This is a genomic window from Yersinia enterocolitica, assembly GCA_002082245.2.
Classification (GTDB): Bacteria; Pseudomonadota; Gammaproteobacteria; order Enterobacterales; family Enterobacteriaceae; genus Yersinia; species Yersinia enterocolitica_E.
Genome location: NBTC02000002.1, coordinates 3,575,627 through 3,690,969, shown reverse-complemented (window position 1 = coordinate 3,690,969; position 115,343 = coordinate 3,575,627). Strand labels below are relative to the sequence as shown.

The window sequence follows — 115,343 nt, the reverse complement described above, 5'->3', positions numbered from 1 at the left end:
CAGATCAGGCATTCTCCCCCGCGCAAGTGCGCTGGGGCACGGATCGCGCCAACCTGCGCGTGTTATCAGCCATCCCTGAGACATTCAACATAACCCAGGGTAGAACCCGCCAAACCAGTACCGACTATATATTACATATTTCAGCATTAGCGCCCAGTGGGCCAAATTCCGCAGGGAAATATCATGGGCAGCTAACATTAATATTTGAAACGAATAGCTGAAATAAATAACTGATAGTCATGGAGAGATAATCAAGTGAATGTTAAATACAGACTATTCCTTATGGGGCTATTATTGCTAATAATTCAGCCTATAGCTATGGCAAACCTCTATTTTTATCCCTACACCCAACAATACTCTAATTGCAAAATCAAACTAAACGCTGATGACAGCGTGGAGGTTTATTTTCGGGCGATGCTGAAAGATTTATATTCCTCATCAGGAACAATGGTAAATGGAAAGCATATATTAGCCTGGGGAAAATTACTAAATATCCCAACTGATGAGATGAGAAATATCGGGTTACCTAACCGGCGTGCGCTCCTGTCACTTTATTTCTATAAAGCTGATGGTTCACGAGATTTCAGTATTCAATTTAATGATATCACTAATCTTTCGCTCAATGGCGAAGCGCCCTCAGATTCGAATGATAATACTCAGGAAATACTGTTCAACCGTGATCTCAAATCATCACCCTTTGACAAGAAGTATTACTATGTTTCATTCAAGGTTGCCGCACATGTCCTCAAGGATATCAGAATCGGTGCAACTGTAGGAGGTGCGATCCATTACAAAGGGCAATATCACTCATTAATGTCATCTACTGGCGTTTCCTTTGGTCAGAATGGCAAACAATGCACACTCTTTAATCCTCAGGCAGACGTGGCACCAGAAGCCCTTAAAATTGATCCTAAATTCCGTATGGACGCAAAAACATGGCAATTGAAGTCTTTCGATTTAGATGAATTACTTGAGAAAATTGAGCGCGGCGCTAAAGGGAAAAGCGTACACGCGCCATTGATTAATCCAGTAGGTAACCGTTTTTGTATCCGCTATCGCGCCACCGGGATTCAACGGACGCGTTATATGATTAGCGCCACCAACCGAAATGGATTAGCAGCAAACACTGTACATTTTCAGTTAAAGGAAGCTGAGAGTGATAAGACCATCGGTTATACCGTGGAATTTCAAAGCCAAGCAGGTAATACGAAAAACTTTTTACTGCCAAAAGAGAAAAAGTTTATTCAGTTGAGAAATGATAATAACGGTGAAATGTGCTGGTCACCACGCATACGGCTTTATAATACCAAGACAACCGATAAAGGAAGTTATAGCGATACACTCAATTTCACTATTACACCACAGGCATGATGCCGAACAGCTAGAAGATAGCTTTATGATTAGCTAATAACTAAGGCCCGGAAACGGGCCTTCATAGATAATGAAAAACGACGATTTAACCGCCCAGATAAGCTGAACGCACGGCTTCATTAGCTAACAACGCAGCCCCCGTGTCCTCCAGAACAATACGACCATTCTCTAGTACATAGCCACGATCTGCTAACTTCAAAGCCTGATTCGCATTCTGCTCAACGAGGAAAATAGTCATCCCTTCTTCTCGTAATTGTTGAATAGTATCAAATATTTGCAGAATAATTATCGGTGCTAATCCTAATGAAGGTTCATCCAGTAACAGTAATTTTGGCTGGCTCATCAAGGCACGGCCTATCGCCAACATCTGTTGCTCGCCACCAGACATGGTTCCTGCTCGCTGAGCCCGACGTTCAAATAATCGCGGGAACAAGTCGTAAACCCGTTCAATACGTTGCTGATATTGCTGACGATCAGCGAAAAATCCCCCCATCGCCAGATTTTCTTCAACCGTCATCCGGGAAAATACCCGTCGGCCTTCAGGAACAATCGCAATCGCCTCACGCATAATGCGTGCGGTCTGCCAATCCGTAATATTCTGCTCACCAAAAACAATACTGCCCTCGGTCGCACGAGGCTCACCACACAATGTCCCCAACAGTGTGGTTTTACCCGCACCGTTAGCACCAATCAGTGTAACGATCTCACCTTGTTGAATATGCAGGCTAACCTGATGCAATGCCTGAATTTTGCCGTAATGGGCTGAAACGTTATTAAATGACAACATGTTATGTTTATGCCTCGCCCACTTTTTATTTACCCAAAAATACTTCTACTTAAAAATAAGTTATTCGCCCAAATAGGCCCGGATCACATCCGGGTTATTACGGATTTCGCTGGGTGTGCCTTGTGCTAACGGCGTTCCCTGATTGACCACATAAATGCGATCAGAAATTCCCATCACCAGTTTCATATCATGTTCGATTAACAATACCGAGACTTGGTGTTGGTCACGTAACTCCATAATCAACTGATTCAGTTCATCAGTCTCTTTGGGGTTCAATCCCGCAGCGGGCTCATCTAACATCAATAGCTCAGGGCGAGTCACCATGCAGCGGGCAATTTCCAGACGACGCTGCTGACCATAGGCCAAATTCCCCGCCTGTCGGTTTGCCAGCTCTAATAGGCCGACACGCTCCAACCAAGTGGCTGCACGCTCCAACGCGTCGGCCTCTGCTCGCCGAAAACCGGGGGTTTTCAGCAAACCGGCAAAAACCCCACTTTTAAGGTGCTGATGCTGAGCCACCAGCAGGTTCTCCACCACCGTCATTTCACGGAACAGACGCACATGCTGGAAAGTACGAATCACCCCCATTCGGGCAATCATCTGGCCGGGCAGCCCTTCAAGATGACGATCACGTAACTTAATCGTGCCGCCAGTCGGGCGGTAAAAACCGGTTAGGCAGTTAAAAATTGTGGTCTTACCTGCCCCATTAGGGCCAATCAGCGAGACAATCTCACCCTGATTGAGGGTCAGACCCACATTGTTCACCGCCAGTAACCCACCAAAACGCATGGACAGCCCTTCAACTGCTAACAAAGGTTGCGTATTCATACCTGCTCCCCTTTTTTAGCTTTTATCTCTGCGACTTTTAGCTTTAGCTGTGGCCGTTTCATTGGCAGCAACCCTTGTGGACGCCAAATCATCATCAGTACCATCAATGCACCTAACAGCAACATACTGTAAGCATTGAGGTCACGCATTAATTCCCGCGAAACCACCAGCAATACCGCCGCCAGGATGACCGCGAACTGCGACCCCATGCCACCTAACACCACAATCGCTAGCACGAAAGCCGATTCAACAAAGGTGAAGGATTCAGGACTAACGAAACCCTGTCGGGCGGCAAACAAAGTACCGGCAAAACCAGCAAACGCGGCACTGATAGTAAATGCGGTCAGTTTGATTTTGGTTGGGCTAAGGCCCAATGAGCGGCAGGCGATTTCATCTTCACGCAATGCTTCCCATGCTCGGCCCAGCGGCATACGCAGCAGTCGATTGATCACAAACAAGGTCAGGATCACTAATAACAACGCCACCATATACAAGAAAATGATACGGTCACTAGGATCATAAGTCAGGCCAAAGAAGTTGTGGAAAGTATCCCAACCGCCATCCTTCGCAGTGCGGCTGAACTCTAAACCAAATAGTGTTGGTTTTGGAATTTGGCTAATCCCATTCGGGCCACCGGTGATTTCCGTATTATTGAGCAGCAAAATACGTACAATTTCACCAAAACCCAAAGTGACAATCGCCAGGTAATCCCCCCGCAAACGTAATACTGGGAAGCCCAACAAGAAGCCAGACAGTGCTGCGACTATGCCAGCCAGCGGTAAACTCTCCCAAAAACCTAAACCGTAATAGTGATTCAACAGCGCATAGGTATAGGCACCAATGGCATAAAATCCACCGTAGCCTAGTACCAGCAGGCCAGATAGCCCCACGACAACGTTCAATCCCAACCCCAACATGACATAAATCAACGTCAGGGTCGCAATATCCACTGAACCTCTGGAGACCAGGAACGGCCAGGCGATTGCGGCGATAATAATTGCTGCGGCTAATAGTTTTTGACGGGGGCTGGTGCCATCAAAACTAGGCAATACCCATGCCGGACCAGAGACTTTTTTAATACCTTGCTGGATGTACGGGCGCACCAGTTGGAAGAAAAACACCACGATACAACCCGCGCCAATCCACAGCCAGCGGACTTCTGCCGCCCCTTGCACAATGAGTTTGGTGCCGTCTAACTGCAACTGCAAACCCATTACAAACGAGGCAAGGACGAAGAGCACAAAACTGGAAATAATGGCATTAACAAAGTTGAGTTGTTTCATACTTTTTCAACCTCTGGACGGCCTAAGATCCCAGTAGGCATAACAAGCAGCACCACAATCAGCAATGCGAATGAAACTGCATCTTTGTATTCAGTGCTTAGATAAGCAGAAGTTAATGCTTCAGCCACACCCAGAATCAAGCCACCGATCATCGCGCCAGGAATACTACCAATGCCACCCAATACGGCTGCGGTGAAGGCTTTCATACCGGCCATAAAACCAATATATGGGTTGATAACCCCATAGAACTGGCCAAGTAATACCCCTGCCACGGCGGCCATCAATGCCCCGATAACAAAGGTCAGCGAGATAACCCGGTCAGTATTAATACCCAGCAGGCTCGCCATTTTTAAGTCTTCAGCACAGGCACGGCAGGCACGCCCCATACGGGAATAGCGGATAAATAAGGTTAATGCCAGCATCGCCAAGAAAGTGACTACCCAGATGGTCAGTTGCATGGTGCTGATGGTCGCGGCAAACCCATTGGTTTCTGCCAAAGTCCATTGCCCAGTCACCAAACTCGGTAGTGCTAAATCCCGTGAGCCTTGCGTCAGGCTGACGTAGTTTTGCAGGAAGATTGACATCCCAATCGCCGAGATCAGTGCAATCAAACGCTTGGAGCTACGAACCGGCTTATAGGCCACCCGTTCAATACTCCAACCATAAGCACTGGCGATCACGATAGAGACGAGAAAAGCAGAGCCGATCAATAACCAGCTAGCGTCGATCCCCATCATCATCAATGCGGCGATCACGATAAACGAAACGTAGCTGCCGATCATATACACTTCGCCGTGAGCAAAGTTGATCATGCCGATAATGCCGTACACCATGGTATAACCAATGGCGATCAGCGCATACGTGCTGCCCAACGTAACACCGTTGAACATCTGTTGCAGAAAATAAAGAAACTGCTCTGACATACCCTAACCCTTTGATTCACTTGCCTGGCTGCCCTAGCCAACTGCGCCAAATCTACTGTGTGCAGAGAGGAAAATCCCCCCGAAACATGGGGGGATGCAGTTGGTAAAAGGGGCCGGGTTGCTGCGGGAGCAACCCTACAACTTAATGATTCTAATATTATTGTTATTTGACCGCAGTTGAAGAACCATCTGCGTGCCATTCAAAAATACCGAATTCAAACCCTTTCAAATCGCCTTTTTCATCCCAACTCAATGGCCCCATCACTGTTTCAACCGGCTTACCGGTTTTCAGATCTTTGACCAAATCAGCCGGCTCTTGGCTGCCGCTACGTTCCATTGCTGTGGTTAGCGATTGCAATGCAGCATAGGTTGTCCAAACAAACGGACCGGTTGGGTCAAGTTTCTTCGCTTTCAGCGCATCAACAATAGGCTGGTTAGTTGGCACCTGATCATAACGTTTCGGTAATGTCACCAGCATGCCTTCAGAAGCGTCACCAGCGATATTAGATAGTGAGGAGTTACCAACACCCTCTGGCCCCATAAAGCGAGCTGTCAGACCTGCTTGCTTCGCCTGACGCAGGATCTGCCCCATCTCTGGGTAGTAACCACCAAAGTAGACGAAATCGACATTCTCTTTCTTCAGACGAGCCACCAACGTAGAGAAATCTTTATCACCCGCGGTCACGCCTTCAAACAGCACCACTTCGGTACCTTGCTTTTTCAAGCTGTCACGTACAGAACGCGCCAAGCCTTCACCGTACTGCTGCTTATCGTGTACCACTGCAATACGTTTAGGCTTAATAGTCTCAATGATATATTTGGCAGCGGTTGGGCCTTGATCAGAATCCAAACCGGTGGTGCGCATGATCATTTTGTAACCACGCGTGGTCAGATCGGCATTGGTTGCAGCAGGAGTGATCATAATCACACCTTCATCTTCATAAATGTCTGAAGCAGGCTGAGTTGAAGAAGAGCACAGATGGCCGATAACATAACGAATACCGTCGTTAATGACTTTGTTGGCAACGGCGACAGCTTGTTTCGGGTCGCAGGCATCATCGTATTCCACGCCAACCAGTTTATCGCCTTTGATTCCACCTTTGGCATTGATATCAGCAATAGCCTGACGTGCGCCGGTAAATTCCATGTCACCATATTGGGCAACCGGGCCTGACATCGCGCCAACAATGGCGACTTTAATGTCTTTAGCCAGTACAGAGTGGCTCATCGCCATTGCTATACACCCAGCCAGCAACACTTTACCTTTTGTTAATTTCATCCGCGAATTCCCCATCTGTCATTGTGAACGTGCTTGTTGTGTCGGTCTTAACGTTTTATCGAATGTAACGTTTTATTCATAAGTAATAATGATTTAGTCTCAAAAGTAATAGATTTCTCTAATAAGACTTTATTTTTCATGTCATTAAACAGGAGTTTTATGCTGCAAATCAACTAGGACAAGCAGAAACAAGCGGTGTAAACAGCATAAAATTAGGATTAAATTGAATGGGTTTTACTCAAATGATAGTGGGTTGTGCTGGTTATGTGATCTTTTACTCCGGTAAAACTCGGAAAATGCAGTAGCGAAAAAACATTTTCCGCCGTGAACGTACAGAAAAACTTACACAACGCTCTGGTCTGTGATCTAGTACAATAAACCACAGCCCCATTACCCTTACTTTTTTGTGGTCTCTCGACGATGAAACTGACTATTGAACGATTAACAACCCTTACTCATCAGGATCTTATCGATTTAGCGAAGATCTGGCCTGAACAACAGCCAACGCTCTGGCAGCAGTGGATTAACGATGGTAAGCCGCTGTTTGGCGCGCGTTTTAACGAGCGTCTATTAGGTGCAGTCAAAATCACGGTGAATGGTCAGCAGGCTGAGTTTCAGGATTTGTATGTCAGAGAGGTGACTCGTCGCCGTGGCGTGGGATTATATTTGATCGAAGAAACGCAGCGTCAGTTACCGACAGTACAGCACTGGCAACTTAAGGATGAGCAGGTTATAGCCGAACAACATGAGGCGATGGATGGTTTTATGCACGCCTGTGGTTTTAGCCGTGGCACACAAGGCTGGCACAAATAGCCAGTATCAATAAAATAGCGATCTCAGCTCATTTGGTTTTGCTAGATAAAGCGGGTTTTGCTAAATAAATTTTGTTGATGAAGAGTGCCAAAAAAGCAAAAGGGCGACATTAATAAATAATATCGCCCTTCATGTTACGTCATATCCCGTTGTAACCTAACATCACAGTTGTGTTTAGCTGCAATGCTAATGGTTTTGGGTATATGTATTAGGCTTCAATCGCCATGCGTAATTTTTTCATCGCGTTTTTTTCAAGCTGACGCACACGTTCAGCAGATACACCGTACTGATCGGCCAGTTCCTGCAACGTTGACTTGTTGTCATCGTCCAACCAACGGGCGCGAATAATATGCTGGCTCCGCTCGTCCAATCCTTCCAACGCATAAGACAATTTATCTGCCGCATGGTTATCCCAGTTATCCTCTTCAATGCCATCAGCAAAATCAGAGGTTTTATCCTGTAAATACAGGACCGGCGCCATGGATTGGCCATCACGTGCTTCGTCATCTGGAGATGGATCAAATGTCATATCCTGTGCGGACATGCGTGATTCCATCTCGCGAACATCTTTACTGGTCACACCCAGTTCTTTGGCAACCAGCTCGACTTCATCCTGATTAAACCAACCCAGACGCTGCTTGGTTTTACGCAGGTTGAAGAACAATTTACGCTGAGCTTTGGTGGTTGCGACTTTGACAATTCGCCAGTTACGCAGAACATATTCGTGAATTTCTGCTTTGATCCAATGTACCGCAAAGGACACCAGACGTACCCCGACTTCAGGGTTAAAACGGCGAACCGCTTTCATCAAGCCAATATTACCTTCCTGAATAAGGTCAGCCTGTGGCAAACCATACCCGGAATAGTTGCGGGCAACATGAGCGACAAAGCGCAGGTGAGACAGGATAAGCTGTTTAGCCGCTCCCAGATCGCCCTGGTAATGCAGCCGTTCAGCCAGCTCCCGTTCTTCCTCTGCGGTCAGCATCGGATAGGCGTTGGCGGCCCGAATATAGGCTTCCAGACTACCTTGGGGTACTAAGGCTAAAGTTTGCATTTCTTTGGTCATTCAAAACCCTCTCATTGCATGTTTAGTGCAGTTTTGTCTCAGCGCAGATATTTTAGCATCTGCTTAAACAGATTCAAGCGCTGGGCACATTATCATTTCACTGTGTTATTGGACTGGTTATTGCCGTAAAAGTTCATACTAGATCACACTTTTTGACTCTGGATCTTAGCAGATAACCGGTCAAGCGGATCAAGAAGTGTAGATGGAATTCACTACAGCAAATACCTCTTTCCCTGCTTTAGTTCAACACCGCAGGGAAAGAGTATAACAAACATTCTTTACTGCGGTGTAAATCGACGTAAATGTTGGACCGTTGCCAGCCACGCTGCAATCCAGCCGATCATGGCAGAGATCAACACCAGCAACAGGCACTCATCCCAGCTCAAGCCATGTAAGGTAAATTGGGTACCGAACACCGCTGCCACCTGCGTAACCACCGAGCCAAGCTTCCATACCAGCCCTTCTGATAGGATCAGAGATAACACCGCACCACCAAATCCCAGCATTGCCCCACCGTTCAGGAACGGCCGCAGAATGAACCCATCCGTTGCACCAATCAACTTCATAACATTGATAGTATCGCGGCGGCTAAAGATACTCAGACGCACACTGTTACCAATTACCAGGAACACGGCAACCACCATCAAAACACCAATCATGGCCGCGACCTGCCCGACCAGGCCTGTCAGCGCGGCCAAACGGGCAAACCAGCTATCATCCATGCGGACTTCAGCCACCCCTTCCACCTTACTAACCCGATCACGCAGGGTATCCAGCGTCCCTGAGCTTTGGAAATCCAATTTAGGGGTGATGATGGCAACAGCGGGCAGCGGATTTTCTTCCAGCATATCCAGCGCTCCACCAAAACCGGACCAGTTGCGGAACTCACCCATCGCTTCTTCCCGCGACAGATAATTAACCTTCTCCACACCTGCTTCCGCTTTCAGCGTAGTCACCACGTTCTCAGCTGCGTTATCGTCCAGTGCTTTATCTAAATAGACCGTCAGTTGTGGGGTTGGATACCATTGATCTGCCGCCTGACTGACGTTCTTCCACACGATATAGCATACGCTTGGCAGTGTTAACGAAATGGCAATCACCATCACCGTTAACAGTGTCGCCAATGGCTGGCGCATCATATCGGCAATGGCATTAACCCACGAATAGCGCCACTGTTCACGCCAACCGCCTTTTAGCGCTTTGGTTTTTGCTTTCTGTGCGTTATTCGCCATGATGCGCTCCTAACATCCGCCCCTGACTCAATGTCAGAATCGGGTAGCGCCGCCGGGCAATCAACGACGTATCGTGGGTTGCCATCAACACGGTAACGCCCACACGGTTAAATTCTTCAAACAAACGCAAAATACCTTCGGATAATGCATCGTCCAGGTTACCCGTCGGTTCATCAGCCAGTAATACTGCCGGTTTATTCACTACCGCCCGAGCAATGCCTACACGCTGTTGCTCACCGCCGGAAAGTTGAATTGGGAAGTTTTTCGCCTTATCCAACAACCCTACTTTATCCAGTGCTGCGGATACTCTGCGGCGAATATCTTCAGTGCTGGCACCAGCAATAATCAATGGCATAGCGACATTGTCATATACCGTTCTGTCCAACAACAGGTGATGATCCTGGAAGATCATCCCGATCTGGCGACGCAGGAAAGGTACTTCTCGGTTTTTCAAGCGACTTATATCGTGACCACCAAACCATATATGACCGGCACTGGGGCGCTCGATACCACAAATCAGTTTCAGCAGGGTGCTTTTCCCTGCACCGGAATGGCCGGTCAGAAACGCCATTTCCGCTGGGCGCAGATGAAAATCGACCCCTTGGAGCGCCTGTCGTCCGCCCAGATAAGCTTTACTGACCTGTTCAAAGCGAATCATCCGTATTAGTCCTCTCGGGCAAAAAGAGCCTCAATAAAATCGTCAGCCTTAAATGGCCGCAAATCTTCTATACCTTCCCCAACACCGATATAACGGATTGGGATTCCGAACTGATCTGCGATGGCAAAAATCACCCCGCCCTTGGCGGTACCATCCAGTTTAGTTAGGGTAATTCCGGTCAGACCGACTGCTTCATTAAACAGTTTCGCCTGACTCACCGCATTTTGTCCGGTACTGGCATCTAACGTCAGCATAACCTCATGGGGGGCGTCGCCGTCCAGCTTTTTCATCACTCGGACAATCTTCTTCAACTCTTCCATCAGGTGGGCTTTATTTTGTAAACGCCCGGCAGTGTCCGCCAGCAGCACATCAATACCTCGGGCTTTCGCTGCCTGAATAGCATCGAAAATCACCGAAGCAGAGTCTGCACCGGTATGCTGTGCCACCACGGCAATCTTGTTACGATCCCCCCAAACTTGCAGTTGTTCTACCGCAGCCGCGCGGAAAGTATCACCCGCCGCCAGCATGACAGATTTACCTTCAGCCTGGAATTGACGCGCCAGTTTCCCGATGGTGGTAGTTTTCCCCACACCATTAACGCCAACCATTAAGATAACAAAGGGATTTTTGCCACTGACATCCAATGGCTTGTCTACTTTAGACAGAATTTCAGACATTTCCTCTTTAAGCTTGCCATATAACGCTTCGGCATCTTTTAGCTGCTTACGACTGGCATGTTCGGTTAGAGAGGTAATAATTTTACGGGTAGTTTCGACGCCAACGTCGGCGATCAGGAGCTGTTCTTCTAACTCTTCAAACAGATCGTCGTCGATTTTCTTACCACTAAACAGCCCCATAAAACCGGAGCCAAGATTCTGCTTGGTTTTAAGTAAGCTGCGTTTTAAACGAGCAAAAAAACCTTCTTTGGTTGGGCGTTCTTGTTCCTGAACCGCTACCGGCACAATTTCGTTTACCGCTTCAAGCTCTGTTTGTGACTCAAATTCTTCTTCAATTACTGCTGTTTCGCCGCTAACCTCGACCCACGGCTCTTCCACAATAGCTTGTGGCGTAGAGACATCGAGAACCAGGTTATCTTCTGTCAATGGCAGTTCTGGCGCACTGACGGTGCCTTCATCCCATTGAGCAACATTATCGTCTTCATTCTCATGTTGTGAGAAATGATGTTGTAAATACTGAGGATCAGAAGAGAAATCTATCGGTTCTTCAACCCCCTGCGCTGTAGGGTCTACATCCAGCTCAGGCAGAATTTCAGCCGCGGCTTCACTGACAACGGCGCTATCCCATTCACCCGGTGCGGCAGTGACATGCTCTTCTACCTCAACAGGTGGGTGCTCAGATGCTATCTCAATCTGTTTCTCACTGATGGCTTGCTCTTCAGCATGCTCAGCAACACCTTCTTTTTCAGTAGCCAATGGCTCTGTTGGTTGTTCTTCATTCTGACGGCCAAGGCCCAGCCAGGAAAAAAAACCACGTTTTTTTTCTTTTGCCATTTGCGACTACACTCCTCGCGGTTTAATCATGGCTTTACCCTTATGACTTCGGGTTTGCATAAAATAAGATAATAGTTTGCAAGTCTATCACTTTCCCCTGAACAGCAACACGCGCACGATGCTGGTTTCTATTGTGAATTCAGTCAACAAAGGTTTAACGTTTCCCCCACACAGCAGTCGTAGGTAGAATAGCGATTAACTCTTTTATTCAGCGCTGCAATACTGACCAACTTTCAAGCAAAGCAATCTATGGCAAAACGACCTACAACACGATCGACAACCCAACGATCTAGCGCAAAACCGGCGGTACATCAGGCAGCGGGGCAGATCCGCATCATTGGTGGCAAATGGCGAGGCCGTAAATTGCCCGTGCCTGATAGCCCAGGGCTACGCCCAACCACTGACCGGGTCAGAGAGACACTGTTTAACTGGCTGGCACCGATGATTCAGGGTGCCCGGTGTCTGGATTGCTTTGCTGGCAGCGGCGCATTGGGGCTGGAAGCGCTATCCCGTTATGCCGGTGAAGCCATATTATTAGAAGCCGATCGGCATGTCGCCAAGCAACTTGGCAGCAATCTGGCATTATTGAGTGCCGAGAATGGTCAAGTAGTGAATACCAATTCTTTGCAGTGGCTGGCTCAACCGGGGCAGCCTTTTGATCTGGTATTCCTTGATCCCCCTTTCCGTAAAGGCTTGTTAGCTGAAACCATCACACTGCTGGAGCAATATAACTGGCTGGCAGAACAGGCTTGGATTTACGTTGAAGCTGAGGCTGAAAGTGCCGCTGCGGATGTTCCCGGCAGTTGGCAGTTACATCGCGAGAAAATTGCCGGTCAAGTGGCCTATCGTCTCTATATTCGTAATGAACAGACTCACCAACACGCTGTATCAGCGGAAGAACTGGAGCAACACCATGTGGATTAATCTCGGCCGGTTATTGATGTTAGGGGTATGGTTTTTCTTACTGCTAAATCTGTTCCAACCCTTCCCTAAACCATTGAGATACTTTATTAATGTTGCCATGATATTTATGGTTTTGATGCATGGTTTGCAACTGGTTCTACTCAAATCTACACAACCTAAAGATCAACCGATCAGTGGCTTGCAGCAACTTAAAATCTTTGTGTTCGGTGTCTTTGAATTACTGGCCTGGCAAAAGAAGCAACCATCACTGCCTAAAAAATAAACTTATCTGCCGCCTGCAACTTCAAGTCTATTGGATATACCTTGGTTGTAGCGGCAAATTGTTGATTGCAGGCTGACTTATTTGGCGACAGATTTAGTCGGGGACTGACGTCGGGGTAAAACCAATATAGCGGGAGCCTTGTAAACGTAACGTTCCCTGTGCGCCTTGTACAATACTATTATACGCCTGCTGTGGCAGTATCACTTTGATTTCACGGTTACTTTTAACCTCAATACTACTGATAAGTGGCTGGAAAGTAACTTCATAGCGTTTTTCTTCTGCGACAATTTCTTCGCGCTGCCGTGAGCGACGATTGGGCGCTAATACTTCTCGTTTATTAATGACTTCAACTTGTAAACTGCGCACCAGCGCTCGGTCATTTTCTGTATCCTGCCGTTTTTTTTGCCAATACTGACGGGTCGCCAATACGGCTATCAGTACCACCACAGCAATCAATAATAACGGAGGTTTATTCATACACTACCCATCAGGACTTATTGCCCGGCAGATAGGGGAAACTCATCACATTACTGCCCAATTCAGAGATCCGAGCGCTGCCCTTTTCCGTCACGGCATCGATACGAATCACCGAATGAAGAGGAATATAGCTGCGGTTAACACCTGAAAATTCTGTTTTCAGTTTTTCAGTTGAAGGGTCCACCAGCAATGTTGATTGACTATCAAAGACAAAATCAGCAATTTCAATAAACCCAAACAAGTTACTCGGGCCTACCTCACGGACATAGAGCTGATAATTCTTACCGTTATTTATAAATTGAATACGATAAAGCAATTGTTCATTGGCCATGGCGCTACTGCCTCTATCCCTTGATTTAGCGAAAGGAAATCGGCCTTAACATAACATGTGGGCCAAACAACACCAAGATCTCCGCTGGCGGATGGTGCCGCTAAATCTGATTATGCGGACTGTTACGCATTAAGTGGCACAAATCATGCAAATCACAATAGCGTCGCTATCGCTCTTGGCTTCCATCCCTTACACTTGATGAATGTATACTCGGAGTCATTAGCATTACGGATTATCATTACAACACAGGTACTTTCACTAAAACCTGCATAGAAAAAAGGATAAATAATGAGCTGGCCATTCCTTGCCGTATTTTTTTCTGGTTGGTTGTTTGTTGATGCAACTTACCGAGGCCCACGCTGGCAGCGTTGGGTATTCAAACCTGTCACCCTGTTACTTTTACTGTTACTTGCCTGGCAAGCACCTATTCTTGGTCCTGTCGGCTATCTCATTGTCTTGGGCTTACTTGCGACTCTGGTAGCTGATGCATTATTACTGCTACCCAGTGAGCGCTTACTTTATGCTCTGGGCGCATTCTTCCTTTCCCATTTACTCTATACCATCAGTTTTGCCAGCCAGATGACATTCACGCTGTTCTGGCCTCTTCCATTGGTTTTGATCGTGATTGGCGCATTACTGATAGCCACTATCTGGACACGGCTGGAAGATATGCGCTGGCCAGTGATCGCTTTCGTTGGCATGACGTTACTGATGGTCTGGATGGCGGGCGAACAATACTTTGCCCGCAGCACAGATTTAAGCTTCTCTCTGCTGGCAGGTACCGTGTTACTGCTGGTTTCGCATAGCATTTGGCTACTGAATCGCTATCGTTTTTCATTCCGGGCTTCAGATGCAATTGTCGCTGGTTGCTACTTTGTCGGGCATTTCCTGATTGTCCGGTCGCTGTATTTGTAACTAAATCAGTACCGCAATACGTTTTTAGCCGTTTGAGCTGCGTGCTCCACCAAAGGGGCGCGCATTTCAATGCGCTGGATACGCTCACTTTAGTCATACCCTGCCAGGTAGCAAAAATCCCATTTAGCAATTACTCTCATTTCCCTCTTGACTCTGGAGTTGACTCCAAGGTGTAGAGTGCTGCAATACCTGTTACATGCTTTCCAGGAGGCACCATGCATTCACATTCTGAACATCAGCATCCAACGGATACACACAACAACTGTGGCTGTGGTCACACTCATGCCAAACAACAAACCGGTTGCAGCAGCCAGAAAATAACCAGTGCCAGCAATGACAGCTCAGACTCAGTGAGTGAACACTCACATAATGATGGGGGTTGCTGTAGTCAGGGCCAAAGCGATGAGGGTGATGACGAAAGCGACATACTCGCGCCAGCGATATCTGCAGATAACCAGCGCTTCAGTTGGCAGGTCAAAGGGATGGACTGCCCAAGCTGTGCCCGAAAAATTGAAAATGCCGTCAGTAATCTGGTCGGGATTGAAAATGTAAAAGTCCTCTTTGCCACAGAAAAATTAGTGGTTGATGCACGCACAGATATCCGCCCTCAAGTCGTGAATGCAGTCACTCAGGCTGGATTCACTCTGGTCGATACCCAATCAAGCGCAGGAAGTAAAGCCGCTGCGCCAGAATCACGCCTGCGCGAATACTTACCTATCGCATTATTAACCACACTGATGCTTATCAGTTGGGGGATCTCGTTATTCAGCCTTGAACTAAGTGAGTTTGCCTTCACTGCAACCACCATTGTCGGTCTGATCCCGATCACCGCCAAAGCCTGGAAGCTTATCCGCTCTGGGACTCCCTTCGCCATTGAAACCTTGATGAGCGTGGCAGCTATCGGGGCGATGTTTATTGGCGCAACCGCTGAAGCGGCCATGGTATTACTGCTGTTTATGGTCGGCGAACTGCTCGAATCTTATGCCGCAAACCGTGCACGCCGTGGGGTAACTGCCCTGATGGCACTGGTGCCAGAAGAGGCACTGTTGTTAAAAGACGGTGAGCGTAGGCAGGTTCCTGTCGCCAGTTTGCGCCCCGGCGATATCATCGAAATCTCGCCCGGTGGCCGCTTACCCGCAGATGCCGAACTAATGACCCCTTTTGCCAGTTTCGATGAAAGCGCCCTCACCGGAGAATCTATCCCTGTTGAACGTCAGCAAGGCGAAAAAGTTGCGGCCGGGAGCTTATCGGTCGATCGCGCCACTGAAATGCGAGTTATCTCAGAACCCGGCAATAATGCTATTGACCGTATTCTGCAACTAATTGAATTAGCAGAAGAACGCCGAGCACCCATTGAGCGTTTCATTGACCGCTTCAGTCGTATTTATACGCCAGCGATCATGCTGCTTTCAGCGCTGGTCATGTTAGTACCGCCTTTGGCTTTCGCCGAACCTTGGGAAACCTGGCTGTACCGCGGCCTGACACTATTACTGATAGGTTGCCCATGTGCGTTGGTTATCTCCACACCTGCGGCAATTACATCTGCATTAGCGGCGGCAACCCGCCGTGGGGCATTGATCAAAGGGGGAGCAGCACTGGAGCAGTTGGGCCGAATTCAAACGGTTGCCTTTGACAAAACCGGCACCCTGACCGAGGGCAAACCTAAAGTTACCGATATTCTGCCTATAGCCGGTGTGAGTGAAACCCGCCTGTTAGCGTTGGCCGCCGCCGTTGAAGCTGGCTCCCACCATCCGTTAGCGATCGCTATTATGCAACGCGCACAGCAAAACACCCCAATATTGCCACTGGCGAGTGAGCGTCGAGCTCTGGCGGGGGTGGGTGTTGAAGGTGTGGTTAATGGTCTGACGGTGCGCGTCAGCGCCCCCAGTAAGTTGCCCCCACAGTTATTGACTGCTGAGTGGCAAACACAGCTCGACCAGTTGGAAAGCAGCGGTAAAACAGCCGTCGCCGTGCTGGAAGATGAAACGCTAATTGGTTTATTGGCATTACGTGACACGTTACGAACTGATGCCAGGCAAGCCATTGATGCGCTGAAGAAGTTAGGTATTCAGGGGGTGATGCTCACTGGCGATAATCCACGAGCCGCAGCGGCAATTGCCGGTGAATTGGGGATTGATTACCGCGCCGGATTACTGCCCGCCGATAAAGTGCAAGCGGTTATGGCATTGAATGCGGCACAACCTACGGTGATGGTCGGTGATGGCATCAATGATGCTCCGGCGATGAAAGCAGCCAGTATTGGTATTGCCATGGGTAGTGGCACCGATGTGGCATTGGAAACAGCCGATGCCGCGTTGACCCACAACCGGTTAACCGGATTAGCAGAAATTATTCTGTTATCACGGGCGGCCAACGCCAATATCCGCCAGAACATTACTATCGCACTGGGCCTAAAGGGAATCTTCCTGGTTACCACACTACTGGGCTTAACCGGTCTCTGGTTAGCAGTATTAGCAGATTCCGGTGCTACCGCCTTAGTAACAGCCAATGCGTTACGGCTACTGCGCAAGCGGGATGTTTGAATCAAGCATCGGTTCTGATAATTGGGGCAGAGGCGGGTGTTACTGCGCTTTTGCCCCTTTCTTGACTAAATACCGATACGGCGTCTGCCCGATATCTTGTGCCAACAACTGATGGTCCATAAAACGGCAAAAACCGGGAATATCGCGGGTGGTGGCAGGGTCGTCAGCAATAATCAGTAGAGTTTGGCCATCTTCCATGTGCCGGACCGTTTTTCGCACCATCATCACCGGCTCAGGGCAGCGCAGGCCCAGTGCATCAAGTGTTTTGTCTGGATTGGCAAAAATATCGGTCATGGTGAGTCTCTTGTTGGTCGTTATGGGTTTGCTAGCAGTATAAAGATAAAATATAAGCCCGTGTGCGAAGGCGGATAGTTTACCCCGTCGATTTTTAGGCGCAAGCGACGCTAACGTTTGCGTTAAAATTAGCCATTGCATTCGTTGCGCAAACGCGTATTATGCCGCCGCGTCGCAGAAATTGCGGCACATTCTGTTTGGGTTCCCTCACCCCAATAACCAAAAAGGTCACATTTATGTTTTCGTTTACTGCCCAACAGCGGATGACCGCTTTGGTATGGCTGTCGCTATTCCATATTGTCATCATTACCTCCAGCAACTACCTGGTGCAATTACCGATCGCTATCTTCGGTTTTCATACCACTTGGGGCGCTTTTACTTTTCCGTTTATCTTCCTTGCCACTGACCTGACTGTACGGATTTTTGGTGCTCCTTTGGCGCGCCGGATCATTCTGTCGGTTATGGTGCCAGCGTTGCTGATTTCATATCTGATTTCAGCCCTGTTTTATCAGGGGAGTTGGCAGGGGTTACCGGCATTAACCAGCTTTAACTTGGTGGTAGCCCGTATCGCGATTGCCAGCTTTATGGCCTATGTACTCGGCCAGATTCTGGATGTTCAGGTATTTAACCGCCTGCGTCAGCGCAGTACCTGGTGGGTTGCCCCTACTGCTGCCATGTTCTTTGGCAATATCAGTGACACCATGGCGTTCTTCTTTATTGCGTTCTATCGCAGTACTGACCCATTTATGGCTGCAAACTGGGTAGAAATCGCTTTGGTGGATTATAGCTTTAAGCTGCTGATCTGCATGTTGTTCTTCCTACCCGCCTATGGCGTGATGCTCAATGTATTGCTGAAATATTTTGCCCGACAGACCGAACAGCAAGCACTAAAGCAGGCTACTGCCACTGAACAATAGATTGCTTTTAGCGTCTGAATAAGGTGCGATAAGGCCATACCCAGATTAGTTGGCGTTGCAGGGGTGTCACTAACCCCCTGTAAGTTCAAGTAACAAGGGGATATTAATCATCAATAAAGGGATTCCCATGCATAAAATAACCAAATTTCTTGCTGTCGGTCTGTTGGTTGCAGGATTAAGTGCTTGTGATGGCAACAGCAATAGTAACGTGGGCCAACCGGTCAGCCTGCTGGAAGGCAAAGTGGCCTTCAGCTTGCCGGCAGACTTGTCTGATCAAAGCGGAAAGATGGGCAATCAAGCGAATAACATGCACGTTTACGCCAATAAAACCGGCGATAAAGCAGTTATCGTGATTTTAGGTGATAACACCAATGAAGAACTGGAAGTACTGACAACGCGTTTAGCAGACCAGCAACGCGCCCGTGATGCTAACCTGCAAGTCGTCACCAATAAAGCCATTAAAATTGACGGACAACCGTTCCAGCAGTTAGATAGCATTATTACCAGTGGCGGCCAGAAAGCCTATTCGTCTGTGTTGATGGGTAAAGTCGATAACCATTTGATGACAATACAAATTACGCTGCCCGCAGATAATCAGCAGCAAGCTCAGACTGAAGCCGAATCGATTATTAGCACGCTCAAGCTAAAATAGTATTCCTTAACAGAGCGCGGCTCATCAGCGCTCTGCCTGCATTATCCTTTTCCAAAATTAAGCTAAAGCCAGTGCCAATAAAGTGATGGGATGTTCGCATTTTTTGCTGGTCGACATTTCAATCTGCCACTTACAGGTTTCACAATCGGTAATCACCAAATCAACCCCACTCTCCTCGATTTGCTGGAACAGTGAGGCACCAATCCCTTGCGATGTTGCGTAGTTCTCTGATTTAAAACCGTAAGTTCCGGCAATCCCGCAACACTGCGAATCCAATACCACCAGCTCAATACCGGGGATACGCTGTAGCAAAGCCAGGGTATAGGCCGTCCAGCCCATTTTCTCCATATGGCAAGGTGTGTGATAGGCAATACGCAACGGCGTATTGTTTGCCGAGAACAGCGCTTTCAACGGTAAGTCGCGCCCCTGATCCAATAAGCGGTAGAGATAGCGTGTCGCCAACTCCACTTTGTCGCGCACGGGTGCAGTATCAACATCTAACAAGTGCGGATACTCATCACGCAAGGTAAAGGTGCAACTTGATGAAGTTGCTACTACCGGGATATCCCGCCCGATAACCGCATCAGTCAGGGATTCCAGATTCACCCGTGCCTGTTTTTTCGCCTGCTCAATAAATCCATTAGCAATCAGGGGTACGCCACAGCATTTTTCCCGTTTAAGTAATTGAACGCCAATGTTCATCGCATTGAATACACTGACTAAATCTTTACCTAACTGGGGATGATTGTAATTTACGAAGCAGCCATGGAAAAATGCCACCTGTTCGCTATATTGCTGCTGTTTTTCAGCTTGTTTACGATACCAGCGGCGAAAGGTACCAAACGAGTATTTTGGTAATTCACGCCGATGATCAATTTTCAGCGCTTTATCCAACAAGGCACGCACCGGTTTCAAACCGGTGACCGCATTCACTACCGGTGCAAACGGTGTTGAGAGGGTGCCCATGATATCGGTATGACTGAGGATCGCATCGCGCAGTTTGGGTTTATTGCTGCTGTAACTGGCTTTAGCACGTTGGATGATGTCGCCGATTTTAACATCGGACGGGCATGCCACTTCGCAACGTTTGCAGTTCGTGCAATATTTCAATGCATCGTCATACAGTGCCGGATCTTTCAAACGTAAGCGCTCACCATCAGGGCCAGCCTGCTTCGGCCCCGGATAAAGCGGGTTAACCTTGGCGACCGGGCAATAAGTGGTGCACACCGTACACTTAATACAACTTTCAAAACTGTTATCCCGTGCCAAGTGTTTATCCTGCGGCAAATGTTGATTCTGAGAAAAAGTGTTGCTGTCTCCGTTCTGCGGTAACCACGTCATAATGTCACCTCCATTGCGTTGACAATCTGCTCTGCAACAAACAGTGCGCTGGTTAGTGAAACCCCTGCGCCACAGCCTTGTTGCAACGGATCGTATCCCCCCAGTACCGCACCGATAACATGTAGATTATCCAGTGCAATACCCCCACGTAGCGCCCGTAACCGGTTATCAGTGTTAACTCCAAATTGCAGATAAGGCTGGGGCGCAAACATATTGCTGCGGCTCCAGTCGGCACGGTTCGGTAGCGATAAAATATCCAGATCCAGTATCGGTTCGTAAACATGCTCAAAAGTGGCCACTAACCCATTGCTAAAGAAGCTACCGCTGGCCAGCACCATCTGGGCGGCACGCAACGGAATATCGCCATGGTTACGGCTATAAAGCCCAGTAATCCGGTCCCCCACCAGCTCAGCACGTAATACCGCATCACCGGGCATGACAATGCCCCCCAATTGCTGGAAGCGATGGCGCAGAGCCTGATGTAATCGCATACCAAGTAACGACGGTGGTAGCGTCGGCAGCAGTTGAATGGGTTTCCCGACTGCGGCTCGCAATGCTTCCAGTGGCGCAGACACATCCAGCCCGATACAAGCTGGCAGCAAAATCATTTCTGCTGCTGATGACAGACGGGATAACTCATCCGCCAGCGGTTGCAGGTTTTCTGGTAAATCCAGCACACGAGCAATATTGACCGCACGAAATTCGCTAGGGTTATCCCGCAGACGATCAAGCGCCGGTAAATGCAGATAATCTGGCGTCGCATCAACACCTTGCTCTTGTAAGGCGCTGGCAACCATTTGTGGTTGGAAATCGAGGAAACCTTCAATACCAATTACCGCGACTTTTTGCCACGGCAGCGGGCCTTCCAATGGTGCAACCGGGATATCCGCCGGGCTGAGCCAGGTTGGCCGGCAACTGCCCAACGGCGTAAGCCGCAGGTGGTTCTTCGCCGCGCTGCCCACCAATTTCAGGCCGCACCGCTGTAAAAGAGATTCAGCTTCTTGTGCTAATTCACCCACTTGTGCCACTTGCCCCATCTTGCTATAGGGGTGTTCAGGCGCTAATTCAGCCAAGGTCGCGAGTGCGGATAACGGCTGGCTGACTGCCTGCCCATCCGGTAATTTTGCCAATAGATCCAAAGAGCCGGAGGAAAAGTGCAGCGCATTTTGCCCGGCGCTGACAATCGCACAATATTTGCCTTGCTCAGCCAGGCGGATACCGCACGCCAGACCAGCCAAGCCACCACCGATGATAATGACATCAAATTTCATCTGGTTTCTCCTGAACGTTGGCCGCAGACGGGGTGTCATCCAGACCACACAGCCCTTGATAAACCCAGTGCGTAAATTCACTCTCCCGCAAAGCATCGCCCCAAGCTATCGGGCGCACACCTTTCCAACGCTCATTAAGAAATTGCACCAGCTGTTCACGGGATTGCTGCGGCGTGGTCACTTTAAAGCGGCTGAGTAAACCCGCGGCCCGGCAGGCACAGAGTTCACCCTGACAGGTCCCCATGCCAACACGGGTACGACGACGTAAATCCAGTAGGTTATTGACCGATAGCGATTCAATCGCATAGCGCACTTCGCCGGCAGTCACTGCCTCGCATTCGCACACCAGGCTATTATCCAGCCGGTTTCCGGCCAATAGTTGTGTCGCGCGATCCCCATGGCGATAAACCGCTGAGCCACGAATACTGGCAGGCAGAGAAATGACTTTGCTGAGAGTTTGCTCCGCTGATTGCTGTGAACCGGGTAGTGGCGCTTGGGCGGTGGTACAGGCTGCGGTAATACCTAATTTTTCACACACTTTATCTGTTGCCCACTCCGCCATCAGACGGTAGGTCATCAGCTTGCCACCGGTAATGGTGATAAAACCTTCCAGACCATCGCGGTTAGCATGATCCAGTAACACAATGCCACGGCTGACATTGCGCCCCGACGGGTCATCATCACTGGCAACCAGCGGCCTGACACCGGCGTAAGCACGTAAGATGCGCGTTTGCGCCAACTGGGGTGAAAGTTTTGATCCTTCGCGGATTAAGGTATCCACCTCTTGTGCCGTTACTACCATATTATCGATTTGATCGTATTCAATATGGGTTGAGGTCGTCCCGATCAATGAGATGGTGTCGCCCGGAACCAAAATATCAGCATCAGCCGGTTTACGACAGCGGTTGATCACCATGTTGTTGATCCGATGACCCAAGATCAACAGAGCACCTTTTGCCGGAAACATGCGGATACGAAGATCAGCATATTCAGCAATATGTTGCCCCCAGATCCCCGCAGCGTTGACCACTATTTGTGCATGAATATCATACTGGCGCTGATTCTTATGATCGAAAACGCGCACGCCGCTCACCCTATCACCGTGGCGTAGCAAGCCAATAACTTCGTGATAAGTCAGTACATTCGCACCGTGCTCACGCGCATCCAGCATATTCGCGGCAGTTAAACGGAAGGGATCGACGGTACCATCTGGCACGCGGACGGCAGCAATCAATGTCGGATTAGCAGCAGGCTCCAGCCGTAAGGCCAGCTTTGGATCAATGGCTTCGGCCTCGATACCGGCGTCCTGGCAGCGCGCGATAAATTGCTGCTGATATTCCAGCGAGTCTTCCGGCAACGTGATAAACAGGCCATCCGTTTGCTCAATACAATGGCGTGCAATACGTTTCAGAATACGGTTTTCTTCAATACATTCGCGGGCAGATTCGCCATCAGTTACCGCATAGCGTGCGCCGCTGTGTAGCAAGCCATGGTTACGGCCAGTCGCACCAGTGGCAATGTCATGCCTCTCCAAGAGCGTACAGGCTAAACCACGGCGAGCGCAGTCACGGGCAATCCCGGCACCGGTCGCACCACCACCAATGATGATGACATCCGTTTCTGTGTAAGGAGAACTGTTCGTCATGAAGGACCCCACATTATCAGACAGCCGCCTGGCGGCTAATTATGCGTCTATTGAGCCACAATCTTTAAGGTTATTGTTTGATAAGGAACAAAAACGAACGAAAAACGAAAGCAATGTGGTGTTTAAAAACCATGATTGTGATCAAAGTCACAGGTAATTTGTCATTGTGGGTTTCAAAATGTTAACCAATCGCTCAAAATTGCCGCCGCTTTCATATAACTGTAACAAATGAGCCATCACTCACAGATAAGTTATGCGAATTTATCTAGCATGGCGCTCGTTATGGAACATAAACGACAGCAAGTTAGCCGTTTAACTACCGGGTAGATACCAGGCTATACCGGGGTCAAAAACTACAAAAAAGCCATCGGAGGCACTCATGTTGAGTATTTTTAAGCCCGCGCCGCATCAGGCCCGGCTTCCAGCAGAACAGATTGATCCCACCTACCGCCGCCTACGCTGGCAAATCTTTATGGGCATCTTTTTCGGTTACGCCGCCTACTATCTGGTGCGTAAAAACTTTACTCTCGCCATGCCGTATTTGATCGAACAAGGGTTCTCTCGCGGGGATCTGGGCTTCGCGTTATCGGGTATTTCTATTGCCTACGGTTTCTCAAAATTCATCATGGGTTCGGTTTCTGACCGGTCTAACCCACGGATATTCCTCTCTGCCGGTTTGATTCTCGCCGCCGCCGTGATGCTGTTTATGGGCTTTGTGCCTTGGGCAACATCTAGTATCGCCGTGATGTTCGTGCTGCTGTTCTTATGTGGCTGGTTCCAGGGTATGGGTTGGCCGCCATGTGGCCGTACTATGGTGCACTGGTGGTCGAAGAAGGAACGCGGCAGTATCGTGTCAGTCTGGAACTGCGCCCATAACGTCGGTGGTGGCTTACCACCATTACTGTTCCTGCTGGGGATGGCGTGGTTTAACGACTGGAAAGCCGCACTCTACATGCCTGCTTTTGGTGCCATTCTGGTGGCATTGATTGTCTTTGGTCTGATGCGTGATACCCCTCAATCCGTGGGCTTGCCGCCGATTGAAGAGTACAAAAACGACTATCCAGATGACTACAGTGAAGAAGCAGAAGAAGAACTGACAGCTAAACAGATCTTCATGCAATACATATTGCCCAACAAACTGTTGTGGTACATCGCGATTGCTAACGTTTTTGTTTATTTACTGCGTTACGGCATCCTCGACTGGTCACCGACCTACCTGAAAGAAGTGAAACACTTCGCACTGGATAAATCCTCATGGGCTTATTTCCTGTATGAATACGCTGGTATTCCAGGGACGCTGTTGTGCGGTTGGATGTCCGACAAAGTGTTTAGAGGTAACCGCGGGGCCACCGGTGTGTTCTTTATGACTCTGGTGACTATCGCTACCATCATTTACTGGCTGAACCCGGTCGGTAACCCAGGTATCGATATGGCCTGTATGATCACCATCGGCTTCCTGATCTATGGCCCGGTAATGTTGATTGGCTTACATGCGCTTGAATTAGCACCGAAAAAAGCAGCAGGGACCGCAGCGGGCTTCACCGGCTTGTTCGGTTATCTGGGCGGCTCGGTAGCAGCGAGTGCCATCGTCGGTTATACCGTGGACTACTTCGGTTGGGACGGCGGCTTTATGGTCATGATCGGCGGCAGTATCTTGGCTGTTCTGTTACTGATCGTTGTGATGTTTAGTGAGAAAAAGCATCACGCAGAGCTGGCTAGAAAACAGGGCTTATAAGTTCATCTAGTTACGTTTTTTCAGGCTGTGTCGTTATTGATGGATTTATAGCGACATAGCCTTTTTCATACCCTGAGATTGATAAATGGAGCACTATCAATGCAAACCCACATCAAAACCCTGTTGGCGAGTATTATTCTGGCATCCTCAGTTACCGGTATGGCTCAGGCCACCGAGCAGTCATCAGTAGTCACCAAACCGTCGGCAAGCAAAGTTGTCATCGCACATCGTGGTGCCAGTGGTTATCTGCCGGAGCATTCACTGCCCGCTAAAGCCATGGCCTACGCACAAGGTGCGGATTATCTTGAACAAGATTTGGTGATGACCAAAGATAATGAGTTGGTGGTTCTGCACGACCATTATCTGGATCGCGTGACCGATGTGGCTGAGCGCTTCCCCGATCGCGCACGCAAAGATGGCCGCTATTACGCCATTGATTTTACGCTACCAGAAATTAAATCACTGAAATTTACCGAAGGCTTTGATATTGATAAAGACGGTAAGAAAGTGCAGAGCTATCCGGGCCGTTTCCCGATGGGCAAATCTGACTTCCGTGTACATACCTTCCAGGAAGAGATTGAATTTGTTCAAGGTTTGAATCATTCGACCGGTAAAAACGTTGGGATTTACCCAGAAATAAAAGCACCGTGGTTCCATAAACAAGAAGGGAAAGACATCTCAACCAAGGTGTTGGAAGTACTGAAACAGTACGGTTACACCACCAAGGGCGATAAAGTTTATCTGCAATGCTTTGATGCCAATGAATTAAAACGCATCAAAAACGAGCTGGAACCGAAGATGGGTATGGACCTGAAACTGGTCCAACTGGTGGCTTATACCGACTGGAATGAAACCTACGAACAGAAACCTGATGGCAAATGGGTCAATTACAGTTACGACTGGATGTTCAAGCCAGGAGCGATGAAGCAAGTAGCACAGTATGCCGATGGCATCGGCCCTGACTACCATATGCTGGTGGTTGAAACCTCTACGCCGAATAACATCAAGCTGACCAATATGGTCAAAGATGCGCATGCCAACAATATGATGGTTCACCCGTACACCATCCGTGCGGATAAGCTGCCGAAATACGCGACTAACGTCAATCAGCTATTCGATATTATCTACAATCAAGCGCAGGTTGACGGGGTGTTTACTGACTTCCCGGATCAAGGTGTGCAGTTCCTGCAAAAACAGGGGCAACACCAGTAAGTTGATGCTCTGAGATAACGGAATAAACCAGTGGCGCAATTATGTTTAATGCGCCACTTTTTCGTTTACGAAAAGTTTAATTTACTTCGTTAAATCAGTTAGTTATCTGTTCCTAAAAACATCTTACGCAAATAGTGTGGTACTGCATCATCGGCGTTTGAACCTATCACTTCCAGATTCGGTAACATGTCTTTTAGCCGTTGATGCGCATCACGCATGATGCAGCCTTTGCCAGACATCGACAGCATTTCCAGGTCATTCATACCATCACCAAAAGCGATACATTCTTTCAGTGAATAACCGATAATTTTGGCAACTTGATCAAGCGCATGCCCCTTAGAGACACCGCCGCCCATCACTTCCAGACAGGTTGGGAAAGAAAAACTGACATTAACTCGATCGCCCCAACGTGCATTGATGGCTTCTTCTAAAATCAACAACTTGTCATGATCTTCACAGGTGAAGTAAACCTTACACACACCATCGGTTGGCAGTAATGCAGGTTCAAATACCTGATAATTAAATACCGACTCACGGAAAAATTCTTTCTGTGCCGGGCTTTCACGGTTCATAAACCATTCGTCGTTCAGGTAGACGTTGGTCAGGATATCCGGGTTATTGTGCTCAATATTGTACAAATCACGCGCAATATCTGCATCAAGGTTATGACTAAAAATCAGCTCTCCCGCCGTGTTGTGCACCCGTGCGCCGTTGGAGGTAATCATGAAGGCACTGATTTCCAAGCTATCGCGGATTTGTGCCACATCGATATGATGGCGACCAGTGGCAAACACAAAATGCACGTCGCGCTGCGTCAGCAACTTGAGTGTTTCTTTAGTATATGGCGTTAAAAGATGATCAGGTGATAGCAGGGTGCCATCTAAATCGGAAGCAACAACATGATACATAGCGGTATGTTCTAACCTCTGGTGGCGTCGGAGCCATAATGGCCGACTGATGATTGATGTTGCGCGAAAAAGCGCAATATGGCGCTCAGCGCCTCGGCACGAAGCTGGTCCCGCTCGAACAGGATCTCATGGCGTGCACCTTGAACTCTCTTAGGTTGTCCCCCTTCGCAAGGGTGTCCTGCCAAAGTCATTGCCTGAGAAAAAGCATCATGAGCCGGGTTATGTACTACCCGATCCTCACTGGCTTGTAATAATAGAACCGGCGTGGTTATCTTTTCTGCTTGCGCGATAATTTGCTCACCCACCAGCAGACTTTCTCGGATCCAATGATAGGTTGGCCCACCAAGACGTATTTCCGGTGTATCCGCATATTGGCGTAAATAGCGGCGATATCGCTCACGGCTATGGGTTAACACATTGACCAGATAGGGCAGTGGCCGCCACTGGCCGGTACCAATAGCATAATAGTCGCGCAGCGTTTGATGCCTTTCGGCCCAGTCGACAATGCGGTGAGCCAGCCAGCCGGGCATCGGTAAGTGGATACCAAACATCGGAGCACATAATGCTACCGCATTAAACACATCCGGTTCTCTGGCCAGAAAACGCGTTAGAATTGCACCCCCCATTGAATGAGCCAGGGCAAATCGCTGCTGATAATGGCTATCAGTTATTTCGCGCTGCACTAACTGCGCAAAATCCTCAATATAATCATCAAACTTAATCACATGACCACGGTTACCATCCTCAAGCAAGCGACCCGACCGCCCTTGCCCACGATGATCCAGCACTATCACATCATAGCCTTGCTGAAACAGATCATAAGCCACTTCAGGATATTTAACGTAACTTTCAATGCGACCGGGCACCACCACCACCACTCGAGTGTGTTGTGGTGCACGAAAGCGGACATAGCGAATCGGAATATCATCGACGCCGATAAACTCATCCTCATCTCGCTGTTGCCAAAAATCTAACAGCGGCCCGTTAACAAAAGCAGCAAACTGCTCTTCACGCGTTAACCAGCTATTGTCTAACGGCATAGCGTGGCTCGATATAGCATGACCTTGTAAATCATGACTGATGACATCCTTTGACCGGAATTGCTCAATGTTCAATACACCTGATATTCTGGTAAACCCAGTCGTTCTGTGAGCCATAGCACAACTATTAGCAATAGAGTATTGTGGCATAAATTTATGCATTCAGGGAGCTTTGCCGATGACCTTAGACTGGTGGTTAACCTATCTACTGACCACATTGATCCTCAGCCTGTCCCCTGGTTCTGGGGCCATTAACACCATGAGCACCGCCATCAGCCACGGTACGCGCGGGGTTGTGGCCTCAATTTGCGGGCTGCAATTGGGATTAGCCGTGCACATTGTATTAGTTGGCGTGGGGTTGGGTGCACTGATTTCACAATCCTTGCTGGCATTTGAAATACTAAAATGGCTTGGTGCGGCTTACTTAATCTGGCTTGGGATTCAGCAATGGCGCGCTGCCGGTGCGCTGGATCTGCATGCGCTAGCCAACAGTATGCCGCGGCGAAAACTGTTTAAACGCGCGGTGTTTGTTAACCTTACCAACCCAAAAAGCATCGTTTTTCTAGCGGCATTATTCCCACAATTTGTGCTGCCACACCAACCGCAAGTGGCGCAATATCTGATTCTCGGCACCACCAGCGTGGTGGTTGATATTATTGTGATGATTGGTTACGCCACCCTCGCTACCCGAATTGCTGGCTGGATTAAATCACCACAACAAATGAAATTACTGAACCGGATATTTGGTGGCTTATTTATGCTGGTAGGCGCGTTATTGGCAACCGCCAGAAAAGTGTAATGCTAATTCAAACAAATGATTACCCAACCGGCATCATCTGCCAGTTGGGGCATTAATTAGCGCGATAAGATCAAATGGATACCAAAACCGGCAAACAGTACCCCCGCCAGTCCATCAATCCATTTTGATAAACGCTGATAGCCACGGCGCATCACCGGCAAGGCAAATACGCAGGCGACAATAGTGAACCAAACGAAGGTTTCACCAACAATCAGCACAAACAAGCCCCAGCGCGCACCCGCACTGACGTCATCGCCAACAAATAGTGAGAACACACTGCCGAAATAGATAACGGCTTTCGGGTTCGACAGATTAGTCAGGAAGCCGCGCAGGAAGGTCCGACCACGGGCGGGTAATGCAACTTGAACCACCCCCTCGCTACCATGACGTTTGGCTCGGGCAGATTTCAGCAGTTGCCACCCCATCCAGCACAGATATAGCCCACCACCGACCATAATAATCTGATGTAACCACGCCATTTTCTGCAAGATAAGGTTCAACCCCATCAGCGCCACACCAGCCCAGATAACAATTCCCAGCGAGATCCCGACCACCCCCATCATCGCCTCACGGCGCGAACGGCTGGCTGCAGTTTGCGAGACAAAAAAGAAATCCGGCCCTGGGCTCATTAATGCAACCAGATGGACCAGCGCAACGGTAAGGAATAGCATCAACATGATAGATTCTCATATACCCTGCGAACCGAAAATCGCAGCGGCGTTAGCGAAAGGCGACCGGTTAGTCGTCGTTGTTGTCTACATGGTCGCGGATCATCGCCATAAACGGCGCGCCAAAACGCTCCAGTTTGCGTTGCCCAACACCATTGACGCTCAACAGCTCGCTGGCAGTAATCGGCATCTGTTCCGCCATCTCCAGCAAGGTAGCATCGTTAAACACCACATAAGGCGGAATATTGCCTTCGTCAGCGATAGATTTACGCAACTTGCGCAATTTGGCGAACAACTTGCGATCATAATTGCCGCCATAAGATTTTTGATTAGCGCTACTGCGCACTTTCAGGCTCTGAATACGCGGCACTGCCAATTGTAACGGCAATTCAGCACGCAGAATCGGGCGAGCGGCCTCAGTCAGTTGTAACGCTGAAAACATTGCGATATTTTGGCTCAGCAACCCGAGATGGATAAGCTGGCGCAATATACTGACCCAGTGTTCGTGGCTTTGTTCGCGGCCAATCCCATACACTGATAACTTGTCATGACCCATTTCACGGATACGCTGGTTATTCGCCCCGCGCAGCACCTCGACAATATACCCCAGACCAAACCGCTGTCCGACACGATAAACACACGAGAGGGCTTTTTGTGCATCAGCCAGCCCATCGTAGCGCTTCGGCGGATCGAGGCAAATATCACAGTTACCACACGACTGCTGTTTACCCTCACCAAAATAGTTGAGCAGCACCAGACGACGACAAGTCTGCGCCTCCGCAAAAGCGCCCATAGCATTTAATTTATGCCGTTCAATATCTTGCTGTGCCCCTGCTGGTTTCTCTTCCAGACAGCGACGCAACCACGCCATATCCGCCGGATCGTACAGCAACATGGCTTCAGCAGGCAGGCCATCACGCCCGGCACGGCCGGTTTCCTGATAATAAGACTCGATAGTGCGCGGGATATCAAAATGCACCACAAAGCGGACGTTGGGTTTGTTAATCCCCATACCAAAGGCCACGGTCGCGACCACCACTTGCAGATCATCGCGCTGGAATGCTTCCTGCACCTGTCCCCGACGCTCGTTATCCAGCCCGGCATGGTAGGCCGCCACACTTAAGCCACGGCTCTGCAAACGGGCGGTGGTGTCTTCCACTTTTGCCCGGCTGTTACAATAGATAATGCCACTTTTGCCGCGTTGGTCTTGCACAAAACGCCATAATTGATCGAGCGGTTTGAACTTCTCTACCAAGGTGTAACGGATATTGGGGCGGTCAAAACTGCTGACTTGAATCAGTGGCTGATCCAGATTAAGCAGACGAACAATATCCCCCCGCGTCGCGTCATCCGCCGTGGCAGTGAGCGCAATAACCGGTAAATCAGGGAAACGTTGCTTTAACTGGCCTAGAGCACGATATTCCGGGCGGAAATCATGACCCCATTGAGAAATACAGTGCGCCTCATCCACCGCCAATAAAGCTGGCCGCCACTGATACAATTGATCGAGGAAACTCTCCATGACCAAGCGTTCTGGAGCAATATACAGCAGCTTAATCTGACCGCTACGGCAACCGTCCATCACGGCTAACTGTTGTTCACGCGTTTGCGACGAGTTTAAGCACCCCGCACCAACGCCGTAGGCCAGCAGTTGGTCGACCTGATCCTTCATGAGCGAGATCAACGGAGAGACTACCAGCGTCAACCCATCCGTCACCAGTGCCGGAATCTGATAACACAAGGACTTACCACCACCGGTAGGCATCACTACCAGACAGTCTTGCCCTGATAGGGTGGCGTTGATAATTTCCTGTTGTCCGGGCCGGAATTGCTGATAGCCGAAAGTATCTCGCAATACCTGCACTGCCAGTAATTCCCTATTTATCACTGCTGCGGTCGACACACTCTTCCCCAACTATAAGATCTGCACAGGCCGGTTAACCGGCCTGTGTCTGAAACTTTTCTAACGCCGGATGACGTTAAAGGACATCGTTTAACATGATACCCACACCCACCCGTGTTTGCCTAAAGTTATAGTCAATCATTGACTCACCATAGCCACTGAACACTTGGGTATAGAAACGAACATGCTTGGTGATAGGATAGCTCCAGCCCATTTCTGCGCCGCCGTAACCGGTATTCCAGTTATAATGGCCATCCACGCTGAATACACTGTCACCCAAGGCATAACCGACTTTCAGACGATAATAACCCATGTATTTATTGATATCCGGGTTGTCATCTTTCTCGTCGCTTTCTGGCAGACGATACCAAGGCTTCAAGTCAATTTCTAAATTGCCACGCTGTGCCATCACACGGGTGTATACACGATCCCAGCTACGTGAGGTTGGATCCGCTTTACCGTTAGACTGGTGGTTATAACCAAACTCTACTTCACGGAAAGTCCAGCCCGCCAACTCGTAATCAGTTGCCCATGCCAGGAACAGTTGCGGTTCATAGTTTGTTTCGCGGAATGGCGAGGACTCATCACTATTGGATGCCTGCCACCAAGAACGTTGCGTATAAGAAGCACCCAGTAATGAGTTATCACCGGCAATACCACGCCAAATAGGGAAACCTAAACTCAGTTGGAATTTAACTTCATCCCTCTTGGCATTTTCAGCCCAATCATAAGAGCTGATAGCATCTTTATTGATATTACTGGTATAGGTATATAACAGATAGTTTGTTTCATATGGATAAAGCAGAAACGGATTATCGTGATCCTGCAACATTGCCGCAATAATACTACCACGCACCTCAGGTGCATCATGAATCTTCTCAACCGTTGCAGCTTCTGCCTGTGCCAACGTTGGCACCAGTAACAGCGCTATCAGTATCCGCCAAAATCTTCCCATTATTCCCCCATCACCTTACGGATTATTTCTATTTGTAATGAAAACAGCTCATTCTACACACAAATGTTATCTGATATTAGTGTTGTTTATATTTATGGCTTAACGGCTGGAAAACAACAAAACAGAAGCATAAAATAAACAATTCGTTAACTTACACTATGATTGCTTATCGGCAACCAAGAAGAGAATAGGGAAAAATGCCAGTAACAACTTTAACGTTAGAGGATGCTCGCCGCATGATTGGCGAAGTATTTGTGTATCACATGCCATTTAACCGTGAGCTTGGTCTGCGATTAACCCGTTTCGAGCAAGATTACGCCGAGATTGCTTTCGATAATAATGACAAGTTAGTTGGCAATATTGCACAACGAATTTTGCATGGTGGCGTTATTGCCGCAGTGCTGGATGTTGCTGCCGGACTGGTGTGCGTTGGGAATAGCCTGGTACGCCATGAACCGCTCATTAAAGAACAATTGCAAATGAAGCTGGCTAAAATGGGCACTATCGATCTGCGTGTTGACTATCTACGCCCCGGCCGAGGCGAGCATTTTATTGCCAGCAGCAGTATTTTACGCAGTGGCAATAAAGTGTCGGTTGCCCGGGTTGAGCTGCATAATGAAAGCCAAATGCATATCGCTAGCGCAACGGCAACTTATCTGGTTGGCTGATTTGCCCGTCAGCGGTGATGATTCGTAACGCGAAGTTAAGTACACTCACCGCATCTCCTTTCTTGTCCCGAGCTACACCATGGATAAACAACGAACCCGTCAGGGCATTTTATTTGCTCTGGCAGCCTATTTTATTTGGGGTATTGCCCCAGCTTATTTCAAGCTCATCCAGCAGGTGCCGGCTGATGAAATTTTGACTCATCGGATTATCTGGTCATTTTTCTTTATGTTGATTCTGCTAACTGTTAGCCGCAATTGGCCACAGGTACGCAGTGCCTGTAGAAACGGCAAACGCCTGTTATTGCTAGCAGTTACTGCTGTGTTGATTGCCAGTAACTGGCTGTTGTTTATCTGGGCGGTAAACCACAATCATATGCTGGAAGCCAGTTTGGGCTATTTCATTAACCCGCTAGTAAATGTGTTATTCGGCATGTTGTTTCTGGGTGAGCGCTTTCGTCGCATGCAGTGGGTTGCGGTGGCATTAGCGTTCGGCGGGGTATTGATTCAATTATGGCAGTTTGGCTCGCTACCGATAATCGCCCTGGGACTCGCGATAAGCTTTGCTTTATACGGTCTGATTCGTAAAAAACTCGGGATAGATGCCCAAACCGGCATGCTGGTGGAAACTATGTGGCTATTGCCGATAGCAGCGGTGTATCTGTTCTTTATTGCCGATAGCCCAACCAGCCACATGAGCACCAATGCGTGGTCGCTTAACCTGTTATTGGCAGCAGCCGGGGTGATTACCACTATCCCGCTACTGTTCTTCACCGCCGCCGCCACTCGCTTAAAACTATCGACATTGGGCTTTTTCCAATACCTCGGGCCAACGTTGATGTTTATTCTGGCGGTAACCTTCTACGGCGAAACCATTGGCAACGATAAAATGGTGACTTTCGCCTTTATCTGGGCGGCACTGTTGCTGTTCACATTGGATGCGCTCTACACCCAACGTAAGCGCCGCGCCTAGATAGCAAGCCGACAAAAATGCCCGGTTACTCATCGAGTTATGATATTGGTAACCAAAGAACTTGAAGTTGCAGGTAGGCTGCCAGTGAACTCATCCCGATGAGCTTACACAGTCCAAGTGATTCGGGTGCGTGAACGCAGCTAACATCCCTGCAGCTTCAAGGGCGAAGGTTAGGTTAGGTTAGAGCCAGTTCTTGCGTTTGAAATACAAGTACGGTGCTAAACCCGCGATAATCATCAAACTGATCGCGCCCGGATAGCCAAATGACCAGCGCAATTCCGGCATAAACTCAAAGTTCATCCCGTAGCTGGATGCCACCAGTGTTGGCGGCAGGAACACCACCGATACCACCGAGAAGATCTTGATAATCCGGTTCTGCTCGATATTGATAAAGCCCATTGCTGCCTGCATCAGGAAGTTAACCTTCTGGAACAGGGATTCATTGTGTGGCAATAGGGATTCAATATCGCGCAATACCTCACGGGCTTGCTCCAGTTGACCACTCGGCAAGCGGGCTTTACGTACCAAGAAATTCAGTGCTCGCTGGGTATCCATCAGACACAAGCGCACTTTCCAGCCGATATCTTCCTGTTCCGCTAAGGTAGACAACGCGGCGTCATATTCATCACCTTGCTGCCCTTCCATAATGACGCGACTTAAGGCTTCCAAATCGCTATAAATGTTTTCGATTTCATCGGCTAGCTGCTCAATTTTGGTTTCGAACAGATCCAGCAACAGCTCATAGGCATTGCCATCAACCAGTGTTTGGTTACGCGCCCGCATCCGATATAAACGAAAAGCCGGTAACTCGCGCTCACGCAGGGTATACAGGCGACCATCACGGATGGTAAATGCCACGGTTGAGTTACCCGCATGGTCTTCAGCATCTTCATAATAGAAGAAGGAGTGGATATGTAGGCCATCCTCATCTTCAAAGAAGCGGGCGGAAGCCTCGATGTCGTCCAACTCTGGCCGGGTCGCCAGGCTTTGCCCTAACTCAGACTGGACGCGTTCGCGCTCCCCTTCTTCCGGTTCAACTAAGTCGACCCAAATTGATGAGGTCAGATCATCTGACTCATCTGATTCATCCAGCTCCAAACGGGATAAGCGATTGTTACTTAATTTAAATGCGCTCAGCATGTGCCAAAACTCCCTTGCGGTGATGGATAGGGATAACGCATTGAAGCACAGAAACAGCGAGGTATTGATAAATACTCTATGTTTCAGACCATAAGGAGATCTGACTCACAGCGACGGCTTAGCGGGGCCGCTGACAACCACGAAGGCTATCAGCAAATATGAGGATAGCCTTAGAAGTTGCACCATATGAACAGGTTATTGAGCCAGTATCTACTGGGTGTGTCCAAGGCGAATGTCCTCATCAAGAATAGTGCGCGCATGTTACGCCGAGAAGAAAAAGACTGTCAACCGGTTAAAAGTAGTTAATAGGTGAGCTTTATTTTTAGTTGTTACAGACACAACAGGCGATAACACATCTTGGCGGCAGCTATCTGGCATAAACTGGCTAAAAAGCAAAAAAAAACCGAAGCCAACATCGACTTCGGTTTTGTGTATCCTGCATCTTCATTTAGCCAAAAACCGGCAAAATTCACAAAACAGGCTTTCCCTTTGGTATTGGCAAAATATCAACGCTTTATATTTTTAAACTGTTTGGTGGTGTCCGTTAGTGCAATTTCAGTCGGCAGACGTTCCATCGAACTGGCACCATAAAAACCGTCACATTGCGGGCAGTTATCCATAATGTATTGGGCATCTTCTGGTGAGGAAATTGGCCCACCGTGACACAGCACAATGATATCTTCACGTACCGCTTTTGCCGCCGCAGCCCAGTCATTAATCAGAGGCACACAGTCCGCCAGTTTCAGTGCCGTGTCCGCACCGATGTTACCGCCAGTCGTCAGCCCCATATGTGGCACAATAATGTCAGCACCCGCTTGTGTCATGGCAACCGCATCGGCGGCACTGAAAACATATGGGGTGGTCAGTAAATCTTTTTCGTGAGCCAGGCGGATCATATCCACTTCCAAGCCATACCCCATGCCAGTCTCTTCCAGATTGGCACGGAAGTTACCGTCAATTAACCCAACGGTTGGGAAGTTCTGCACGCCAGAAAAACCCAATGCTTTCAATTGGTCCAAAAAGTGATCGAACTGACAGAATGGGTCAGTACCATTCACTCCCGCCAGCACTGGCGTATTTTTGACTACCGGCAGCACTTCTTTGGCCATATCGACCACGATTTCATTGGCATTCCCGTAGGCCAGCAAACCTGCCAGCGACCCACGCCCCGCCATACGATAGCGGCCTGAGTTATAGATAACGATAAGATCAATTCCACCAGCCTCTTCACATTTAGCTGACAGCCCTGTGCCCGCACCGCCACCGATAATCGGCTCACGGCGGGCAATCATTTCCCGAAATTTGGCTAAAATGGCCTGGCGTTGAAATTTTGGCATATATCTCTCCACGAATAAAATGGCCCTAATGGGATGGGCTCTTTGTTATTTCTTTAAAGTTTTCTACTGCGGCCTGGGCAAATTCTGGGTCATTGATGTTGAACGGATAGTGCACCAAGCGGCGTTTATCCGTTTGAATGACGGTCTCTTCCAGCGTATCAATAAAGGCTTTCAACGCTTTTTCATCCCAGAATGGCTGGCCCGGCGCATCCAATGCTGAGAATCCGCCGGCTGGAATTAAGAAGCGCACTTCACCCTGACAACGATTGAGCTTTTCACCAATCCAGCGTGCCATTTGAATATTCTCTTGCTCGGTGGTGCGCATCAGTGTCACTTGGGCGTTATGTTTATAGAACAAGCGATCGGCATATTTAGCCGGAATAGTTGCCGGGCTGCCGAAGTTGACCATATCCAATGCACCGCAAGAGCCGACATACGGGATGTTGCTGTGAGCAATAGCATCGAAGCGTTCCGGCCCACAGGCCAATACCCCGTCAAATAACAGGTCGCAGACCTCGGTGGTGGTCAGATCAAGTGCCCCCGCCAGCAAGCCACTTTCGGCCAGTTTTTCCATAGCTTTGCCGCCGCTACCTGTGGCGTGGAACACCAAACAGTCATATTCGTCTGATAATGCGGCACTGACGGCCTGAATACAGGGAGTTGTCACACCAAACATGGTCAAGCCCAGCGCCGGTTTATCATCAACCAGTAACTCTTCTTTGGCGAAATAGACTGCTCCGGCAATCTGGTGAGCGGCATTACTCAGTACACGACGAGAAATGCGGTTAAGCCCGGCAATATCGGTGACGGAATACATCATGGCGATATCACTGGCACCGATGTAACCTGAAACATCACCAGAAGCCATGGTAGATACCATCAGTTTAGGAATACCAATCGGTAAGCTTTGCATCGCCGGTGTAATCAGCGCGGTGCCGCCGGAACCTCCCAGACCTAATAACGCGGCCACATCATCACGGCTGGCAATAAAACGCTCAAAAGCGACGGCCATTGCACTTATCGCCCGCCCCCTATCACCACAGAACACCGCCTGACGCCCATCGGGGTGATGGCCCGCTACTGTCTCGGCAGAGATATCTGCGCCACTGGCTCGTTGGCCTTCTTTAGTCGATAAATCCACCGTGACCGTTGTTAGCCCGGTTGCTTTAATCAATTCACTGACATATGTCAGCTCTTCGCCTTTGGTATCTGTGGTAGTCGCGATAAAAATATGACGAGGCATCTGAACATCCTTCTATGAATGCGCGTGTAGCTCACTTCTTTTTATTGGAAGTTTATTTTCTACTTACAGCCGAACAACGAAGCGAGTTGGTTAAGATAGAATCATATTGAGACTAGAGTATCATTTTCGCAAAGGATACTACTGATTTTTGAGACTAGAGTCTCAAAATTAGTTTGCAGGTGAAATGCATTCATGGCGATTTGTGCGGTCGGTTTGTTATAGTGAGCGCAGATACTCGTTATTGACCATGGAGTGACCGTGCATAATCAGGATAAACAGGAGCGCGTCTCTCCATCACTGACCACCATCAAAGCCAGAACCCGACGGTTACTGATCGATACGGCGATGTCGATGTATGAACAAGGGACATTTCCGTCGATAACAGACGTAGCAAATGCAGCGCAACTCTCGCGCGCTACGGCTTATCGTTATTTCCCGACGCAAAGTGCGTTGGTTTCTGCCATGGTCGATGAAAGCCTTGGGCCGATATTGGCATGGCAGCCTACCCAACCAGATGCCCGGCAACGCATTGCAGAACTGCTCTCTTTTGCTTATCCACGCATGTTGCAACACGAAGGTGTACTTCGTGCCGCGCTGCATCTGTCATTGCAACAATGGGCGGCTGACCGCAGCAATCCTAACAGTGAAGAAAAGTTGGTGCGTGGTAACCGTAAGCGGTTATTGAAGCTGGCTGTCGAGCCGCTGGAAGGGAAGTTGTCACCGGAGGCCTTGCAACGGGTGATCTATGCTTTCTCGTTAATCTATGGCTCAGAAGTGTTTATGGTGCTGAAAGATATTTGGCATTTGGATGATGCGGGTATTCAGGATGTGACGCAGTGGATGGGGAAAGCGATTTTGTTGCAGGCTGAAACCGATGCCAAGCAAGCGCCTCAGGATGAGAGCCGCTAATGCCGCGGCTACATTAACTACCCAAAGTTATTGGCGTTGCAGCAAGACAGCAAATGAACGCATCCCGATGAGCTTACACAGTCAAGTGAGAGCCGCTAACACCCCTGCGGCGTCAAGACCGCAGGGTAAATTTATACGGCTTCTAATCGGGCGTAAGCCGCGACCAACCACTTAATCCCCTCTCCGGGGAAAGCAATTTGCAACCGGCTGTGTTCGCCGCTACCTTCCAGATTAACCACGGTACCTTCACCAAATTTAGGATGACGCACCCGCTGACCCAGTGAGAAACCACTGTCATTTTCATTCATCGGCGTCCCCATATTGCGGTGGTTAACCGGGCGAGAAACCGTTGCACGTAGCCGTACTTCTTCGACGCATTCCTGCGGCAGTTCGCCGATAAAGCGGGATGGCCGATGATTCACTTCTTTGCCGTACAGACGGCGGCTCTCAGCATAGCAAAGTGTCAGTTTCTGCATCGCGCGGGTGACCCCGACATAGGCCAGTCGGCGCTCTTCTTCCAAGCGGCCACCTTCATCCAGTGACATCTGGCTCGGGAACATCCCCTCTTCCATACCCACAATGAACACCTGTGGGAACTCTAAGCCTTTCGCGGAATGGAGAGTCATTAATTGCACTGCATCCTGATAAGCATCGGCCTGCCCCTCTCCCGCTTCCAGCGCTGCATGAGACAAAAATGCTTGTAGTGGCATCAGGTCCTGATCTTCATCCTGATAACTGTATTGGCGGGTCGCATTGACCAGCTCTTCAAGATTCTCAACGCGCGCCTGACCTTTTTCACCTTTTTCCTGTTCGTACATCGACCACAAACCGGAATCACGAATTACTCGGTCACTTTGGACATGCAACGGCATATCCGCCGTTTCATGAGCCAGGGAGTCGACCAGCTCAACAAACCGTTGCAGCGCAGAGGCTGCACGGCCTGCCAGCACTTTTTCCTGCAACATGGCACGGGTTGATTGCCACAGCGTTAGCTGACGGTCACGGGCGGTTTGGCGCACCACATCTAAGGTGCGATCGCCAATACCGCGAGTAGGTGTATTGACCACTCGCTCAAAAGCCGCATCATCATTGCGGTTGGAAATTAGCCGCAGATAAGCCAGTGCATCTTTAATCTCTTGACGTTCGAAGAAGCGCTGACCGCCATAAATACGGTACGGCATCGCGGTCTGCAATAGTGCTTCTTCCAAAACACGCGATTGGGCGTTGCTACGATACAAGATGGCACAATCATTCAGAGCACCACCGTTGTCCTGCCAGGCTTTGATGCGGTTAACCACAAAGCGCGCTTCATCCAGCTCGTTAAAGGCGCAATAGAGTGAGATCGGTTCGCCTTCGGCACCGTCCGTCCACAGGTTTTTCCCCATGCGGCCATCATTATTGGCAATCAGAGTATTTGCTGCCGTCAAAATATTGCTGGTAGAACGGTAATTCTGCTCCAACCGGATGGTTTCAGCGCCGGGGAAATCTTTCAAGAAGCGCTGGATATTTTCCACCTGCGCCCCACGCCAGCCATAGATTGATTGGTCATCGTCACCGACAATCATCACATTAGAACGGTCACCTGCCAGCAGACGGATCCAGGCGTATTGGATATTGTTGGTATCCTGAAACTCATCCACCAAAATGTTGGTGAAGCGTTCACGATAATGATTAAGAATATGGGGTTTGTTTAGCCACAATTCGTGTGCTCGCAGCAACAGCTCGGCAAAATCTACCAGACCGGCGCGGTCACAAGCTTCCTGATACGCCTGATAGATACGCAGCCAGGTGGCTTCAACCGGATTGCCATAGCTCTCAATATGCTGTGGCCGTAATCCTTCGTCTTTTTTGCCGTTGATGTACCACATCGCCTGACGCGGTGGCCATTGTTTATCATCTAAATTCAGTGCTTTAACCAAACGTTTTAATAACCGTAGCTGGTCGTCGCTGTCGAGAATCTGAAAATCCTGCGGCAAGTTAGCATCCATATGGTGAGCGCGCAGCAAGCGGTGCGCCAACCCATGGAAAGTCCCAATCCACATTCCGCCCTGACTGGTGCCAATCAAGTGTTCAATACGGTGGCGCATTTCGGCCGCCGCTTTATTGGTGAACGTCACTGCGATAATTGAGTACGGAGACGCATTTTCTACTGATAACAACCAGGCAATGCGATGAACCAGCACCCGGGTTTTGCCACTGCCTGCACCGGCCAGGACCAACAGGTTGCAGCGTGGCGCAGCCACGGCTTCGCGTTGTTTTTCATTCAGGCTGTCGAGCAGATCAGAAACGTCCATAGGCACCGTTTATCGGGTAAGGGAAAATAGCTAAATCGCCGAGTATGCGGGTATTTTGCCACCATTCCACTGTGAATTTATACAGATTTATTGCAGGGGATTATAGCAATGCTGTCAGGGAAGCCAACTGAGAAATCTCAATATGTGGCAATAAGCGGCTATCACTGGCCGTCATCAGGTTCTGTTGACGGTCATTAATCCAGCAAGCCTGCATACCGCAACGTAGCGCACCAGCGACATCGGTGGTCAAATCATCACCCACATGCAGAATCTGTTTGAGTGGGATATCCAGATGGTTTGCCGCTTTATGGTACATATCGCGGAAAGGCTTGGCACGGCCATGGGGGCCGGAGCGCAGCACAAACTGGAAGTATCGATCCAGACCACAGGCTTTAGGGTCGGCATTACCATTGGTGATAGCCACCAGCGGATAATGCTCCGCCAGCGCGCTCAAAGTGTCATGGGTGGCCGCTGGCACATAAATACGGCTACGCCATAGGGCAAAGTTCTCCATGGCTGCATCAGCGCCACATTGCGCCTCAGACTTACTTAAGCCATGACGTATCAAGCCCAGTTCAATCGCATGCCAACGCCACTGGGTAACATCGTGATAGATGCCCGGGTCCTGCGCCAGCAATTCAGCGCGAAAACGGTGAAAATCAGCAGCCTGTAACTGCGCCAGATTGGGATGATACTGCTGTAAGAATGCCACCGACTCTTGTTCAGTGCGGGTAATCACTGGCCGATTATCATACAGGGTGTCATCCAAATCGAAGCTAATGGCGGAAATACTCTCGAGTGGGCGATAAAAATGCATCAGGATTTGCCTCGTTTGGCGCGTGGATGAGCAGCATCATACACTGTCGCCAGATGTTGAAAGTCGAGATGAGTATAAATTTGTGTGGTCGTCAGATTGGCGTGGCCCAGTAGCTCCTGCACCGCACGCAAATCACCACTGGATTCCAACATGTGAGTGGCGAAAGAGTGGCGCAATTTGTGTGGGTGAATATGGCTGCTGACACCTTGCTTTACACCCCATTCGGCAAAGCGTTTTTGCACATTGCGCGCTGAAATTCGCTTACCGGTATTGGCTAAAAAGATAGCATCGTCACCAGGTTCAAATAACTCGCGCAGTTCCAGCCAATGCTCTAACCAGGTCACTGCGGTCCTGCCAATCGGCACTTTACGCTCTTTACTGCCTTTCCCCATCACCCAGACTTCACCGCTGGCTAAATCTACGTGTTTGCAGTTCATGCCAACCAGTTCGGATAGACGCAAACCCGCGCCATACATCACTTCCAGCATCGCCCGATCACGGACTGCCAAGGGATCATTGAGGTCGATATCCAACAGTTTATCGACCTCATCGACATCAATATTTTTTGGCAGATGGCGGCCTGAACGTGGTGTACTCACCCCTTTTGCGGGGTTGGCCTGCAATACGCCCTGACTCACCAGCCAATCAAGAAAGCTGCGCAAAGCTGAGAGGCGCAGCGCAAGGCTTGAGGAATGTAAACCGGCACGTTTACTGCGAGAAACCAGTGACCGCACCTGAGCCGCGTCAAGCTGCTGCCAGTGCACCAGGCCCATTTGCTCGCCCATTTCCATCAGTGCCTGTAGCTGGCGTCGATAACTGGTAATAGTCAATGGACTGAGCTGACGCTCAACTTTGAGATAACGCAAGAAAGCCTCTACCTGCTGGGCAAGTGAGGCACTGAATTCGGTCATACCGGCTCTATCCAACGCTCCAGCAGGCTCGGCAATAACGTTGATAACTGATTCAGCATCACGGTACCCATGCCCTGCTGATAATGTTGCGTATCACGGCTGCTGAAGATAATGACACCTAGATCGCCATCTTTGCCCAGTAACGAGAGTGCGACCGACCCTACCTGCTTGGCCTGAGGCAATAACAACAGCAGTTCCGGCCCGTTCAAACCGCCCAGATAATGGTTATCGCTCCCCAAACGCTGAATGCGTAGTGGCTCGAAGGCGTGACGGGCAAGTGCCAAATGGGTGAAATCAGACGGCGCACCAATATGCCAGCGGTCACTGAATAAGCGCACATTAGCACCTGCCAAGCCGAAGTCGCGTGCCCAGCGCTGCAAGCGATTAAGCATATCTTGCAAGCTGCTGGCCGCAGCCAAATTGCTTTGTAGTTGCAGCAAGCGATTAAACAACACTTCATTCAAGCCCGCCTGCTCCATTAGCAAGGTGATCTCTTCTTCCAACTGACCAATCTGATTACGTTGTCGCCCTAGCTGCCACTCCACCAGCGAGACACTGCCGCGAACAGGATGAGGAATATGCATCTGTTCGACCAGACGGGCATTGCGGATAAAAAAGTCAGGGTTTTGCAATAAGTACTGCATGACAGCATCGTCGTCCAACTCGATGCCAGCTAACGCCTGCTCCTCATAACTTTTCATTTAACACCCGTTCCTATAGCCAACGTAATTGGAATTGCAGGTAGGCAGCCAGCAAGCGAATCCCGATGAACTTACTTAAGTAAGTGATTCGGGTGAGTGCGCGCAGCGAACAACCCTGCAGTTTCAAGTACGCAGGATATTATAAATGAATGAAGCCATCATATACATGTGTTGCCGGCCCGGTCATATACAGTGGGTGGCCCGGCCCTTTCCAACTGATATGCAAACTGCCGCCTGGCAGTTCAACATGAACCTCTTCAGCCAACAACTCTTGCTGGATCCCCACCGCCACTGCTGCACAAGCACCGCTACCACAGGCTTGCGTTTCGCCAGCACTACGCTCATACACCCGTAAGCGAATATGCTCGCGGCTAACCACCTGCATAAAACCAATATTAGCCCGTTCGGGGAAGCGTTCATGGCTTTCCAATACTGGACCCAGCAAGGCAACATTAGCAACCGAAACATCATCAACCTGCATCACACAGTGAGGATTGCCCATTGATACCACGCCGCACAACACCGTATGTTCCGCCGCGCGTAAAATGTAGGTTTTCTCTGCTTTAGTTGCTCTGAAAGGCACCGTTTGCGGGTCAAAATTGGGCTCGCCCATATTGACACAAACCAGCTCGTCTTCAGTAACACTCAATATCATGCGGCCAGTTTGGGTACTCACACTGATATCACGTTTATTGGTCAACCCTTTCAACCGAACAAACCGAGCAAAACAACGTGCACCATTGCCACACTGAGAAACTTCGCTGCCATCGGCATTAAAAATACGGTAGTGAAAATCCAGCTCAGGATCATAAGGCGGTTCAACCACCAGCATCTGATCAAAGCCCACGCCAGTGTGCCGGTCTGCTAATCGACGAATTAACTCCGGCGAAAAGTAAACATTTTGGGTAACTGCATCGACAACCATAAAGTCGTTGCCAAGACCGTGCATTTTGGAGAACTGCATTTCATACTCCGCTGACTTTCATTTACCGGCTAAATTTGGCACGGGCAAATTAAATACTGACTCAATCTGGCTGCGATAAAAATAATTACTGCGGCCCGGCAATAGATTTTGTCTGGTTGGTACCTGACAGGTCCTGCTGGTTTCGCTCTACCTGACCACTATCCGGTTGCGCGGTTTCTACTTTTGGTTTGTCAGCGGGTGGAAAATATAACGGGCCTTTCAAGCCACAACCCGCCAGTGCGAATACCATCATCGCCGCCAGCGGCCAACATAATTCTTTTTTCATTTTTAACGCCTGTAAATTGTTTTAGCACCTATTATACCCAAAGAATCTGGCGTTGCAGGTTGGCCGCAAACGAATCCCAATGCACTTACATCGGTAATTGATTCGGGTGAGTGCACACTGCTAACCCCTGCGGCTTCAAGTATGAAGGGTATAATCGCATTAATACTTGTGATTCATGCGTCCATGCTCTCTATAATCGCAGGTGGATCATGAAAAGCAATAGGAATTGAATATGAACGATAGCGAGTTTCATCAGTTAGCCGATCAATTGATGCTTTACATTGAAGAGACACTGGATGGTTTTAGCGGCGATAGTGATGTCGATTATGAAACTAATGGCGGAGTGATGACCCTGACATTCGAAAATGGCAGTAAGATTGTTATCAACCGCCAAGAGCCACTGCATCAGGTATGGTTGGCGACTAAAGCGGGTGGTTACCATTTCAATTATCGTGAAGGCCACTGGTATTGCTCACGCAGCGGCGAAGAATTCTTCGCCAAATTATCGCAAGCGGCTAGTGCGCAGGCGGGTGAAGAGGTGAGTTTTATCTAGGCGCATGCGGCTTCAAGGACACAGGTCATTCCCCAAAGTCATTGGAGTTGCAGGTAGGCAGCCAGCAAACGCATCCCGATGAGCTGACTCAAGTCAGTGCTTCGGGGGACAAATCTGTCGGGAGCAGATTTGAACGCTGCTTGCAGCGGCCTCAACGAGGCGAGGACCACGGATGGGCCGAGTAACTAGCGCAGCTAACACCCCTGCGGCTTCAAGGACACAGGGGAAATTAATGTAACTGCAACTGCTGCGCAGGCTGGCTTGGCTCTTTGTCGACGATATATAGATGGGATAACGTGTTGCTGCGAAAAGGGATCACTTGGGTACGGCCATCTAATTGCACAATTTGGTAGAACTGCGGCAGGTTGAAGTTAATAAAGCTGGAGCCGTAGGTAAAACGGTCGTGAGACGATGAATAAAAACGGCTGACATCTCGCACCAACTCCTCTTTACTGCCCTCACAGTGGTGATAAACCTCAACGCGGTTTGATTCATCCAAAATATAAATGTTAAAGCCTTTTTCATCTGCGGTGCCTTCGAAGAAGAACTGAATGATCCCTTCGCTGGCAAAACCGTCCACCACTGGCGGCAGATGAATTTGATCGGTTTCTACCTGAATCGATAACCCATGCAGTTTGTTATTAGAAATCGCACCGTAAAATTCGACCGCATTTTCCAATTTTTGAACGGAAACACTCAGGCGTTCAAAGAACAAACCCCAGGTCTGGCCGGAAACTCGTACCGCTTTAAAACGGCCCGGTTCCTGACGGGTACTGGATAAGCGCAACTCAATACACTCGGAAACCAACTGCTGAATGCGGGTACGAATCAAACCACGCAAATGCTGGCTGTAACAGAACACATCCACTGACTCCGGCGGAGCCGCATCCTGATGCATTTTGCCTAAAATGGTTTTCAATGCTTCCAACACTGCCTGCTCACCACTGAAATGCAAGGTTCGAACTTCATTCCAGGAGTTGCGATACAGCAAATCGATACTGCCCACTAGACACTGCTGCTGCTCGCCAAAACTGAATACATCCAGTTTACGGAAATCAAAATGCACCACCTGATTGCGGAAAGCCGCTGTCGGGTCATGCTCTAAATTGACGATAATCGCCAAATGGCGAATCTCACACGGGCTATAGAGTGCTTTAGGTGTCGGTGCAGGCAAGCGCAACGGGAAGTGGTGAGAGATATCCGTCACCAATTCTTGCAATTTCACCGTATCGCACAGATTGGCGCTTTTAATATGTAGCCGTGTCTTGCTGGTCAACAGGCCGTTGAAATAGGCCCAGGACACCAGTTTGTTCAGGTAACGGTTATATTCCAGCGGCTGGTGACTCACAATCGCATCCATAGAGGGCGCTTGATTATATAAGTACCAACCCGCGCGGTTAGCACGACCTGCCGGAACATGAATGAAAGTCAGATGTTCTTCCGATAAATCCGGTGAAATTTGCGGGTTAACCAGCGTCACTTTGCCAGGTAAAGCTTCAAATGCCGCGTACAGTTTACGGGTCAAAACGCCGATATCCTGCGGACTGGCACTGACACTCAGATTGTTGCGCCGCGCGAAACGGATCAAATTGCGATAACTCTGCATCATCGCATCCAACAGCTCGTTATGCGCTTCACGTACCCGCTCAATCTTCCAGTTAGCACGGTTATCCAGCACCGCCAAACTCTCGTCACTCCAACCCCATTCACTGACCAGTTGGCTGAGGATTTCACGCCGCCAGCCGACACTCGCCGGGCTACGGGACAGTTTTTCGCACACTTTCAGATAGAAACAACGCCGCACCAAATTCAGACGGGTAGTGTCATTGATTTGGGTCAGATAGCGAGTGACGCGATCAAGCATCATGCAATAAGCATCAAGACCGAAGGCCACAATTTCACCGGCATGCAGGCGCTGTTTGATCTCCATCGCCAGCAATTGAGAATTGGGGTATTCCCACGAATACGCTTCCAGCAATAAGGTTTTTAGCACCGCCTTATAGGGCGAATCGATACTTTTATACAATTGCCACAAACTGGCACCGAAATACTCTTCGGCTGACAGGGTGCTCAAACCGCCCAAATCCAGCCACTCATTCGGTGTTAATACGCCCTGCGCATAGAGCGACAGTACGTAATCGTCATAATTATTTTCTTCTTCAACCGGAACCATATTCCACAGAATACGTTTCCCTGCCAGACGAACCGCGCTGCGGTAAAACTCATCCAGCAATAATATGTGTTGGGTTGAACCGCAATCTTCGCCCCCCAAGCTGCCACTGGCATTATGGCGGAAACGGTTTTCATCTATCAGGAAGAAGCTGACTTCAACACCCATTGATGCAGCCCATTTTTCCAGCAAACTGCATTTTTGTTGCAAGCGGTTACGCTCTTCAGAATCGAGCCAGGCCTGATGGCACACCCAAACATCAAGATCTGAAGTATGGCATTGCCCAATAGAGGAAGTGCTACCCATAGAATAGACGCCGGTAATCGGCAGTTCGCCGCCGACACTCTGTTGCAAAGGTTCGCCCCACTTGGCTTCAACCTCAGACAGATAATCCTGTTGCGTTTCATTGGACGTAAAAAGGCAGACGCCATGGGGAACGTTACCATCAAGGTAACCCGGCATCAGTGGATGATGATGATGTAGTAGGGTCGGTAGCAGACTGTAGACCTTTTGGAAGGCTGGCCCCATAGCCGCCAAGGCGCGATCGACTCGTAATTGGTTGATCGCATCCAGTCGCTGTTTCAGTGTCTCGATGTAGAGGTACAAGACGTCTCGCCTGGTTATTCCGGTGCTTAGAATTGTTCCGGTGCTTAGAAAAAAACCCGCGTCCCAGATTCGTTTATTACTTTTTTTGACTTTCAGCGAAAAATGTACTTTTTGTTGTACTGACCAAAAAACATTTTGTTTGAAGACATTTTGTTTGAATAACAATTAACGAATTATTGCTGGAAACGTGATCAATCTAACACCTTGCCGATTGACCGTAAAGCTATCCCTACAATTGTAATGTCTATCTATCCCTTTCTTAGCTGACATTCACAGGTAGCTTGGCTGATAACGACGCCGTGGTATTAAGGAAGAAGTTATCCCGCCATGTATTTGTTACAATAGCTGCTTTCTTGTGCTCTTATCCGTCGTCTTTATGTGGCTATCGCACTGACAGCATTCACTGGTCAATGATAGGATGGGCCGCAAAATATAAAACGGTAACAAGCAATGTTAGACAAAATTATTCGAATTGCCACGCGACAAAGCCCGCTCGCCTTATGGCAAGCACATTATGTTCAACATTTACTGCAAGCCAATCACCCCGGCTTGCAGGTTGAGTTGGTCCCAATGGTTACCCGTGGGGACATCATTCTGGATACCCCACTGGCAAAAGTCGGTGGTAAAGGCTTGTTCGTCAAAGAGTTAGAGCTGGCCCTACTGGAAGACCGTGCGGATATCGCCGTCCACTCCATGAAAGATGTGCCTATCGCCTTCCCTGAGGGCTTGGGTCTGGTCACCATTTGTGAACGCGATGATCCGCGTGATGCTTTTGTATCGCCACATTTTGCTCATCTCGATGATTTACCTGCGGGCAGCATCGTCGGCACCTCCAGCTTGCGTCGCCAGTGCCAATTGCGCGAGCGTCGCCCGGACCTGATTATCCGCGACCTGCGGGGTAATGTAGGCACTCGCCTTGCCAAGCTTGATAACGGCGATTACCACGCGATTATACTGGCGGTTGCGGGCCTCAATCGCCTGGGATTGGCATCGCGGATTCGCTACGCCATGCCCGCCGAGGAGTCGTTACCGGCTGTCGGTCAGGGTGCAGTCGGCATTGAATGCCGCCTGGATGACGATTTTACCCGCCAACTGCTGGCACCACTCAATCATCGTGCAACCGAGCTGCGAGTGTGTGCCGAGCGAGCCATGAACACCCGTCTCGAAGGAGGCTGTCAGGTGCCGATCGGCAGCTATGCTGAGTTAGAAGGCAACACGCTGTGGCTCCGTGGATTAGTCGGTGCGCCGGATGGTAGTGAGATCATTCGCGGTGAGCGCCGTGGCCCTGCTGAGAATGCAGAGCAAATGGGGATTGAGCTGGCCGATGAGTTACTATCACGTGGTGCGCGCGCAATATTGGCCGATGTTTATCAGGATAACCCCCCACTATGACCATTTTGGTAACCCGTCCATCTCCTGCTGGAGAGCAGTTAGTCAGTCGCCTGCGTGCGCTGGGCCGGGTTGCCTATCATGCGCCATTGATTGATTTCTCTCCGGGGATAGACCTGCCTAAACTACCGGCATTGCTCCAAGATATGCAAGCTGGCGATCTGGTATTTGCGTTATCACAGAATGCTATCCGCTACGCTAACCCACTGTTAAAAAGAAATAACCTGTTATGGCCAGCACAGTTATCTTATTATGCTATTGGCCGTACCACCGCATTGGCATTGCATACTGCCAGCCGTTTGCATGTCACCTTCCCCCCGATGGGGGAGACCAGCGAGATGCTGTTATCATTACCAGACCTGCAAACACTGTCCGGTAAAAAGGTGCTGTTACTGCGCGGTAACGGCGGGCGGGAACTGCTAGGCGAAAGCCTGGCACAGCGAGGAGCGGCAATTACCTACTGTGAATGTTATCAACGCAGCCCCATCTTTTATGATGGCAGTGAGCAAAGTGCGCATTGGCAACGTGCGGGGGTCAATATTCTGGTAGTGACTAGCGGCGAAATGTTACAACAGATCTATACTTTAGTTCCTGATTACTATCGTTCTTCGTGGCTGCTACGCTGCCGCCTGGTTGTAGTGAGTGAGCGTTTGGCTGCCCTGGCCGCCCAAATGGGCTGGCGTGATACCCGGGTGGCAGAAAATGCGGATAATGACGCGCTGATCCGCGCGCTACAAGACTTTCAATAAACCTGAAACCTGACTATGGGATGCCCAATATGACGGAACAAAATACCCCATCCGCACCAGTGGAAGAGACAACCACTGCGGTTGAGAGGCACCAACAGCCAGAACCTGAAGGCCGCCGGGAGAAACGAACCGGCCCAATTCTGGGTGCCATTGCTATTGCATTGGCTATCGCGCTGGGTGCCGGGCTTTATTATCACGGACAGCAGCAGGCTCAGTTACAAGATGTGGCGAATATCGCGCTACAAGAACAGTTGGCTGAACTAAAACAGAGCCAATTGCAGGAAAAACAGCAGCTTGAGTCATTACTACAACAGCAAGGCAAAGCGCTGGAAGCAGCAGATCGTCAGCAAACCTCGCTGATCCGCCAACTTAATGAATTACAGGAAAAAGTCGCTACTATTTCGGGTAGCGATGCCAAAACATGGCTACTGGCCCAGGCGGATTTTCTGGTGAAAATGGCGGGGCGCAAACTGTGGAGTGATCAGGATGTCGCCACCGCAGCGACTTTACTGAAAAGTGCCGATGCCAGTCTGGCTGACATGAATGACCCAAGTCTTATCGACGTACGCCGCGCACTCACCGAGGACATCAGTACCCTTTCGGCGGTAAGCCAGGTGGATTTTGACGGCATTATCCTCAAACTGAATCAGCTGTCGAATCAGGTGGATAATCTACGTTTGGCTGATAATAATACCGATGATTCGCCGATGGATGCCGATAGCGATGAGCTGTCCAGTTCATTAGCCGAATGGCGTCAGAATCTGACCAAAAGCTGGCACAGTTTTATGTCTGATTTTATTACTATCCGCCGCCGTGATAGTAGCGCAGAGCCACTGCTGGCACCGAATCAGGATGTTTATTTACGCGAGAATATTCGCTCCCGCTTGCTGGTCGCGGCTCAGGCAGTCCCTCGCCATCAAGACGAAGTGTACAAACAGTCACTGGAGACTATCTCCACTTGGGTTCGCGCTTATTTCGATGTGAATGACCCGAGCACCAAAGCTTTTCTGGATGAGTTAGAGAGCCTGAGTCAACAGTCAATCTCAATGGACGTACCTGATCAATTGAAGAGCCAGCCAATGCTGGAAAAATTGATGCAAACCCGGGTTCGTAACTTACTGGCACAACCGCCAGTTGCCGCTCAGGGGGAATAAGTATGCTGCGAGTTTTACTGTTATTCCTTATCCTGACCGCTGGCATCGTCCTCGGCCCCATGTTGGCTGGGCACCAAGGCTATGTATTGATTCAAACTGACAACTATAACGTTGAGACCAGCGTGACCGGTCTGGTGATTATATTGGTGCTGGTATTGGTCGCGTTCCTTATCATTGAATGGATACTGCGCCGTATTTTCCGCACCGGTGCCCGTACCCGTGGTTGGTTTATGGGCCGCAAACGCACCCGCGCTCGTAAGCAAACCAAAGCTGCATTGATCAAACTAGCCGAAGGGGATTTCAAGCAGGTTGAAAAGTTGCTCACTCGTAATGCCGATCATGCTGAACAACCGATGGTAAACTACCTGCTGGCTGCGGAAGCTGCCCAACAGCGTGGCGATGAATTCCGTACCAATCAATATCTGGAACGAGCAGCAGAAGTTGCTGATACAGATCAGTTGCCGGTAGATATCACCCGAGTGCGCATTCAACTGGCGCAAGGCCACGTTCATGCGGCCCGCCATGGGGTGGATCGTTTATTGGATCAAGCTCCACGTCACCCAGAAGTGCTGCGTCTGGCTGAACAGGCTTTCCTGCGTACCGGTGCTTACAGTTCATTGCTGGAAATTTTACCCGCGATGAGCAAAGTGCAGGTCCATACGCCAGAAGAAATCGCCGCATTGGAGCAGCAAGCTTATATTGGCATGATGAATCAATGTATGGCGGAAGAAGGCAGTGATGGTCTGAAACGCTGGTGGAAAGATCAAAGCCGTAAAGTCCGCAATGAGATCCCGCTGCAAGTCGCACTGGCAGAACATCTAATTGAGTGTGACGATCATGATGTCGCCCAGCAAATCATTCTGGATGGCCTGAAGCGTCAGTATGATGAGCGCTTAGTACTCCTGATCCCACGCTTAAAATCAGGTAACCCAGAGCCGCTGGAGAAAGCATTGCGCCAGCACATCAAGCAGCATGGCGCGACCCCGCTACTTAATAGCACCTTGGGCCAACTCATGCTAAAACACGGTGAATGGGAGAAGGCCCACGAAGCCTTTAAAGCAGCGCTTGAGCAGCGTCCAGACGGTTATGACTATGCATGGCTAGCTGATGCCCTGGATAAACTGCATCGCCCTGAAGATGCAGCGCAGGCGCGTCGTGAGGGGTTACTGTTGACCTTGCGGCAGAATGGTGAATCGCTCTGACCATTAGCAAAACAGCAATCTAAAGGCTCCTACGGGGCCTTTTTTCTGCTCCTGATTCGGGGGAAAAATCTGTCGGGAGTAGATTTGAACGCTGCTTGCAGCGGCCTCAACGAGGCGAGGCCCACGGATGGGCCGAGTAACTAGCGCAGCTAACAACCCCGCGGCTTCAAGTAGCAAAGAATACCCAAAGTAATTGGAGTTGCAGGTAGGCAGCCAGCAAACGCATCCCGATGAGCTTACTCAGGTAAGTGATTCGGGTAAGTATGCGCAGCTAACAACCCTGCAGCTTCAAGTACGAAGGGTATGCAAAAAAAAACGCTTGCCGGAAAGGCAAGCGTCTAAAATTTTCAGGTCTACAGACAACAATGTCGGCGCCTCACTCAACGTTATGCCCGGTATGTGATGAAGATATTCGACATCGTTTACATGGACAATAGGCACCCTAAAATCGGCTCTGCATCATCTCTGGGTTTATGAAGCTAATTTGGCTATAAACACCACGCTATCATAATAAGTGAGATGAGCATCTACAGGGTAGATATTGCACTTAGCGTGCCAACTCCATCTAACCGAGAGCAATTTCATCTAATTACCCGCAAGTAAGCGTTTAATTGACTGATAAATAATAAATTTATTTTCATCCTAATAGATGATGCGATACAACGCACCAGCCATCGCGCGACCAATACTGTCTAAGTGATCTGTCGCTACAAAACGACGTTATAACTCATCATTGTTTTTCTTTATGTTTATCATAATCTTATATGTCTCTGTTTGGAGACAAAGCCTCTGCCTTTTGTCGCAAAAAACCAACACCTATTCTTTTACCTGATAAATCACCAGTCTGGTCACCCTATAGGACTAATTTGATCAAAGGGTGCCAACAAAGGTTCTAATACAAGGAGGACAGACTGTGAGGTCGGATTAGCGACCGTCAATACAACAGGATGAAAAGAGAGGGCTATGATGGGGAATCGATATTATACCGACGAAAAAAAACCCCGCATTGCGGGGTTTCTTCTGAAATTGGTCGGCGAGAGAGGATTCGAACCTCCGACCCACTGGTCCCAAACCAGTTGCGCTACCAAGCTGCGCTACTCGCCGATTTCTTACTGTTGACTCTACATGGTCTTTCGACCTATGTCCATGTAAATATTAATGAATATCTACATGTTTGTGTGGTGCGAAGGGAGGGACTTGAACCCTCACGTCCGTAAGGACACTAACACCTGAAGCTAGCGCGTCTACCAATTCCGCCACCATCGCATGTTCCACAAAATTTGGGGTGGCTAATGGGGCTCGAACCCACGACAACTGGAATCACAATCCAGGGCTCTACCAACTGAGCTATAGCCACCATAACTTCTTTACAGCTTACTTCGTCGTACGCGGCAATCTTACCACCGCAGCTCTTGCACACAAAATTAATGGTGCGCCCGACAGGATTCGAACCTGAGACCTCTGCCTCCGGAGGGCAGCGCTCTATCCAGCTGAGCTACGGGCGCTTAGCGCCGTTGCGGGTGAGGATACTACGGTTTTAATACTTGGCTGTCTAGTGCTTTTTTAGAAGAAATGGTGTGTTTGCTTACGCTTTGCACACTCTGCCGCAAAAGTTAGCCATTAATAGCCCCCCCTTGCCTTGTTCGCTGGTTTTATAGACGTTTTATCCCCTTCATACTTGAAGCCGCAAGGATGTTCACTGCTCTCGGTACCCGACCCTTCCATGGACCGGGCCTCTACAAGACTACTTACTGCAAACAGCATTCAAATCGGTTCCCAGCAGATTCGTCATTCGCTTGCGGCCTACCTACAACGCCAATTACTTTGGAGATGTTTCAGCAACGTTGTGTTTATGCATTCTCAGTCCGAAATAACATGCCGACACCAATCCAAGGAAAATCACCCCGACTAACAAAGATAAACGGGTATCAGGGTTAATCCCCATCCCGACCAGTACACATATCAAGAAAGCGATAGTTAGATAGTTTACATACGGGAACATGATGGATTTAAACGGATGCTGCTTTAACGCTTCTTTATGTACCTGGCGGAAACGCAGCTGGCTAACGAGGACCACAAACCACGGCACCATGCCCGGTAATACACTGGCACTGTAAACATAGACAAACACCTGCTGTGGATTTGGAATAATGTAATTAAGGCTTGACCCCACCAGCAGACACAGAATCGTCACCGCAATACAGTAAACTGGCACACCGCTGGCCGACAGCTTAGTCAGGCAGGCCGGTAACTGGCGGTTTTTCGCCAGTGCATACAACATACGCCCGCCGCTATACATACCACTGTTACAGCCTGACAGTGCCGCAGTCAGCACCACGAAGTTAATAATACCCGCAGCTGAAACTATCCCAATCTTGGCAAATGTCAGGACAAACGGGCTGCCTTCCGTGCCGATACCATTCCACGGGAAGATAGTGACAATGACAAATATCGCGCCAACATAGAAAATCAGGATGCGCCATAAAATATTATTAATGGCTCGCTTTAATGTCACTTGCGGGTTTTTAGCCTCACCGGCGGTGATACCCACCAGCTCAACCCCCTGATAGGACGCCACCACAATACACAAAGCAAACATGAATCCTTTCCACCCGCCGGCAAAAAAGCCGCCATGGGCTGTCAGGTTATCAAAACCAATCGCTTGTCCGTGATTACCAAAACCGAAGAAGATAACCCCCAACCCCACCAGAATCATCACAATGATGGTGGTAACCTTGATCATCGCGAACCAGAACTCCAGCTCACCATATAATCTGACCGCCGCCAGATTAGCCAGCGCCACTATGGCCACCCCGGCAATCGCAGGTAGCCATTGTGGAATTTCTGGGAACCAAAACTGAACGTATACCCCAATCGCGGTAATTTCTGATATCCCTACCGCTATCCACATAAACCAATAACCCCAAGCCGTTAGATAGCCGAAATAGGGGCTAAGATACTTATGGGCATAGACGGCAAAGGAGCCGGCAACCGGCTCCAGATAAAGCATTTCGCCCATGGCCCGCATAATAAAGAATACAAATAAGCCAGCAATGATATAAGCCAGCAATACCGAAGGCCCGGCCCATTTTAGGGTGCTGGCGGACCCCATAAACAACCCGACGCCAATTGTCCCACCTAACGCTATCAGTTCGATATGCCGGGCTTCCAACCCACGGTGTAATCCTTTTTTCTCTTCGTTATCTGCCATATATCCTCTGTGAACTGATGATGTGTCTGCTCCGGCTTTCCCGGTTGTTTTTATTAATTAATCTATTGTTTTTATTAAAAATAGACGTTTTTCACACAAAAAAATCTAACGACTGCACCAACGTGTTCAGCCTAATGATGACTACTTTAATTTATGCAAGTTAACGAATAGGGAAACCACCCACAATAAAAGGCGATTATGAGCACATAACCCTAACCGGCCGGTATCCTTCCGTATCTGGGTCAGATTAGCAAACAGGAAACTAAAACTTTATGGAATAAAAATTAAAGAATCGATTCCAAAATGGAATTAAGGCGTGATGATATTGGTAGAAGGAATAAATGCGAGAGGTTTTATAACAGCAGGGTTGGTGAAACCCTGCCCAAAAGACAATATTACAGACGGCCGCTGTAATAATAACCAACAAACTTAAGCAACTTGAACTGACGCCGGATACGACTTGGTTGCGCCAGCAGGCGATAAAGCCACTCCAGCCCCATGTTCTGCCATATCTTAGGTGCACGTTTGACATGACCGGTAAAGACGTCATAGGTGCCACCAACGCCCATATACAGTGCATCGGGATAGAACTTACGGCAGTCACGCATAAACATTTCCTGTTTAGGCGATCCCATGGCGACAGTCACTATCGCCGCGCCACTAGCCGCTATTCTCGCAAACAGGGCTTCGCGCTGCTCTGGTGTAAAATAGCCATCCTGGCTACCCACCAGATTCACATTCCATTGCGCGCGTAATTTAGCTTCAGTTTCTGCCAACACGTCAGGTTTACCGCCCACCAAAAAGACCGGCGTCCCTTGCTGCCCGGCACGCTGCATGAGTGCTTCCCACAAATCTGCACCCGCTACCCGTGACAGCTTCGCCTGTGGGTATTTACGACGAATCGCACGCACCATACTGATACCGTCGGCATACAGATATTCAGCCTCGGTGATCAACTCACGCAACGCCGCATCATCCTCAGCTTTGAGCAGTTTCTCTGCGTTCATTGCCACCAGCGTTCCGGTCTTCACCGGGCCGCTGCTTAGCAAATGATCCAGCGTTTGAGCCATATCACGAAAGCCCCAAATCTCGAAACCACGGACATTATATTTTGGAATAACAGTATTCGGTTCCATTACGATCCTTACAGTTGGCGGCCCGTTTCAGGAGTGGATGAACGCTTCGGCTTGTTAACCCGACGCTGTAACTGTTGCGTTATCAAACCCGCGGTATCGAACAACCAATACAACAATTTTGCCAGTACCAGACAGGCACCAAAAATCACGCAGAAAAACACCACGCGTGACACAAACGAATCTAATCCTTCCCGTGCCAATACAATGATGTTAAATACCGCACCAAAACAGAAACTTTGCAGAATTGCCGCTTTATAACGGTTGTTTTCTGCTTTGCCTTGTTCGTAGAGCCAATCGAACCATTTAATGATTAATCCTACGACAATAGCACCCAGTGGAATAAACAGCACCCCGCCCATTACCACCAAAGAACCGATCAGGGTTGGAGAGATAGCCAGCCCGGAGTGATTATCCAGCACATCCCAAGTAAAGTAATTGGCGGTATTAAGTACCAAGTCTGGACGCTCCGGCCAAAGCGAACTGGGAATAAAGACATAAAAATCACGAATAATCGGTGCCAGCCCTTGGAAATCTATTTTGTCGTAGTTTTGTAGCAGCAGCCCTAGGTTTTCCCACGGCGAGAAGGTATCCCGTGTCAGGTAGAGGAAAGTGTAAAACGCCTCTGCGCCGTTCACATCCAAACCATAGCGTTTCAGGGCCAGCCAGAACATACCAACAATCCCAAAGACACCTGCCGCAGCCAACATCCACAAGGTTATCCAACCGCGAACGATACCGATAAACAGGAATAATGAGAACGCGATAATGATATTAGCGCGGGTACCGCCGACGATAACATAGGTCAGGATGCCAAACGCCACCGTGCTTGCCAGGAAGAAAAACCAGGCGCGCATATCTTGTTTCAAGAAATAGACCACCAACATCGCCGGGATAAAGAAGTAGAAAAAGCGCTTCAGTGCCACACCCGAAACATCACTGGAGAAGATTTTGCTGTAGGAATCGAGCTTAAACAACAGGAAACCATTTTGCATAAAGAAGATGCCGACAGTGCCAATAGCCACCAGTGCCAACAGTATCCAGGTCAGATTAGTTTCCACCCGATTCATGGTGAATACCGGCGCCCGTGGCTGGCTGCGCGGCTTAGTCAGGCGAGTTTTGTAACTCACATAATAAATGCCATAAAAGGCCGTGGCCGACAGCATTGCATACAATAAGTACTCAACCGGCACCACCGCGACCCCGAACTGAAACACCAGCATACAAGTCAATGGGAAGCCAAAATAGAAAGTCAGCAGGTAAAGCATTGAAAACAGCACATTGAAGTTAAAACGAACCCGCCGAAACTCCTGATAGGTTAATGTCAGGATAAAAATAACTGCCATCAGATAGACGCAGAAAAGACCACCAAATTGCCCCAGCGTCATGGGTGTTCTCCTGCGGCCAACGCCAGCGCCTGCTGCCAACCTTCGATATAATTTGGATTAAAGAAAGCGATAGATTGCTTATCCAGCCCGGCTAATTGGCGTTGTGCCTCACGGATCAACGGCTCATCCAATGAGTCACCATAGAAAAGTACCGGAATATGCTGCTCAGCCAAGTCTTGCCAGAAAGGGTTTTTGCGACTCAAGACAAAAGGCACACCAAATTGCGTTAATAAACATAAGGTGCCGATACCTTGCTGCCGATTAAAAATAAAATAGCCCAAATCGCATTCACGCAGGATATTCAGATAATCATCGAACGGGATCTGTTCTGTCAGGAGACGCAGATTTTCTGCGGCAAACAGCGCCAGCCCAGCTTGCCTGACCTGCTCGATATACAGCTCATTATTAGCCGGATACCCCATCGGCAGAATAACCCGGGCATCAGGGCCAAATTGCTGATGAATGGCCTGCAACGCCTCGATATGACGATTGGTGGTATCACCAGAGTTCCCCACCAGAATAGTCATCGGGCCAGCTAACGACTTTTCGATGTTAACCCCCGTCAATGCCGGATCCATACGGGTTGGGAAATAGAGCAACGATGCGGGCACCCGAGGATGACGCTGCTGAAAATGGATTAAGTCGCCACGGGTCGCAAAAACATGACCAACCCGCCCTTGAGCAATACGGCGCAACAGGTAAAACAGGCGAAACTTCCAGCTTTTGGCATCTTCATATAAATCAGCGCCCCAAATATGCCAGTAAACCTGGCGTGGCTTGATTTTGCCACTCAGTAGGGCCAGCCACAGGGTGGCATTAAACTGACCATGCCAGAAGAAGCGCGTGCTGCGATCAGCTTGTGCACGGGCGATAACCGCCTCAGCCAAAGCTTTCTTGCTGCTGTGCGTTTCGATATCCAACTGAGGGAATGACGAAAAAGGTGCTGTCTCTTTTGCCGCGACCATAAAATGCCGCACCTGTTCTATCGGCGCACGCGTTGCCAGCACGTCATTAAAGAAGCGCAGCACAGTCAGATTATGGTGCGGGATATCAGATCCCAGTACATGAATCAGGGTTGTCATTTTTTTCTACTGTAAAGAGTGTCTACGGTGATGAATGTCTACGATACATAATGAATACGCAGCTACAGAGCGCAAAATAGACGATATAAGTTGCCATATAGGCCTGTGCTGCACCTAAAGAGCCATTCATTGGAATTAACCAATGGGCAAACCCGGTCAACAGTAAGAACTGACTCACTTCCGTCAGAATGTAAAAGCGCAAAGAGGCTTTGGCAATCACCAGATAGCCAAACACATACGACCCGACTTTCAACACATCGCCCACCAACTGCCAGGCAAAAAGGTCACGCATGGCGGTAAACTGGTGCGAAAACAGCAGCCAGATAGCAAAATCACGTAACAGCCACACCATCAAACTGGCGGTCGCCACTGCCGGTAAGACAAACTTCAGTGAGCGCAGGATTTCACGAGAGATATCCGCTTTAGCTTTGAGCCTTGAGAGTGTGGGTAGCAAATAGACCGTAAATGACGCCGTAATAAATTGTAGATAAGCATCTGAAATACTGCTTACCCCCTGCCAGATCCCGACGGCATCCCAACCATACTGATCTGCCAGCAAGTTACGCATCATCACATAGGCGACTGGCAAGGTCACTGAGGTAATCAGTGCCATGATGGTAAACTTACCTAAATGGCTGGCTAATGCCTTGTCCCAGCTAAGTTTAAGATAACTTAGGGGGATAGTCTTGCGGCGAATCAGCATGGCTGCCGCAGGTATCACCACCAGCGCGGGGACTAATGCCAACCCCACTAATGCGCCGGGATAACCGCCGATACGAAAGCAAAGATAATACGCCACGACACCAATCAGACTGCCGCCTATCACCGCCAACGCATTACCCATGGCGTCGCGATAGCCTTTGAGGATCGCCAGAAACAGGTTGGCGTAGGCAATACCCATCTGGATAAGCGCCACTGCGCGCACCACATTCTGGTAATCCCCATGGCCGAATAACGCAAAACTAACAGGTTTAGCTGCCAGCAAAAAAATTAACGCCAGCAGAGTGGAGAACCCCAACACTATCGCTGAAGAGGTACCCAGCACCGCACGTAAACGTTCAGGTTGTTGATGATATTCAGCAACATACTTAGTAATACCGTTAAAGATACCCGCGCCGGAGAGCACGCCTAATACCGTAATTAGCTGGCGAAAATTACCTGCCTGCCCAACGCCGCTGGGACCAAAGGTCACCGCCAGCAGCTTAACCACTAACAACCCTACGCCGATTTTAATCAGCGTAGAGCCAGCAGTCCAAATCGATGCTTTTGCCAGAGACATATCAGGCGAAGAAACTCAGAACAGTATTAATGACCGTTTTCTGATTCACATCAGTCAGGTTAAAGAAGATAGGCAAGCGAACCAGACGCTCACTCTCCTTAGTGGTAAAGCGGTCTTCACCCGCCATACGGCCAAATGCCTCACCTGCCGGGCAACCATGCAACGGAATATAATGGAATACCGCCATAATCTCAGCTTCTTTTAAGTAGCTGATAAAATCAGAACGATCGTCAATATCGCGTAGTTTGATATAAAACATATGCGCATTTTGCGCCACATCACCGGGGATCACTGGCAAATCAATGCGCCCAGCATCAGCCAACGGTTTGAAAGCATCATAATAGGTTTGCCACAGCGCCAAACGGCGTTGGTTAATCTGTTCTGCGGCTTCCAACTGGCCCCACAGATACGCGGCCTGTAAGTCAGACATCAGATAGCTAGAGCCGATATCACGCCAGGTATATTTATCGACCTGCCCACGGAAGAACTGGCTACGGTTGGTACCTTTTTCGCGAATGATTTCAGCGCGATCTATCAGTAACGGGTCATTAATGAGCGTCGCGCCACCTTCACCGCCAGCCGTGTAATTCTTGGTTTCATGGAAACTAAAGCAGCCGATATGGCCAATAGTCCCCAACGCTTTGCCTTTGTAGGTGGACATCACGCCCTGAGCGGCATCTTCTACCACAAACAAATTATACTTTTTCGCCAACGCCATAATGGTATCCATCTCACAGGCAACACCGGCATAATGGACTGGCACGATAACCTTGGTTTTATCGGTAATCGCTGCTTCAATCTTGGTTTCATCGATATTCATGGTATCTGGGCGGATATCGACAAACACCATTTTTGCCCCACGCAGCACAAAGGCATTCGCGGTGGAAACAAAGGTGAAACTCGGCATGATCACTTCGTCGCCGGGTTTGATATCCAGTAACAACGCAGCCATTTCCAGTGAGGCGGTGCAAGAAGGTGTCAGTAAAACTTTCGGACAACCGAAACGCTGCTCCATCCACTGCTGACAGCGACGGGTAAACCCACCATCACCGCATAATTTACCGCTAGCCATCGCGGCCTGCATATAACCAAGTTCGGTGCCTACTACCGGTGGAGCGTTAAATGGAATCATCTCATCCCCTGCATAACCAATACGCGGTGCTCTCAATAGCAGCACCACTGCGAATATAAAGACGTAAAGCAGCAATATTGCTCATCTGTGTGGCTACCCGTAATCGCTGTAACCCATGACTCTGGCACCACTGCTTTGCCGCCGACATTAACGATGAACCAACACCTTTACCCTGTGCCTCGGGGAATACCGCCAACAAGCCAATACGCGCACTGCCATCTTGCAAGTCTCGTAGCGTCACAAACCCCGCTGGCTGGCCCAACGTATCAGTCACCAATAAACATTGATGGTCGAACGTGCCCAATACGGCTTTTTCTGCCCACAATGCATAAAATCGGCCACTGTCCTGCGGGTCATACCACGGCGCACGGAAACGACTTAATGCAAAGGCATTGGTGGCGACGCTGCGCAATTGCGGGATATCCGCCGCCGTTGCAACTCGGTGTCTGGATACAGTGACATCTGCCTCAGATAAAGCATTTTCCGTGCCAATTACATTTTTTACATCAATGGCTAACGAGAGATCGACTTCTCCTTCAACCAGATGGAAATCAAGTTGACCAAGAGAGTCAATGAGATCAAGGCGATGGGTAGGTACTTTAGCTTGGGTAAGCGTAAAAGTGTCCAACTCAGCCGGATTAAGCTGCGGGGCTGAGTCGGAGAAAATCAGTTTTGCACTGTGGCGCTGGAAAAATTCACTTTCCCAGTCCAAGGGCTCAATACTGGCGTGGACGGGCATGTAACAGATCCAATAGATATTTGCCGTAACCGGTTTTGGCTAGTGCAGTCGCCGCACGCCTGACACCGTCATCATCCAACCAGCCATTACGCCAGGAGATCTCTTCCAGACAGGCAATTTTGAAACCTTGACGTTTTTCAACGGTTTGTACAAAGGTACTGGCCTCAATCAGGCTGTCATGCGTTCCTGTGTCCAGCCAGGCAAAACCACGGCCTAAGAGCTCAACGGTTAATTCATCACGTTCCAGATACATCTGGTTGATACTGGTAATTTCCAGTTCACCACGCGACGATGGTTTAACTTTTCTGGCAAAATCAACAACTTGGTTATCATAAAAATAAAGCCCGGTCACCGCCCATTTGGATTTAGGCTGACTTGGTTTCTCTTCGATAGACAACGCGCGGAAATTGTCATCAAACTCCACCACACCAAAACGCTCGGGATCCATCACCTGATAACCGAAAACGGTTGCCCCTTTGGTCCTTTCCGCCACATGTTTCAGTTTCGGGCTAAAACCTTGACCAAAGAAGATATTATCGCCAAGAACCAAGCAGCAAGGTTCATTGCCGATAAATTCTTCCCCGATAATAAATGCCTGTGCCAATCCGTCGGGACTCGGTTGTGCGGCATAACTCAGATGAATACCAAACTCATCACCATTACCCAGCAAGCGCTGAAACGACGGCAAATCTTCTGGGGTGGAAATAATCAAGACGTCACGGATCCCTGCCAGCATCAGCACTGACAGCGGATAGTAAATCATCGGTTTATCATAGACGGGAAGCAGTTGCTTAGAAACGCCACGGGTGATGGGGTGCAAACGGGTACCAGAACCACCAGCCAGAATTATGCCTTTCATACGATCTCCTGAAACATACAATCTCCTGAAACCATCAGGCAGACGTTATACACAGGCAAAACATCATGCAAACTACTGGATGACGTCATCCCAGTGATTAATAGACTACGAACCTATCGTCAGTCACTTAAGCCCAAACGCTCACCCGCGTAAGAACCATCCTGAACCCGCCGCCACCACGATTCATTATTCAAATACCACAATACGGTTTTGCGGATGCCACTTTCGAAGGTTTCCTGTGGCCGCCAGCCTAATTCCCGCTCAATTTTGCCGGCATCGATGGCATAGCGCATATCATGGCCTGGACGGTCTTTGACATAAGTAATCAGGTCACGGTAATGCACAATTCCGGCCGGTTTGGCGGGGATAAGTTCATCCAGAAGTGTACAAATGGTCTCAACCACCTCAATATTTTTGCGCTCATTATGGCCGCCAATATTGTATGTTTCGCCCACCACACCTTCGGTAACCACCTGATACAAGGCCCGCGCGTGGTCTTCGACATACAACCAGTCGCGTACCTGTGCGCCATTGCCATACACCGGCAACGGTTTACCCGCCAGTGCATTCAGAATAACCAGTGGTATCAACTTCTCAGGGAAATGATATGGACCATAGTTATTTGAGCAATTAGTTACCAGCGTCGGTAGGCCATAAGTCCGCAACCAGGCACGAACTAAATGGTCACTGGACGCCTTAGACGCTGAATAAGGGCTGCTTGGCGCATAAGGTGTGGTTTCAGTAAACAGATCATCAGTACCGTGCAGATCGCCATATACCTCATCGGTCGAGATATGGTGGAAGCGAAACGCCTGCTTCGCCTCAGCACTCAGTTGCTGCCAGTAATGACGCGCCGCCTCTAACAGGGTGTAAGTGCCCACCACGTTAGTTTCGATAAAGGCCGCAGGGCCATCAATCGAGCGGTCCACATGGCTTTCTGCCGCCAGATGCATCACCACATCCGGCTGATAGTGCGCAAAAACCCGATCCAATTCGGCGCGATCGCAGATATCTACCTGCTCAAAAGCATAACGTTCGTTCTGGGCGACAACAGCTAGTGACTCCAGATTACCGGCGTAAGTGAGCTTATCCACCACCACTACGCTGTCTGAAGTGCCATCGATAATATGTCTTACCACCGCAGAGCCGATAAAACCGGCCCCGCCTGTGACTAGAATACGTCTCAACGCCATACTCCTTTGGTGTCAACAATCCACGATTGCTTCACATCTTCAGGTTTAATTGCTTTGAATTGGCGGTGATCGACCAACATCACCAGCACATCCGCTTGCTGCAACGCAGTCGCGGTGTCTTTCAGTGTCACGTGACCTGCCAGTGATTTTGGCAGTTGCTCAACATTAGGTTCAACTACCAATGTTTCGCCGATATGCCATTCGGCGATCAAATGGGCAATTTCGACTGCCGGGCTTTCACGCAGGTCATCAATATTGGGTTTAAATGCCAAGCCAAAGCAGGCAATTTTTACTTCAGAGGCGCGCTTATTGGTGGCAGCCAAACAATCAGCAACGGCGGCTTTAACCCGATCCACCACCCACAATGGTTTGCCGTCATTCACCAAACGTGCCGTGTGGATCAAGCGTGCCAATTGTGGATTCTGTGAAACGATAAACCATGGATCAACCGCGATACAGTGACCGCCCACACCTGGACCTGGCTGCAAAATATTTACGCGTGGGTGACGGTTCGCCAGGCGAATCAGTTCCCACACATTGATGCCCTGCTCATCACAAATCAGTGACAACTCATTGGCAAAAGCAATGTTAACGTCGCGGAAGCTGTTTTCCGTCAGCTTACACATCTCAGCGGTGCGGGAGTTAGTCACCACACATTCGCCTTCGAGGAAGATTTTATACAACTCACTGGCACGGGCGGAGCATTTCGGCGTCATACCACCGATAACGCGGTCATTCTGAATCAGTTCAACCATGACCTGACCGGGTAACACACGTTCAGGGCAGTAGGCGATGTTGATATCAGCATCTTCACCGGCTTGCTGTGGGAAGCTCAGATCCGGGCGCACTTCAGCCAGCCATTGGGCCATTTGTTCAGTCGCACCAACTGGAGAGGTGGATTCCAGAATGACCAGATCACCTTTTTTCAATACTGGGGCGATAGATTTAGCGGCTGATTCAACATAAACCATATCCGGTTCGTGATCGCCTTTAAACGGTGTCGGTACGGCAATAAGAAACGCATCAGCTGCCAGCGGTTTGGTCACCGCTTGCAGGTAACCGCCTTCAACAGCAATCTTCACCACTTTATCTAAATCCGGCTCCACGATATGGATAGCACCGCGATTAATGGTTTCAACAGCATGGGCGTTGACATCAACCCCAATCACTTTCTTCTTGCGCGACGCGAAAGCAGCAGCAGTTGGCAGACCAATGTACCCAAGACCGATAACAGAAATAGTTTCAAAACTCATAACGTCACCTGATGATTCTTTAAAGCTTCAAGGATGCGTTGACAGGCATGCCCGTCACCGTAAGGATTATGCGCCCGTGTCATTTGATGATAGGCAGTTTCATCAGTGAGCAAGCGGGTCACTGCATCGACAATTTTATTAATATTAGTGCCAACCAACAGAACCGTACCGGAATCGACTGCTTCCGGGCGTTCGGTGGTATCACGCATCACCAGCACCGGCTTACCTAATGAAGGCGCTTCTTCCTGAATACCGCCAGAATCGGTCAGGATCAGGTAAGCGTGGTTCATCAGATAAACGAATGGCAAGTAATCTTGCGGGTCAATCAGAATGATATTATCAATACCCTTCAAGATACGATTGACCGGCTCACTGACATTCGGGTTGAGATGCACCGGATAAACCACCTGCACCTCGGGGTGCTTAAGGGCAATTTCAGCTAACGCACTGCAAATCCGCTCAAAACCACCACCAAAGCTCTCACGACGGTGACCCGTGACCAAAATCATCTTCTTACTGGTATCAAGGAACGGGTAGCGTTGCGCCAGGCTGGAGCGTAACTCCGGGTTATTCATCACCCGATCCCGCACCCAGAACAGCGCATCGATCACCGTATTGCCGGTGACAAAAATGCGGTTCGCCGGTACCATCTCACGGAGCAGGTTTTGGCGGGAATTCTCGGTCGGCGCGAAATGGTACATAGCAAGATGCCCCGTCAGTTGACGGTTGGCCTCTTCCGGCCACGGAGAATAGAGATTCCCTGTGCGCAATCCAGCCTCGACGTGGCCGACAGGAATACGGTGATAAAATGCTGCCAGGCTGGTTGATAGTGTCGTGGTCGTATCGCCATGAACCAAAATAACGTCTGGCTTAAATTCTGCTAGAACAGGCTTTAACCCTTCCAAAATACGGCAGGTTATTTCCGTCAATCCCTGTCCCGGTTTCATGATATTTAAATCATAGTCCGGTTGAATCTCAAATAAGCGTAACACTTGATCCAGCATCTCGCGATGCTGGGCCGTCACGCAGACTCTCGATTCAAAGGCTTCATCCTGAGCCAAGGCATGCACCAGAGGAGCCATCTTAATGGCTTCAGGCCGGGTGCCAAAAACAGTCAACACTTTCACAGTGAATCTCTTTAAGGTCAGTTAGCCGCAGACAACGCCTGCAAGTTGGGCGCACAATGCGCCCATTAACGATTTATACTCTTTTTACCTGGCGCTGCTACATGGCCGTTTTACCCGACGGCAACGCCAATGAATTACGCTGGTATACTGGTACGACGAACCAACACCACCCCAGCCCCAACCAGTGCACCAATCGCACCCCACATAATCAGCAGGAAAATACGGCGCGGACTATCACGGGTAACTGGATCTTCCGGTGTACGTAAGTAGCGATATGTCTGGAACGTTTTATCCAACGTTGGACCGACGTTCAATGTTGCCAGCATGGCACGGTTCTGATCGTAATCAATATCAAAACTTGGTCCGGTAGCCTGTAATGTTTCCAAACGGGCTTCAAGCATCGGTTTACCCAGCATAAACATCTTGGAATCTGGTAACTGCTCTGCCGGAGTATCTGTTTGGTTTCGGTTAATTCCTTGCTGACCTGCGACTTTCAATGCTTGCTTAACTGCCGTCACTTCACGATCAAACACCGCTTGAGCGACCGCTTCTTGCCGTTTAACTTGTGCTTTCATCGATTGAGTACGAGCCGCCCATGCCCCTTGAATCTCATCATTCAAATGGCTAGCTGCACGCTGACTGGCAAAATCAATATAACCACGGAGTAATTTATTGGAATCACTGGCCGTTTCTGCCGTCAATTTAATGCTGTCATTCAGCATTTTCTTGTCATCGCGTGGGGTGAAAACAATATTGTTTATCAGCTCATCCAGTAATGCGGCATCAGCCTTGGCATCACCTTCCAGACGCTGTTTGTAGTAATCACTTTGCAGCCAGAAATCACGACGGGTATCGTAAGCCGCAAGTTGGGTAATAAACTCACCATAAGCTTCGTCAGAGATACCGGGTTGCTCACTGGCAACTCCGCTATTGATGCGAGTATCCAGATTACGTAAAAACTGCTGCTGAGAATAAAAACCACCCAAATTATTGACTGTTGGCCGGTCAGTAATGGCTGTTGCACTCCACTGTTGTTTCACCAGATAGGAAACACCCAGCGCGATTGCAGCAAAAAGAATTGCCATACCGATAATCCACACCTTACCGCGCCAAAGAGTACGGAACAGGCTGCGGATATCTAATTCGTTATCCACAGTAGGCTCATTATGGGTAGACCCTGTTTTATCAGTCGACATCGATTCTGGTTTCATCACTGCCTAAAAGCCTCAGGTTAAGATTCATGCTTATTTTGCGATGCACGACGCATCCGACGCTTCATCCGTTTGATAAAACGTGCCACACGCCATGCTCGTTTAATGCAGTAGCCATACAACAGAAATGCAAGCAAGAATAATGCCAACATCACCCATTCAGGGACAAATGTCAGCCTTTCGCCAATAACACCAATCGCCGCTAACAACGCTGCCGCCAGTGTAATTAAGACAAATGCCTGCCGTGAGGTAAAACCGGCACGCATAATCAAGTGGTGGATATGTTGACGGTCTGGTGAGAAAGGACTCATTCCTTTACGTAAACGTCGGTACATGATGGCAATCATATCCATCAATGGAATTGCAATAATCCATAATGCAGTCACCGGGTTAATCGGATGGGAATTCCCTTGTGTGGTTTGCAGCAACATCCAAATAGCGGTGAAGCCAATTAGCGTACTGCCCGCATCACCCATAAAGACTTTATAGCGACGCCCTAATAACCCAAGGTTTAACAGAATATAAGGCAAGATAGCGGCTATCATGGCAAAGCACCATAATGCCAATGCCATCAGCCCGCTTTGATACAATAGAATACCCATGGCACCGAAGGAGACACAAGACAACCCCCCCAGTAAACCATCAATACCATCCACCATATTGAAAGCATTTATCGCTGCCCACACCGCGAACAGTGTGACGACATAGCCAAATGGCCCTAATGACATCTCCCACGGACCAAAAGCATGTCCCAGGCTCCGCAAATAGAGCCCTGCGACTACCATCATGGCGATACCCACCAATGCCTGAACAAAGGCACGGATTTTTACACTGATATCAAAGCGATCATCTAAAGCACCAATGAACACCAATAAACCGGCGCAACCGAGATAGAGTCGGAAATGAGGGATCTGCTGATTGGTTATCAGAAAGGTAAAACAAATACCCGCAAACACGGATATTCCGCCCACTAATGGAATCAACCCTTGGTGACGTTTGCGATAATTAGGTTTATCAACAAGTCCGATTTTCTTGGCAACTTTGCGAGCAACAAATAAAAATGCCAGAGAAAACAGGAATATAACAAATATCTCAGTACTCATAGTGAGTAAGTTCACGTTTAACCGCTCTCTGCAAAAATGATACGACAGCTTAGCATGCGGCTTGGCACATACCATGCCTTCCCCACGCTTTCAGTTATTTCCGAATATGATGACAGCCTTGCTTGTTATTCCCAACTCTATTTTTTGCTATTTTCTCATTGGTAATGAGAATAACTACCAAAATAGCCATAAATTATGGAATGCCCATCACTTAATGGATAACAAACCCAACTATCGTATATTCCAAAAGCAAAAAACGCCACGACTGTGCGTGGCGTTTTGACTGATTTTACTCGACTTACGAACGTCTCATATTATCGAAGAACTGATCGTTAGTTTTCGCTGTTGCCAGTTTACTGATGAGGAACTCCATCGCATCGATTTCACCCATTGGATGAAGAATACGGCGCAAGATCCACATTTTTTGCAGCTCTTCAGTGGTGGTCAGCAGCTCTTCTTTACGTGTACCAGAGCGGTTGAAATCGATGGCTGGGAACACACGTTTTTCGGCAATTTTGCGCGATAAATGCAGTTCCATGTTGCCGGTACCTTTAAATTCTTCATAGATAACTTCATCCATTTTAGAACCGGTATCAACCAATGCCGTGGCAATGATGGTCAGGCTACCGCCCTCTTCAACATTACGTGCAGCACCAAAGAAACGCTTAGGACGATGCAAGGCGTTAGCATCCACACCACCTGTCAGCACTTTGCCTGAAGCAGGAACTACGGTGTTGTATGCTCGGGCCAGACGAGTAATGGAGTCCAGCAAGATGATAACGTCTTTTTTGTGCTCAACCAGACGTTTCGCTTTCTCGATAACCATTTCAGCTACCTGAACGTGACGGGATGCTGGCTCATCAAAAGTGGAAGCAATAACTTCACCCTTAACCAGACGTTGCATCTCAGTCACTTCTTCAGGACGTTCGTCAATCAGCAATACCATCAAGACGCAATCAGGGTGATTGTAAGCAATGCTGGTAGCGATGTTCTGCAACAGCATAGTTTTACCCGCTTTAGGCGGTGCCACAATCAGACCACGTTGACCGCGACCGATTGGCGAGGCCAAATCAAGTACACGGGCAGTTAAATCTTCTGTCGAACCATTACCACGTTCCATGCGCAGACGAGAGTTGGCATGTAATGGGGTTAAGTTTTCGAACAGGATTTTGTTACGGGCGTTTTCCGGTTTGTCGTAGTTAACTTCGTTAACTTTTAACAATGCAAAATAACGCTCACCCTCTTTCGGCGGACGAATCTTACCGGCAACGGTATCACCAGTGCGAAGGTTGAAACGGCGAATTTGGCTTGGGGATACATAGATGTCGTCGGGACCGGCGAGGTAGGAGCTGTCTGCAGAGCGGAGGAAACCAAATCCATCCTGCAATATCTCCAATACACCGTCACCGAAGATATCTTCTCCACTTTTCGCGTGCTGCTTAAGAATAGAGAAAATAATATCTTGTTTACGCATCCGGGCCAGGTTTTCCAGCCCCATATTTTCGCCAAGTGTTATCAGATCAGAAACCGGCGTGTTCTTTAATTCGGTAAGATTCATAATGGTGGGTTCTTAAACTCGGGGTATGTCTCGAACTATGGTCGTGAATGGTATGGCAGCGTCATCCGTGCCTGTTTAATGGGACATTCAATCACCGGCCTTGAACAAACTACGCAAGTAATGACTTACGCGGGATTTGCGCGACACAACGGTCAAAAGATTGAAGGTACCTTAGACTGATTTGTAAAACCGTTAGACTGTCAAAAAACTGATTGAGTTCATAATCATTCTCAACACACATTATTTCGACATAGAGTAAAGCTTTAGATTCAAACTATTTAGGTGCTACAGACTATTTATTAGATGCTAAAGAGTAAATTAGATACTAAAGAATAAGCTAGATGCTATAAACCCGGACTCGATACACAGGAATGTTCTATATGCAGTAGAGTAAACTTAACACGCTTCTTTGCAGGCGTCTAGCGGTCAGTGTGAGAAATCACAACTGCCGCTAAACATACCCTACAGCCTTGCAGCCACAGCCGTGTTAGCCGCTATTACAACTCAGCCCATCCATGAACCTCACCTCGTTGAGCCCGCGGCAAACAGTGCTCAAATCTGCTTCTGACAGATTTGTCGCCCGAATCACTAACCTTAGTCAGATCATCGAAGTTCACTTGCTGCAACGCCAACGACTTTGGGTATTGACGGCTAATACCGCTTACAGATTTGCATCCAAGAAGGCTTTAAGCTGGCCTTTAGACAAGGCACCCACTTTGGTGGCCACTACTTCACCGTCACGGAATAACAACAGTGTAGGGATACCACGGATACCGTATTTCGGTGCCGTGCCCTGATTATCATCAATATTCAATTTAGTGATGGTCAGTCTGCCTTCATACTCTTCAGCAATTTCATCCAAAATCGGAGCAATCATCTTGCACGGACCACACCATTCAGCCCAGAAATCGACCAGAACCAGGCCGCTGGCTTTCAGCACGTCAGTGTCGAAGCTGTCGTCACTCAGGTGAATAATTTTATCGCTCATGTTCTACTCCAAAGGATTGTGTCTACCTCGTTGGTGTAGCATTAACCAACAATAGGATGACTTTATTTCACCGGATACGCTTTCGTAAAGCAATAGTTAGCTGATATTCTACCACACTATGAGCAAAACACACTTGACCGAACTGAAGTTTTCCGACTTCGCCCTGCACCCGCTAGTTATAGAAGCTCTTGAAAACAAAGGGTTTCATAACTGTACGCCGATCCAGGCGTTAGCATTGCCACTCACCCTCTCTGGGCGTGATGTAGCGGGTCAGGCGCAAACAGGTACCGGCAAGACGCTGGCATTCTTAGCGTCTACTTTCCATTATTTGCTTTCTCACCCGGCTGAAGAGGGTCGCCAGACTAATCAACCACGCGCATTGATTATGGCACCAACGCGTGAATTAGCAGTACAAATTCACTCCGATGCGGAATCACTTTCCCAGATGACTGGCCTGAAATTAGGCTTGGCTTATGGTGGTGACGGCTACGATAAACAGCTTAAAGTGCTGGAAAGTGGCGTTGACATTCTGATCGGTACTACTGGCCGTTTAATCGACTACGCGAAACAAAATTATATTAACCTCGGTGCGATTCAGGTTGTGGTTCTGGATGAAGCTGATCGGATGTACGATCTGGGCTTTATTAAAGATATCCGCTGGCTGTTCCGCCGTATGCCTTCCGTTGATAAACGTTTAAACATGTTGTTCTCTGCCACACTCTCGTACCGGGTACGTGAATTGGCATTCGAACAAATGAATAACGCTGAATATGTTGAAGTGGAACCGTTACAAAAAACCGGCCACCGCATTCAGGAAGAGCTGTTCTACCCTTCAAATGAAGAAAAAATGCGTCTGCTTCAGACGTTGATAGAAGAAGAGTGGCCAGACCGCTGTATTATTTTTGCCAATACCAAACATCGTTGTGAAGAGATCTGGGGTCACTTGGCTGCTGATGGTCATCGTGTTGGTTTACTGACCGGTGATGTGGCACAGAAAAAACGCCTTCGTATTTTGGAAGATTTTACCAAAGGTGATTTGGATATTCTGGTTGCTACCGATGTTGCCGCCCGTGGCTTGCACATTCCACTGGTCACCCATGTGTTCAACTATGACCTACCTGACGACTGTGAAGACTATGTTCACCGCATTGGCCGTACCGGTCGTGCTGGCGAAAGTGGTCATTCTATCAGCCTGGCATGTGAAGAGTACGCGTTAAACTTACCGGCTATCGAGACCTACACCGGTCATAGCATTCCGGTAAGCAAATATAATAGCGATGCGCTATTAACTGATTTGCCGGCGCCAAAACGTCTGGCCCGTACCCGTACCGGGAATGGTCCACGCCGTAACTCTGCCCCACGTCGCAGTGGTGCACCACGGAATAACCGTAAGCGACCGAGCTGATAAATGATGCTAAGTTCCACCTCACTTTATGCTGCCATCGATCTTGGCTCCAACAGTTTCCATATGTTGGTAGTACGTGAGGTGGCAGGCAGTATCCAGACGTTGGCCCGAATCAAGCGGAAAGTCCGTCTGGCTGCGGGTCTGGATAGTCAAAACCATTTATCACAAGAAGCGATGGAACGCGGCTGGCAATGTCTGAAGCTCTTTTCAGAACGTTTGCAGGACATTCCTTTGGACCAGATCCGGGTGGTTGCAACTGCAACCCTGCGTCTTGCCTCAAATGCTGAAGAGTTCCTGCAAACTGCAATCGACATTCTTGGTTGTCCGATTCAGGTCATCAGTGGCGAAGAAGAAGCTCGTCTGATTTATCATGGTGTGGCACATACCACCGGTGGGCCGGAGCAGCGGCTGGTGGTGGATATCGGCGGTGGTAGCACCGAACTGGTCACCGGCAATGGTGCTCAAGCGAACATTCTCGTAAGTTTATCAATGGGTTGCGTCACCTGGCTGGAACGTTATTTTAGCGATCGCAATCTGGCAAAAGACAATTTTGAGCGTGCGGAACTGGCTGCTCGTGAGATGATCAAACCGGTCGCGAAACGTTTTCGTGACCATGGCTGGCAAATTTGTGTTGGAGCATCGGGTACGGTTCAGGCCCTACAAGAAATTATGGTTGCTCAGGGCATGGATGAACTGATCACGCTGGCCAAATTACAACAGCTCAAGCAGAGAGCCATTCAGTGCGGCAAGTTGGAAGAACTGGAGATTCCCGGTTTAACACTAGAGCGAGCGCTGGTTTTCCCCAGTGGTTTGTCTATCTTGATTGCGATATTTCAGGAACTGGCAATTGACAGTATGACACTGGCTGGCGGCGCGCTGCGCGAAGGGCTAGTCTACGGCATGCTTCATTTACCGGTCGAGCAAGATATTCGTAGCCGGACAGTGCGCAATTTGCAGCGCCGTTATTTACTCGATATCGAACAAGCCAAGCGCGTGAGCAAGTTGGCCGATAATTTTTTGCTACAGGTAGAAAAAGAGTGGCAACTCGATAGTCGATGTCGGGAGTTATTGCAAAATGCCTGTTTGATTCATGAAATTGGTCTAAGTGTCGATTTTAAACATGCTCCCCAACATGCTGCTTATCTGATCCGCAATCTAGACCTACCCGGTTTTACCCCCGCGCAAAAGCTATTACTGTCCGCATTGTTGCAAAACCAGAGTGATACTCTCGATTTGTCCCTGTTGAATCAGCAGAATGCATTGCCGGTGAATATGGCACAGCATCTGTGTCGAATCCTGCGTCTGTCGATTATTTTCTCCAGCCGTCGGCGGGATGATACCTTACCAGCCGTCAGGCTTCGGGCCACGGGCGAGGCTCTTTATGTGCTGCTACCCCATGGCTGGTTACAACAGCACCCTTATCGAGCAGAGGCGCTGGAACAGGAAAGCCATTGGCAAAGCTATGTCCAATGGCCACTGTCATTAGAAGAACTTAATTAAATTCTTTGCTGTTGGGCGGCCTGGGTCGCCCTATCCCCTTATCCTTCACACTGAAATCTCTACAAAACCATCAGATTGTGATCATCCTCAGCTTAAAAAAGAAACATTGTGTGTATTTTTATAAAACGACGTTTCTTTTTTGGAAGAGGTAACAATGCGAGCACAGCTTCAACGTCCACATAGCTTGGCTATGTTGGTAATGATGTCCAGTCTGATAGCCAGCACCCCAACGGCAATTGCAGCTAAAACAAGTGCCCACGATGCCCCTCAACAGCTTCAGGTTCCTACTCTCGCTTATGATGAGAGCACTATTGTATTAGTGTGGAAAGCACCAGAAGACACAGGTAAAATTGTCGATTATCAAATTTATTCTGCTGGAAAGCTGCTGGGTAAAGCCAGTGATAACAATAATAAATTCTCTCCCGCCAAGCCCTATATCGATCACTTTTATGCCAATGATAAAGATAATTTCCAGCATAAGATTGTGCTACAAAACTTCACCGTTGATGGCCTGAAACCCGATACCCGCTATCAATTCACGGTAAAAGCCCAATATGCTGATGGCTCGTTATCCGCTGCCAGTAATCTTGTTACGGCAAAAACCAGCGCCAAACCACAAATCGTCAACGTGCGCGACTTCGGCGCAGTTGATGATGGCAAGACATTGAATACCAAGGCGATCCAACAGGCAATCGATAGTTGTAAGCCAGGCTGCCGGGTTGAAATCCCCGCGGGTACTTTCAAAAGTGGCGCGCTGTGGCTAAAAAGTGATATGACCCTCAACCTGCAAGCAGGTGCAACACTATTAGGCTCAGAGAACCCTGATGATTATCCAGCGGGTTACCGTTTATATCCCTATTCCACCATTGAGCGCCCAGCCTCACTGATCAATGCCATTGACCCGAATAAAAGCACACCAGGGACTTTCCGCAACATCCGTATTACCGGTCCGGGGGTGATTGATGGTAATGGCTGGCAACGGGCAAAAACGGCTGAAGTGACCGATGAGCTAGGTCATCCATTGCCACAATATGTGGCGAGCAAAAACAGCAAAGTGCATGAAGATGGGATTCTGGCTAAAAATCAGGTTGAGAAGGCTGTTTCTGATGGTATGGATTTGAAAAATGCCTATGGTCAACGTCGCTCCAGCCTGATGACATTGCGCGGTGTAGAGAACGTCTATCTGGCAGGTTTTACCGTACGTAACCCCGCATTCCACGGCATTATGAATCTGGAAAACCACAACGTGGTCGCCAACGGTTTAATTCATCAAACCTATGATGCAAACAACGGTGATGGTATCGAGTTTGGTAATAGCCAAAATGTAATGGTGTTTAATAACTTCTTTGATACTGGCGACGACTGCATCAATTTTGCTGCCGGTACTGGAGAAAAAGCACAGCAGCAAGAGCCGATGAAAGGTGCATGGCTGTTTAATAACTATTTCCGTATGGGCCACGGTGCCATTGTAACCGGTAGCCATACCGGTGCCTGGATTGAGGATATTCTGGCGGAAAACAACGTGATGTATCTGACCGATATTGGCCTGCGTGCCAAGAGCACCAGCACCATTGGTGGTGGCGCCCGTAACGTGACATTCCGTAATAATGCCATGCGCGATTTGGCCAAACAGGCGGTAGTGATGACGCTGGACTATGCCGACAGTAATGCCAATATCGACTATCCACCAGCTAAAATACCGGCTCAATTCTATGATTTCACAGTAAACAATGTGACATTAGATAATATAACCGGCAAAAACGCTGCGATTGAAATCAAAGGCGATACGGCAAACCAAGCCTGGCACCGTTTGGTACATGTCAACAATGTGCAATTGAAACAGGTAAACCCAACCGCTATCAGTGATTTACGTGACAGTGAATTTAATAACGTGGTCTTTACTGAGTTACGGGGTGATACCCCTTGGCACTTCAGCGACGTGAAAAACGTGACTGTCGATGGCAAACCCGTAACGCCTTAGCGGGGTAAAAACGGGCAGACCAAGACACTGCCCGTTACTGTTTTCGCCTTCGTGGCAATTCTTAGCTTTCACTACTGTTTCTTCGCATTCGCTAATTGCGCACGAATATTGGCCAGATGACTCTGGCCTTTCTGCATCCGCTCTTCCGGGCTAACAGCTTTGCGCTCATCTTCCCATTTCAAGTCGTCTTGCGGTAACTCCATCAGAAAGCGACTGGGTTCCGGCCGAATCAGCTCACCATACTGCCGCCGCTCTTTGCACAAGGTAAAGAACAACTCACGCTGGGCGCGGGTGATACCCACATAGGCCAAGCGCCGCTCTTCATCTACATTATCTTCATCGATACTGCTTTGATGCGGCAGCAAGCCCTCCTCCATGCCAACCAAAAACACATAAGGGAACTCCAGCCCTTTGGAGGCATGCAAGGTCATTAATTGCACTTGATCCACTTCTTCATCACTTTCTCCCCGCTCCATCATGTCGCGTAGGGTAAAACGTGTAACGACCTGAGTGAGTGTCATCGGCTCATTCAGCTCAGAGCCTTCCAGCATTTCAGTCATCCAACTGAATAAGAGATTAACGTTCTTCATCCGCATTTCTGCTGCTTTTGGGCTGGGAGAAGTTTCGAACAACCAACTTTCATAATCGATGCCGTGAATCAGATCGCGTACTGCCGCCACTGGCTCACGTTCTACCAACCGAATAATACTATCTATCCAGTGCGTGAAACGCTGCAATGACTCCAGACCACGGCCTTTCAGATGCTCGCCTAATCCCAAATCAAAACTGGCTCGAAACAGGCTTTTATTACGTAAATTGGCCCATTCCCCCAGTTTTTGCACGGTCGTTGAACCAATCTCACGCTTGGGTGTATTCACGATACGTAAAAATGCACTGTCATCGTCCTGATTGGTCAATACCCGCAAATACGCCAATAGGTCTTTGATCTCTGGCCGCGAGAAAAATGAATCGCCTCCCGAAATACGATAAGGGATACGGTTTTGCATCAGTAGCTTTTCGAACAACCGCGACTGATGGTTACCGCGATACAAAATGGCGTAATCACTGTATTGAGTCTTTTTGACAAAGTGATGGGCGATAAGCTCACCGATCACTCTTTCCGCCTCATGATCTTCATTATTGGCAGTGATCACTTTCAGCTCATCGCCATAACCCAGCTCAGAAAAGAGTCTCTTTTCAAAAACATGGGGGTTATTGGCAATCAGAATATTTGCCGCCTTTAGAATACGGCCCGAGGAGCGGTAATTTTGCTCCAGCTTGATCACCTGCAATTGCGGGAAATCTTCATTCAATAAGACTAAGTTCTGTGGTCGCGCTCCGCGCCATGAATAGATAGATTGGTCATCATCACCGACTACGGTAAAACGCGCCCGGTTGCCCACCAGTAATTTAACCATTTGATATTGGCTGGTATTGGTATCTTGGTATTCATCGACCAGTAGGTATCGCAGACGATTTTGCCAGCGTTCGCGCACGTCCAGATTGTTTTGCAGCAGCAGTGTCGGCAGGGTGATAAGGTCGTCGAAATCCAACACATTGCAGGCTTTCAAATGGGCGTCATATAAGCCGTAGCAATGCACAAACAGCTTATCACGCTCGGATCGCGCCAGTGCCGCAGCCGCCGCTGGCGAGAGCAGATCATTCTTCCAGTTGGAGATCTGGGATATCAATTGTTGCAGTAACGTTTTATCGTCTTCCAACCACTTGTGGGTCAGATCTTTCAATAGCCCCAATTGGTCTTGTGCATCAAACAGCGAGAAGTTGGATTTCATCCCCAACGCCACATACTCTTTTTTGATAATCTCTAATCCCAGAGTATGGAAGGTTGCTATCATCAAGCCACGTGCTTCTTTACGCCCCAATGTTTGCGCCACACGTTCTTTCATTTCACGCGCCGCTTTATTGGTAAAAGTCACCGCCGCAATATGTTTCGGTTGATAGCCACACTGGCGGATCAAATGGGCAATCTTGTTAGTGATAACTCTGGTTTTGCCCGATCCCGCACCGGCCAACACCAGGCAGGGGCCAGTAACGAATTCGACGGCTTGTTGTTGGCTGGGATTTAATCGCATGGCACTCGGAAGCTCAGTGGGTTAACGGGGGAACAGGATTGTAGCAGAAAGCGGTCGGCGAAAAAAAACCACCTGCTGTTTTTGATTTGTAAAACGCTCGCCGCAGTGGCCCCATTACGACCAAAATACGCTACACTGGCGCGCTTCAAGCCCTATTGAAGATAACCTTCGTTCAAATAACTATGTAGTCTAAATAACTTAGTGGTGATTGTTACTATGGCAAACAAAGCTTCTGCACTGCACATTTTGGTTGATGATGAAAAGCAGGCAAACGATATTCTGGCGCAATTGAATAACGGTGCAAATTTCCAAGAGTTAGCGAAAAAATTCTCTAACTGCCCGTCAAAACGTAATGGCGGCGATTTGGGCGAGTTCAATAAAGGGGATATGGTCCCAGCTTTCGATAAAGCGGTATTTAGCTGCGAACTGCTGCAACCTTATGGACCGGTTAAGACCCAGTTTGGATATCACATTATTAAAGTGTTATATCGTAACTAAGTTAGTGATGCGCCACCTTTCTGGCGGCGCAATAACTCAGTTTTAGTCCAGTGGCTCTCATCTGACGTAATCCTCATGCTATAAGGTTATTTTTAATAAATAATATTATGGATATTATATCCCTCATGATTTTATCTATACTTTCTATACAAATACTCCACTAAACTTTACAAAATAACCAGTAAAATTATATTGAAAAGCTATTTTTAGGTGCTAGAAAACAGCAAAACCAAGATTTTTTAACAAAAACAACAAGAAAGATCCCATTAGTTGTTTTATTTTAAATAAAAAAACCATTTAAATACAATAAGTTGAGATATAATTTATAGACACACAGTTTTTGTAGGAATATTCCCACATAGATTGGTTCGTTTATCTGATGTGAAGTTAAGACAGCTTTCTATATTATCTCCCTCATCAAGTAACAGACGTGGCGGAATAATTACCACCGATTTACTTAAACGAAAAGAATGTGGAAAGCTGACAAGTATAATCGAATAACATTCGCACATATAGTCATTAACCCACTTCATATCTATTAAGTTAAGTATTCATTCATATTTAAATTCGAATGAATGCTCACCCACATTTAATTATTATATTGGAGTTTTAAATGAACAAGTTAACTTTGGCTATGGTGTTATTCTCAGCATCTACAACTATTGCAATGGCAGCAAGTAATAATACAATTACTTTCCAAGGTGAAGTCACAGCACAAACCTGTTCTGTTACCGTCAACGGTGTTGATGCCAACCCAATGGTATTGCTGCCAACTGTATCCAGCAGCGATTTGGATGCTTCAGGGAAAACAGCAGGTAAAACGGCCTTTACCCTGGGTGTATCTGGTTGTGCAGTTGGCCCTGATGATATTGATGTCAAAACTGTTTTCGTCGCTAACCAAGTCACAGCTTCCGGTAACTTAAAAAATACCGGCACAGCAGCAAACGTTGAGCTTCAATTGCTGAAAGACACAACAACGACTTCGGGTATCGATCTGAATAGTGGTTTGGCGCAAGATGGTATAGTGTTAAAGGCTGGTGATACAGCAGCAGAGCATGATTTTGCAGTTCAATATTTTGCAACTGGACAAGCAGGCGCTGGTTCTGTGATCGCATCAGTACAATATGCAGTTTCTTACCTGTAATACCTGCTTTGCCGAATAGGATATACTTTAACTAATTGGCGCTGCAATCAGGCAAAGTAAATGACAAATCGGTCATAGACCTTTTTGAATAGCATTTATGCTAGCCCGCAGGGTGAGCCTCAATGAGGCTCATTAATCCCGATAATCTTCACAATAGTGATTCGGGTAAAGTTCCCCGATGTGTATTCAGCAGCTTCAAGCACCAACAAAATAGCTATTCGGCCAGTTTCATTCAGAGGGTATCCCCATGATGGTTAACATACATAGCTACAGTTATCGTTATCTGTTCATCGCGTTATTAATTCTTATGGGCATCTCTTCTGCTAAAGCCAGCGTCATCATGACGGGTAGCCGAATTATATATTCGGCGGGCGAAAAAGAGCACAGCGTACAATTAACAAATAAAGACAACTTCCCCAATGCGGTTCAGGTCTGGCTAGACAGTGGTGATGCCCAATCAACACCAGAAACAGGCAAAGCACCCTTTATCGTCACACCACCGTTCTTTCGCATGGAAGCCAATGCGGGACAAACATTGCGGCTGAAATATACCGGTAGCGGCCTGCCAACAGATAGAGAATCCGTGTTCTATCTTAATTTTTTACAGGTGCCTCCCGTCAACAAAGCAGAAAAAAGTAATAAAATGTTAGTGTTGATGCGTAACCGCATTAAAGTATTTTATCGACCTGAAAGTATTACTGGCCGTGTTGATCAGGTCTCCAGCGCACTGACTTTCAGTGTGCGCCAACGTGGTAAAGATGTTGTTGTAACAGGGAAAAACCCAACAGGATTCTATGCCACCATTGCCAGTGGTGAAGTTGTTGGCAGTGGTAAAAAACTTAAAATGAAATCCGAGATGATTTCACCGATGTCTCAAGCAGAATGGGTTATCCCAAATTCATCTGTACCTTCTAATGCTATTGTTAATTTCCTGATAGTGAATGATTTCGGCGGGCAAGATACCGGAAGTTATCGTATTTAGCCGGTAAAGGAAGATTTATGAGGCTTGCACGCGCTTCTGTGAAGAGAAAATTCTTTGGACGCAAGAAAGCATTAACACTATGTATTGCTTTAATCTTACATGTTGATACGGCTTTGGCTCAGGATGAGCCACAAAACCTCGAGTTCGATGAATCTCTGTTTTTAGGGACCAATTTTGCTTCAGGTTTGAATCAACTCAATAAAGAGAATTCTGCCACAGCCGGAAATTACGATGCTGTCGATGTCTTGGTTAATAACAAACCGTTTAAACGCACTACCATTGAATTTATTAAGAACGCTGACTCATCAGAGGTTTACCCCTGCCTGAGTGATGAATTCTTAACTGCGGCTGGCGTTGTTCTTACTGGCAAAGACAGTACTGCAACCAAAGAACCTAATACGCTCAAAACAGAATCCGCCCCCTCGGATACTGCGGCTTCGTCTACAGAACAATGCAAGCCGCTGGCTGAGCGGGTAAAAGGTGCCTCTTTTCACTTTGACCAAGCCAAACTTCGTCTAGAATTGTCGATCCCACAAGCTTTGTTGCAAAACCGGCCCAGAGGTTATATCGAGCAAAGTGAATGGCAGGAAGGCGAAAAGCTCGCATTCATTAACTACAGTTCCAACTTTTATCGCAGTGAGACGCAGTCTCAGCAAAACAACACCTCTGATTACGGCTTTGTTGGCTTAAAAAGTGGCCTCAATCTCGGATTATGGCAACTGCGTCAACAATCAAACGTACGTTATTCCAGTAATGATAATAGCAGCGATACCCAATGGAATAATATTCGTACTTATGTCCAGCGCCCTATCCCCCAATTGGATAGTCAATTAACGCTGGGCGAAACCTTCACCGACAGTACATTATTTGGCACCATGTCGTTTCGTGGCGTTAAAATGGCAACCGACCAACGTATGTGGCCAGAATCCATGCGTGGCTTTGCCCCTGAAGTTCGTGGTGTTGCCAGTACCAATGCGCGGGTGGTTGTTAGCCAGAATGGGCGTGAAATTTATGAAACTACGGTTGCGCCTGGCCCATTCGTTATTAACGATTTATATAGCACCACCAGTCAGGGTGACCTCAATGTTGAGGTGATTGAAGCGAATGGTAGCCGTTCGACATTTACCGTGCCATTCAGTGCCGTCCCGGACTCAATGCGCCCAGGTGTTAGCCGTTATAATGCGGTGGTCGGCGAATCTCGTGATTTCACCAATATTGATAACTATTTCACTGACTTCACCTATGAGCGCGGTCTTACCAATCAGTTAACTGCGAACAGTGGCCTGCGTTTAGCGCAAGACTATACGGCACTCCTTGTCGGTGGCGTATTAGGTACCCCCATCGGGGCCTTTGGCCTCAATACTACCTACTCTCATGCTAAAGTTGAAAATGATGACACGCAGAATGGCTGGCGGATGCAAGCAACCTATAGCCAGACATTTAATCAAACCGGGACCACATTTTCATTGGCCGGATATCGCTATTCAACCAAAGGATATCGCGATTTAAATGACGTTTTTGGTGTGCGCTCAACGCAAAAAAATGGCGGGACATGGGATTCAACAACCTATAAACAACGCAGCCAGTTTACAACCTCAATTAACCAGACGTTGGGCAATTATGGTCAACTCTCTGCATCAGCGTCGACCAGTGATTATTATAATGATACGCAACGAGATACGCAGTTACAGCTAAACTATTCAAATAGCTACCAAGATGTCAGTTATAACCTTGCCATTAGCCGTCAGCGCACTGTTTATACCTCAACCCAATATAATTGGGATGACGATACGACGAATCAGACGACAACGCGCTACGGTAATACTGAAAATATTGCGACGCTAACGGTGTCTATCCCACTCAATATTGGAAATAAAAATCAATATTTATCGATGTCCGCTAGCCGTAATCCCAAAAGTGGTAATAGCTATCAGACGTCATTATCAGGTACCGCCGGTGAACGAAACAGCTTTAACTATTCAGTGAATGCCGGCTATGACGACAGCAATATCAGTAGCAGTTCAAATAACTGGGGGGCAAATGTGCAAAAACAATTCCCTAATGCGACCGTCAATGGCAGCTATTCCCGCGGCAATAATTACACCCAATATGGTGTTGGTGCTCGCGGAGCCGCAGTAATACATAGTAAAGGTATGACACTCGGACCTTATTTGGGCGAGACCTTTGGTTTAATTGAAGCGGATGGTGCTCAGGGTGCAACAGTACGAAATGCACAAGGGGCGAGAATTGATAATAACGGATTTGCCTTGGTGCCATCATTAACACCCTATAATTACAATACGGTGGGTTTGGATACTAAAGGTATTAATCGCAATACTGAACTGAAAGAGAATCAAGGCCGCGTCGTTCCTTATGCCGGGGCCGCAGTGAAAGTCAAATTCGAAACTCTGAAAGGCTATGCTGTGTTAATTCAAACCCAAACCAATGACGGCGGAGGGTTACCACTGGGTGCCGATGTTTATAACAGCAAAAATGAAATTGTCGGGATGGTAGGTCAAGGGAATCAGATCTACGTACGTGTAAAAGACGACAAAGGCTTACTTTATGTGCGCTGGGGTGAGAACAGCAGTGAGCAGTGTGAATTACCTTATACTTTTGATGGTCAAGATACCGAGCAGGATATTATTCATATAACAGGCAGTTGCCACCGTTAACAATTATGAGAAAAATAATGTTAAGAACAACAGAGCAGTTAATATCTTGCAAACTATCACGGCCAACAGCCACTGCCGGTCACCGCCGCCAGCGTATTGCGGCTGGAATGATATTATTTATAGGGTTATGCAGCACCTCAGCATGGTCAACCTGTACCCGGATTACGATACAAAGTCAGCTTGGTGTTGGCGATGGTACGGCAAGTGACTGGGCGGGTTCTCTGGATTATAATAATGGCTCACTCGGCTTGCCGGGCCTTATTGACCTTAGCACGGCGGCGAATTTTCAACCCGATGGGACATTATTAGCCGCAGGTACCTCTGACTTCACCACCTTTGCCCTGAACACCGGTTATGACCCTAATCGGGTGCTATTTCGCTGCGCTGCGGCCGATGTTGATCAACTCTTCGAAATGTATGCTACTAACGGAGATAATGACTTTGGTGGTAAAAATGAAGATGGTGCCATTGCCGGTAATGTTCCCTCTGGTTTTGCCACCTATGTCCGCAATGTTGTTATCAGGCTTACAAATCTATCCACTGGCGAGTATTACTCGCGCTTATGGAAAGGGCGGCGCTTAACCGACCTGGATAAAGACAGCAGTGGCCGTATTTTAGTCAAAGCCAAGAATTTCAGTAACCTGTATACCGAGCTGTTTCGTATTGATTATGCCCGTGCCAGCACTAACAATGCAGCCTCTTACCTGTATGCCTATACCCAACCCAATGCTTATATCGCGTTTAAAGGGCCAGGGATTAGTGGCCCTATTGAAGGAACTGACTCAGTATCAAACTGGCCCGGCTGGTATGCTACCTGGCCTGCCTCTATTGGATTGTACAATTATGTCACTTTCCGTCGCACCACGATTTGTGCGGTAACCAACTTTACCCCCACAGTGATATTACCGAGAATTTCTGTGGCAGAGCTGAACAGTGGCAGCACCACTTCTGCTGAATTTAAAGTAGACTTTCAGTGCCAGACCGGTGTGACATCAGGTGTCACTGCTGGCACGGTAGCGATGGGCTTTCTGGTACCAGCAGCAAATGCCGCTAAAGCGCAAGCTTTGGGATTAATGAACGGCAGTGGCGGGATCAGCCACTTGGTGTCAGATAGTTATGGTTCTGCCGGAACAGCAAGCGGTGTAGGCATCCGTATCTACCGCAATAATAGCCCGATTTATCTGCTATCAAAGAATGTAACTCAAACCGGTAATAACGCCGGCTGGTATGGCATCTTCCAGGGCGCCCAAGAAATAACCGGCACGGTGAGTGGGGGTAATAGTTACACTGAGAACTTTCGGGCTGAGTTAACTAAAATCAGCGGGCAAACTGTGACACCAGGAGCGGTGAATGCACATGCGCAAGTGGTTATACGTGTCCAATAATATGTTTTTCAGACACATAAATAGTGGGATTGGTGGGTTACTTTTGTTGCTTATGGTTACCAGTATACCGGCCACGGCAAGTGTCATTGCGGAAAGAACACGTATTATCTTCAGTGAAGGTAGCACCGAAGAGTCACTACAACTGGTTAACAGCAATAGCTATCCGGTGGCAGTGCAGGTCTGGGTGGATGACGGTGATTTGACCGCAACACCAGAGAAGTCTATTTCACCGGTATTAGTGTTGCCTCCGCTATTTCGGCTACAACCACAGGCACAACGTAGCCTGCGATTGATCTTATCGGGGGCCAGTAAATTACCCGTTGATAGGGAGTCTGCATTTTGGCTCAATGTTTACGAAATTCCACCGAAGGTGACCCCTAAAACTGAGGATGAATCTTTCGTCACGCTGGCCTTGCGCATGCAATACAAAGTATTTTACCGCCCTAAAAACTTACCAGCCCCAGGAGATACTTTAGGTAAGGCGTTAACCTTTACTCTTGAGACAAAAAGCGATACCGCCCTGATTCAAGTTGATAACCCGACGCCTTATTATGCATCATTAGCCTCACTGACATTAGGCTCAACTGAAAGCCTGCCAGATATGGTTGCTCCTTTTTCGAAGCTCGATTTTTCGCTCAATCGTTTACCCCCAGCAGGCAGCAAGACGGTCAATTTTGTCTTAATTGATGATTTAGGTAACCGAAAGGCATTTAGCAGCAATTTAAAATAAAAAATTAATGAATATAAACTGTCGCAGAGACAGTTTATATTCTGGTTTCTAATTACCACAACCAGTCATATGCCTTGCCCCGCCCTATTCCACGTCTGATTCAAGTCTAATTACCGATAATAAGATCTATTCTTGATTGCTCTATTCTATTAAAGCTTATCATGTTTATAAAAAATCACTCCACCTGCATTTCCAGTGAAATACCCAATTGCATTATGCATCCTTCAATAAAACTTTCAGCAACTTGTAATTGACGTCGAATCTCCCGTTCATTACATTTTTTCAATCGGGCAATAGAGGCTTTAGATTGCCCATACACATAATGTCGAAGGATAAGCTCCAGTTCTTTTTCTCGCGAGGCCCGCTGTAAATTTCCTATTGTTTTATCAATGGCTAATCCGTCATTATCGCAACATGACTCTACCTGTCTATTGCTCGTCACCAATCCCTTAAACCCGCTAGCGATATGAGGATAATCCAGATGAGAGTTATCCCTAGCCCATACACCCCAACGCGTCAAAACAGTTTGGATATCACTCATTACTGCTCTCCTTTTATATTTAAATGCCTTTTCATTTATTTGATTAATATCACCCACAAAAAAGACCTCACTAATTAGCAAGGTCTATTAATTAATAATATTGAGAAACAATAGATATACCCATAATGTGTATAACCACGATTAACACCTTACAAGATTTTTTTCGGGCCGGGATAGGATTAATTTAATAAATCTCACTCCCATGAAATACATAGGCATTAAGATAGAAAAGTTAACACATCCTCATCCGAACTTAGAGCTATTTATATCATATAACCGACTCATTAATTACAGAATTATAAATCATGCAAATATAAACCACCATAAAGACGGCCCATATTATTAATTAACGATATAAGTTACTCTTTGAATCCAGGCTTGCCATTTTCGGCTCGCCATTTTTTTATAAACTCAAGAATACCTTCGGGACTGTGTTCACTACCTTCCTCTGGATAGAAGAATAAATCTGTCCCCGCAGGATATTCTGTTATTTTAGCTACATGGCGAATAATATTATCGTGTTCTTCTTCTGAAACATCAATTCTCCAAATTTTCTCCAGAAGATTAAGAAATTCCATAGCTGTATATTCTTCCAACTTATTTTTTAATTCCATCTCATTTCCCTCTATTCTTAGAATGGATTTCAATGTGGAGCTTCGGTGTTGTTACCCGCAAATTGTCCACATCGTAAACGGCCCCATTATCTTTAATTGGAGCAACATGATGAAGCTCAAATTTATCACGTCCACCAACCTTTTCTTTAGATTGTGTAAAGGCGAATATCCTTTTTCTCTCATACGACGTTGGTTTAATTCGATAAACTGCCCAGACAGCTCAGGGTCATTCGCAACCTCCTGCCAAAACGCTTCCCTAAATCTATCAAAACTACTGAACGTCCTGCCACGATAATTTATCGGCAATCTGTACTGGGATCGGTGCTCCCAGCTACTAATAATCTGATGACCAAATGATATAATAAATGAGCGTTTATTTTTTTATTAACTAATTAATAAAATATAAACCGCCAGAAAGGCGGCCTATATTATAATTTTGGAAACCAAGTGGCCAATAGTTAAATTTTTGATATGGCCATTTTGATTTCTTCCAACAACTGGTTAAGGCTAAATCCTAAAGTGCTGGAGTAAATGGGATTCTCCCAGTCCTCATGTCTAATAGACATAACTTTAAAATAACCACTCTCGTCAAAAGAGGGATACCAACCAACATCAACAATAGAGCCATTCAGATATTTTATCTGTAGTAGATCCTCATCAAGAAGGTCAATAACATCTGACAACTTATCATCTTTTTGAATAGAATGCAGATCGTTATATATATATTCAGCATTACTTATATATAATACGTCATCAAATAATTTTAATTCTTTGTTCATTTTATTAATCTCCTGGATTCGGCTTCACCAATTGGATGAGAATGAATAGCACCCCCCGATTCTTTAGTTACTACCCAGCAAGTTTCCTTTCCTTTATATGCACCTTGAACATCTCTAAATTCCTTAACTTTCCAAGATTGACCATTAGTTACTGAAATCCCTGCCAACCAAACTTCTTGATCAACTTCAGGGATATTAACACCTTGTTTGAATTTTGCCGGACCTGATTTAGTCGAGTTAACAATATCGTCCCACTTCATATTCTTGGGAGGGTAATGTTTGAAACCATGAGAATACGACTCTTTAGATTTACTTAGATAAATATACACCGGTTCCAGCCCCGACGCTGCCGGGAACCAAATGATGTAATAAATAGAGTATTTATATTTCAGCAACTAATTAATAAAGTACTCATACTTATCTATTGTAATGATATTTTTAAAATGTGGTTGAATAGATATCATCCAGTTCTATGCTACTTCACCCCCGTAATTCATCGTATCATCCAAAGGAAGCTCTAATATCTCGATGATAGTATCATCACCCCCAAAATTCTTATAAAATCTCATGCCAACTAACACATCAGTTTTTATCAAACCAAATTAGTCGTAATTTTAGCCCCACAATTCATCTCATAAATATATTCACATTAATATCACAATCAGTAATCATAAAAAATAACCAGTAACATCCTTGTTCACTGATTATTAATTACAATAAATTTTTAGTAATGCTGAATACTATTCCGCATCGTATTTTTTATCGGTTACGAATTTCGGTTCTTTCCAGTTGGGACCTTTGAGTGTATGCCCTTTATCATCTTCAGCCAACTTACCTTCTTTTATTAACCTCTGATATGTAAATAAAAGATCTCGGTTAGCTACCACATCAAAATGATATTTCACATACATTCGATCAATACCTTGATATGCTGTATTAGGAGTGAAGGCTAATAGAACATCTTCGACTGTTTCATTTTTAATTATTTTTTCCATATTTGACATTATTTATCTCCTAAATATTTTTTAACTCTGCTTTTATATATGCATCCTCAGCTTCTGGCGTATATAAAGGCTGTTTTTTTTCATTAACCTTATAGTCCTCCAGAGTTGCGGTATGAGCGTCATTCCAAACAGATTTATCATTAACACCATCCGGCACCCCTAGCGCACGATATCGTTCTAGCTCTCTGATTTCATGAGTATAAAAGCGTTTATCAATATCAGTGGCCGTGAGTTCCCCCATCAAGATTCGCTCCAGCCGCTCGATCATCAGCTTATTATCCTCTAATTCATCAAAACTACTGAACGTCCTGCCACGTAATTTATCGGCAATCTGTACTGGGATCAGTGCTCCCAGCTACTAATAATCTGAGGACCAAATGATATAATAAATGAGTGTTTATGTTTCTATTAACTAATTAATAAAATATAACCCGCCAGAAAGGCGGCTTATATTATTACTTGCAGATATAACTTACTCTTTAAATCCAGGCTTGCCATTTTCGGCTCGCCATTTTTTAATGAATTTAATAACTCCCTCGGGGCTATCCTCCACTCCAGCCTCAGGATAATAAAGGATATCAGTACCATTAGGGTGTTCTGTAATTTTTACAATATGATTTACAAGTTCGTCATGCTCCTCTTCTGAAGAGAATTCACCAATAAATAATAAATTAATCAACTCTAGAAACTCATTTTCAGTATAGTCTGTTAACTCTTTTTTAAGTTCCATATTATTTCCCTCTATTTCCGGAGTGAATATTAATGTGCCGTTTCGGTGTCATGATTCTTAGGTTTTCAATATTGTAAACCTCTCCTCCGTTATTTATAAACTTAACATGATGAATTTCATATTTTTTCCTATCACCAATTTGCTCTATGGAAGGTGGGTATGGGGCTCGTTGATTTAGCATTTCGACGTAGTTAGTTTTATTAAACTGCCCAGATAGCTCAGGATCATTCGCAACCTCCTGCCAAAACGCTGCCCTAAATCTATCAAAACTACTGAACTTCCTGCCACGTAATTTATCGGCAATCTGTACTGGGATGGGTGCTCCCAGCCCCTTACCCGCCTCTGCCAACCAAACGCCTGCAACTTGCTGCCCACGACCGGTTACTTCACCCGGCTCATCCCGTGGCGTTTTAAGATAAATATACACCGGTTCCAGCCCCGACTCTGCTGGGAACCAAATGACGTAATCGTGGAAATCAATCTCCTCATGTGCAAGGAACGTCAGTGCTCGCTTTGTCGCCAGAAAAGTGATATCAGCCCCAGTATGCGACGGAACAACCGGCGCACTGGCAGGTTGTGGTAATACCGAGCTGATATCCATGCTGGGCGGTTGTACTGGAGTAAAAGTAAAGGTGCGTGGCGGCTGGCTGTCGGTGGTAAATGTATAAACACCATTTGACCTATCAAGCTGTGCTTGCCCGACCTTCACCTTAGCAGCAACATTTGCAGCTTGGGTTTTTACCGCATAAACACCGGTCCAATCATCCTTTTGGGCCATCAAAATTCGGACCGGAGAATCTACGTCACCTTGATGTAGTAACGGCGCGCCAAGGGATAATCCTATGTCCCTGAGAGAGAAACTACCGACTAATGGCGGCTGATTCGCTCCTTCCCTATCATTATCCGAATAGAAGCCCGTACCAATAATGACAGCCATTGGATCGGCCAACGAACTTGTGTCTATGCTGCGAAATCGCTCCGATACCCGCCGTAATGAGGTACCTAAATGATTAGCAACCTGAGGACTTAATGTTATAGCACCCGCACCGCCTGCGGCAAAACTGGGAGAATGTGCGCCCCCTGGCGGATGAGCAGGTAAGGAGAAGGTATTTTGGGGAGTGACAGCCTGCTGTCTGGCGAGGTAGGCTGCCGCCAGTCGCTCACGTTCAACACGCTGTCTGGCGGGTGCTTCTACAATCCACCGGGCTTCGGCCTCAACCAGTTGCGCCCTGACTACCTGTATATGCTGATCAGCATTGTTGACTTCATTCTTGGCCGTATTTAACTCATGCTGGGCCTGATTTATATTGTCTCGCGCCGTCGTTAAACGCCGATATATCCGTTCTAATGTCGCAATATTTGTATCACGGGCATGTTGCTCACCCTGACTTTCTGACTGAAAGGTATACAAAAGAGGGTACATGACCATCGGCCCCTTTTGTAAAAAATAGTCTCGCGCAACCGCTGAATTAATCGATATATCCATCTTAATGGTTGTTTTTGAGTATTCAAACCAAGCTATAAGGTATTCCTCCATCGGAAATTTTTCCGGGTTTAAGAATGACTTACCCTCAGCCGTCTCCTTGACTGCATGCAATATTGCCTCTTTTTCAGCCACAGTCTGAATGGCACGTTGTTTTTCAAATAGAGCCTGTTGCACTTGTGGATACTTCGCATCCCATTGTGCTTGTTTTTGCCGATTTTCCTCCTCCACCTGTTTAATCTGCTCTGGTATTAGCACTGTCGTGACTGAAATATAGACAGGGTCAGTGTTCGCTTCTGCGGGGAAGTAGACAATCGCGTCATGGCTGTTACTTCCCAGTGGAGAAAATACCGGTGTTACAGGGCTATCCCTCACCTCACTGACACCGCTTGGTTGCGCTGCCGTGGGAGGGGAAGAACTCGTATCAATATGGATGTGGATAGGTGGCATCCCATTGAGGATCTGAGCGGTAAATACCCCTGTCCGATCAGTGGGTTTAGCCTGTACTACTGGCACCGTAATCGGCACATGTTTGGATTTCACTACCGCGATTTTCTGCACACCATCCTGTACCACATCATGCAGCCGGACATTAGCCACTACTGCTGATTGTGTGGGTAATTGTGCCAATGGCACGCTGATGATGCGCTCGGCAGGCAGGGTGACGACCGTGCGCCGGGTCACTGACATATCATCTTTCGCGATTTCAGAGGGTGCCAGCAACATGCCAACAACCCCGGCGAACCGCCCGATATAAGGCGCCGCGTCCACAGCAAACATCGCCATCCGCGTAAGAGCCAGATCAAGTGCCGCAGCAACTACCTTTGGTTTAAGCAGCGTAAACCCCCCATTCACCAGCAACCAGTGATAGGGGAACGGCAACACCGGGGACTATTGCTACTTGTAGCTCTGGCCTTTGTGCCAGATTAGGGGGACTTGGAGGATTGCCGCGATGACGTGAACGGTTATTGCCACCTCGATTACCGCCAGAACGGCTACCGAACTTGCTTGGATTATAATTGCGAATAGCCCCATAGGGGGTTTGCGATACTCCCCACCCTCTACCTTTATTAGGATTTCCAGCACTAAGCCCTCTCGGCACGCCCTTGACGCCATCAGTTGAGCCACGGCGGCCCTGACCCATTACATTACTGTGTCCTTTTCCCATACTTTATTTCCTTATTTAAGTTTTTATAATTAACGAGAATATTGACTGCTAAACCTATTTATCTTTTTCACCTCCTTAACATTATTTAAATGTCATGAGTTTTATTCTTTAGCTTTGCCAGACCCACAAATAAAAACACCCCGCTAATTAGCGAGGTGCGTTATTACCTTCATAAGAATATTATGATTAATAGCGTTTAATACTGAGTTTGTCTGCGATGTGTTAAACCACGATTAACACCTTACAAGATTTTTTTCGGGCCGGGATAGCATTAATTTAATAAATTTTCGCCTGCAAGATATGGCTTAAATTTGAGATAAAAAAAAGCCGCTACCATTATTTAATGGCAGCGGCCTGTTTCACGCAGAGTTAAACGCCGCTAAAAACCTGACGGCGTCAAAGACAAAAGGGACTTAGCCCGCAACTGCAATACGCTTCATATCGGTCATATAGCCACGCAGTTTGTGACCTACGGCTTCAATTGGGTGGTTACGAATGGCTTCATTCACATCACGCAGTTGCGCGTTATCAACCGCAGTACCGGCAACGCTCTTACCCAAATCCCCTGCTTGCAGTGAATCCATGAATTTGCCTTTCAGCAACGGAACCGCCGCGTTCGCGAACAGATAGTTACCGTATTCAGCCGTATCAGAAATAACCACGTTCATTTCATACAAGCGCTTACGGGCAATGGTGTTGGCGATCAATGGCAGCTCATGCAGTGATTCATAATATGCAGACTCTTCGATGATACCGGAGTCAACCATAGTTTCGAATGCCAACTCAACACCGGCTTTCACCATGGCAATCATCAATACGCCGTGGTCGAAATATTCTTGCTCAGAGATTTTGCCTTCAAACTGTGGCGCATTCTCGAATGCTGTTCTGCCGGTCTCTTCACGCCAGCCCAGCAATTTAACATCGTCTTGCGCCCAGTCAGCCATCATACCGCTGGAGAAAGCACCGGAGATAATGTCATCCATATGCTTTTGGAACAACGGAGCCATGATTTCTTTCAACTGTTCAGACAGCGCATAAGCCCGCAGTTTAGCCGGATTGGACAGACGGTCCATCATCAGCGTAATCCCGCCTTGTTTCAGCGCTTCGGTAATGGTTTCCCAACCGAACTGAATCAGTTTCTCAGCATAAGCCGCGTCAGTACCTTCAGAAACCAGCTTATCGAAACACAGCAATGAACCGGCCTGCAACATACCACACAGGATAGTCTGCTCACCCATCAGATCAGATTTTACTTCCGCAACGAAAGAGGACTCCAACACACCCGCGCGATGGCCACCGGTTGCTGCCGCCCAAGCCTTGGCAATCGCCATGCCTTCGCCTTTAGGATCGTTTTCCGGGTGAACCGCGATCAGCGTCGGCACACCAAAACCACGTTTGTATTCTTCACGAACCTCAGTGCCAGGGCATTTCGGCGCTACCATCACAACGGTGATGTCTTTACGAACTTGCTCACCCACTTCAACGATATTGAAGCCATGAGAGTAACCCAGTGCTGCACCATCTTTCATCAGTGGCTGAACTGCCTGAACCACTGCGGTGTGCTGTTTGTCTGGTGTCAGGTTAACCACCAAATCAGCCTGTGGGATCAACTCTTCGTAAGTGCCTACTTTGAAGCCATTTTCAGTCGCTTTACGCCATGAAGCACGCTTCTCGGCAATCGCTTCTTTGCGCAGAGCGTAAGCCACGTCCAGACCAGAGTCACGCATGTTCAAGCCTTGGTTCAGACCTTGTGCGCCACAACCGACGATCACCACTTTTTTACCGTTCAGGTAGCTTGCTTCATCGGCAAATTCGTCACGTGCCATAAAGCGACACTTACCTAATTGCGCCAACTGCTGACGCAGGTTCAATGTGTTGAAATAGTTAGCCATGGTATTACTCCGTTCGGGTTCTGTTTTGTGGGTGCAGCTATTTATTTTGGTTACTGCAAACGAATATTGTGTTTGTGTAGCTAATGTTGTGTGTTGCTGTTTTTCACATCCCCTGTCTGGTCCGGGGATTATCTTGGATTCACTATATGACAGGAAACACATTGCTGAAATTGATATATTAACAATGTGACGTTGCAAATTCTGCAATACAGTTTATTTCTTATGCAATACAATAGCTCTTCTCACCTAAGAGGCTGTCTGTTATGGATTTACGTGACCTGAAATTGTTTCTGCATTTGGCTGAAAGCCGCCACTTTGGCCGCACGGCTAAAGCTACACACGTCAGTCCATCCACCCTATCACGCCAGATTCAGCGGCTGGAGGAGACGCTCGGACAGCCCCTGTTTTTACGAGACAACCGCACGGTGCAACTGACCGATGCCGGTACACAGCTCAAGGCTTTTGCTCAACAGACATTGCTACAGTACCAGCAGCTGCGCCATGCCTTGGGTCAGCACGGGCCATCACTCAGTGGCGAACTGCGGCTATTTTGTTCAGTCACCGCCGCCTATAGCCATTTACCCCCCATTCTCGATCGTTTTCGCGCACGTCATCCGTTGGTTGAAATCAAACTCACTACCGGTGATGCCGCCGATGCGGTAGATAAAGTGCAATCGAATGAGGCTGATCTCGGTATTGCTGGTCGCCCTGAAGTGCTCCCCACCAGCATCGCCTTTACCCAGATTGGCGAGATTCCGCTGGTTTTGATTGCGCCAGCCCTGCCTTGCGCAGTGCGTTCACAGGTCTCGGTGGAACAGCCCGATTGGGCCACGGTCCCCTTTATTTTGCCTGAGCATGGCCCATCACGAAAACGCATTGATTTGTGGTTCCGCCGCCAGCGCATCAGTAACCCATTGATTTATGCTACGGTTTCCGGCCATGAAGCAATTGTATCAATGGTAGCATTGGGCTGCGGTGTGGCACTGATCCCATCAGTGGTGGTGGATAACAGCCCGGAACCGGTGCGCAACCGCATTTCCTTGCTGGATGATATCTCGTTGGTCGAGCCATTTGAGCTGGGTGTGTGTGTGCCCAAAAAACGGCTCAATGAGCCGTTGATCGAAGCATTTTGGGGGCTGCTGTAGTTTACAATCGTGAAGCGTAATTTATGGCGGGAACAAGATTCCTCAGCCCCAGAGTTAAAGGATTACACATAGTCGCCTCCACAGGAGCAGGAGCGCTCTCTTTGGTAGGGAAACTGTTTATCGAATCGGTCAGTTGGCAGGTGTCGCTTTGCAAGTTGTTGGTAATGTTTACGTTGGGATAGGTATCAACCAGGTTATAAGTGATTTCACCAGCAGCATTAGTTTTCTGTTCAGCGCGGTGCGTTATATTATTTTTAGCATCGAAACTTTGTTTTACTACCACTGTTTCGCTCAATTGTACTGCCTTTTTAACTGGGTCATAACTAAAACTTTCAACGACCCTCTTAGTCATATTATTGTTAGAATCAAAGTGCTCGATAGCCTGATTTATCGTATTGGTAGCTGCATCAAAGGTTTTCATTTTAACCGTCTTATTGCTTGCAGCATCAATGTATTCTCTTGTTACAATTTGCCTAACGATCTCCCCTTTGCGACGCGTTGTTTCAATTGTTGTCGTCCCATCACGCATTGAATAAGACCGAATTGAGTTTTGCAGGGGATTCAAACGGTTACTTAGCGGTGTAGGGGGGATGTAGTCAGGCGCCGATGATTTAATTGATGCTTTAATCAAGGCTAATGTTTCACTCATATAAAAACTCCATATATTATTCAAACCATGAAAAATAATCATTCAACGACATGGTTATTAACTGCGATATTATTCATCTCAATTAATAAATCCACAGATGATATTACACTGCACTAATACTGAATTTCATTTGGAATGCTTATTTTTGAGAATATATAAGAAGATTAAATATAACTAAGTGGAAATAAAAAACTCAGCGCTTATTAGCCCTGAGTTTTATTGTGGTTGATAGGTATTCACCGCCACTTCATCCAGCCAAAACTTAACCCGCCAAAAAGAACTTAAACGCCGGGTTGTTGGTTTCATCATGGCAATCATAGCCCAAAGCGGCCAAGTGCTCTTCAAATTGCGGCTCAGAATCTGACAACTCAAACCCTGCCAATACCCGACCAAAATCAGTGCCATGGCTACGATAGTGGAACAAAGAGATATTCCAGTGCGTACCTAATGTATGCAAGAACTTCAGCAATGCGCCCGGTGATTCAGGGAATTCAAAGCTGTACAGCCGCTCACGCAATGGTTTGGAAGGTCGACCACCCACCATATAACGCACATGCAGTTTGGCCATCTCGTCGTCAGATAGGTCCACCACCTGATAATCTTTTGCCTGTAGCTCAGCCAATATCTCTGCCCGCTCGGCATAGCCGCGCGTCAAACGTACCCCTACGAAAATGCAGGCATTATCGGCATCCGCATAACGGTAGTTGAATTCAGTGACCGAACGCCCCCCCAGCAACTCGCAGAAACGGAGAAAACTGCCTTTTTTCTCGGGGATAGTTACGGCCAGCAAAGCTTCACGCTGCTCGCCCAGCTCACAACGTTCTGACACATAGCGCAGGCCGTGGAAGTTCACGTTAGCACCGGACAGCACATGGGCCAGACGTTCGCCTTTGATATTATGCTGCTGAACATACTTTTTCAGGCCCGCCAGCGCCAAAGCACCAGAAGGTTCGGCGATGGCACGCACATCTTCAAATAAATCTTTTACTGCCGCACAGATAGCATCACTGTCGACGGTTATCACCTCGTCCAAATACTCTTGGCACAGGCGGAATGGCTCATCGCCAATACGTTTAACGGCGACACCCTCGGCAAATAACCCAACACGGGCCAGGTCAACCGGCTTGCCCGCATCCAGTGCGGCACGTAAACAAGCTGAGTCTTCCGCTTCAACCCCGATCACTTTAATCTGCGGCATCAGTTGCTTGATAAGCACCGCCACACCGGCCACCAGCCCACCGCCACCGACCGGGACAAAAATCCGATCAAGGTGTGCGTCTTGCTGGAGTAACTCCATCGCCAGCGTCCCCTGCCCGGCGATAACGGCCGGATGGTCAAACGGCGGCACAAAGGTATAACCCTGCTGCTGGGATAACTCGATAGCTTTGCCTTTGGCTTCATCGAAATTGGCACCGAACAGCAGCACCTCACCACCAAAACCGCGCACGGCATCCACTTTGATGTCAGCGGTTGCTACCGGCATCACGATAAGTGCCTTGATACCCAGCTTACTGGCTGAGAGGGCGACACCTTGCGCATGATTACCGGCAGAGGCGGTTATCACACCACAGGCTTTCTGCTCTTCTGTCAGACCCGCCAGCATCGCATAAGCACCACGCAGCTTAAAACTGTGCACTGGCTGGCGATCTTCACGTTTAACCAAAATAGTATTAGCCAGGCGGGAAGAGATTTTTTCCATCACTTGCAACGGGGTGACTTGCGCCACCTCATACACCGGCGCGCGCAATATCGCCCGCAGATATTCTGCCCCGCAAGGGGCAGCAGATAAGGGTTGTGATACCGCCATGGGTATTAGCCTCCCAGCTTACTTTTGTCGCGCACAGCACCTTTGTCGGCGCTGGTTGCCAGCAGAGCATAAGCGCGCAGTGCATAAGAAACCTGACGTTCGCGGGCTTTAGGCGACCAGGCAGCATCGCCACGGGCTTCTTCAGTTTCACGACGAGCGGTCAGCTCAGATTCGCTCACATCCAACACAATGCCACGGTTCGGGATATCGATATCAATGAAATCGCCATCCTGCACCAGACCAATCAGGCCGCCACTGGCCGCTTCTGGTGAAACATGACCAATCGACAAACCAGACGTCCCGCCGGAGAAACGGCCATCAGTCAGCAAAGCACAACTCTTGCCTAATCCCATGGATTTCAAATAGGTGGTCGGATAGAGCATTTCCTGCATCCCCGGCCCACCTTTTGGCCCTTCGTAACGGATAACGACCACGTCACCCGCCACAACTTTACCGCCGAGAATCGCTGCTACCGCATCATCCTGACTCTCATACACTTTTGCCGGGCCACGGAAGGTCAGGCTCTCTTTATCCACACCGGCGGTTTTAACAATACAACCGTTCGCGGCGATATTGCCGTACAGCACAGCTAAACCGCCGTCTTGGCTGTAAGCATGTTCGCGAGTACGGATACAACCCTCTTCGCGGTCAGTATCCAGTGATGGGAAGCGGCAATCCTGCGAGAAGGCTTTAGTGGTACGAATACCCGCCGGGCCCGCGGCGTACATCTGCTTGACCCCTTCGTCACCGGTAAGCATCACGTCATAGGTTTCCAGCGTATCGGTCAGATTCAGCCCCAACACATTACGCACCTCGCGGTTAAGCAAGCCAGCCCTGTCCAGTTCGCCTAAAATACCCATAACCCCACCTGCACGGTGCACGTCTTCCATATGGTATTTCTGCGTGCTCGGCGCGACTTTACACAAATGAGGCACCTGACGAGATAAACGGTCGATATCGCTAATATCGAAATCAACCTCCCCTTCCTGTGCTGCGGCCAGTAAGTGCAGCACGGTGTTGGTCGAGCCGCCCATCGCGATATCCAGCGTCATAGCGTTTTCAAATGCGGCTTTGTTCGCGATGCTGCGCGGCAAGGCACTAACATCATCCTGTTCGTAATAACGTTTAGTCAGCTCAACAATGTGCTTACCAGCATCGAGGAACAGTTGTTTACGGTCAGCATGGGTCGCCAACAGTGAACCGTTACCTGGCAGCGCCAGACCCAGCGCCTCATTTAAGCAGTTCATCGAGTTGGCAGTAAACATCCCCGAGCAGGAACCACAGGTCGGGCAGGCAGAGCGTTCAATCTGCTCACTGTCGGCATCACTGACATTCGGGTTTGCGCCCTGGATCATGGCATCCACCAGATCCAGTTTGATGATTTTATCGGACAGCTTGGTTTTACCCGCTTCCATCGGGCCGCCGGACACAAAGATCACCGGAATATTCAAACGCAGAGACGCCATCAGCATCCCTGGGGTAATTTTGTCGCAGTTAGAGATACACACCATGGCGTCCGCGCAATGAGCGTTAACCATGTATTCTACGGAGTCGGCAATCAATTCACGTGAAGGCAGTGAATAGAGCATGCCGCCGTGGCCCATCGCGATCCCATCATCCACCGCAATAGTGTTGAACTCTTTAGCCACGCCGCCAGACGCTTCAATTTGCTCCGCTACCAGCTTGCCTAAGTCGCGCAAATGAACGTGGCCCGGTACAAACTGGGTAAATGAGTTAACCACTGCAATAATCGGTTTGCCGAAGTCATCATCGGTCATACCGGTAGCGCGCCACAGTGCACGAGCGCCGGCCATATTGCGGCCATGAGTGGTGGTATGGGAACGGTACTTAGGCATTGTCTCTTCACTCCAATGTATTCTGTGTTGCAGGTGGCGAACGAACCACCTGCTGATTCTGTCTGTCAGTTTTTATTGATTATTGATTGATTGGATCCAGCCAACCGTACTTATCTTCAGTTTCACCGGTGAACAGGCCAAAGAATGCTTGTTGGATCTTGGTGGTAACCGGGCCACGTTTACCAATACCGACCTGAATACCATCCACGCTGCGTACCGGGGTAATTTCTGCCGCAGTACCGGACATAAAGACTTCATCCGCCAAATAGAGAGATTCACGTGACAACACTTGCTCACGCACTTCCAGACCCATATCTTTCGCCAGTTTGATAATCGCATCACGGGTGATACCCGGCAGGGCTGAAGAGGTAAACGGCGGCGTGAACAGGATGCCATCTTTTACTTCAAATAGGTTTTCACCCGCACCTTCAGACAAGAAGCCATGAATATCCAGCGCAATCCCTTCCTGATAGCCGTGACGGCGTGCTTCGCTACCCACCAACAAGGAGGACAGGTAGTTACCACCGGCTTTTGCCGCAGTTGGAATGGTATTTGGTGCCACACGGTTCCATGAGGACACCATGGCATCAATGCCTTGCTCCAACGCTTCCGCACCCAGATAAGCACCCCATGGGAACGCGGCGATTATCACATCTGTTTTATAGCCATCTGGCGGGTTCACACCCATACCGACATCACCAATAAACACTAACGGGCGGATATACGCGCTGGTCAGATTGTTTTTACGCAATGTCGCACGGCAGGCTTCCATCAGCTCATCAACCGACTGGGAAACCGGCATACGATAAATTTTAGCTGAGTCATGTAAACGCTGCATATGTTCGCGGTGACGGAAAACTACCGGCCCTTTGTGGGAGTCGTAGCAACGGACACCTTCGAAGACTGACGTGCCGTAGTGTAACGCGTGAGACATCACGTGAACTTTAGCCTCTGCCCACGGAACCATGTCACCGTTAAACCAAATAAAATCAGCTTTCTTCGTCATTCTTTTCTTTCCTTGTGGCGCATCAGGCGCGTATCTGTAATGTATTAGGTTGTAGGATCTCGACGCAGGCGACATCCATAAGCTTACTTAACTGAGAAGACAGTAAATCGACAGGTCGCCCGCTGGCAACGGTCAATTCAATATTAATATTCTCAGCATTACTCATTGGCGACATATTCATAGCACAAACCTGGAAGCCACGGTGCCGCACAACCCGCAATACACGCTCTAACATTTCAGGGCGGAAGCGGGCTTGGATAGAGATTTGATGTTGGATAGAGGATTGATGGTGCATCATGAGATTTTCTCCAGCATGGTTTCATTACCTGCGCCTGGCGGCACTAACGGCCAAACGTTTTCGAGTTCGTCGATGGAAACCTGGAGCAGATAAGGGCCTTCGCTGTTAAACAGCGCATCCAGAGCGGCGTCGACTTGGTCTTTGCGGGTGATACGTTGGCCGGGGATATTAAACGCACTGGCCAGTGTGATGAAATCGGGGTTATCAGAAAGATTGGTTTCGCTATAACGTCCATCAAAAAACAGTTGCTGCCACTGTCGAACCATACCCAATCGCTGGTTATCTAATAATACGATTTTCAGCGGTAACTGTTTTCGTTTTATCGTGCCCAACTCCTGAACATTCATCATAAACGAACCGTCACCGGAGATACAGATAACCATGTCATCAGGACGGGCCATTTGTGCGCCAACCGCGGCCGGCACACCAAAACCCATCGTGCCCAAACCGCTGGATGTGATGAAATTCTCAGGTCGGGTAAAGTTCATATGCTGCGCCGTCCACATCTGGTGCTGGCCCACATCGGTAGTCACTACCGCTTGCGGTGCTTTGCGTTCAGATATCTGCTTCAGTAACAACGGAGCATAAATTGCCTGGCCAGGGTGATCGTAGCGCCAGCTATGCTGGTGTTTCAATGCCATGACCTCATCACGCCACGGCTGGATATCCAACGGTTGCTGTAATGCGGGCAGCAATACTTTCAAATCGCCCTGCAACGCGACATGCGCCTGACGCAATTTACCCAATTCAGCCGGGTCGATATCCATATGGATAACTTTTGCTTTTGCGGCGAATGTATTCAGCTTGCCGGTGACACGGTCATCAAACCGCGCGCCAACCGCTATCAATAAATCGCAATCCTGCACCGCAAAGTTTGCGGCTTTAGTGCCATGCATCCCCAGCATACCCAGATAGCACGGATGATTAGTATCCGGTGCGCCTAAACCCTTCAGAGTGGCAACCGCAGGAATACCCGTTACCTCGATAAAAGCACGTAAAGCAGGAACGGCCTGTGCCATGCCAACCCCGCCACCGACATACAACATCGGTTTTTGCGCGGTTGCCAGCATATCCCAGGCTTGTTGTAACTCGGCAGCAGAATCAACAAGATGCTCTTCAACTGGCATCAGGTGCGGGGTTAAATCACCCACAGCTAACTGAATATCCTTCGGAATATCGATTAAAACCGGTCCAGGACGGCCACTGGTAGCAATGGCAAACGCCTCCGCCATGATACCAGGCAACGCCTCTAATGATTCAACCAGAAAACTGTGTTTGGTACAGGCAAGTGACAAACCCAATACGTCAATCTCCTGAAAAGCATCAGTACCGATTAAAGCAGACCCCACCTGACCGGTGATAGCAATGACCGGCACTGAATCCAGCAATGCATCAGCCAAACCGGTGATCAGATTAGTGGCTCCAGGGCCAGAAGTGGCAATACACACCCCGACTTTACCGGTTGCACGGGCATAGCCAATGGCAGCAATCGCAGCACCTTGCTCATGGCGGCAGAGCAAATGCTCGACACCACCATCATACAAAGCATCGTAGACAGGCATTATTGCTCCACCCGGATAGCCGAATACCGTATCAACACCCTGCGCACGCAACGCTTGAACCACCCACTGAGCACCATTCATAGTTATTTCCCCGACCTTTCGCGGGAGGCACAGGATTTTATTCTGTTGTGCATTTTATGTTCCTCGCGTCTTTAACGTACCAATAAAAAAACCCCCGGACCTTTCGGTGCGGGGGTTCTCTTGAGATTAAGGCTTGATTTTTATGCCTTTATTCGTCCAAGTGCAGCCCCGCACGGTGGGATAATAATCACCACCACGCTAATTAGGACTAGGTTAATCACTTGGACAATCGCTTTCATAATTAGGTTGTTCATCTGTCAGTGTCGAACGAATACCTACAGAGTTATCACAGTTATTGGTTATCTGACAATATTTATTTAAATTATTATTCTGTGAGCCGCTACACGATATGACACAAATATATTATTTATCAATTAGTAATACTCATATCAGTAGTTTGGCCATTTTTTGCGTACCGTATCGCAATTTTTAATTTTGATACTTCCCTTGCAGCGAAATTTCTCGCGAGCGTTCGCAAATCAATTCTTTTTCGCTGTACTCAAAAAAGACCTAGGGCACACTGCTGCGGCTACCTCATATCTCAGCCCGGTCGATTAATAAAAGTCCCGGTAGCCCTAAGGACACATCACGGCAAAGGAAAGCAGCATGTCACTGGCAACCATTCATACCCGCGCCACATTAGGCATTCAGGCCCCACCGGTTACAGTAGAAGTTCATATCAGCAATGGGCTCCCCGGATTGATTTTGGTTGGATTACCGGAAACCACCGTAAAAGAGGCTCGAGATAGGGTTCGGAGCGCATTAATCAACAGTGGATTCACCTTTCCGGCGAAACGTATCACTGTTAGTTTGGCACCGGCAGACTTGCCGAAAGAGGGTGGCCGCTATGATCTCCCTATCGCTTTAGCAATACTGGCAGCGTCAGAACAGATTCCTGCGGATAAATTAACCCACTATGAGTTCTTGGGTGAGTTAGCTCTATCAGGGGCGCTAAGGCGGGTTAGCGGCGCAATTCCGGCAGCACTCGCCAGTAGCCAAGTTCAGCGGCAATTAATTCTTCCGGTCGCGAATAATCTTGAGATAGGTCTTATTCCACAAGGTAACAGCCGGGTTGCCGATCACTTGTTAGCCGTGTGCGGTTTTTTACAGGGTGAAAATACCCTTGATCAGGGCCAGCTAGTTGAATCTACACCAGAGTGGGATAGCAGCCTCGACCTGCAAGATATCATTGGGCAGTCACAGGCTAAGCGAGCCTTAGAAATTGCTGCGGCGGGGGGCCATAACCTGCTATTACTCGGGCCACCAGGAACGGGCAAAACGATGCTGGCAAATCGGTTAACTGGATTATTGCCGCCGCTGACGGATCAAGAGGCATTAGAGGCCGCGGCCATTAACGGTCTACTGCACAGTAACGTGCTACCCGCCCAATGGCGTTGCCGGGCTTTTCGCGCCCCCCACCATAGCGCCTCAATGGCGGCACTGATTGGCGGTGGTTCTATTCCACGCCCCGGTGAAATCTCATTGGCGCACAATGGTGTACTCTTCCTGGATGAATTACCTGAATTTGAACGTCGGGTGCTGGATTCACTGCGCGAGCCACTGGAATCAGGCGAAATTATCATTTCTCGTGCAGCGGCTAAAGTGTGCTTTCCTGCCAAAGTGCAACTGATTGCCGCAATGAACCCCAGCCCCAGCGGCCATTATCAGGGTGTCCATAACCGTACACCGCCACAACAGATTCTGCGCTATCTGGCAAAATTGTCGGGGCCGTTTCTGGACAGGTTTGATTTGTCGATAGAGGTGCCATTGCTGCCATCAGGTATGCTGGGGGCTCAGAAACATCAAGGGGAAAGCAGTGAAACGGTCAGGCTACGAGTATTGCAGGCAAGGCAGAGGCAATTGGATCGAGCAGGGAAGATAAATTCTCAGCTTAATAGCCAAGAAATTGCCGAATATTGCTCCCTCACTCCTGAGAATGCGGCCTTTCTGGAGCAAGTTCTGCTGACGCTGGGTTTGTCGGTACGCGCCTGGCACCATATTTTAAAAGTAGCGCGGAGCATTGCCGATCTCGCTCAGGAGAATTACATCCAAAGAAATCATCTTTCGGAAGCACTGAGCTATCGTTGTATGGACCGGCTGCTGTTGCAGTTACACAAGAGCCTGATGTAAATAGGGGAGAAAAAAATCCACTATTATCAAACACCTCTCTGATATCCAAAGTCATTGGAATCGCAGGTAGGCAGCAAGCAAACGCATCCCGATGAGCTTACTCAAGTAAGTGATTCAGGTAAGAGCGCGCCGCTAACACCCCTGTGGTTCCACTAACGAAGAGTATTATCCAAAGTCATTGGAATCGCAGGTAGGCTGCAAGCAAACGCATCCCGATGAGCTTACTCAAGTAAGTGATTCGGGTAAGAGCGCGCCGCGAACACCCCTGCGATTTCAAGGACGAAGGATAAGAGGGGATTAATCGTCGCTATCGGTATAATCTTCCACCGCATCCATCTGCGGCTTGCCGCCTGATAGAGTATGGAATCGTTTAGGACGACGAGTTCGGGTCACATATTTGGACCAGACTTTCTCCTCGGCACTGACGGGCTCACGTTCGCCGCGACAAACAGCAACAAACAACTGTTCTTCTTCCGTTACAGGCTGGCGTTTTCCGAGATCGAGTTCGTTGAAGGCGTAGCCATGGCGCTCTAGTAATTGCGCCTCTTTAATGGTGAAATCGCCGTGGCGCGAGAACCCGCGAGGATAATGCTTATTATCAAAAAAACGATTGGTCGTGATGAAGCTATCCGCCATCTGACACGCTCCTAATTCTCTCATGGTCGTGCTGTTTATGGCGCGGAGTATTAGATAGGCTTGACAGCGTGTAAAACAAAACATTTAAATCTTAACGACAAAAAAAATTGGAGATGGGTTTGGATACCGAATTACTGAAAACCTTTTTGGAGGTCAGTAGGACTCGCCACTTTGGTCGCGCTGCTGAATCTTTGTACTTAACACAGTCGGCGGTAAGTTTTCGTATCCGTCAGTTGGAAAATCAATTAGGTGCAAATTTATTCACTCGTCATCGCAATAATATTCGTCTGACACCTGCGGGAGAACGTTTGGTGCCTTACGCAGAAACACTGATGAGTACCTGGCAACTAGCCAAAAAAGAGGTTGCTCACTCACTACAGCATACCGAGTTGTCCATTGGTGCAACCGCCTCACTGTGGGAGGCATACCTCACTCCGTGGTTGCAACAATTATATAAACAACGAGAGGCATTGCGCCTTGAGGCGCGGATTGCACTGCGGCACTCGCTGGTGAAACAGTTGCACGAGCGGCAACTGGATTTATTGATAACGACCGAACCGCCTAAAATGGATGAACTGGCAAGCCAACTGTTAGGGCATTTTTCGCTGCGACTATTTTCTTTTGAGCCGATTGATTTATCGAAAGAAACTGAGCCAGACGCCGAGCATAAAAATGCAAATGAGGCACCTTACATCAAGCTTGAGTGGGGAGCTGATTTTCATCAGCAAGAGAATAGATTGCTGGAGAGCGAGCAAATGCCGGTATTAACGACCACATCGGCACATTTGACCCGGCAGCTATTGGAAACCACCGGTGGCTGTGCTTTCCTGCCCGAACACTGGCAAAAAGAATACCCTCAATTGGCCATGAACGCTGATATGCCAGCTATTGTGCGGCCACTGTATGCTGTTTGGTTGCAAAACAGTGACCAGCAAACATTGATTCGACAACTGTTAAAAACACCGATGAATAACGCAGCTCAGAGCGCTATACGGGATTAAGTGGCGGCGACTGAGGGCGAGCACGCCGGTTCAGATAAAAAGCACTCATCGCCTTCTGAATCGCAATAAAGCTAAATAATAATATTCCGATGACAATTTTGGTCCACCATGAGCTAAGTGTGCCATCGAATGTGATATAGCTCTGAATCAACCCCTGAATCAAGACGCCAAACAGCGTGCCGAAAACTGTCCCGATACCACCGGTAAGTAATGTGCCACCGATAACGACTGCGGCAATGGCATCTAGCTCAACACCACTGGCTGCTAATGCATAGCCAGCAGAGGTATAGAGTGAGAAAACGATTCCCGATAGCGCGGCTAACGTGCTCGATAACATATAAATTTTAATTGTCGTTTGCCTGACAGGAACACCCATCAGTCCAGCAGAAACGCTATTACCGCCAATGGCATAAACATTATGACCAAAGCGGGTTCGATGAGCCAACAGAATGCCAAATGCCACAACCATTAGCATGATGAAGGCTAATAATGTGAATCGCCCGCCACCAGGAACTTTCCAGGCATAATTCGCCAGCGTGGCATAAAGTGGGTGATCAATAGGTATCGACTCTTCAGAGACGATAAAACTCATACCACGAACGAAGAACATCCCAGCCAGAGTAATAATAAACGCAGGGAGTTTCAGAGAATCAATAATCCATCCCATCAATGCACCAAACATCGCCCCCATAACTAAGACAATGGCAAAAGCATACATTGGGTGAATACCATAAGTTCCGATTAACTTAGCCAATAACACGCCGGTAAATGCAATTACCGACCCAACCGATAAATCGATGCCGCCCGATAGAATAACGAAAGTCATCCCTACAGCGACGATGCCCAGAAAAGCATTATCAGTCAGTAAATCACACCACACTCGGGTGGAGGAGAAACTGGGGAACTGACTGAGACAAAAAGCGTATCCCAGAATAAAAACGGCGATAGTAATCAGCAAAGGAATATTGCGCTTTAACATTATTTTCGCCTCGTGAAGATATGGCTAAATGAGATCATCGGTGACTGCACAATCAAGACGGCTAATACCACAATAGCTTTAAGGACCAGGTTAAATTCTGGCTGATAGCCTGAAAGTAAGATCCCTGTATTCATCCCTTGAATAATCAAAGCGCCAATAACCGAAAGCAAAAGATTAAACCGCCCTCCCATTAAAGATGCACCACCAATGACTACCGCCAGAATTGCATCCAGCTCCAGCCATAAACCAGCATTGTTAGCATCGGCACCACGAATATCTGCCGTCACAATAATGCCAGCGACCGCTGCACAGATACCACAAATCACATACACGGCAATCAGCACCAAGCGAGTACTCACTCCCGCATTACGTGCTGATCGTAAGTTGATACCAACGGACTCAATGAATAGACCCAGTGCTGTTTTTCGGGTCAATAACCACACTATAATCAACATACTAAATGCGATGACTACTGACATCGGCAAATACATCAGCGTGCTGCTACCCAACTTCGCCAAGCCACCTGTATCAAATGTAACAATCTGCCCCTCAGTAATAAGCTGGGCTATCCCCCGTCCTGCCACCATTAACATTAAGGTGGCCACAATCGGTTGGATTTGTAATACCGCCACTAAGAAACCGTTCCATAAACCACATAACGCGCCAACCGCAAGGGCGGCGACTAATACCGTGGGTAAAGGATATCCAGCACTGGTCAGTGTGGCTGCAGTTGCACCGGCTATTGCCATTACCGCACCAACCGACAAATCAATGCCGCCAGTAGCAATGACCAGTGTCATACCTAATGCCAGTAAAGCAACGGGAGCACCGCGATTTAGAATATCGATGACACTGCCAAACAACCGTCCATCCTGAATATGGATCGAGAAAAAGTTCGGGGCGACTAAACTATCAATCAATAAAATGACCGCCAGAGCACCAAATTGAGTGGCACCTTTCGGCAAGACCCATTTAACTTTGCGCGGTCGTTGCGGCATTGACAGGCTCCTATTAACCATGAAGTAACTCCTTATTGCACCGCGATCGCCTGCATGATGGCAGGAACGGAAATCTCATCGTGACCGAGTTGTGCAATATGTCGACGGTCACGCAGAACAATGACGCGATCGGCATAACCTGCCAATTCCTCTAATTCGGAAGAGATAATTAACAGTGCCAGCCCTTCATCACACAGTTTCTCAATCAGCCGAATAATTTCAGCATGCGCCCCCACGTCAATACCGCGCGTTGGCTCATCTAAAATCAAAAATCGAGGTTTTGTGGCAAGCCAGCGCGCTAATAAAACTTTTTGCTGGTTTCCACCGGAGAGATACTGAATTTGTTGCTCAGGGCCAGGAGTACGAATACCAAGCTGCTGAATGAATTGCTCAGCAATTTGCGTTTGTTCCCGCATTGAAAGTGGCCTTAGCCATCCGCGCTGGGCCTGTAAGGCCAGAATAATATTCTCCCGAACTGTTGCAGCACCGACGATGCCATCAGTTTTACGATCTTCTGGGCAATAGCCAAAACCGAATTTTGATGCCGTGCGTGGTGTTCGGATCTTAACGGGCTTGCCTTGTATTTTGGCCTCCCCAGTATCCGGTGTCGTAACACCAAAAATTAATTGCGCAGTCTCGGTGCGCCCAGACCCCAATAGCCCAGCAAGTCCGACAATTTCACCAGGAGAAACAGCCAAATCGAAGTTTTCCACCACACCCCGCCGACCATAGTTTTTAAACTCAACCAGTGGGTTGCTTGCCACAATATTATGTTCACCACGTTTGAGTAATTGCTCATCAAAGCTATGACCCAACATCATCTGAACCAATTCGATACGGGGAAGTTCTGCGGTTGTTTTAGTGCCAACAAGTTTGCCATTGCGTAAGACAGTAATACGATCACTGATCCGATAAACCTGATCGAGGAAATGCGTCACGAATACCATACCGATACCCTGATCTCGTAACTGACGCAAAATATCCAGCAACATACTGACTTCTTTAGCATCTAAACTTGCCGTTGGCTCATCCAGAATAAGTACTTTTGCTGATAGATCGACCGCACGAGCAATGGCGACAATCTGTTGTATTGCAATAGAAAAGTTAGCTAACGGTTGCTGCACATCTAATGTAAGACCATAGCCCGTTAGCAGCTTTTCTGCCTGTAGATTCATTGTGCGATGGTCAATTAGCCCCCAACGTAATGGCTCACGGCCAATGAATAGATTTGCCGCAACAGATATATTGGGCAGCAAGTTGACCTCTTGATAAACAGTGCCAATCCCCAGTTTCTGGGCATCCGCAGTATCAAGGGGACAAATGGCCTTACCATCTAAATAAACTTCACCGGCGGCCCGCTTATAGACCCCAGTTAATGCTTTGATTAAAGTCGACTTTCCTGCACCATTTTCCCCTAACAATGCGACAACTTCACCGCGAAGCAGAGAAAAATCGACAGAGTCCAATGCCTTAACACCAGGAAATTCAACTGACAAGCCACGGACTTCTAGCAGTGTTTCCATCAGATGTACCCACGTTCAAAAACGACTCAGATATTGCCCAAATACAGGTGACGAAAGCAGGCGGGGCAAGCCCCGCCATTTGAATCAATAACCAAGGCTCTTCTTAGATTCGTATTCCTGTTTAGCCGTATCAGGCTGTAACAGACGAGATTCTGTCTGGATAAACTTAGGCGGTTGGGTGCCATCTTTCTTCAGCGCAATTAATGCATCGAAAGCAGGGCCTGCCATATTCGGTGTCAACTCAACAGTAGCATTAGCCTCTCCGCTACTCATCGCTTTAAAAATATCAGGAACGCCATCGATGGATACAATTTTGATCTCTGAACCTGGTTTCAACCCGGCTTCTTTAATGGCTTGAATGGCACCTATCGCCATATCATCGTTATGTGCATAGACAGCACAGATGTTCTTACCGTTTTGCTCCGCTTTAATGAAACTCTCCATTACTTCTTTGCCTTTACTCCGTGTGAAATCCCCGGACTGAGAGCGAATTATTTTTACGTTAGGTGCCGACGCTATCCCGTCAGCAAAACCTTTCTTACGGTTAATAGCCACACTCGAGCCAACAGTGCCTTGTAGTTCAACAACATTACAAGGTTTACCTGCCACATCTTTCAGTAGCCACTCACCAGCGACTTTACCTTCATATACACTGTCTGAAGCCACTGCGGCGGTGTACAGGGAGGGGTCATTCACCTCTATCATTCGGTCAAGCAGGAATACCGGGATTTTAGCTTCTTTCGCTTCCTGCAAAACCGGTGTCCAACCCGTTGCAACCACAGGAGCAATAAAAATGGCATCAACACCCTGAGCAATAAACGATCTAACAGCCTTGATTTGGTTCTCTTGTTTTTGTTGAGCATCCGCGATTTTTAATGTAATACCGCGCTTTTCAGCCTCTTGTTTAGAAACCTTAGTTTCCGCAGAGCGCCAACCGGACTCTGAACCAATTTGAGAAAAACCCACGACTAGCGGAGCCGCTTGGACTGCACTACACATTGCCGCTGTTACAGCTGCTGCTAACAGTAAACGCCTGTACATATTTCTCTCCTCACTTGTCATCGTCGAGCCGCTGACTCACTACCATTCCGAAGAACAGTTAAGGTAATCATTCAGGTCATTTACTGTCCTGAGCATCGGCCAATTTGCAAATTATGTTGTTCTAAAAGCATATGATGTTTTTTAAGGTGAGCTTCCTGATAGCTAAAATGTTAATTAGTTTTAGTACATTTTGTAAAAGTAATAATGAGCAACGTCACACCACAGAATAACAATCGTTTTGTACATAAATTCAGCTAAATAGGTATGCATTGGGAACGTTACCTTTTAAAACTTTGTCAGGTTTAAAAAAGAACTGTTGTTAATGGCAGAATATTGTTCGAACAAAAAGATCTTTTCGGAATTGGTAAAATGGATGGAAAATATGAGGGAATAGAGGCCAGAACAGAGGTCAAGATAAAAGCAGAACTATGTTAAAGAAGTAGTGTAAGTGTATCGACGTATCGTAAATGTACTAATTACGATTTTTGGGCATAAAAAAACCCCTCGCTTTCGCGAAGGGCTATTTATATGGCAGGGGCGGAGAGACTCGAACTCGCGACACCCGGTTTTGGAGACCGGTGCTCTACCAACTGAGCTACGCCCCTAAATTATGCTTAACATTATGCCTGCTAAGATAAGCAGGCATAATTTAAATAAGTGGCGGAACGGACGGGGCTCGAACCCGCGACCCCCTGCGTGACAGGCAGGTATTCTAACCAACTGAACTACCGCTCCACCGATTCTTTTACGCGTATCTTCCCGATACTTACCCTTGACAGGGCCAGCGCTCCGCGCTGTGCAAAACCGCTCTAAGCGATTTTGTCAGTTACCAGATGTCACTCTGGTAACTCGTGTTTGATGCCTGGCAGTGTCCTACTCTCGCATGGGGAGACCCCACACTACCATCGGCGCTACGGCGTTTCACTTCTGAGTTCGGCATGGGATCAGGTGGGACCACCGCGCTAAGGCCGCCAGGCAAATTCTGTCTAAACTAACCCGCTATGCAATCCTGCACACAGCCAGCCAGCCCAATCTCGGAACTTCGCTGAAAATTTCTATCTCTCAATCTAAAACACCTTTGGTGTTGTAAGGTTAAGCCTCACGGATCATTAGTACTGGTTAGCTCAATGCATCGCTGCACTTACACACCCAGCCTATCAACGTCATAGTCTTTAACGTTCCTTCAGGGGGCTTAAAGCCCCAGGGAAGACTCATCTCGAGGCAAGTTTCCCGCTTAGATGCTTTCAGCGGTTATCTCTTCCGAATTTAGCTACCGGGCAATGCCATTGGCATGACAACCCGAACACCAGTGATTCGTCCACTCCGGTCCTCTCGTACTAGGAGCAGCCCCTCTCAATCTTCCAACGCCCACGGCAGATAGGGACCGAACTGTCTCACGACGTTCTAAACCCAGCTCGCGTACCACTTTAAATGGCGAACAGCCATACCCTTGGGACCTACTTCAGCCCCAGGATGTGATGAGCCGACATCGAGGTGCCAAACACCGCCGTCGATATGAACTCTTGGGCGGTATCAGCCTGTTATCCCCGGAGTACCTTTTATCCGTTGAGCGATGGCCCTTCCATTCAGAACCACCGGATCACTAAGACCTACTTTCGTACCTGCTCGAGCCGTCACTCTCGCAGTCAAGCTAGCTTATGCCTTTGCACTAACCTCACGATGTCCGACCGTGATTAGCTAACCTTCGTGCTCCTCCGTTACTCTTTGGGAGGAGACCGCCCCAGTCAAACTACCCACCAGACACTGTCCTCACCCCGGATCACGGGGCCGAGTTAGAACATCAAACATTAAAGGGTGGTATTTCAAGGTTGGCTCCATGCAGACTGGCGTCCACACTTCAATGCCTCCCACCTATCCTACACATCAAGGCTCAATGTTCAGTGTCAAGCTATAGTAAAGGTTCACGGGGTCTTTCCGTCTTGCCGCGGGTACACTGCATCTTCACAGCGAGTTCAATTTCACTGAGTCTCGGGTGGAGACAGCCTGGCCATCATTACGCCATTCGTGCAGGTCGGAACTTACCCGACAAGGAATTTCGCTACCTTAGGACCGTTATAGTTACGGCCGCCGTTTACTGGGGCTTCGATCAAGAGCTTCGCCTTGCGGCTGACCCCATCAATTAACCTTCCAGCACCGGGCAGGCGTCACACCGTATACGTCCACTTTCGTGTTTGCACAGTGCTGTGTTTTTATTAAACAGTTGCAGCCAGCTGGTATCTGCGACTGGCTTCGGCGCCGGGAGCAAGTCCCATTACCTAATGCCAGCGTGCCTTCTCCCGAAGTTACGGCACCATTTTGCCTAGTTCCTTCACCCGAGTTCTCTCAAGCGCCTGAGTATTCTCTACCTGACCACCTGTGTCGGTTTGGGGTACGATTTAATGTTACCTGATGCTTAGAGGCTTTTCCTGGAAGCTTGGCATCAACTACTTCACCACCGTAGTGGCTCGTCATCACACCTCAGCGTTGATAAGCAACCGGATTTACCAAGTCGCTCCGCCTACATGCTTAAACCGGGACAACCGTCGCCCGGCTAGCCTAGCCTTCTCCGTCCCCCCTTCGCAGTAACACCAAGTACAGGAATATTAACCTGTTTCCCATCGACTACGCTTTTCAGCCTCGCCTTAGGGGTCGACTCACCCTGCCCCGATTAACGTTGGACAGGAACCCTTGGTCTTCCGGCGTGCGGGTTTTTCACCCGCATTATCGTTACTTATGTCAGCATTCGCACTTCTGATACCTCCAGCAACCCTCACAGGTCACCTTCAACGGCTTACAGAACGCTCCCCTACCCAACAACACCTAAGTGTCGCTGCCGCAGCTTCGGTGCATGGTTTAGCCCCGTTACATCTTCCGCGCAGGCCGACTCGACCAGTGAGCTATTACGCTTTCTTTAAATGATGGCTGCTTCTAAGCCAACATCCTGGCTGTCTATGCCTTCCCACATCGTTTCCCACTTAACCATGACTTTGGGACCTTAGCTGGCGGTCTGGGTTGTTTCCCTCTTCACGACGGACGTTAGCACCCGCCGTGTGTCTCCCGTGATAACATTCTTCGGTATTCGGAGTTTGCATCGGTTTGGTAAGTCGGGATGACCCCCTAGCCGAAACAGTGCTCTACCCCCGAAGATGAGTTCACGAGGCGCTACCTAAATAGCTTTCGGGGAGAACCAGCTATCTCCCGGTTTGATTGGCCTTTCACCCCCAGCCACAAGTCATCCGCTAATTTTTCAACATTAGTCGGTTCGGTCCTCCAGTTAGTGTTACCCAACCTTCAACCTGCCCATGGCTAGATCACCGGGTTTCGGGTCTATACCTTGCAACTAGACGCCCAGTTAAGACTCGGTTTCCCTACGGCTCCCCTATTCGGTTAACCTTGCTACAAAATATAAGTCGCTGACCCATTATACAAAAGGTACGCAGTCACCCAACAAAGTAGGCTCCCACTGCTTGTACGTACACGGTTTCAGGTTCTATTTCACTCCCCTCGCCGGGGTTCTTTTCGCCTTTCCCTCACGGTACTGGTTCACTATCGGTCAGTCAGGAGTATTTAGCCTTGGAGGATGGTCCCCCCATATTCAGACAGGATGTCACGTGTCCCGCCCTACTCATCGAGTTCACAGCAAGTGTGTTTTGGTGTACGGGACTATCACCCTGTACCGTGCGACTTTCCAGACGCTTCCACTAACACACAAACTGATTCAGACTCTGGGCTCTTCCCCGTTCGCTCGCCGCTACTGGGGGAATCTCGGTTGATTTCTTTTCCTCGGGGTACTTAGATGTTTCAGTTCCCCCGGTTCGCCTTGCATGGCTATGTATTCACCATGCAATAGTGCAACGAATTGCACTGGGTTTCCCCATTCGGGTATCGTCGGTTATAACGCTTCATATCAGCTTACCGACGCTTTTCGCAGATTAGCACGCCCTTCATCGCCTCTGACTGCCTAGGCATCCACCGTGTACGCTTAGTCGCTTAACCTCACAACCCAAAGGTGTTTCTTATGTTCAAGTCGGTTGCGCGTCGTCAATACAGCGTTGTGCGGTACTCGGAATGCTCATGAACATGAAGTTCACTCCGCTTCCTCCGTGCCGTACGCCTTGCCTTCACTTAGCTCACGCGACTCTCTTCATCAGAATGCACATTGGCA

Annotated in this window: 102 protein-coding genes, 6 tRNA genes, 2 rRNA genes and 2 pseudogenes (1 of these 112 cut by a window edge); 35 read left to right on the top strand and 77 right to left on the bottom strand. The window is 48.3% G+C overall.

All coding sequences use genetic code 11. The features are described 5' to 3' along the window. A protein-coding gene (locus A6J66_018390) for a fimbrial protein (protein PNM25964.1) crosses the window boundary here: on the top strand, nt 1-221 show its 3' end. It extends 298 nt beyond the left edge of the window; 221 of the gene's 519 nt are visible here — the last part of the coding sequence; its start codon lies off the left edge, out of view; the stop codon is at nt 219-221. A 61-nt stretch (nt 222-282) separates the two neighbouring features. Next, nucleotides 283-1,371 carry a hypothetical protein gene (locus A6J66_018385; GenBank protein ID PNM25963.1) on the top strand — a complete coding sequence of 363 codons (1,089 nt, stop codon included), beginning with the start codon at nt 283-285 and terminating at the stop codon, nt 1,369-1,371. A gap of 85 nt (nt 1,372-1,456) precedes the next feature. Here A6J66_018385 and A6J66_018380 read toward each other — a convergent pair whose 3' ends face one another. The 5 genes from A6J66_018380 to A6J66_018360 all read right to left on the bottom strand — a co-directional run bounded on the left by A6J66_018380 (nt 1,457) and on the right by A6J66_018360 (nt 6,471). Then, a complete protein-coding gene (locus tag A6J66_018380) occupies nt 1,457-2,158 on the bottom strand; it encodes a high-affinity branched-chain amino acid ABC transporter ATP-binding protein LivF (GenBank protein PNM25962.1) in 702 nt (233 codons plus the stop codon). A gap of 60 nt (nt 2,159-2,218) precedes the next feature. Further along, on the bottom strand, nt 2,219-2,986 hold the full coding sequence (livG, locus tag A6J66_018375; protein PNM25961.1) for an ABC transporter ATP-binding protein: 768 nt from the start codon (nt 2,984-2,986) through the stop codon (nt 2,219-2,221). After that, entirely contained in the window at nt 2,983-4,269 is a 1,287-nt protein-coding gene (livM, locus tag A6J66_018370) for a high-affinity branched-chain amino acid ABC transporter permease LivM (GenBank protein ID PNM25960.1), read from the bottom strand. Before livM ends, livG begins: the two co-directional genes overlap by 4 nt. Beyond that, complete coding sequence (locus tag A6J66_018365) at nt 4,266-5,192, bottom strand: high-affinity branched-chain amino acid ABC transporter permease LivH (protein ID PNM25959.1); 927 nt, start codon at nt 5,190-5,192, stop codon at nt 4,266-4,268. Before A6J66_018365 ends, livM begins: the two co-directional genes overlap by 4 nt. Before the next feature lie 163 nt (nt 5,193-5,355). Continuing rightward, nucleotides 5,356-6,471: a branched-chain amino acid ABC transporter substrate-binding protein gene (locus A6J66_018360; GenBank protein ID PNM25958.1), complete on the bottom strand. Its 1,116-nt coding sequence runs from the start codon at nt 6,469-6,471 to the stop codon at nt 5,356-5,358. A gap of 420 nt (nt 6,472-6,891) precedes the next feature. Between A6J66_018360 and panM the strand changes: the two genes are divergently transcribed. After that, on the top strand, nt 6,892-7,284 hold the full coding sequence (gene panM, locus A6J66_018355; protein ID PNM25957.1) for an aspartate 1-decarboxylase autocleavage activator PanM: 393 nt from the start codon (nt 6,892-6,894) through the stop codon (nt 7,282-7,284). 208 nt (nt 7,285-7,492) lie between these two features. Here the strand turns inward: panM and rpoH are convergent, their stop codons facing one another. The 4 genes from rpoH to A6J66_018335 form a co-directional block, all read right to left on the bottom strand. Next, nucleotides 7,493-8,350, bottom strand: a complete 858-nt coding sequence (gene rpoH / locus A6J66_018350) for an RNA polymerase sigma factor RpoH (GenBank protein ID PNM25956.1) — start codon at nt 8,348-8,350, stop codon at nt 7,493-7,495. Between the two features lie 278 nt (nt 8,351-8,628). Continuing rightward, nucleotides 8,629-9,582 (bottom strand): cell division protein FtsX, encoded by a 954-nt coding sequence (locus A6J66_018345; GenBank protein ID PNM25955.1) that lies wholly within the window; start codon nt 9,580-9,582, stop codon nt 8,629-8,631. Next, nucleotides 9,572-10,240, bottom strand: coding sequence for a cell division ATP-binding protein FtsE (gene ftsE / locus A6J66_018340; protein PNM25954.1), 669 nt, complete (start codon nt 10,238-10,240; stop codon nt 9,572-9,574). The genes A6J66_018345 and ftsE overlap by 11 nt, the downstream gene beginning before the upstream one ends. Nucleotides 10,241-10,245: 5 nt before the next feature. After that, nucleotides 10,246-11,751: a signal recognition particle-docking protein FtsY gene (locus tag A6J66_018335; GenBank protein ID PNM25953.1), complete on the bottom strand. Its 1,506-nt coding sequence runs from the start codon at nt 11,749-11,751 to the stop codon at nt 10,246-10,248. A gap of 249 nt (nt 11,752-12,000) precedes the next feature. Between A6J66_018335 and rsmD the strand changes: the two genes are divergently transcribed. Both rsmD and A6J66_018325 read left to right on the top strand, forming a co-directional pair. Further along, on the top strand, nt 12,001-12,675 hold the full coding sequence (gene rsmD / locus A6J66_018330; GenBank protein PNM25952.1) for a 16S rRNA (guanine(966)-N(2))-methyltransferase: 675 nt from the start codon (nt 12,001-12,003) through the stop codon (nt 12,673-12,675). Next, nucleotides 12,665-12,937, top strand: a complete 273-nt coding sequence (locus A6J66_018325) for a DUF1145 domain-containing protein (protein PNM25951.1) — start codon at nt 12,665-12,667, stop codon at nt 12,935-12,937. Before rsmD ends, A6J66_018325 begins: the two co-directional genes overlap by 11 nt. A 93-nt stretch (nt 12,938-13,030) precedes the next feature. Here the strand turns inward: A6J66_018325 and A6J66_018320 are convergent, their stop codons facing one another. Together A6J66_018320 and A6J66_018315 are read right to left on the bottom strand one after the other, a co-directional pair. Further along, entirely contained in the window at nt 13,031-13,414 is a 384-nt protein-coding gene (locus tag A6J66_018320) for a DUF2500 domain-containing protein (GenBank protein ID PNM25950.1), read from the bottom strand. 10 nt (nt 13,415-13,424) lie between these two features. Further along, nucleotides 13,425-13,745: a DUF1820 domain-containing protein gene (locus A6J66_018315; protein ID PNM25949.1), complete on the bottom strand. Its 321-nt coding sequence runs from the start codon at nt 13,743-13,745 to the stop codon at nt 13,425-13,427. A gap of 288 nt (nt 13,746-14,033) precedes the next feature. Here A6J66_018315 and A6J66_018310 point away from each other — a divergent pair, with 288 nt between their 5' ends. Together A6J66_018310 and zntA are read left to right on the top strand one after the other, a co-directional pair. Beyond that, nucleotides 14,034-14,660, top strand: coding sequence for a lysoplasmalogenase (locus A6J66_018310; GenBank protein PNM25948.1), 627 nt, complete (start codon nt 14,034-14,036; stop codon nt 14,658-14,660). Nucleotides 14,661-14,875: 215 nt separating this feature from the next. Further along, on the top strand, nt 14,876-17,203 hold the full coding sequence (zntA, locus tag A6J66_018305) for a zinc/cadmium/mercury/lead-transporting ATPase (protein PNM25947.1): 2,328 nt from the start codon (nt 14,876-14,878) through the stop codon (nt 17,201-17,203). 39 nt (nt 17,204-17,242) lie between these two features. On the opposite strand, the gene A6J66_018300 is transcribed toward zntA, so the two are convergent. After that, nucleotides 17,243-17,497: a sulfurtransferase TusA gene (locus A6J66_018300; GenBank protein ID PNM25946.1), complete on the bottom strand. Its 255-nt coding sequence runs from the start codon at nt 17,495-17,497 to the stop codon at nt 17,243-17,245. A 236-nt stretch (nt 17,498-17,733) separates the two neighbouring features. On the opposite strand from A6J66_018300, the gene A6J66_018295 reads away from it, so the two are divergent. Beyond that, complete coding sequence (locus A6J66_018295) at nt 17,734-18,414, top strand: VUT family protein (GenBank protein ID PNM25945.1); 681 nt, start codon at nt 17,734-17,736, stop codon at nt 18,412-18,414. Nucleotides 18,415-18,541: 127 nt separating this feature from the next. After that, nucleotides 18,542-19,066: a DUF1795 domain-containing protein gene (locus tag A6J66_018290; protein PNM25944.1), complete on the top strand. Its 525-nt coding sequence runs from the start codon at nt 18,542-18,544 to the stop codon at nt 19,064-19,066. 57 nt (nt 19,067-19,123) lie between these two features. Here A6J66_018290 and glpC read toward each other — a convergent pair whose 3' ends face one another. Genes glpC through A6J66_018275 form a run of 3 tightly spaced genes read right to left on the bottom strand, consistent with a single transcriptional unit; the run spans nt 19,124 to nt 23,323 of the window. After that, nucleotides 19,124-20,407, bottom strand: a complete 1,284-nt coding sequence (gene glpC / locus A6J66_018285; GenBank protein ID PNM25943.1) for an anaerobic glycerol-3-phosphate dehydrogenase subunit C — start codon at nt 20,405-20,407, stop codon at nt 19,124-19,126. Beyond that, on the bottom strand, nt 20,404-21,678 hold the full coding sequence (locus A6J66_018280) for a glycerol-3-phosphate dehydrogenase subunit GlpB (protein PNM25942.1): 1,275 nt from the start codon (nt 21,676-21,678) through the stop codon (nt 20,404-20,406). The genes glpC and A6J66_018280 overlap by 4 nt, the downstream gene beginning before the upstream one ends. Further along, entirely contained in the window at nt 21,668-23,323 is a 1,656-nt protein-coding gene (locus tag A6J66_018275) for an anaerobic glycerol-3-phosphate dehydrogenase subunit A (protein PNM25941.1), read from the bottom strand. The genes A6J66_018280 and A6J66_018275 overlap by 11 nt, the downstream gene beginning before the upstream one ends. 379 nt (nt 23,324-23,702) lie before the next feature. On the opposite strand from A6J66_018275, the gene glpT reads away from it, so the two are divergent. Then, nucleotides 23,703-25,058 (top strand): glycerol-3-phosphate transporter, encoded by a 1,356-nt coding sequence (gene glpT, locus A6J66_018270; protein ID PNM25940.1) that lies wholly within the window; start codon nt 23,703-23,705, stop codon nt 25,056-25,058. A 99-nt stretch (nt 25,059-25,157) separates the two neighbouring features. Beyond that, complete coding sequence (locus tag A6J66_018265; GenBank protein ID PNM25939.1) at nt 25,158-26,270, top strand: glycerophosphodiester phosphodiesterase; 1,113 nt, start codon at nt 25,158-25,160, stop codon at nt 26,268-26,270. A gap of 98 nt (nt 26,271-26,368) precedes the next feature. Here the strand turns inward: A6J66_018265 and A6J66_018260 are convergent, their stop codons facing one another. Further along, nucleotides 26,369-27,178: a sugar/pyridoxal phosphate phosphatase YigL gene (locus A6J66_018260; GenBank protein ID PNM25938.1), complete on the bottom strand. Its 810-nt coding sequence runs from the start codon at nt 27,176-27,178 to the stop codon at nt 26,369-26,371. An 11-nt stretch (nt 27,179-27,189) separates the two neighbouring features. Further along, the gene (locus A6J66_018255) at nt 27,190-28,218 is read right to left on the bottom strand and encodes a lysophospholipase (GenBank protein ID PNM27070.1); all 1,029 of its coding nucleotides are present in this window, start codon (nt 28,216-28,218) and stop codon (nt 27,190-27,192) included. A gap of 178 nt (nt 28,219-28,396) precedes the next feature. Here A6J66_018255 and A6J66_018250 point away from each other — a divergent pair, with 178 nt between their 5' ends. After that, nucleotides 28,397-29,017 carry a homoserine/homoserine lactone efflux protein gene (locus tag A6J66_018250; GenBank protein ID PNM25937.1) on the top strand — a complete coding sequence of 207 codons (621 nt, stop codon included), beginning with the start codon at nt 28,397-28,399 and terminating at the stop codon, nt 29,015-29,017. Between the two features lie 56 nt (nt 29,018-29,073). Here A6J66_018250 and A6J66_018245 read toward each other — a convergent pair whose 3' ends face one another. The 3 genes from A6J66_018245 to A6J66_018235 all read right to left on the bottom strand — a co-directional run bounded on the left by A6J66_018245 (nt 29,074) and on the right by A6J66_018235 (nt 32,543). Then, the gene (locus A6J66_018245; protein PNM25936.1) at nt 29,074-29,694 is read right to left on the bottom strand and encodes a threonine export protein RhtC; all 621 of its coding nucleotides are present in this window, start codon (nt 29,692-29,694) and stop codon (nt 29,074-29,076) included. Between the two features lie 61 nt (nt 29,695-29,755). Next, a complete protein-coding gene (locus A6J66_018240) occupies nt 29,756-31,588 on the bottom strand; it encodes an ATP-dependent DNA helicase RecQ (GenBank protein ID PNM25935.1) in 1,833 nt (610 codons plus the stop codon). Between the two features lie 76 nt (nt 31,589-31,664). Next, complete coding sequence (locus tag A6J66_018235) at nt 31,665-32,543, bottom strand: phospholipase A (GenBank protein ID PNM25934.1); 879 nt, start codon at nt 32,541-32,543, stop codon at nt 31,665-31,667. Between the two features lie 197 nt (nt 32,544-32,740). Between A6J66_018235 and A6J66_018230 the strand changes: the two genes are divergently transcribed. Then, entirely contained in the window at nt 32,741-33,211 is a 471-nt protein-coding gene (locus tag A6J66_018230; GenBank protein ID PNM25933.1) for a hypothetical protein, read from the top strand. A gap of 79 nt (nt 33,212-33,290) precedes the next feature. Beyond that, complete coding sequence (rarD, locus tag A6J66_018225; protein ID PNM25932.1) at nt 33,291-34,181, top strand: EamA family transporter RarD; 891 nt, start codon at nt 33,291-33,293, stop codon at nt 34,179-34,181. Between the two features lie 180 nt (nt 34,182-34,361). On the opposite strand, the gene A6J66_018220 is transcribed toward rarD, so the two are convergent. The 3 genes from A6J66_018220 to A6J66_018210 form a co-directional block, all read right to left on the bottom strand. Then, entirely contained in the window at nt 34,362-35,321 is a 960-nt protein-coding gene (locus A6J66_018220) for a magnesium/nickel/cobalt transporter CorA (GenBank protein PNM25931.1), read from the bottom strand. 506 nt (nt 35,322-35,827) lie between these two features. Next, nucleotides 35,828-36,658: a phosphoenolpyruvate hydrolase family protein gene (locus A6J66_018215; protein PNM25930.1), complete on the bottom strand. Its 831-nt coding sequence runs from the start codon at nt 36,656-36,658 to the stop codon at nt 35,828-35,830. Nucleotides 36,659-36,683: 25 nt separating this feature from the next. Next, nucleotides 36,684-37,901, bottom strand: a complete 1,218-nt coding sequence (locus A6J66_018210) for a UPF0261 family protein (protein ID PNM25929.1) — start codon at nt 37,899-37,901, stop codon at nt 36,684-36,686. A gap of 258 nt (nt 37,902-38,159) precedes the next feature. Between A6J66_018210 and A6J66_018205 the strand changes: the two genes are divergently transcribed. Beyond that, nucleotides 38,160-38,810, top strand: a complete 651-nt coding sequence (locus A6J66_018205; protein ID PNM25928.1) for a TetR family transcriptional regulator — start codon at nt 38,160-38,162, stop codon at nt 38,808-38,810. Further along, on the top strand, nt 38,776-38,985 hold the full coding sequence (locus tag A6J66_018200; GenBank protein PNM25927.1) for a hypothetical protein: 210 nt from the start codon (nt 38,776-38,778) through the stop codon (nt 38,983-38,985). The genes A6J66_018205 and A6J66_018200 overlap by 35 nt, the downstream gene beginning before the upstream one ends. On the opposite strand, the gene A6J66_018195 is transcribed toward A6J66_018200, so the two are convergent. From A6J66_018195 to A6J66_018170, 6 genes are all read right to left on the bottom strand, one after another. Further along, nucleotides 38,942-41,104 carry a DNA helicase II gene (locus A6J66_018195; GenBank protein ID PNM25926.1) on the bottom strand — a complete coding sequence of 721 codons (2,163 nt, stop codon included), beginning with the start codon at nt 41,102-41,104 and terminating at the stop codon, nt 38,942-38,944. The two genes, A6J66_018200 and A6J66_018195, sit on opposite strands and share 44 nt — an antisense overlap. Nucleotides 41,105-41,204: 100 nt before the next feature. Further along, on the bottom strand, nt 41,205-41,921 hold the full coding sequence (locus A6J66_018190; GenBank protein ID PNM25925.1) for a flavin mononucleotide phosphatase: 717 nt from the start codon (nt 41,919-41,921) through the stop codon (nt 41,205-41,207). Further along, complete coding sequence (gene xerC, locus A6J66_018185; GenBank protein PNM25924.1) at nt 41,921-42,832, bottom strand: tyrosine recombinase XerC; 912 nt, start codon at nt 42,830-42,832, stop codon at nt 41,921-41,923. Before xerC ends, A6J66_018190 begins: the two co-directional genes overlap by 1 nt. Beyond that, the gene (locus tag A6J66_018180) at nt 42,829-43,533 is read right to left on the bottom strand and encodes a DUF484 domain-containing protein (GenBank protein ID PNM25923.1); all 705 of its coding nucleotides are present in this window, start codon (nt 43,531-43,533) and stop codon (nt 42,829-42,831) included. Before A6J66_018180 ends, xerC begins: the two co-directional genes overlap by 4 nt. Before the next feature lie 139 nt (nt 43,534-43,672). Further along, on the bottom strand, nt 43,673-44,497 hold the full coding sequence (locus A6J66_018175; protein PNM25922.1) for a diaminopimelate epimerase: 825 nt from the start codon (nt 44,495-44,497) through the stop codon (nt 43,673-43,675). 85 nt (nt 44,498-44,582) lie between these two features. Then, a complete protein-coding gene (locus tag A6J66_018170) occupies nt 44,583-44,783 on the bottom strand; it encodes a hypothetical protein (protein ID PNM25921.1) in 201 nt (66 codons plus the stop codon). A 232-nt stretch (nt 44,784-45,015) separates the two neighbouring features. Here A6J66_018170 and A6J66_018165 point away from each other — a divergent pair, with 232 nt between their 5' ends. After that, nucleotides 45,016-45,336 (top strand): iron donor protein CyaY, encoded by a 321-nt coding sequence (locus A6J66_018165; protein PNM25920.1) that lies wholly within the window; start codon nt 45,016-45,018, stop codon nt 45,334-45,336. Nucleotides 45,337-45,565: 229 nt separating this feature from the next. Here A6J66_018165 and A6J66_018160 read toward each other — a convergent pair whose 3' ends face one another. Next, a complete protein-coding gene (locus A6J66_018160) occupies nt 45,566-48,112 on the bottom strand; it encodes a class I adenylate cyclase (protein ID PNM25919.1) in 2,547 nt (848 codons plus the stop codon). Between the two features lie 450 nt (nt 48,113-48,562). Here A6J66_018160 and A6J66_018155 point away from each other — a divergent pair, with 450 nt between their 5' ends. The 5 genes from A6J66_018155 (at nt 48,563) to A6J66_018135 (ending at nt 53,009) form a co-directional block, all read left to right on the top strand. Beyond that, on the top strand, nt 48,563-49,504 hold the full coding sequence (locus A6J66_018155) for a hydroxymethylbilane synthase (protein PNM25918.1): 942 nt from the start codon (nt 48,563-48,565) through the stop codon (nt 49,502-49,504). Continuing rightward, nucleotides 49,501-50,250: a uroporphyrinogen-III synthase gene (locus A6J66_018150; GenBank protein PNM25917.1), complete on the top strand. Its 750-nt coding sequence runs from the start codon at nt 49,501-49,503 to the stop codon at nt 50,248-50,250. The genes A6J66_018155 and A6J66_018150 overlap by 4 nt, the downstream gene beginning before the upstream one ends. 29 nt (nt 50,251-50,279) lie before the next feature. Further along, the gene (locus A6J66_018145) at nt 50,280-51,404 is read left to right on the top strand and encodes a uroporphyrinogen-III C-methyltransferase (GenBank protein PNM25916.1); all 1,125 of its coding nucleotides are present in this window, start codon (nt 50,280-50,282) and stop codon (nt 51,402-51,404) included. Nucleotides 51,405-51,406: 2 nt separating this feature from the next. Further along, the gene (locus tag A6J66_018140) at nt 51,407-52,606 is read left to right on the top strand and encodes a protoheme IX biogenesis protein HemY (GenBank protein PNM25915.1); all 1,200 of its coding nucleotides are present in this window, start codon (nt 51,407-51,409) and stop codon (nt 52,604-52,606) included. A 193-nt stretch (nt 52,607-52,799) separates the two neighbouring features. Next, entirely contained in the window at nt 52,800-53,009 is a 210-nt protein-coding gene (locus tag A6J66_018135; GenBank protein PNM25914.1) for a hypothetical protein, read from the top strand. 624 nt (nt 53,010-53,633) lie between these two features. Here the strand turns inward: A6J66_018135 and A6J66_018130 are convergent. The 19 genes from A6J66_018130 to trxA form a co-directional block, all read right to left on the bottom strand. After that, nucleotides 53,634-53,710 (bottom strand) — tRNA-Pro (locus A6J66_018130). A gap of 75 nt (nt 53,711-53,785) precedes the next feature. Beyond that, nucleotides 53,786-53,872: transfer RNA gene (locus A6J66_018125), tRNA-Leu, on the bottom strand. A gap of 15 nt (nt 53,873-53,887) precedes the next feature. Further along, nucleotides 53,888-53,963: transfer RNA gene (locus A6J66_018120), tRNA-His, on the bottom strand. Between the two features lie 71 nt (nt 53,964-54,034). Beyond that, a tRNA-Arg gene (locus tag A6J66_018115) sits at nt 54,035-54,111 on the bottom strand. A 314-nt stretch (nt 54,112-54,425) separates the two neighbouring features. Continuing rightward, nucleotides 54,426-55,817 carry an amino acid permease gene (locus A6J66_018110; GenBank protein ID PNM25913.1) on the bottom strand — a complete coding sequence of 464 codons (1,392 nt, stop codon included), beginning with the start codon at nt 55,815-55,817 and terminating at the stop codon, nt 54,426-54,428. A 395-nt stretch (nt 55,818-56,212) separates the two neighbouring features. After that, nucleotides 56,213-56,953 (bottom strand): lipopolysaccharide N-acetylmannosaminouronosyltransferase, encoded by a 741-nt coding sequence (locus A6J66_018105; protein ID PNM25912.1) that lies wholly within the window; start codon nt 56,951-56,953, stop codon nt 56,213-56,215. 8 nt (nt 56,954-56,961) lie between these two features. Beyond that, complete coding sequence (locus A6J66_018100; protein ID PNM25911.1) at nt 56,962-58,338, bottom strand: O-antigen assembly polymerase; 1,377 nt, start codon at nt 58,336-58,338, stop codon at nt 56,962-56,964. Continuing rightward, the gene (locus tag A6J66_018095; protein PNM25910.1) at nt 58,335-59,420 is read right to left on the bottom strand and encodes a TDP-N-acetylfucosamine:lipid II N-acetylfucosaminyltransferase; all 1,086 of its coding nucleotides are present in this window, start codon (nt 59,418-59,420) and stop codon (nt 58,335-58,337) included. The genes A6J66_018100 and A6J66_018095 overlap by 4 nt, the downstream gene beginning before the upstream one ends. Before the next feature lie 22 nt (nt 59,421-59,442). Continuing rightward, a complete protein-coding gene (locus tag A6J66_018090; protein ID PNM25909.1) occupies nt 59,443-60,699 on the bottom strand; it encodes a lipid III flippase WzxE in 1,257 nt (418 codons plus the stop codon). Between the two features lies 1 nt (nt 60,700). Further along, nucleotides 60,701-61,831: a dTDP-4-amino-4,6-dideoxygalactose transaminase gene (locus A6J66_018085; GenBank protein PNM25908.1), complete on the bottom strand. Its 1,131-nt coding sequence runs from the start codon at nt 61,829-61,831 to the stop codon at nt 60,701-60,703. Between the two features lies 1 nt (nt 61,832). Continuing rightward, nucleotides 61,833-62,570 (bottom strand): dTDP-4-amino-4,6-dideoxy-D-galactose acyltransferase, encoded by a 738-nt coding sequence (locus tag A6J66_018080; GenBank protein PNM25907.1) that lies wholly within the window; start codon nt 62,568-62,570, stop codon nt 61,833-61,835. After that, nucleotides 62,548-63,429, bottom strand: a complete 882-nt coding sequence (gene rfbA, locus A6J66_018075) for a glucose-1-phosphate thymidylyltransferase (protein ID PNM25906.1) — start codon at nt 63,427-63,429, stop codon at nt 62,548-62,550. The genes A6J66_018080 and rfbA overlap by 23 nt, the downstream gene beginning before the upstream one ends. A gap of 119 nt (nt 63,430-63,548) precedes the next feature. Next, nucleotides 63,549-64,616, bottom strand: a complete 1,068-nt coding sequence (locus A6J66_018070) for a dTDP-glucose 4,6-dehydratase (GenBank protein PNM27069.1) — start codon at nt 64,614-64,616, stop codon at nt 63,549-63,551. After that, on the bottom strand, nt 64,613-65,875 hold the full coding sequence (locus A6J66_018065; GenBank protein PNM25905.1) for a UDP-N-acetyl-D-mannosamine dehydrogenase: 1,263 nt from the start codon (nt 65,873-65,875) through the stop codon (nt 64,613-64,615). Before A6J66_018065 ends, A6J66_018070 begins: the two co-directional genes overlap by 4 nt. Further along, entirely contained in the window at nt 65,872-67,002 is a 1,131-nt protein-coding gene (locus A6J66_018060) for a UDP-N-acetylglucosamine 2-epimerase (non-hydrolyzing) (protein ID PNM25904.1), read from the bottom strand. Before A6J66_018060 ends, A6J66_018065 begins: the two co-directional genes overlap by 4 nt. Nucleotides 67,003-67,136: 134 nt before the next feature. Further along, the gene (locus tag A6J66_018055) at nt 67,137-68,198 is read right to left on the bottom strand and encodes an ECA polysaccharide chain length modulation protein (protein PNM25903.1); all 1,062 of its coding nucleotides are present in this window, start codon (nt 68,196-68,198) and stop codon (nt 67,137-67,139) included. Between the two features lie 35 nt (nt 68,199-68,233). Next, a complete protein-coding gene (locus tag A6J66_018050) occupies nt 68,234-69,331 on the bottom strand; it encodes a UDP-N-acetylglucosamine--undecaprenyl-phosphate N-acetylglucosaminephosphotransferase (GenBank protein PNM27068.1) in 1,098 nt (365 codons plus the stop codon). 283 nt (nt 69,332-69,614) lie between these two features. Continuing rightward, nucleotides 69,615-70,874 (bottom strand): transcription termination factor Rho, encoded by a 1,260-nt coding sequence (gene rho, locus A6J66_018045; GenBank protein ID PNM25902.1) that lies wholly within the window; start codon nt 70,872-70,874, stop codon nt 69,615-69,617. Nucleotides 70,875-71,535: 661 nt separating this feature from the next. Then, nucleotides 71,536-71,862: a thioredoxin TrxA gene (gene trxA, locus A6J66_018040; GenBank protein PNM25901.1), complete on the bottom strand. Its 327-nt coding sequence runs from the start codon at nt 71,860-71,862 to the stop codon at nt 71,536-71,538. Between the two features lie 118 nt (nt 71,863-71,980). Here trxA and A6J66_018035 point away from each other — a divergent pair, with 118 nt between their 5' ends. From A6J66_018035 to A6J66_018025, 3 genes are all read left to right on the top strand, one after another. Further along, nucleotides 71,981-73,267, top strand: a complete 1,287-nt coding sequence (locus A6J66_018035) for an ATP-dependent RNA helicase RhlB (GenBank protein PNM25900.1) — start codon at nt 71,981-71,983, stop codon at nt 73,265-73,267. A gap of 3 nt (nt 73,268-73,270) precedes the next feature. Further along, entirely contained in the window at nt 73,271-74,767 is a 1,497-nt protein-coding gene (locus A6J66_018030; GenBank protein PNM25899.1) for an exopolyphosphatase, read from the top strand. 154 nt (nt 74,768-74,921) lie between these two features. Continuing rightward, on the top strand, nt 74,922-76,748 hold the full coding sequence (locus A6J66_018025; GenBank protein PNM25898.1) for an exo-poly-alpha-D-galacturonosidase: 1,827 nt from the start codon (nt 74,922-74,924) through the stop codon (nt 76,746-76,748). Between the two features lie 71 nt (nt 76,749-76,819). Here the strand turns inward: A6J66_018025 and A6J66_018020 are convergent, their stop codons facing one another. After that, the gene (locus tag A6J66_018020; GenBank protein PNM25897.1) at nt 76,820-78,841 is read right to left on the bottom strand and encodes an ATP-dependent DNA helicase Rep; all 2,022 of its coding nucleotides are present in this window, start codon (nt 78,839-78,841) and stop codon (nt 76,820-76,822) included. Nucleotides 78,842-79,057: 216 nt separating this feature from the next. Between A6J66_018020 and A6J66_018015 the strand changes: the two genes are divergently transcribed. The 6 genes from A6J66_018015 (at nt 79,058) to A6J66_017990 (ending at nt 86,255) form a co-directional block, all read left to right on the top strand. Beyond that, a complete protein-coding gene (locus tag A6J66_018015) occupies nt 79,058-79,339 on the top strand; it encodes a peptidyl-prolyl cis-trans isomerase (protein ID PNM25896.1) in 282 nt (93 codons plus the stop codon). A gap of 613 nt (nt 79,340-79,952) precedes the next feature. Next, entirely contained in the window at nt 79,953-80,483 is a 531-nt protein-coding gene (locus tag A6J66_018010) for a type 1 fimbrial protein (GenBank protein PNM25895.1), read from the top strand. Nucleotides 80,484-80,790: 307 nt separating this feature from the next. Next, complete coding sequence (locus A6J66_018005) at nt 80,791-81,465, top strand: molecular chaperone (GenBank protein PNM27067.1); 675 nt, start codon at nt 80,791-80,793, stop codon at nt 81,463-81,465. Between the two features lie 17 nt (nt 81,466-81,482). Further along, the gene (locus A6J66_018000) at nt 81,483-84,140 is read left to right on the top strand and encodes a fimbrial protein (GenBank protein PNM25894.1); all 2,658 of its coding nucleotides are present in this window, start codon (nt 81,483-81,485) and stop codon (nt 84,138-84,140) included. Nucleotides 84,141-84,157: 17 nt separating this feature from the next. Beyond that, complete coding sequence (locus tag A6J66_017995; protein ID PNM25893.1) at nt 84,158-85,525, top strand: fimbrial protein; 1,368 nt, start codon at nt 84,158-84,160, stop codon at nt 85,523-85,525. Further along, nucleotides 85,491-86,255: a molecular chaperone gene (locus tag A6J66_017990; protein ID PNM25892.1), complete on the top strand. Its 765-nt coding sequence runs from the start codon at nt 85,491-85,493 to the stop codon at nt 86,253-86,255. The genes A6J66_017995 and A6J66_017990 overlap by 35 nt, the downstream gene beginning before the upstream one ends. A 175-nt stretch (nt 86,256-86,430) precedes the next feature. Here A6J66_017990 and A6J66_017985 read toward each other — a convergent pair whose 3' ends face one another. The 11 genes and pseudogenes from A6J66_017985 to A6J66_017935 all read right to left on the bottom strand — a co-directional run bounded on the left by A6J66_017985 (nt 86,431) and on the right by A6J66_017935 (nt 94,466). Further along, a complete protein-coding gene (locus tag A6J66_017985; protein PNM25891.1) occupies nt 86,431-86,796 on the bottom strand; it encodes an antitermination protein in 366 nt (121 codons plus the stop codon). 359 nt (nt 86,797-87,155) lie between these two features. Next, complete coding sequence (locus A6J66_017980) at nt 87,156-87,410, bottom strand: bacteriocin immunity protein (protein ID PNM25890.1); 255 nt, start codon at nt 87,408-87,410, stop codon at nt 87,156-87,158. A gap of 1 nt (nt 87,411) precedes the next feature. Further along, nucleotides 87,412-87,710 (bottom strand): annotated as a pseudogene (locus tag A6J66_017975) (HNH endonuclease). Between the two features lie 158 nt (nt 87,711-87,868). Then, nucleotides 87,869-88,189, bottom strand: coding sequence for a hypothetical protein (locus A6J66_017970; GenBank protein ID PNM25889.1), 321 nt, complete (start codon nt 88,187-88,189; stop codon nt 87,869-87,871). Next, nucleotides 88,186-88,449 carry a hypothetical protein gene (locus tag A6J66_017965; protein PNM25888.1) on the bottom strand — a complete coding sequence of 88 codons (264 nt, stop codon included), beginning with the start codon at nt 88,447-88,449 and terminating at the stop codon, nt 88,186-88,188. Before A6J66_017965 ends, A6J66_017970 begins: the two co-directional genes overlap by 4 nt. Before the next feature lie 480 nt (nt 88,450-88,929). Next, entirely contained in the window at nt 88,930-89,193 is a 264-nt protein-coding gene (locus A6J66_017960) for an immunity protein (protein ID PNM25887.1), read from the bottom strand. 10 nt (nt 89,194-89,203) lie between these two features. After that, nucleotides 89,204-89,461 (bottom strand): pyocin, encoded by a 258-nt coding sequence (locus A6J66_017955; protein PNM25886.1) that lies wholly within the window; start codon nt 89,459-89,461, stop codon nt 89,204-89,206. Between the two features lie 204 nt (nt 89,462-89,665). After that, on the bottom strand, nt 89,666-89,923 hold the full coding sequence (locus tag A6J66_017950; protein PNM25885.1) for a bacteriocin immunity protein: 258 nt from the start codon (nt 89,921-89,923) through the stop codon (nt 89,666-89,668). A gap of 1 nt (nt 89,924) precedes the next feature. Further along, nucleotides 89,925-92,291: a colicin transporter gene (locus A6J66_017945; GenBank protein PNM25884.1), complete on the bottom strand. Its 2,367-nt coding sequence runs from the start codon at nt 92,289-92,291 to the stop codon at nt 89,925-89,927. 12 nt (nt 92,292-92,303) lie between these two features. Then, entirely contained in the window at nt 92,304-92,522 is a 219-nt protein-coding gene (locus A6J66_017940; GenBank protein ID PNM25883.1) for a hypothetical protein, read from the bottom strand. Nucleotides 92,523-92,987: 465 nt separating this feature from the next. Continuing rightward, a complete protein-coding gene (locus A6J66_017935) occupies nt 92,988-94,466 on the bottom strand; it encodes a ketol-acid reductoisomerase (GenBank protein ID PNM25882.1) in 1,479 nt (492 codons plus the stop codon). A 263-nt stretch (nt 94,467-94,729) separates the two neighbouring features. Here A6J66_017935 and A6J66_017930 point away from each other — a divergent pair, with 263 nt between their 5' ends. Then, on the top strand, nt 94,730-95,611 hold the full coding sequence (locus A6J66_017930; GenBank protein PNM25881.1) for an HTH-type transcriptional activator IlvY: 882 nt from the start codon (nt 94,730-94,732) through the stop codon (nt 95,609-95,611). 1 nt (nt 95,612) lies between these two features. Here the strand turns inward: A6J66_017930 and A6J66_017925 are convergent, their stop codons facing one another. From A6J66_017925 to A6J66_017895, 7 genes are all read right to left on the bottom strand, one after another. After that, nucleotides 95,613-96,260: a hypothetical protein gene (locus A6J66_017925; GenBank protein PNM25880.1), complete on the bottom strand. Its 648-nt coding sequence runs from the start codon at nt 96,258-96,260 to the stop codon at nt 95,613-95,615. A 262-nt stretch (nt 96,261-96,522) separates the two neighbouring features. Further along, complete coding sequence (gene ilvA / locus A6J66_017920) at nt 96,523-98,067, bottom strand: threonine ammonia-lyase, biosynthetic (GenBank protein ID PNM25879.1); 1,545 nt, start codon at nt 98,065-98,067, stop codon at nt 96,523-96,525. A 5-nt stretch (nt 98,068-98,072) separates the two neighbouring features. After that, the gene (locus A6J66_017915; GenBank protein PNM25878.1) at nt 98,073-99,923 is read right to left on the bottom strand and encodes a dihydroxy-acid dehydratase; all 1,851 of its coding nucleotides are present in this window, start codon (nt 99,921-99,923) and stop codon (nt 98,073-98,075) included. 79 nt (nt 99,924-100,002) lie between these two features. Then, nucleotides 100,003-100,929, bottom strand: coding sequence for a branched-chain amino acid transaminase (locus A6J66_017910; GenBank protein PNM25877.1), 927 nt, complete (start codon nt 100,927-100,929; stop codon nt 100,003-100,005). Between the two features lie 22 nt (nt 100,930-100,951). Continuing rightward, nucleotides 100,952-101,224, bottom strand: coding sequence for an acetolactate synthase 2 small subunit (locus A6J66_017905; protein PNM27066.1), 273 nt, complete (start codon nt 101,222-101,224; stop codon nt 100,952-100,954). After that, complete coding sequence (locus A6J66_017900; protein PNM25876.1) at nt 101,224-102,870, bottom strand: acetolactate synthase 2 catalytic subunit; 1,647 nt, start codon at nt 102,868-102,870, stop codon at nt 101,224-101,226. Before A6J66_017900 ends, A6J66_017905 begins: the two co-directional genes overlap by 1 nt. 140 nt (nt 102,871-103,010) lie before the next feature. Then, complete coding sequence (locus A6J66_017895) at nt 103,011-103,109, bottom strand: ilv operon leader peptide (GenBank protein ID PNM25875.1); 99 nt, start codon at nt 103,107-103,109, stop codon at nt 103,011-103,013. Nucleotides 103,110-103,130: 21 nt separating this feature from the next. Here A6J66_017895 and A6J66_017890 point away from each other — a divergent pair. Together A6J66_017890 and A6J66_017885 are read left to right on the top strand one after the other, a co-directional pair. Beyond that, a pseudogene (locus A6J66_017890) lies at nt 103,131-103,335 on the top strand (hypothetical protein). Nucleotides 103,336-103,476: 141 nt separating this feature from the next. Beyond that, nucleotides 103,477-105,000 carry an ATP-dependent protease gene (locus tag A6J66_017885; protein ID PNM25874.1) on the top strand — a complete coding sequence of 508 codons (1,524 nt, stop codon included), beginning with the start codon at nt 103,477-103,479 and terminating at the stop codon, nt 104,998-105,000. A 297-nt stretch (nt 105,001-105,297) separates the two neighbouring features. On the opposite strand, the gene A6J66_017880 is transcribed toward A6J66_017885, so the two are convergent. Then, on the bottom strand, nt 105,298-105,636 hold the full coding sequence (locus tag A6J66_017880; GenBank protein PNM25873.1) for a DUF413 domain-containing protein: 339 nt from the start codon (nt 105,634-105,636) through the stop codon (nt 105,298-105,300). A 119-nt stretch (nt 105,637-105,755) separates the two neighbouring features. On the opposite strand from A6J66_017880, the gene A6J66_017875 reads away from it, so the two are divergent. After that, nucleotides 105,756-106,637, top strand: a complete 882-nt coding sequence (locus A6J66_017875) for an HTH-type transcriptional regulator HdfR (GenBank protein ID PNM27065.1) — start codon at nt 105,756-105,758, stop codon at nt 106,635-106,637. On the opposite strand, the gene A6J66_017870 is transcribed toward A6J66_017875, so the two are convergent. The 8 genes from A6J66_017870 to A6J66_017835 form a co-directional block, all read right to left on the bottom strand. Next, on the bottom strand, nt 106,624-107,616 hold the full coding sequence (locus A6J66_017870) for a sugar ABC transporter permease YjfF (GenBank protein PNM25872.1): 993 nt from the start codon (nt 107,614-107,616) through the stop codon (nt 106,624-106,626). The two genes, A6J66_017875 and A6J66_017870, sit on opposite strands and share 14 nt — an antisense overlap. Then, entirely contained in the window at nt 107,616-108,635 is a 1,020-nt protein-coding gene (locus tag A6J66_017865; GenBank protein PNM25871.1) for an ABC transporter permease, read from the bottom strand. The genes A6J66_017870 and A6J66_017865 overlap by 1 nt, the downstream gene beginning before the upstream one ends. 11 nt (nt 108,636-108,646) lie before the next feature. Next, nucleotides 108,647-110,137, bottom strand: coding sequence for a sugar ABC transporter ATP-binding protein (locus A6J66_017860; protein PNM25870.1), 1,491 nt, complete (start codon nt 110,135-110,137; stop codon nt 108,647-108,649). An 84-nt stretch (nt 110,138-110,221) separates the two neighbouring features. Next, entirely contained in the window at nt 110,222-111,178 is a 957-nt protein-coding gene (locus A6J66_017855; protein ID PNM25869.1) for a sugar ABC transporter substrate-binding protein, read from the bottom strand. A 529-nt stretch (nt 111,179-111,707) separates the two neighbouring features. Continuing rightward, a tRNA-Trp gene (locus A6J66_017850) sits at nt 111,708-111,783 on the bottom strand. Nucleotides 111,784-111,836: 53 nt separating this feature from the next. Continuing rightward, nucleotides 111,837-111,913, bottom strand: a tRNA-Asp gene (locus A6J66_017845). Between the two features lie 125 nt (nt 111,914-112,038). Further along, nucleotides 112,039-112,154 (bottom strand): 5S ribosomal RNA (rrf, locus tag A6J66_017840). 91 nt (nt 112,155-112,245) lie between these two features. After that, nucleotides 112,246-115,183: ribosomal RNA gene (locus tag A6J66_017835) — 23S ribosomal RNA — on the bottom strand. Between the last annotated feature and the right edge of the window lie 160 nt (nt 115,184-115,343).

Coding starts and splice junctions, on each gene's coding strand:
- A6J66_018385 (PNM25963.1), top strand. CDS start 283: ATGGGGCTATTATTGCTAATAATTCAGCCTATAGCTATGGCAAACCTC.
- A6J66_018380 (PNM25962.1), bottom strand. CDS start 2,158: ATGTTGTCATTTAATAACGTTTCAGCCCATTACGGCAAAATTCAGGCA.
- livG (PNM25961.1), bottom strand. CDS start 2,986: ATGAATACGCAACCTTTGTTAGCAGTTGAAGGGCTGTCCATGCGTTTT.
- livM (PNM25960.1), bottom strand. CDS start 4,269: ATGAAACAACTCAACTTTGTTAATGCCATTATTTCCAGTTTTGTGCTC.
- A6J66_018365 (PNM25959.1), bottom strand. CDS start 5,192: ATGTCAGAGCAGTTTCTTTATTTTCTGCAACAGATGTTCAACGGTGTT.
- A6J66_018360 (PNM25958.1), bottom strand. CDS start 6,471: ATGAAATTAACAAAAGGTAAAGTGTTGCTGGCTGGGTGTATAGCAATG.
- panM (PNM25957.1), top strand. CDS start 6,892: ATGAAACTGACTATTGAACGATTAACAACCCTTACTCATCAGGATCTT.
- rpoH (PNM25956.1), bottom strand. CDS start 8,350: ATGACCAAAGAAATGCAAACTTTAGCCTTAGTACCCCAAGGTAGTCTG.
- A6J66_018345 (PNM25955.1), bottom strand. CDS start 9,582: ATGGCGAATAACGCACAGAAAGCAAAAACCAAAGCGCTAAAAGGCGGT.
- ftsE (PNM25954.1), bottom strand. CDS start 10,240: ATGATTCGCTTTGAACAGGTCAGTAAAGCTTATCTGGGCGGACGACAG.
- A6J66_018335 (PNM25953.1), bottom strand. CDS start 11,751: ATGGCAAAAGAAAAAAAACGTGGTTTTTTTTCCTGGCTGGGCCTTGGC.
- rsmD (PNM25952.1), top strand. CDS start 12,001: ATGGCAAAACGACCTACAACACGATCGACAACCCAACGATCTAGCGCA.
- A6J66_018325 (PNM25951.1), top strand. CDS start 12,665: ATGTGGATTAATCTCGGCCGGTTATTGATGTTAGGGGTATGGTTTTTC.
- A6J66_018320 (PNM25950.1), bottom strand. CDS start 13,414: ATGAATAAACCTCCGTTATTATTGATTGCTGTGGTGGTACTGATAGCC.
- A6J66_018315 (PNM25949.1), bottom strand. CDS start 13,745: ATGGCCAATGAACAATTGCTTTATCGTATTCAATTTATAAATAACGGT.
- A6J66_018310 (PNM25948.1), top strand. CDS start 14,034: ATGAGCTGGCCATTCCTTGCCGTATTTTTTTCTGGTTGGTTGTTTGTT.
- zntA (PNM25947.1), top strand. CDS start 14,876: ATGCATTCACATTCTGAACATCAGCATCCAACGGATACACACAACAAC.
- A6J66_018300 (PNM25946.1), bottom strand. CDS start 17,497: ATGACCGATATTTTTGCCAATCCAGACAAAACACTTGATGCACTGGGC.
- A6J66_018295 (PNM25945.1), top strand. CDS start 17,734: ATGTTTTCGTTTACTGCCCAACAGCGGATGACCGCTTTGGTATGGCTG.
- A6J66_018290 (PNM25944.1), top strand. CDS start 18,542: ATGCATAAAATAACCAAATTTCTTGCTGTCGGTCTGTTGGTTGCAGGA.
- glpC (PNM25943.1), bottom strand. CDS start 20,407: ATGACGTGGTTACCGCAGAACGGAGACAGCAACACTTTTTCTCAGAAT.
- A6J66_018280 (PNM25942.1), bottom strand. CDS start 21,678: ATGAAATTTGATGTCATTATCATCGGTGGTGGCTTGGCTGGTCTGGCG.
- A6J66_018275 (PNM25941.1), bottom strand. CDS start 23,323: ATGACGAACAGTTCTCCTTACACAGAAACGGATGTCATCATCATTGGT.
- glpT (PNM25940.1), top strand. CDS start 23,703: ATGTTGAGTATTTTTAAGCCCGCGCCGCATCAGGCCCGGCTTCCAGCA.
- A6J66_018265 (PNM25939.1), top strand. CDS start 25,158: ATGCAAACCCACATCAAAACCCTGTTGGCGAGTATTATTCTGGCATCC.
- A6J66_018260 (PNM25938.1), bottom strand. CDS start 27,178: ATGTATCATGTTGTTGCTTCCGATTTAGATGGCACCCTGCTATCACCT.
- A6J66_018255 (PNM27070.1), bottom strand. CDS start 28,218: ATGCCGTTAGACAATAGCTGGTTAACGCGTGAAGAGCAGTTTGCTGCT.
- A6J66_018250 (PNM25937.1), top strand. CDS start 28,397: ATGACCTTAGACTGGTGGTTAACCTATCTACTGACCACATTGATCCTC.
- A6J66_018245 (PNM25936.1), bottom strand. CDS start 29,694: ATGTTGATGCTATTCCTTACCGTTGCGCTGGTCCATCTGGTTGCATTA.
- A6J66_018235 (PNM25934.1), bottom strand. CDS start 32,543: ATGGGAAGATTTTGGCGGATACTGATAGCGCTGTTACTGGTGCCAACG.
- A6J66_018230 (PNM25933.1), top strand. CDS start 32,741: ATGCCAGTAACAACTTTAACGTTAGAGGATGCTCGCCGCATGATTGGC.
- rarD (PNM25932.1), top strand. CDS start 33,291: ATGGATAAACAACGAACCCGTCAGGGCATTTTATTTGCTCTGGCAGCC.
- A6J66_018220 (PNM25931.1), bottom strand. CDS start 35,321: ATGCTGAGCGCATTTAAATTAAGTAACAATCGCTTATCCCGTTTGGAG.
- A6J66_018215 (PNM25930.1), bottom strand. CDS start 36,658: ATGCCAAAATTTCAACGCCAGGCCATTTTAGCCAAATTTCGGGAAATG.
- A6J66_018210 (PNM25929.1), bottom strand. CDS start 37,901: ATGCCTCGTCATATTTTTATCGCGACTACCACAGATACCAAAGGCGAA.
- A6J66_018200 (PNM25927.1), top strand. CDS start 38,776: ATGCCAAGCAAGCGCCTCAGGATGAGAGCCGCTAATGCCGCGGCTACA.
- A6J66_018195 (PNM25926.1), bottom strand. CDS start 41,104: ATGGACGTTTCTGATCTGCTCGACAGCCTGAATGAAAAACAACGCGAA.
- A6J66_018190 (PNM25925.1), bottom strand. CDS start 41,921: ATGCATTTTTATCGCCCACTCGAGAGTATTTCCGCCATTAGCTTCGAT.
- xerC (PNM25924.1), bottom strand. CDS start 42,832: ATGACCGAATTCAGTGCCTCACTTGCCCAGCAGGTAGAGGCTTTCTTG.
- A6J66_018180 (PNM25923.1), bottom strand. CDS start 43,533: ATGAAAAGTTATGAGGAGCAGGCGTTAGCTGGCATCGAGTTGGACGAC.
- A6J66_018175 (PNM25922.1), bottom strand. CDS start 44,497: ATGCAGTTCTCCAAAATGCACGGTCTTGGCAACGACTTTATGGTTGTC.
- A6J66_018170 (PNM25921.1), bottom strand. CDS start 44,783: ATGAAAAAAGAATTATGTTGGCCGCTGGCGGCGATGATGGTATTCGCA.
- A6J66_018165 (PNM25920.1), top strand. CDS start 45,016: ATGAACGATAGCGAGTTTCATCAGTTAGCCGATCAATTGATGCTTTAC.
- A6J66_018155 (PNM25918.1), top strand. CDS start 48,563: ATGTTAGACAAAATTATTCGAATTGCCACGCGACAAAGCCCGCTCGCC.
- A6J66_018150 (PNM25917.1), top strand. CDS start 49,501: ATGACCATTTTGGTAACCCGTCCATCTCCTGCTGGAGAGCAGTTAGTC.
- A6J66_018145 (PNM25916.1), top strand. CDS start 50,280: ATGACGGAACAAAATACCCCATCCGCACCAGTGGAAGAGACAACCACT.
- A6J66_018140 (PNM25915.1), top strand. CDS start 51,407: ATGCTGCGAGTTTTACTGTTATTCCTTATCCTGACCGCTGGCATCGTC.
- A6J66_018110 (PNM25913.1), bottom strand. CDS start 55,817: ATGGCAGATAACGAAGAGAAAAAAGGATTACACCGTGGGTTGGAAGCC.
- A6J66_018105 (PNM25912.1), bottom strand. CDS start 56,953: ATGGAACCGAATACTGTTATTCCAAAATATAATGTCCGTGGTTTCGAG.
- A6J66_018100 (PNM25911.1), bottom strand. CDS start 58,338: ATGACGCTGGGGCAATTTGGTGGTCTTTTCTGCGTCTATCTGATGGCA.
- A6J66_018095 (PNM25910.1), bottom strand. CDS start 59,420: ATGACAACCCTGATTCATGTACTGGGATCTGATATCCCGCACCATAAT.
- A6J66_018090 (PNM25909.1), bottom strand. CDS start 60,699: ATGTCTCTGGCAAAAGCATCGATTTGGACTGCTGGCTCTACGCTGATT.
- A6J66_018085 (PNM25908.1), bottom strand. CDS start 61,831: ATGATTCCATTTAACGCTCCACCGGTAGTAGGCACCGAACTTGGTTAT.
- A6J66_018080 (PNM25907.1), bottom strand. CDS start 62,570: ATGCCCGTCCACGCCAGTATTGAGCCCTTGGACTGGGAAAGTGAATTT.
- rfbA (PNM25906.1), bottom strand. CDS start 63,429: ATGAAAGGCATAATTCTGGCTGGTGGTTCTGGTACCCGTTTGCACCCC.
- A6J66_018065 (PNM25905.1), bottom strand. CDS start 65,875: ATGAGTTTTGAAACTATTTCTGTTATCGGTCTTGGGTACATTGGTCTG.
- A6J66_018055 (PNM25903.1), bottom strand. CDS start 68,198: ATGTCGACTGATAAAACAGGGTCTACCCATAATGAGCCTACTGTGGAT.
- rho (PNM25902.1), bottom strand. CDS start 70,874: ATGAATCTTACCGAATTAAAGAACACGCCGGTTTCTGATCTGATAACA.
- trxA (PNM25901.1), bottom strand. CDS start 71,862: ATGAGCGATAAAATTATTCACCTGAGTGACGACAGCTTCGACACTGAC.
- A6J66_018035 (PNM25900.1), top strand. CDS start 71,981: ATGAGCAAAACACACTTGACCGAACTGAAGTTTTCCGACTTCGCCCTG.
- A6J66_018030 (PNM25899.1), top strand. CDS start 73,271: ATGATGCTAAGTTCCACCTCACTTTATGCTGCCATCGATCTTGGCTCC.
- A6J66_018025 (PNM25898.1), top strand. CDS start 74,922: ATGCGAGCACAGCTTCAACGTCCACATAGCTTGGCTATGTTGGTAATG.
- A6J66_018020 (PNM25897.1), bottom strand. CDS start 78,841: ATGCGATTAAATCCCAGCCAACAACAAGCCGTCGAATTCGTTACTGGC.
- A6J66_018015 (PNM25896.1), top strand. CDS start 79,058: ATGGCAAACAAAGCTTCTGCACTGCACATTTTGGTTGATGATGAAAAG.
- A6J66_018010 (PNM25895.1), top strand. CDS start 79,953: ATGAACAAGTTAACTTTGGCTATGGTGTTATTCTCAGCATCTACAACT.
- A6J66_018005 (PNM27067.1), top strand. CDS start 80,791: ATGGGCATCTCTTCTGCTAAAGCCAGCGTCATCATGACGGGTAGCCGA.
- A6J66_018000 (PNM25894.1), top strand. CDS start 81,483: ATGAGGCTTGCACGCGCTTCTGTGAAGAGAAAATTCTTTGGACGCAAG.
- A6J66_017995 (PNM25893.1), top strand. CDS start 84,158: ATGTTAAGAACAACAGAGCAGTTAATATCTTGCAAACTATCACGGCCA.
- A6J66_017990 (PNM25892.1), top strand. CDS start 85,491: ATGCACATGCGCAAGTGGTTATACGTGTCCAATAATATGTTTTTCAGA.
- A6J66_017985 (PNM25891.1), bottom strand. CDS start 86,796: ATGAGTGATATCCAAACTGTTTTGACGCGTTGGGGTGTATGGGCTAGG.
- A6J66_017980 (PNM25890.1), bottom strand. CDS start 87,410: ATGGAATTAAAAAATAAGTTGGAAGAATATACAGCTATGGAATTTCTT.
- A6J66_017970 (PNM25889.1), bottom strand. CDS start 88,189: ATGAACAAAGAATTAAAATTATTTGATGACGTATTATATATAAGTAAT.
- A6J66_017965 (PNM25888.1), bottom strand. CDS start 88,449: ATGAAGTGGGACGATATTGTTAACTCGACTAAATCAGGTCCGGCAAAA.
- A6J66_017960 (PNM25887.1), bottom strand. CDS start 89,193: ATGTCAAATATGGAAAAAATAATTAAAAATGAAACAGTCGAAGATGTT.
- A6J66_017955 (PNM25886.1), bottom strand. CDS start 89,461: ATGATCGAGCGGCTGGAGCGAATCTTGATGGGGGAACTCACGGCCACT.
- A6J66_017950 (PNM25885.1), bottom strand. CDS start 89,923: ATGGAACTTAAAAAAGAGTTAACAGACTATACTGAAAATGAGTTTCTA.
- A6J66_017940 (PNM25883.1), bottom strand. CDS start 92,522: ATGGCGTCAAGGGCGTGCCGAGAGGGCTTAGTGCTGGAAATCCTAATA.
- A6J66_017935 (PNM25882.1), bottom strand. CDS start 94,466: ATGGCTAACTATTTCAACACATTGAACCTGCGTCAGCAGTTGGCGCAA.
- A6J66_017930 (PNM25881.1), top strand. CDS start 94,730: ATGGATTTACGTGACCTGAAATTGTTTCTGCATTTGGCTGAAAGCCGC.
- A6J66_017925 (PNM25880.1), bottom strand. CDS start 96,260: ATGAGTGAAACATTAGCCTTGATTAAAGCATCAATTAAATCATCGGCG.
- ilvA (PNM25879.1), bottom strand. CDS start 98,067: ATGGCGGTATCACAACCCTTATCTGCTGCCCCTTGCGGGGCAGAATAT.
- A6J66_017915 (PNM25878.1), bottom strand. CDS start 99,923: ATGCCTAAGTACCGTTCCCATACCACCACTCATGGCCGCAATATGGCC.
- A6J66_017910 (PNM25877.1), bottom strand. CDS start 100,929: ATGACGAAGAAAGCTGATTTTATTTGGTTTAACGGTGACATGGTTCCG.
- A6J66_017905 (PNM27066.1), bottom strand. CDS start 101,224: ATGCACCATCAATCCTCTATCCAACATCAAATCTCTATCCAAGCCCGC.
- A6J66_017900 (PNM25876.1), bottom strand. CDS start 102,870: ATGAATGGTGCTCAGTGGGTGGTTCAAGCGTTGCGTGCGCAGGGTGTT.
- A6J66_017895 (PNM25875.1), bottom strand. CDS start 103,109: ATGAAAGCGATTGTCCAAGTGATTAACCTAGTCCTAATTAGCGTGGTG.
- A6J66_017885 (PNM25874.1), top strand. CDS start 103,477: ATGTCACTGGCAACCATTCATACCCGCGCCACATTAGGCATTCAGGCC.
- A6J66_017880 (PNM25873.1), bottom strand. CDS start 105,636: ATGGCGGATAGCTTCATCACGACCAATCGTTTTTTTGATAATAAGCAT.
- A6J66_017870 (PNM25872.1), bottom strand. CDS start 107,616: ATGTTAAAGCGCAATATTCCTTTGCTGATTACTATCGCCGTTTTTATT.
- A6J66_017865 (PNM25871.1), bottom strand. CDS start 108,635: ATGGTTAATAGGAGCCTGTCAATGCCGCAACGACCGCGCAAAGTTAAA.
- A6J66_017860 (PNM25870.1), bottom strand. CDS start 110,137: ATGGAAACACTGCTAGAAGTCCGTGGCTTGTCAGTTGAATTTCCTGGT.
- A6J66_017855 (PNM25869.1), bottom strand. CDS start 111,178: ATGTACAGGCGTTTACTGTTAGCAGCAGCTGTAACAGCGGCAATGTGT.